The organism is Streptomyces shenzhenensis (genome assembly GCF_021462265.1).
GTDB lineage: Bacteria > Actinomycetota > Actinomycetes > Streptomycetales > Streptomycetaceae > Streptomyces > Streptomyces shenzhenensis.
In genome coordinates this window covers 1-115,343 of the sequence record NZ_JAJONF010000021.1, presented here as the reverse complement: position 1 = coordinate 115,343, position 115,343 = coordinate 1, and the positions used below count along the sequence as shown (strand labels likewise).

General features: G+C 69.8%; 80 protein-coding genes, 2 tRNA genes and 5 pseudogenes (1 of these 87 running past the window's edge). 47 read left to right on the top strand and 40 right to left on the bottom strand.

What is annotated here, in order from left to right; all coding sequences use genetic code 11:
* Both LQ326_RS25850 and LQ326_RS25845 read right to left on the bottom strand, forming a co-directional pair.
* Window positions 1–256 carry the 5' portion of an SMI1/KNR4 family protein gene (locus LQ326_RS25850; RefSeq protein ID WP_234540143.1) on the bottom strand. It extends 242 nt beyond the left edge of the window, so the window shows 256 of its 498 coding nt (coding positions 1–256); it begins with the start codon at window positions 254–256; the stop codon falls past the left edge of the window.
* Between the two features lie 304 nt (window positions 257–560).
* Window positions 561–1,244 carry a maleylpyruvate isomerase N-terminal domain-containing protein gene (locus tag LQ326_RS25845; protein ID WP_234540142.1) on the bottom strand — a complete coding sequence of 228 codons (684 nt, stop codon included), beginning with the start codon at window positions 1,242–1,244 and terminating at the stop codon, window positions 561–563.
* Window positions 1,245–1,312: 68 nt separating this feature from the next.
* On the opposite strand from LQ326_RS25845, the gene LQ326_RS25840 reads away from it, so the two are divergent.
* Window positions 1,313–1,966 carry a M15 family metallopeptidase gene (locus tag LQ326_RS25840; protein WP_234540141.1) on the top strand — a complete coding sequence of 218 codons (654 nt, stop codon included), beginning with the start codon at window positions 1,313–1,315 and terminating at the stop codon, window positions 1,964–1,966.
* A gap of 668 nt (window positions 1,967–2,634) precedes the next feature.
* Entirely contained in the window at window positions 2,635–4,629 is a 1,995-nt protein-coding gene (locus LQ326_RS25835; RefSeq protein ID WP_234540139.1) for a beta-propeller fold lactonase family protein, read from the top strand.
* A gap of 13 nt (window positions 4,630–4,642) precedes the next feature.
* Here LQ326_RS25835 and LQ326_RS48780 read toward each other — a convergent pair whose 3' ends face one another.
* Window positions 4,643–4,891: a hypothetical protein gene (locus LQ326_RS48780; RefSeq protein ID WP_372496952.1), complete on the bottom strand. Its 249-nt coding sequence runs from the start codon at window positions 4,889–4,891 to the stop codon at window positions 4,643–4,645.
* 163 nt (window positions 4,892–5,054) lie between these two features.
* On the opposite strand from LQ326_RS48780, the gene LQ326_RS48775 reads away from it, so the two are divergent.
* The gene (locus LQ326_RS48775) at window positions 5,055–5,138 is read left to right on the top strand and encodes a 50S ribosomal protein bL37 (RefSeq protein ID WP_372496954.1); all 84 of its coding nucleotides are present in this window, start codon (window positions 5,055–5,057) and stop codon (window positions 5,136–5,138) included.
* A gap of 128 nt (window positions 5,139–5,266) precedes the next feature.
* Here the strand turns inward: LQ326_RS48775 and LQ326_RS25825 are convergent, their stop codons facing one another.
* The 4 genes from LQ326_RS25825 to LQ326_RS25810 all read right to left on the bottom strand — a co-directional run bounded on the left by LQ326_RS25825 (window position 5,267) and on the right by LQ326_RS25810 (window position 9,124).
* A complete protein-coding gene (locus LQ326_RS25825) occupies window positions 5,267–5,596 on the bottom strand; it encodes a hypothetical protein (protein ID WP_234540138.1) in 330 nt (109 codons plus the stop codon).
* A gap of 45 nt (window positions 5,597–5,641) precedes the next feature.
* Window positions 5,642–7,609, bottom strand: a complete 1,968-nt coding sequence (locus LQ326_RS25820) for a choice-of-anchor P family protein (protein ID WP_234540137.1) — start codon at window positions 7,607–7,609, stop codon at window positions 5,642–5,644.
* Window positions 7,610–8,347: 738 nt separating this feature from the next.
* A complete protein-coding gene (locus tag LQ326_RS25815) occupies window positions 8,348–8,644 on the bottom strand; it encodes a hypothetical protein (protein ID WP_234540136.1) in 297 nt (98 codons plus the stop codon).
* A 27-nt stretch (window positions 8,645–8,671) separates the two neighbouring features.
* Window positions 8,672–9,124 (bottom strand): hypothetical protein, encoded by a 453-nt coding sequence (locus LQ326_RS25810; RefSeq protein WP_234540134.1) that lies wholly within the window; start codon window positions 9,122–9,124, stop codon window positions 8,672–8,674.
* Between the two features lie 309 nt (window positions 9,125–9,433).
* On the opposite strand from LQ326_RS25810, the gene LQ326_RS25805 reads away from it, so the two are divergent.
* The gene (locus tag LQ326_RS25805; RefSeq protein WP_308402020.1) at window positions 9,434–11,500 is read left to right on the top strand and encodes a serine/threonine-protein kinase; all 2,067 of its coding nucleotides are present in this window, start codon (window positions 9,434–9,436) and stop codon (window positions 11,498–11,500) included.
* A gap of 158 nt (window positions 11,501–11,658) precedes the next feature.
* Window positions 11,659–12,206 (top strand): annotated as a pseudogene (locus LQ326_RS25800) (flavoprotein).
* A gap of 496 nt (window positions 12,207–12,702) precedes the next feature.
* On the opposite strand, the gene LQ326_RS25790 reads toward LQ326_RS25800, so the two are convergent.
* Window positions 12,703–13,506, bottom strand: a complete 804-nt coding sequence (locus LQ326_RS25790) for a phosphotransferase family protein (protein ID WP_234540132.1) — start codon at window positions 13,504–13,506, stop codon at window positions 12,703–12,705.
* Between the two features lie 197 nt (window positions 13,507–13,703).
* Here LQ326_RS25790 and LQ326_RS25785 point away from each other — a divergent pair.
* Window positions 13,704–14,706 (top strand): annotated as a pseudogene (locus LQ326_RS25785) (IS5 family transposase).
* 826 nt (window positions 14,707–15,532) lie between these two features.
* On the opposite strand, the pseudogene LQ326_RS25780 reads toward LQ326_RS25785, so the two are convergent.
* The 4 genes and pseudogenes from LQ326_RS25780 to LQ326_RS25765 all read right to left on the bottom strand — a co-directional run.
* Window positions 15,533–16,441: pseudogene (locus LQ326_RS25780) on the bottom strand (IS110 family transposase); the annotation flags it as partial.
* Between the two features lie 591 nt (window positions 16,442–17,032).
* Window positions 17,033–17,106 (bottom strand) — tRNA-Pro (locus LQ326_RS25775).
* A 74-nt stretch (window positions 17,107–17,180) separates the two neighbouring features.
* Complete coding sequence (locus LQ326_RS25770; RefSeq protein WP_234540131.1) at window positions 17,181–17,942, bottom strand: Pr6Pr family membrane protein; 762 nt, start codon at window positions 17,940–17,942, stop codon at window positions 17,181–17,183.
* Window positions 17,943–18,061: 119 nt separating this feature from the next.
* Window positions 18,062–18,988, bottom strand: a complete 927-nt coding sequence (locus LQ326_RS25765; RefSeq protein ID WP_234540129.1) for a metallophosphoesterase — start codon at window positions 18,986–18,988, stop codon at window positions 18,062–18,064.
* 175 nt (window positions 18,989–19,163) lie between these two features.
* On the opposite strand from LQ326_RS25765, the gene LQ326_RS25760 reads away from it, so the two are divergent.
* Complete coding sequence (locus LQ326_RS25760) at window positions 19,164–19,631, top strand: GatB/YqeY domain-containing protein (RefSeq protein ID WP_234540127.1); 468 nt, start codon at window positions 19,164–19,166, stop codon at window positions 19,629–19,631.
* Between the two features lie 116 nt (window positions 19,632–19,747).
* Here the strand turns inward: LQ326_RS25760 and LQ326_RS25755 are convergent, their stop codons facing one another.
* Window positions 19,748–22,048 (bottom strand): transglycosylase domain-containing protein, encoded by a 2,301-nt coding sequence (locus LQ326_RS25755; protein WP_234540126.1) that lies wholly within the window; start codon window positions 22,046–22,048, stop codon window positions 19,748–19,750.
* Window positions 22,049–22,608: 560 nt separating this feature from the next.
* Between LQ326_RS25755 and wblA the strand changes: the two genes are divergently transcribed.
* Complete coding sequence (wblA, locus tag LQ326_RS25750; protein WP_234540219.1) at window positions 22,609–22,947, top strand: transcriptional regulator WblA; 339 nt, start codon at window positions 22,609–22,611, stop codon at window positions 22,945–22,947.
* An 11-nt stretch (window positions 22,948–22,958) separates the two neighbouring features.
* On the opposite strand, the gene bagB is transcribed toward wblA, so the two are convergent.
* Entirely contained in the window at window positions 22,959–24,356 is a 1,398-nt protein-coding gene (bagB, locus tag LQ326_RS25745) for an ATPase BagB (RefSeq protein ID WP_234540124.1), read from the bottom strand.
* Complete coding sequence (bagA, locus tag LQ326_RS25740; RefSeq protein ID WP_234540122.1) at window positions 24,353–25,330, bottom strand: ATPase BagA; 978 nt, start codon at window positions 25,328–25,330, stop codon at window positions 24,353–24,355. Before bagA ends, bagB begins: the two co-directional genes overlap by 4 nt.
* Before the next feature lie 107 nt (window positions 25,331–25,437).
* On the opposite strand from bagA, the gene sp36 reads away from it, so the two are divergent.
* Genes sp36 through LQ326_RS25720 form a run of 4 tightly spaced genes read left to right on the top strand, consistent with a single transcriptional unit; the run spans window position 25,438 to window position 27,841 of the window.
* Window positions 25,438–25,593, top strand: coding sequence for a Sp36 family protein (gene sp36 / locus LQ326_RS25735; protein ID WP_181806301.1), 156 nt, complete (start codon window positions 25,438–25,440; stop codon window positions 25,591–25,593).
* A complete protein-coding gene (locus tag LQ326_RS25730) occupies window positions 25,593–26,057 on the top strand; it encodes a RidA family protein (RefSeq protein ID WP_234540121.1) in 465 nt (154 codons plus the stop codon). The genes sp36 and LQ326_RS25730 overlap by 1 nt, the downstream gene beginning before the upstream one ends.
* A 51-nt stretch (window positions 26,058–26,108) precedes the next feature.
* On the top strand, window positions 26,109–26,984 hold the full coding sequence (locus LQ326_RS25725; protein WP_234540118.1) for an NUDIX hydrolase: 876 nt from the start codon (window positions 26,109–26,111) through the stop codon (window positions 26,982–26,984).
* Between the two features lie 2 nt (window positions 26,985–26,986).
* Complete coding sequence (locus LQ326_RS25720; protein WP_234540116.1) at window positions 26,987–27,841, top strand: MBL fold metallo-hydrolase; 855 nt, start codon at window positions 26,987–26,989, stop codon at window positions 27,839–27,841.
* Between the two features lie 80 nt (window positions 27,842–27,921).
* Here LQ326_RS25720 and LQ326_RS25715 read toward each other — a convergent pair.
* Together LQ326_RS25715 and LQ326_RS25710 are read right to left on the bottom strand one after the other, a co-directional pair.
* A pseudogene (locus LQ326_RS25715) lies at window positions 27,922–28,125 on the bottom strand (nucleotidyltransferase); the annotation flags it as partial.
* 82 nt (window positions 28,126–28,207) lie between these two features.
* Window positions 28,208–28,882 (bottom strand): Crp/Fnr family transcriptional regulator, encoded by a 675-nt coding sequence (locus tag LQ326_RS25710; protein WP_018547939.1) that lies wholly within the window; start codon window positions 28,880–28,882, stop codon window positions 28,208–28,210.
* A gap of 275 nt (window positions 28,883–29,157) precedes the next feature.
* On the opposite strand from LQ326_RS25710, the gene nth reads away from it, so the two are divergent.
* From nth to LQ326_RS25695, 3 genes are all read left to right on the top strand, one after another.
* On the top strand, window positions 29,158–30,162 hold the full coding sequence (gene nth / locus LQ326_RS25705) for an endonuclease III (RefSeq protein WP_434056958.1): 1,005 nt from the start codon (window positions 29,158–29,160) through the stop codon (window positions 30,160–30,162).
* 142 nt (window positions 30,163–30,304) lie between these two features.
* Window positions 30,305–30,967, top strand: coding sequence for an NUDIX hydrolase (locus LQ326_RS25700; RefSeq protein ID WP_234540112.1), 663 nt, complete (start codon window positions 30,305–30,307; stop codon window positions 30,965–30,967).
* A 13-nt stretch (window positions 30,968–30,980) separates the two neighbouring features.
* Window positions 30,981–32,180 (top strand): MarP family serine protease, encoded by a 1,200-nt coding sequence (locus LQ326_RS25695; protein WP_234540110.1) that lies wholly within the window; start codon window positions 30,981–30,983, stop codon window positions 32,178–32,180.
* A 184-nt stretch (window positions 32,181–32,364) separates the two neighbouring features.
* Here LQ326_RS25695 and LQ326_RS25690 read toward each other — a convergent pair whose 3' ends face one another.
* From LQ326_RS25690 to LQ326_RS25665, 6 genes and pseudogenes are all read right to left on the bottom strand, one after another.
* A complete protein-coding gene (locus LQ326_RS25690) occupies window positions 32,365–32,544 on the bottom strand; it encodes a hypothetical protein (RefSeq protein WP_234540108.1) in 180 nt (59 codons plus the stop codon).
* A gap of 127 nt (window positions 32,545–32,671) precedes the next feature.
* Window positions 32,672–33,592, bottom strand: coding sequence for an alpha/beta fold hydrolase (locus tag LQ326_RS25685; protein WP_234540106.1), 921 nt, complete (start codon window positions 33,590–33,592; stop codon window positions 32,672–32,674).
* Window positions 33,589–34,074: a phage holin family protein gene (locus LQ326_RS25680; protein WP_234540104.1), complete on the bottom strand. Its 486-nt coding sequence runs from the start codon at window positions 34,072–34,074 to the stop codon at window positions 33,589–33,591. Before LQ326_RS25680 ends, LQ326_RS25685 begins: the two co-directional genes overlap by 4 nt.
* Before the next feature lie 79 nt (window positions 34,075–34,153).
* Window positions 34,154–35,603, bottom strand: a pseudogene (gene nhaA, locus LQ326_RS25675) (Na+/H+ antiporter NhaA).
* Window positions 35,604–35,790: 187 nt separating this feature from the next.
* Window positions 35,791–37,749 carry an acetate--CoA ligase gene (acs, locus tag LQ326_RS25670; RefSeq protein WP_234540100.1) on the bottom strand — a complete coding sequence of 653 codons (1,959 nt, stop codon included), beginning with the start codon at window positions 37,747–37,749 and terminating at the stop codon, window positions 35,791–35,793.
* A gap of 248 nt (window positions 37,750–37,997) precedes the next feature.
* Complete coding sequence (locus LQ326_RS25665; RefSeq protein ID WP_234540099.1) at window positions 37,998–40,415, bottom strand: SulP family inorganic anion transporter; 2,418 nt, start codon at window positions 40,413–40,415, stop codon at window positions 37,998–38,000.
* A 338-nt stretch (window positions 40,416–40,753) separates the two neighbouring features.
* On the opposite strand from LQ326_RS25665, the gene LQ326_RS25660 reads away from it, so the two are divergent.
* Window positions 40,754–42,016: a polysaccharide deacetylase family protein gene (locus tag LQ326_RS25660; protein WP_234540097.1), complete on the top strand. Its 1,263-nt coding sequence runs from the start codon at window positions 40,754–40,756 to the stop codon at window positions 42,014–42,016.
* Between the two features lie 26 nt (window positions 42,017–42,042).
* Here LQ326_RS25660 and LQ326_RS25655 read toward each other — a convergent pair whose 3' ends face one another.
* Window positions 42,043–43,029, bottom strand: a complete 987-nt coding sequence (locus LQ326_RS25655; protein ID WP_234540095.1) for an ATP-binding protein — start codon at window positions 43,027–43,029, stop codon at window positions 42,043–42,045.
* Between the two features lie 94 nt (window positions 43,030–43,123).
* Here LQ326_RS25655 and LQ326_RS25650 point away from each other — a divergent pair, with 94 nt between their 5' ends.
* Window positions 43,124–43,948, top strand: coding sequence for a Fic family protein (locus tag LQ326_RS25650; protein ID WP_234540093.1), 825 nt, complete (start codon window positions 43,124–43,126; stop codon window positions 43,946–43,948).
* A 396-nt stretch (window positions 43,949–44,344) separates the two neighbouring features.
* Here the strand turns inward: LQ326_RS25650 and LQ326_RS25645 are convergent, their stop codons facing one another.
* Window positions 44,345–45,169 carry an HAD family hydrolase gene (locus LQ326_RS25645; RefSeq protein ID WP_234540092.1) on the bottom strand — a complete coding sequence of 275 codons (825 nt, stop codon included), beginning with the start codon at window positions 45,167–45,169 and terminating at the stop codon, window positions 44,345–44,347.
* 583 nt (window positions 45,170–45,752) lie between these two features.
* Here LQ326_RS25645 and ssd point away from each other — a divergent pair.
* From ssd to LQ326_RS25610, 7 genes are all read left to right on the top strand, one after another.
* Entirely contained in the window at window positions 45,753–46,853 is a 1,101-nt protein-coding gene (gene ssd, locus LQ326_RS25640; protein ID WP_234540090.1) for a septum site-determining protein Ssd, read from the top strand.
* A complete protein-coding gene (locus LQ326_RS25635; RefSeq protein ID WP_234540088.1) occupies window positions 46,850–48,031 on the top strand; it encodes a TadA family conjugal transfer-associated ATPase in 1,182 nt (393 codons plus the stop codon). The genes ssd and LQ326_RS25635 overlap by 4 nt, the downstream gene beginning before the upstream one ends.
* Window positions 48,032–48,159: 128 nt before the next feature.
* Entirely contained in the window at window positions 48,160–49,020 is an 861-nt protein-coding gene (locus LQ326_RS25630; RefSeq protein ID WP_372496950.1) for a type II secretion system F family protein, read from the top strand.
* Window positions 49,017–49,805, top strand: a complete 789-nt coding sequence (locus tag LQ326_RS25625; protein ID WP_234540084.1) for a type II secretion system F family protein — start codon at window positions 49,017–49,019, stop codon at window positions 49,803–49,805. The genes LQ326_RS25630 and LQ326_RS25625 overlap by 4 nt, the downstream gene beginning before the upstream one ends.
* Window positions 49,806–49,901: 96 nt before the next feature.
* Window positions 49,902–50,081: a DUF4244 domain-containing protein gene (locus tag LQ326_RS25620; protein ID WP_234540082.1), complete on the top strand. Its 180-nt coding sequence runs from the start codon at window positions 49,902–49,904 to the stop codon at window positions 50,079–50,081.
* Window positions 50,082–50,109: 28 nt separating this feature from the next.
* Window positions 50,110–50,424, top strand: a complete 315-nt coding sequence (locus LQ326_RS25615) for a TadE family type IV pilus minor pilin (RefSeq protein WP_234540081.1) — start codon at window positions 50,110–50,112, stop codon at window positions 50,422–50,424.
* A 101-nt stretch (window positions 50,425–50,525) separates the two neighbouring features.
* Window positions 50,526–50,912, top strand: a complete 387-nt coding sequence (locus LQ326_RS25610) for an Rv3654c family TadE-like protein (protein WP_234540218.1) — start codon at window positions 50,526–50,528, stop codon at window positions 50,910–50,912.
* Window positions 50,913–50,974: 62 nt separating this feature from the next.
* Here the strand turns inward: LQ326_RS25610 and LQ326_RS25605 are convergent, their stop codons facing one another.
* On the bottom strand, window positions 50,975–53,425 hold the full coding sequence (locus LQ326_RS25605) for a DEAD/DEAH box helicase (protein ID WP_234540079.1): 2,451 nt from the start codon (window positions 53,423–53,425) through the stop codon (window positions 50,975–50,977).
* 79 nt (window positions 53,426–53,504) lie between these two features.
* Between LQ326_RS25605 and bldG the strand changes: the two genes are divergently transcribed.
* The 11 genes from bldG (at window position 53,505) to LQ326_RS25550 (ending at window position 70,534) form a co-directional block, all read left to right on the top strand.
* Window positions 53,505–53,846 carry an anti-sigma factor antagonist BldG gene (gene bldG / locus LQ326_RS25600; protein ID WP_010986038.1) on the top strand — a complete coding sequence of 114 codons (342 nt, stop codon included), beginning with the start codon at window positions 53,505–53,507 and terminating at the stop codon, window positions 53,844–53,846.
* A gap of 236 nt (window positions 53,847–54,082) precedes the next feature.
* Window positions 54,083–54,517 carry an ATP-binding protein gene (locus LQ326_RS25595; protein ID WP_234540077.1) on the top strand — a complete coding sequence of 145 codons (435 nt, stop codon included), beginning with the start codon at window positions 54,083–54,085 and terminating at the stop codon, window positions 54,515–54,517.
* 322 nt (window positions 54,518–54,839) lie between these two features.
* Complete coding sequence (locus tag LQ326_RS25590; protein ID WP_234540075.1) at window positions 54,840–57,248, top strand: sodium-translocating pyrophosphatase; 2,409 nt, start codon at window positions 54,840–54,842, stop codon at window positions 57,246–57,248.
* A gap of 288 nt (window positions 57,249–57,536) precedes the next feature.
* Window positions 57,537–58,193, top strand: coding sequence for a small secreted protein (locus LQ326_RS25585; RefSeq protein WP_234540073.1), 657 nt, complete (start codon window positions 57,537–57,539; stop codon window positions 58,191–58,193).
* 290 nt (window positions 58,194–58,483) lie between these two features.
* The gene (locus LQ326_RS25580) at window positions 58,484–60,013 is read left to right on the top strand and encodes a class I SAM-dependent methyltransferase (protein WP_268207532.1); all 1,530 of its coding nucleotides are present in this window, start codon (window positions 58,484–58,486) and stop codon (window positions 60,011–60,013) included.
* Window positions 60,014–60,400: 387 nt separating this feature from the next.
* A complete protein-coding gene (locus LQ326_RS25575; RefSeq protein ID WP_234540070.1) occupies window positions 60,401–60,598 on the top strand; it encodes a hypothetical protein in 198 nt (65 codons plus the stop codon).
* A 255-nt stretch (window positions 60,599–60,853) separates the two neighbouring features.
* Window positions 60,854–63,688, top strand: coding sequence for a type I DNA topoisomerase (topA, locus tag LQ326_RS25570; protein WP_234540069.1), 2,835 nt, complete (start codon window positions 60,854–60,856; stop codon window positions 63,686–63,688).
* A 187-nt stretch (window positions 63,689–63,875) separates the two neighbouring features.
* The gene (tmk, locus tag LQ326_RS25565) at window positions 63,876–67,142 is read left to right on the top strand and encodes a dTMP kinase (protein WP_234540067.1); all 3,267 of its coding nucleotides are present in this window, start codon (window positions 63,876–63,878) and stop codon (window positions 67,140–67,142) included.
* 203 nt (window positions 67,143–67,345) lie between these two features.
* A complete protein-coding gene (locus LQ326_RS25560; protein WP_234540065.1) occupies window positions 67,346–68,551 on the top strand; it encodes a DNA polymerase III subunit delta' in 1,206 nt (401 codons plus the stop codon).
* A 164-nt stretch (window positions 68,552–68,715) separates the two neighbouring features.
* The gene (locus LQ326_RS25555) at window positions 68,716–70,350 is read left to right on the top strand and encodes an alpha/beta hydrolase (protein WP_372496949.1); all 1,635 of its coding nucleotides are present in this window, start codon (window positions 68,716–68,718) and stop codon (window positions 70,348–70,350) included.
* Between the two features lie 107 nt (window positions 70,351–70,457).
* Window positions 70,458–70,534, top strand: a tRNA-Thr gene (locus LQ326_RS25550).
* Between the two features lie 262 nt (window positions 70,535–70,796).
* Here the strand turns inward: LQ326_RS25550 and LQ326_RS25545 are convergent.
* The 5 genes from LQ326_RS25545 to LQ326_RS25525 form a co-directional block, all read right to left on the bottom strand.
* Window positions 70,797–71,180: a hypothetical protein gene (locus LQ326_RS25545; RefSeq protein WP_234540064.1), complete on the bottom strand. Its 384-nt coding sequence runs from the start codon at window positions 71,178–71,180 to the stop codon at window positions 70,797–70,799.
* A 26-nt stretch (window positions 71,181–71,206) separates the two neighbouring features.
* Window positions 71,207–73,669, bottom strand: a complete 2,463-nt coding sequence (locus LQ326_RS25540) for an ATP-binding protein (protein WP_234540062.1) — start codon at window positions 73,667–73,669, stop codon at window positions 71,207–71,209.
* Window positions 73,670–73,962: 293 nt separating this feature from the next.
* Complete coding sequence (locus tag LQ326_RS25535; protein ID WP_234540060.1) at window positions 73,963–74,397, bottom strand: hypothetical protein; 435 nt, start codon at window positions 74,395–74,397, stop codon at window positions 73,963–73,965.
* Between the two features lie 207 nt (window positions 74,398–74,604).
* On the bottom strand, window positions 74,605–75,207 hold the full coding sequence (locus LQ326_RS25530) for a hypothetical protein (protein ID WP_234540058.1): 603 nt from the start codon (window positions 75,205–75,207) through the stop codon (window positions 74,605–74,607).
* Between the two features lie 64 nt (window positions 75,208–75,271).
* On the bottom strand, window positions 75,272–75,910 hold the full coding sequence (locus LQ326_RS25525; protein WP_234540056.1) for a ribonuclease HI: 639 nt from the start codon (window positions 75,908–75,910) through the stop codon (window positions 75,272–75,274).
* A gap of 210 nt (window positions 75,911–76,120) precedes the next feature.
* Here LQ326_RS25525 and LQ326_RS25520 point away from each other — a divergent pair, with 210 nt between their 5' ends.
* The 5 genes from LQ326_RS25520 to LQ326_RS25500 all read left to right on the top strand — a co-directional run bounded on the left by LQ326_RS25520 (window position 76,121) and on the right by LQ326_RS25500 (window position 86,325).
* Window positions 76,121–78,274: an N-6 DNA methylase gene (locus tag LQ326_RS25520; protein ID WP_234540055.1), complete on the top strand. Its 2,154-nt coding sequence runs from the start codon at window positions 76,121–76,123 to the stop codon at window positions 78,272–78,274.
* A 98-nt stretch (window positions 78,275–78,372) separates the two neighbouring features.
* Complete coding sequence (locus LQ326_RS25515) at window positions 78,373–80,382, top strand: type I restriction-modification system subunit M (protein WP_234540053.1); 2,010 nt, start codon at window positions 78,373–78,375, stop codon at window positions 80,380–80,382.
* Window positions 80,379–81,605: a restriction endonuclease subunit S gene (locus tag LQ326_RS25510; RefSeq protein WP_234540052.1), complete on the top strand. Its 1,227-nt coding sequence runs from the start codon at window positions 80,379–80,381 to the stop codon at window positions 81,603–81,605. Before LQ326_RS25515 ends, LQ326_RS25510 begins: the two co-directional genes overlap by 4 nt.
* 2 nt (window positions 81,606–81,607) lie before the next feature.
* Entirely contained in the window at window positions 81,608–84,808 is a 3,201-nt protein-coding gene (locus tag LQ326_RS25505) for a type I restriction endonuclease subunit R (RefSeq protein WP_234540051.1), read from the top strand.
* Window positions 84,809–85,011: 203 nt separating this feature from the next.
* Window positions 85,012–86,325: a hypothetical protein gene (locus tag LQ326_RS25500; protein ID WP_234540050.1), complete on the top strand. Its 1,314-nt coding sequence runs from the start codon at window positions 85,012–85,014 to the stop codon at window positions 86,323–86,325.
* 315 nt (window positions 86,326–86,640) lie between these two features.
* Here LQ326_RS25500 and LQ326_RS25495 read toward each other — a convergent pair whose 3' ends face one another.
* Together LQ326_RS25495 and LQ326_RS25490 are read right to left on the bottom strand one after the other, a co-directional pair.
* Entirely contained in the window at window positions 86,641–86,841 is a 201-nt protein-coding gene (locus tag LQ326_RS25495; protein WP_234540048.1) for a DUF397 domain-containing protein, read from the bottom strand.
* An 8-nt stretch (window positions 86,842–86,849) separates the two neighbouring features.
* Window positions 86,850–87,710, bottom strand: a complete 861-nt coding sequence (locus tag LQ326_RS25490; RefSeq protein ID WP_181801282.1) for a helix-turn-helix domain-containing protein — start codon at window positions 87,708–87,710, stop codon at window positions 86,850–86,852.
* A gap of 347 nt (window positions 87,711–88,057) precedes the next feature.
* Between LQ326_RS25490 and LQ326_RS25485 the strand changes: the two genes are divergently transcribed.
* On the top strand, window positions 88,058–88,414 hold the full coding sequence (locus tag LQ326_RS25485) for a hypothetical protein (RefSeq protein ID WP_234540046.1): 357 nt from the start codon (window positions 88,058–88,060) through the stop codon (window positions 88,412–88,414).
* Window positions 88,411–88,662, top strand: a complete 252-nt coding sequence (locus tag LQ326_RS25480; protein ID WP_234540044.1) for a hypothetical protein — start codon at window positions 88,411–88,413, stop codon at window positions 88,660–88,662. The genes LQ326_RS25485 and LQ326_RS25480 overlap by 4 nt, the downstream gene beginning before the upstream one ends.
* 111 nt (window positions 88,663–88,773) lie before the next feature.
* Here the strand turns inward: LQ326_RS25480 and LQ326_RS25475 are convergent, their stop codons facing one another.
* The 4 genes from LQ326_RS25475 to LQ326_RS48375 all read right to left on the bottom strand — a co-directional run bounded on the left by LQ326_RS25475 (window position 88,774) and on the right by LQ326_RS48375 (window position 92,584).
* Entirely contained in the window at window positions 88,774–91,176 is a 2,403-nt protein-coding gene (locus tag LQ326_RS25475) for an ATP-binding protein (protein ID WP_308402017.1), read from the bottom strand.
* A gap of 18 nt (window positions 91,177–91,194) precedes the next feature.
* Window positions 91,195–91,818 (bottom strand): DUF6879 family protein, encoded by a 624-nt coding sequence (locus LQ326_RS25470; protein ID WP_234540042.1) that lies wholly within the window; start codon window positions 91,816–91,818, stop codon window positions 91,195–91,197.
* Window positions 91,811–92,080, bottom strand: a complete 270-nt coding sequence (locus LQ326_RS25465; protein ID WP_234540213.1) for a hypothetical protein — start codon at window positions 92,078–92,080, stop codon at window positions 91,811–91,813. The genes LQ326_RS25470 and LQ326_RS25465 overlap by 8 nt, the downstream gene beginning before the upstream one ends.
* A gap of 249 nt (window positions 92,081–92,329) precedes the next feature.
* Window positions 92,330–92,584 (bottom strand): hypothetical protein, encoded by a 255-nt coding sequence (locus LQ326_RS48375; RefSeq protein ID WP_308402016.1) that lies wholly within the window; start codon window positions 92,582–92,584, stop codon window positions 92,330–92,332.
* A gap of 503 nt (window positions 92,585–93,087) precedes the next feature.
* Here LQ326_RS48375 and LQ326_RS25455 point away from each other — a divergent pair.
* The 5 genes from LQ326_RS25455 (at window position 93,088) to LQ326_RS25435 (ending at window position 110,036) form a co-directional block, all read left to right on the top strand.
* Window positions 93,088–93,618 (top strand): ATP-binding protein, encoded by a 531-nt coding sequence (locus tag LQ326_RS25455; RefSeq protein ID WP_234540036.1) that lies wholly within the window; start codon window positions 93,088–93,090, stop codon window positions 93,616–93,618.
* 40 nt (window positions 93,619–93,658) lie between these two features.
* Window positions 93,659–95,245: a serine/threonine-protein kinase gene (locus LQ326_RS25450; RefSeq protein WP_234540035.1), complete on the top strand. Its 1,587-nt coding sequence runs from the start codon at window positions 93,659–93,661 to the stop codon at window positions 95,243–95,245.
* A 405-nt stretch (window positions 95,246–95,650) separates the two neighbouring features.
* Entirely contained in the window at window positions 95,651–101,431 is a 5,781-nt protein-coding gene (locus tag LQ326_RS25445) for a DEAD/DEAH box helicase (protein WP_234540033.1), read from the top strand.
* On the top strand, window positions 101,428–103,764 hold the full coding sequence (locus LQ326_RS25440) for a hypothetical protein (RefSeq protein WP_234540031.1): 2,337 nt from the start codon (window positions 101,428–101,430) through the stop codon (window positions 103,762–103,764). The genes LQ326_RS25445 and LQ326_RS25440 overlap by 4 nt, the downstream gene beginning before the upstream one ends.
* Before the next feature lie 179 nt (window positions 103,765–103,943).
* The gene (locus LQ326_RS25435; RefSeq protein ID WP_234540029.1) at window positions 103,944–110,036 is read left to right on the top strand and encodes a hypothetical protein; all 6,093 of its coding nucleotides are present in this window, start codon (window positions 103,944–103,946) and stop codon (window positions 110,034–110,036) included.
* 1,554 nt (window positions 110,037–111,590) lie between these two features.
* On the opposite strand, the gene LQ326_RS25430 is transcribed toward LQ326_RS25435, so the two are convergent.
* From LQ326_RS25430 to LQ326_RS25420, 3 genes are all read right to left on the bottom strand, one after another.
* A complete protein-coding gene (locus tag LQ326_RS25430) occupies window positions 111,591–112,895 on the bottom strand; it encodes a hypothetical protein (RefSeq protein ID WP_234540027.1) in 1,305 nt (434 codons plus the stop codon).
* Window positions 112,896–113,216: 321 nt separating this feature from the next.
* The gene (locus LQ326_RS25425; protein ID WP_234540025.1) at window positions 113,217–113,819 is read right to left on the bottom strand and encodes a contact-dependent growth inhibition system immunity protein; all 603 of its coding nucleotides are present in this window, start codon (window positions 113,817–113,819) and stop codon (window positions 113,217–113,219) included.
* A gap of 14 nt (window positions 113,820–113,833) precedes the next feature.
* The coding region (locus LQ326_RS25420; RefSeq protein WP_268207531.1) for a polymorphic toxin-type HINT domain-containing protein at window positions 113,834–115,343 on the bottom strand (1,510 nt) is incomplete at its 5' end.

The window sequence follows — 115,343 nt, the reverse complement described above, 5'->3', positions numbered from 1 at the left end:
CCGGGCGGGTGACGGTCAACGGCATCAACCCGTGGCAGGGACCGGCGGGGCCGTTGCCCACCTCCGCGACGAAGGACCGGTACTCCATCGGCAGATCGACGCCGTGGGATTCCTCGAAGGCCCTGATCTCCGCCTCCGCAAGCGTCGGAGTCACCTCGTACCGGTGCGTGTCCGCGCCGAAGCGCTCCCGCCCCGGGTCCTGTGCTGCCATCTCCCGTATCCGAGCGCGTACGTCGTCCCCGTCCCAGCTCTCCATCGGGCGACCGTAACAAGACCAACAGCATGCGTTCGCAGCGTCACGGAGAGGCGGCTGACGTCTTATTGACCGGTCACCCTCTCACGCACCAGTGGCGTCCCACCTTCCTCAGCCCACCACTCTCCCCAGCTCCCGTCCCGGCCGCCGTCGACCCACGCCCGCTCGGCTTGAGCGCCACCACACCGGCCCAACGCAAGGCCGTCAAGGCCATCGTCGAGGACGCCCAGCGGTTCTTCTCCAGGCAGTGGCAGCAGATGCCCGCCGCCTACTTCAGCTGACCTCGGGACTTGCACCTCACGCGGCGTCACCCGAGCGTGAGCCACCGAATACCGAGCCGCTCGAAGTGGGTGGTCTCCGGCACGTCGAGCGCCGCCCGACCGGTGACCTTGCGCAGAAAGGTCGGCCTGTCCCAGCCCAGTTCACGCGTCCCGTCCAACTGGTCCGGCCCGAGCAGCAGTTCCAGCACTGCCGCCCCAGCCTCAGTAGTCAGCCACGGTTCGCGCCCCAGCGCGTCCGACAGGTCCAAGCCGTGAACCGCGATCTCCACCACCCTCGTGAGCAAGAACTCCGAGAGCAGCATTGCGTCCCCATGACGAGTACGCACGACTCGGTCTTCCGCCTCGTCCCGGCACATCCGATCCACCTGCTGCCACGTCGCGGCGAAGCCCTCGGCGAGAGCTGCACCACTGGCATGCCCGGCCGCGTGGTCCTGGGCCAGGCCGAGACGGGCAGCGTTGGTCTGCGGGCTGAACCTGTCGTCGGGCCGGTAGTACTCCGCTGCACTGACCTCGGCCTTGTCCGGAGCGGGGCCGTCCAGCATCTGAGGCAACCACGCGATCACCACCCGGACATGACCCAACAACTCGCGCACGGACCAAGGTTCACACCGCGTCGGACGATCCCACTCCGCCTCGGACAGCCCTGCAACCGCCTGGGAGAGCTCCCCGGCTTCGAGACGGAACGCTTCCAACACACGGCCTTGATCCATGCCGATCAAACTATCAACGGGGGAAGATCCAGATGGGAGAGCGGGACGAGGCAGGTGATGATCTCCCCATGAGCGAGATCATCCTGATGTCGGACCCCAAGATTGCAGCCATACCTGTCCAGGAGTGCGGCGAACGCCTGGTGGATGTCCGCAGCGACGGCGCCCTGCTCGTCGACACCCGCAAACAGGACCCCGCAGGCGCCTTCGCCCACCTGCGCCGGGGCGTCCTCGAGCGGCTCATCGCAGCCCAGGCACTGCTGCCCGACGGCCTGCGGCTGCTGTTTGTGGAGGGATACCGCCCGCCGTCCCTGCAACGCCGGTACTTCGAGGAGTACGCCACTCAACTGCAAGCCGAGCACCCCGACTGGACCGCCGGCCAGATCCACACGGCCGCCAGCCGCTACGTCTCCCCACCCGAGATCGCGCCGCACAGCGCGGGCGCCGCCGTCGACCTGACGCTCGTCGACTCCCACGGACACGAACTGGACCTCGGCACCCGCCTCAACGCCGACCCGGAGGAAAGTCACGGCGCCTGTTACACCAACGCCGCCAACGTCACCGGCCAAGCCCGCGAGCACCGCAAGATCCTGGGAACCGCCCTGACCGTCGCGGGCCTGGTCAACTACCCCACCGAGTGGTGGCACTGGTCCTACGGCGACCGCTACTGGGCCCTGGCCACCGGCGCGGCAACCGCCCCCTACGGACCCCGCGAGCTGTCCTGAACCCCACACCACCGCAGGCGACGGGCAAGGATCTCCGCCACGACGGTAGGCGATCTTCAAGACCTCGGGTTACCGCAGGCCAGTGCGTCCCGTGAGCACCCCGCCGCCCCATACCCGAGAGGGTGATCCGCATCATCCGATGAGGCTGGAACGCCACACCGCCGACCATGAGCGTCGCGAATACCCCCTCGGCGAGGACGCCTGCCCAATGGCGACACGGACTCCACCGCACACGGCCTCTGCGGACACAAGGCACAGCTTCGTGTCCCTCCTCTCCGACTACGGCATCCTCGCTGGAGCGGACCGCGCTCTTGGCCGGTCACAGCAGCCAAGCGACCACAGCGGCGGTCTACCGCAAGCAGCTCCGGTCCGTGATCACGCAAGCGCCAAAGCGATGGACGACATCTTCGCCGAAGTCAGGAAGAGGAGGGCGCTGAGGGCGAGGAAGAGGGCGGCGCCGTGGCCTGATCAAATCCGTTGAGGCGCTGACGACGACGTTGGGCGTGGCTTGTCCCAGCGGATACGCAAGCGGAATGGCCGAATCTCGCCTGCTTCTTTGATCATCGTTGCCCCCCTTTGCCCCTGCTGTCAGTGGCGTGACCTAGGCTCCGGTCACTTCCCCAGTTCAATAACAGGGGCTCTTTTCGTTCCGGGGGTTCGAAACCACCGTGCAAATATGCACTCTTCCGGCTGCGACGGCGCTCGCGGTCCTCTTCAGCTCGGCCGCGCTCGCGGTCACCTCGGCCGCGCCCGCGCTGGCCGACTCCAGCATCATCCTGCCGGTCAAGTCGACCGGCGACGTCGTCGTGGACGGCGTCCACCAGCGGGTCTTCATCAGTGACCCGACCAGCGGAAAGGTCGTCGCAACCGACTACAGTGGCACGGTGGTCGGCACCGTCGACTCGTTGCCCGGCGTCCGCGGCCTGGAACTGTCCGCCGACTCCGGCACCCTGTACGCGGCCGTCGAGGACGCCGACGCGATCGTCGCCATCGACACGGCGACCGCCACCGAGGCCCATCGCTACCCGACGGGCGACGGCACCCAGCCGGAGTATCCGGCCCTCGCCGGCGGAAAGCTCTGGTTCGGCTACCGCAGCTCCGGCAGCGGCAACATCGGCTCACTCGACCTGAGCGCCGGTGACCCGGTCGTGGCCCTTCACCAGGACGCCACCCGTACCTGGAACGACGCCCCGATCCTCGGCTCCTCGGCCGGCGCCCCGGGCACCATCGTGGCGGGGGCCTCCGGGCAGAGCCCGAACGAACTCGCTGTGTACGACGTGTCGTCGGGTTCGGCGAACCGCACCGCGTACGCCTGGGATCCGGGCAGCAGCAGCAACCTCACCGACCTCGCCGTCACTCCGGACGGCAAGGACGTCGTCACGGCCAGCGGCGCCCCCTACAAGCAGCAGGTGTTCAAGCTCTCGGACCTGTCGGAGGACGGCAGCTACACCACCAACCCCTACCCGAACGCGGTCGACATCGCTCCGAACGGCGCCGTCGCCGCGGGCACCTTCTCCTGGTACGACCCCGACGTCCACATCTTCGAGCCGGGCGTCTCCACGCCGGTACGGCAGTACGACTTCCCCAACACCGGCACCAGCAGCGGCTCCGACACCCTCGCGGCCTCGGGTCTCGCCTGGGCGCCGGACGCCAGCAAGCTGTTCGCAGTGTCGTACAACGACAAGGACGTGTACTCGCTGCGCGTCCTCGACAACCCGACCAAGGCGGACACCACCCTCACGGCGACGGCCCCGGCCACCGCCACCCGCGCCAAGTCCCTCAACGTCACGGGCAAGCTGACGTCGAGCACCGCGTTCCCGTCCGGCACCACGGTCTCCGTCACCCGCACCGATGACGAGTCGTCGTCCGGCAAGGCGCTCGGCAAGGCGACGGTCGGTGCCGACGGCTCGTACGCCGTCGCCGACACCCCGCCGGCCGGCGGCAAGGTCACGTACACGGTCACCTACGCGGGCGACGAATACCACGCGGGGGCCACCGCCACGAGCACGGTGAACGTCACCCGCACGGCGACCACGGTGACGCTCAACAACAACGGCAAGGTGTATGCGTACAGCAGTGCAGTGAAGTTCACGGCGCACCTGGGGACGACGTACCAGAACCGCACCGTCGCGATCTACGCCAACCCCTACGGCGCCGACAAGCCTGAGAAGTTGGTCAAGTCCGGCACGGTCGACTCCTCCGGCAACCTGTCCGTCACTCTCTCCCTGACCCGCGACACCAAGCTCACCGCCAAGTTCACCGGCGACACCCGGTACGCGCCCGCGACGGCCACCAGCACGGTCGGCGCGCAGGTCAAGGTGTCGACCGCGCTCAGCGGCTACTACACGAGCAAGACGGCGTGGAGCCAGACGTACCGCTACTTCCACAAGTCCAAGGACCCCGTCTACGGCACGACGATGACACCGTACCCGGGCCGCAAGTACAAGGTGGAGATGCAGGGCTACTATCAGGGTGCCTGGCGCACCACGCACTCCGAGTACCTCGTACTCGGCTCGGGCGGCAAGGACACGCTCGAGCTCACGGGCACCCCGCCGACGGGCGTCCGCTTCCGGATCCGGTCGTCCTACATCGACACGACGTCGGGCGACAACGTGAACTCGACGACGCACGGGACCTGGAAGTACTTCATCTTCACCAGCTGACGTCCGGTACTTCTCACCGAAGACTGACGTGACGGGCGCGGGTCTGCTGCCGAAGCAGGCCCGCGCCCTGGGCGTTCGCCACGCCGAGGAAGCGCAGGACCGCCGGCACCGGGCGGTGGTCGGCGACGGTGGGGCCCCGAGGGCTGGGGCAGGAGAACGCGCCGTCGACGGACGCGACGCGCTTGGCGAGCCCGGCGAGCCCGCTACCCGAGGCCCGCGAGGGATCCGCGCCTCCCACGCCGTCGTCCGTGATGACGATCAACCGTGTCCCCCTCGTCTGTTCGACGGTTACGTCGGCTGTCGGACCTCGCCCAGATGTGGCCGCCCAGCCTGCCGCGTTGCCAGAGGTGGCCGGGCACCGCTGATGCGGACACCCGGGGCCGAATCTAGACTGGCGAAGGCATAGAAAGTACCGAATTAGGGAGATGTGTACCGTGGCTAAGCGAGGGAACAAGCGACGCGGCCGTAAGAAGAAGAAGGCCAATCACGGCAAGCGTCCCAACGCCTGAGCCAACCGGGCAGACGGCCGAGGGGTCCTCTTGAAGACTGGGCGCCTTTTCCAGAGTTGGGCAGGGAGCATTGACGTTCACCGGCCTGCGGCCAAGGCGTCATGGAGCCCGCCGCGCCCGCGGCTGAGCTAGATCTCGATGTCGGCCTCCGGGTCCGCCCCTGCCTGGTAGCGGCCGGTGAGGACCCGTTCCCTCAGGTGTTCGATGTAGAGGGCGGTCTTGATCTCCAGCGGGAAGTCGGGCGGCCAGATCTGTCGCTCGTAGCGGAAGCGGTGGCCGCGGAAGGAGAAGCGGGTCTCCGCGTGGACCGAAATTTCCCTGTCCACGATGGCGAAGTACTCCAGGCGCCCGCCCGCCAAACCCGGGAGCCGACCCGGGACGAAGAGTTCGTCGAGCCCTTCGCGTGCGAGGGCGCGGAAGCACTCGACGTACTCGTCCCGGGTCTCGTTCACGTCCACGGGTGACATCCTCCGACGCCTTCTGAGATCTGCACGCGGATGTCGTCAAGTGGCGCAGTTGTGGACCGCGCTGCTGACCGAGCCAAGAACGACGTCGCCGAGGTTGCCGGCGACGAACAGATGCACGGCGTTGACCGTGATCCCTTCGGACGCCCCGGCGACCGGTTGCTGCTCGTTGATGACGAGCCGACTGCCGCCGGGGAGGCTGACCTCGCTGTTCGGGGCGGTCGGCACGGTGACCGCCGTACCGCCGATTGTCAGGGAGAGGCGGGTGCTGCCGGTCGCCCGCGCGCAGGTGCTGGACGCCGTGGCCGTCAGCCCCGAGACGTCGATCACGGGGAGGCCCGGAAGGCCGATGGTGGCCGTGGTCACCGTGGTCCTGGCGGTCGAGGTGCCCGGCGCGAGCGTAGTGGTCACCGACGGGCACAGCCCTTCGGCGGTGAGGACGACGGCCCGGACGGCAGCGGTGCACGGCGTCGCCGTGGTGGTGGCGGACGCTGTTCGGACCTGGCCGGTGTCGGGCTGCGCGGGCAGGGCGACCGGAGGCAGCAGGGGCAGGTCGAGTTGGGCGGACAGGCCGTACGCACGACCGGTGTAGTACTCCAGGAGCAGCGTCGTGGATGTACTCGACGCGAGGTAGTTGGCGTCCCCGGCGAAGGCTGCCCGCAGTGGCACTGTCGCCGCCTCGTTCAGCGGCTGGTCGGCCCGGCCGATGGTGCACCGGGCGGTGCCCGCCGCGTCCGTGGTGCCCTCGCAGGACTGGGCGGTGGCGTCCTCACCGAGGACGAAGCGTACGGACCGGTCCGCGACCGGCGCGCCGAGATAGTCCTTCAGCACGCCCGACAGCGTGACACCGGTGCCGTTGGCGAGGCGGGTGGGCCCGGTGTACTTCAGCGTTGTCGGGGACTTGACGGCCACCGTCGTGGAGTCCGAGGACGCCTCGTATCCGGCGTCGCCCGCGAACGTCACCGTGACCGGTATGGACGTGGGCGGCTGGCGCAGTTCGCCGATGGTGCAGCGGGCGGTGCCCGAGGTGTCCGTGGTTCCGTCGCAGGACTGGGCGGCGTCGCCCGTGCCAATGCGGAAGTGCAGGGTCCGGTCCGCCACGGGACTGCCCGCGTAGTCGTTCAGGGCGGCGGACAGCGCCAGTGGACGGCCGTTGACGGCCTGCGCGGGCCCGGTGTACTTCACCGTCGTCGGCGAAGCGGGCGTCAGGGACGAGGTGTCCGAGGAGGGCTTGAACCCGTCGTCACCCGCGAATGTCACCGTGACGGCCACAGCCCCGGAGGGCTGGCGCAGTTCGCCGATGGTGCAGCGGGCGGTGCCCGAGGTGTCCGTGGTTCCGTCGCAGGACTGGGCGGCGTCGCCCGTGCCGATGCGGAAGTCCAGGATTTTGCGCTGGACCGGAATGCCCAGGTCGTCGACGAGTGAGGCAGACAGGGTCAGAGGGCTGCCGTTGGTGCCGCGGGTGGGTCCGGTGTACGTCAGCGTCGTGGGCAGCGCGGGGACCGACGGGACACAGTCCGGATGTACGTCGGTGGCGGGCGCGGGCGCGATGCACGGCAGGATGTAGTAGGCGGTGATGATGCCGAACGGGTAGCTGTCGCCGGACCGGGGGTCGGCCAGGGGGCTGTAGACCACGAAGAGGTTCGTCTCCCCGTTCGTGCACCGGATACGGGCGTCGGCGCCAGCGACGCAATTCGCCGGGTTCGCGATAGTGGCCTGGATGTCCTGTGTGGGTGGGACCACCCCGTGCTGCTGGATGTGGACCCGGCCGAACCCGTCGATCACCTGACCGGTCGGGCTCGTGTAGTCGTCCTGACCGGTGCGCAGTGGGATGTCGTTGCCGTACTGGTCGTAGAAGAGCTTCTCCACCGTCCAGTTGATCGGATTCGGATTGGCCGGAGCGGCGTACGTCGTGCCCGCCGCCGCGGTCACGCCCAGCAGACCGGTGAGAACGCACGCGACGACGGCGAGGATTCTGCCTCGCAGGCGCGCGGTCGGACGCTTCATCCCGATTCCCCCGAATTCCCAGAGAGGTGGCAGCGTCGCACCCTGGTCACGAGGGGTGCGGTTCACCGACCACGCCGTCTTGGTGTCCATGCCAATCTGTGAGCGTAGCGGCGCCTTGACCCGTTGGAGTTGGCCATACCGTGATCGCTTCTGGCATGTCCTGTGAAGTCGTCCGAGCCCGAGGTCGAAGTCCTCACGCATGCCCCGGAGTCGGGGACCTGGATCACCAGGGTGACCCTGGGAGATGCCGTAGCGGCCACCCGGGTAGCAGGTCGTCCCTTGCCGGACGAGGGTTCAGCCGCCGTTCGAGCCCAAGCGATCTCCAGGAACCACTCAGGGGCCTGACCCGCACTGCGGATCAGGCCCCTGACCTGGTACTTCACTGTCGGGGTGGCGGGATTTGAACCCACGACCTCTTCGTCCCGAACGAGGTTCGAGCAAGATCCTCACCGGCGCGAATGGGTGTCGGTGCTGGTCAGGGACTTGGAGTGACTTGGTTCCGGGTGGCTTTGGTGGGCCTCTGACCGAAGATCATCTCCCAGATTTCTCCCAACCCCGGGCGTTCTCCGGGGTGCGGTGGCGTTCTCGGGTGCCATTACGTGAGCAGGTTTGCGTGCGGCTGTGGCGCTCGGACTCCCTGCTGGGCGGTCCGCAGTTCAGTCTCTGAACAGGCTGGCGTCCACCTCGGGCGCGAGCTGCTGCGGTGCCGATCTGAAGGCCGTTGGCCGGCTTGTCATGTCAGACTTCGGGTGCCGTGAGGTGCCGCCGGGCTGCGGCCCAGACTCCTTCGAAGTCCTGGAGGGTCAGTGGCTCCTCGACGTGTCCTTCCCAATCGGTGACGGGCGACTCCGCAGTGAAGCCGTACCGGGCGTCGTCGTCCTCGGCCGACGCGGCCGCGATGGGGCGCAGCGCGGGCCCTTCGAGTTCGACCTGGCGGCTCACCCATCCGTCGTCACTGACCTCGAAGTAGAACCAGGTGTCTTCTTCGTCCCAGTAGCTGCGGAACCATCGCGTCACCGGCTCGTCCTGGCCCATCGCTTTCGTCCTCCGATACCTCAGTGATCAATCGAACCAGACGACAAGCCGTACGTTCTCCGGGCCGTGCAGCCGACCCAGTGTTCGCATCACCTCCCAAACCGGTCCCCAGTGGGTGGCGTCTCCCGCGACTGCGCGACGACTGTGTGCACCGGAGCTGTCGGTCTCGTCCCAGTTGGCAGCGGCCAGTTCGGCCCCGGTGATCCAGGTGGCACCATGGGCGTACTCGGGTCCGAGGTATGCGATGAAGGCAGCGCGCACGCCGTCGGAGACGTCCTCCGGCAGGCCGCGATCTTCGGCCAGCGGCTGGAACCCGAAGGAGTTGCGCACCCCGAAGAGGCAGGCGAGTGCGTCGTAGGCATTGCCGGTGTTGAGGAGGAACAGGTCGATGGCGGCCGTCCAGACGGCGTCCTCGTCGTCCTCGCCCCAGAGCCGGGCTCCTGGCCTGCACTCGATCATTCCGCACATGTCGGTGGACATGCTCGGATTCTGGCGGGGCAGGGGTGGGGCCTGTCGTCCGGTTTTACAACGCTCACTGCGGTGCGCGACCGGGAATGGACGGGGCGATCAGCTAGGCGTGTGCTGGCGCTGGTGGCACTCGTAGGCGGTCGTCGGACCCTCACCGTTGGCGAGCCTTATGACGATCAGGTGACTTTCACCAGATCGAGGCAACCTCACACTTCCTTCACCTGTCACACAGGCGCATTCGCTACCGAAGAAGGTTGGCGCTGGGAGGATTCTCGGCGCAACTGCTCGACCACATATGGCACACCAAGGAACGGACTGTCTGTGAGCGTTGCTGGCTCCGTCGGACGGGTTCAGCCCGCCCGACCCGGTGATCCTTCCCGTGTCGGCCCGTACCGGATCATCGGCCGTCTCGGTTCCGGCGGCATGGGCGTAGTCCACGCCGGCCTCACGGCCGACGGGCTTCGGGTCGCGGTCAAGGTGATCCATCTCGCGCAGGCGGAGGACCCGGAGTTCCGGGCGCGGTTCCGGCGGGAAGTGCAACTCTCCGCCCGTGTACAGGGTCCGTGCCTCGTACCGCTCCTTGCGGCGGACGCCGAGGCTGCCGAGCCGTGGCTGGCAACCGCCTACGCCCCCGGACCGACCCTCAACCAACATCTGGCCAACTACGGTCCGCTCGTGGACGGCACCCTGTACGCCTTCGCGACCGGTACCGCTCAAGCGTTGGCTGCTATCCACCAGACCGGCGTCGTCCACCGCGACGTGAAGCCACAGAACGTCATCCTCACTCCCGCCGGCCCCCGCGTGCTGGACTTCGGCATCGCTCGCGCCTCCGACGGCACCAGCGTCACGCGTACCGGCATCATCACCGGCACCCCGGGTTGGATAAGTCCGGAGTACTACCGCTCCAATACGGCCGGACCCGAGGGCGACATGTTCGCCTGGGGAGCGCTCGTCGCCTATGCCGCCACAGGTCGCCTTCCGTTCGGCACCGGTGCGCCGGACGTGGTCGCCTTCCGCGTCATGTCGGACGACCCGGACCTCGTCGGGATCCCCGAGCAACTGCGGGAGATTCTGGAAAGGGCTCTCGCGAAGGATCCGTCTGAGCGTATGACCGCGGCGGAGGCTGGGGAGGAGTGCTCGAGGCTCCTGGCCTCACAGGCCACCCAGGTCCTCGGCGGCGACGGAGGACTGGAGCTCACCCGGGTGGGCGAACTGGTTGCGGCCGAGTGGGACATGCCCGCGCTGGACGACCCGACTTGGCATGCGCGGTCCTCGCCTTCCCTCGGGCGCACCGTCGTGGCTGTTCTCGTCGCCGCAGCCGTGGTCGGGGGTGTCGCGGGTGCCGCCCTTGCTTTCCCTGCCGGAGGCGACAGCGATGCCTCGGGCAAGACCAGCGCGGCCGCGAGCCCCGCCGACGGCCGCACCCCATCCACAGCCAGGCCCGCGAACGTCCCCACCCCACCCATCCGGCTCGAGGGGGCGGGTGACGTGAGCGAATCGTCGGCCAGCCCGCGCAATGCCATCGTGCCGTCCGATCCGTTGGCGGGGGTGTCCAACCCGGCCTTCACGCGTGCGGGCGAAACAACCGAACCGACGTCCGAGGAGTGGAGGGCCAGCACCGTCGCGAGTACCTCGGAGGAGAAGGGCGTCGAGAAGGCGATCCGGGACCGGATGGCGGCCATGCTCGCCACCAAGGACATGGATTTTATGACGCCCATGGTCACGTTCAACAAGCGGGCGCAGAGCGTGATGGTGACCGGCGGTCCGATTTCCCAGATCCCCGAAGACGATCAGGAGGTGTTCCGCCGGGCCGGGGACATGGCGGCCTGTACCGCCCTCGCATACCGGCTCAAGGAGCATCCCGCCACCTGGTCCTACGGGCGCTTCGTCATCTCCTGGAAGAACGTCGACGGTGACCTCGAACCGAGCGTCCTCGGCTTCGGCGAGGCCACAGACGGGTGCTACAGCGTGATCGCCGGGCAGTGGCGAGGCGATGAGTCCGGCATTGCGACTGCCGGGATACCGAGCAGCGACAAGGCTGAGATCCGCGTCGCCGGTGCCGCCGACAGGGCCATCACCGCCGCCTGGAATGCCAGGATCGCCGAAGGAAACGGTCTGGAGCCCTTCGGCTCGAGCGACGCGATCGACCTAGGCTTCGACCCAGTCGAAAAAGCTGCATACGTGTGGGCTCGGGACACCGACGGAGTGCTCATTGGTCGAGCCCAACGGTCCGACTTCCAAGATGCTGTCTCCATGCCCCTGTGCCAGAAGCTGACAGCCGAGTACAACAGCAACCAGACGTGGAATTACACCCGCTGGTCCGTCGTCGTCTACGAGGGAAACAGCCGTGTACCCGAACTCATCGGTTCAGGTGAGTGCTCCCATTGACCGCCGGGCCTTCGATGAGCACGTCCGGAGTTCGGGGACTGTAAGGCCATTGGCCCTGTTTCAGGGGCAGAAGTTGCATCACCGTATCCAGAGCCGGGTCCGGATCGAAATGCGTGCATCCTCCTGCACCACTTCAGCCGCCAACTGGGAGTGCCCGCGTGAGCCATCAGCACGAGACGCTGTTCCTCCAGATCGTTGTCTGCGCGGCCGGAGTCGCCGCCGAGGCCGGCCGGCTGATCACCGCGGCGCAGGAACGCTGCTGGGACGTGGGTGTCATCGCCACCCCGGAAGGGCTCGGCTTCCTGGACGCGGAGGCGATCGAGGCCCAGACCGGTCGTCCCGTCCGATCGGCATGGCGGTCACCAGGCGAACCGCGACCGCCCCGGCCCGCGGACGCGATCGCGGTCGCCCCAGCCACCTTCAACACGGTCAACAAGTGGGCCGCGGGGATCTCCGACAATCTCGCGCTGGGCATCTTGTGCGACGAGGCGCCGGCCATGGGCGTTCCGGTGGCCGTGCTGCCGTACCTGAACTCCGCCCAGGCCGCCCATCCCGCGTGCCGGCAGAGTATGAGCGGCTGCGGGAGATGGGCGTCCTGGTCGGCTCGTACGAGCCTCACCCGCCGAAGGCCAGCGGCGGGGCCGACCGCTACCGCTGGGAGGAAGCGCTGGAGCCGCTTGCTCCCAGGGTGTCCGAGCGGTCGTGATCAGCGATGCCGTGGTCGTGGTGGTTGCCGGGCCGTGATCACGGCGGCCGTTTCGGGGGCCGGGGTGCTGAGGTGCTGGAGCGCGGTCCGGGGCGCCACCGCGCTGCGGGCCTGAGCTGCGCGGGCTCGTGCGCCCGGTGCCGGCTCGCTGAGGCGCTGGACGCGCCAGGTCAGTACCCGTGCGGGGTGGCGGGCATCGTGGAGGACGCGCCGGTCGGTCGCCTGTCGCAGAACCTCGTCCGGGTCGTGGCCTGCTGCTTTTGCCTTGGCGAGGGCGGCGCCGAGGGCCGGCATGGACGCGCATATGGACAGGAGCGGCCAAGGCGGCGCTCAGCCGAGTGCCCCCGGCCTCGCCCGCTGCGCACGGATGGCACACATGCGCCGTCGCCCCGCCGGATGGCGAGCTCACGGAAGGCGTGACGGACATCCGCCAGCGGCTGCCGATCGCGCATGCAGGAGAGCTTGTTGGCCAGCAGCACGGCCCAGCGCCCAGTATCTACGTGGCCTTGTACCGAATGCGCGCGAGCGTCGCGGCTTGCTCCGCCATCCTCAACTTCCATGGGGTCTGGTCCACCTCGGCGATCTCCCGCCACAGTGCGGCCGTGGCCGAGCTGAACGCCGTAAGTGCTTCGGCCTTTGCGTCCCGCCAGGACGGGAACCGACTGGCGAAGGCGAGCGCCTCTTCCACGGAATGCCCAGCATGCATGAGCTGGAGGACAAAGGCGCCGGGGTCGATCCAGGCCGCCCCTCGCGTCGGCCAGGCCCAGTCGATGACTCGTGCGCGGTCACCGGTGATCAGGATGTTGTCCGGGGCGAAGTCGGTGTGCAGGAGAGTGCTGCCCTCGAAGTGGTGCAGCGTACCCGGTGGTGCGTAATCGGCCCATCGGTCCACGGCGGTCTTGATCCCGATGCCTGCGGGTGCTGTAACGCCCTGCAGCTCGACAAGCGCGGTCTCCACGAGCGGGAGGTCGGGCGAGCCTGGCGTGTAGTCGGCGTGACGGCCGTCGATCATCTCGTAGCCGAGCAAGCTCCAGCCGCCGAACTCCAGGTGCCAGTACAGGTGCGGGCAGGACGCCGGCAGGTACGGGGCGACGGCCGCCTCGCGGCGCTGGGCAGCGACCTGGGGATGGTCGGCCGGGATGCCCTTCACGAAGACCCTGCCGCCGTTCGTCTCCAGGACGGAGGCGATGCCGGAGTTGATGCCTCCCTGCACGGTCAGCGCCTGGTGCACGGCGCCGGTCTTGTCGACGACGGCTCGGCGGACGTCGGCGGGAAGCTGCTCGAAGGGGATGCGGGACAAGGACGCGCGCGGTTCCTCAGGGGTGCTCTGGTACGGGAGTGCCGCCCCGGCCAGGGTACGGCCGGGACGGCACTCAAGGGGTGGAACAGGAGGACGGCACGGGTGCCACCCGTGGTGGATCTAGGGCGCGTATCGAGTCGTGATCAATCTTCGGGATTCGCCCTCAGTCCGAGGCCTGACCCGATAGATCCTCTTGCGTGACTCAAATGCAACTGGCAGACGCAGACTGGGAGTTCATCGAGCCGTACCTGCCGATCGGCGAGTACGGCCCGTACCCCGAGCGGCTGCGACAGCAGTTCGAGGGCGTGATCTGGCGGTTCAAGACGGTGGGCAGTGGCGGGAGATGCCGCAGGAGTTCGGTGCCTGGTCGACCGTCTCCAGCCGCTTCCGGCAGTGGCGTGACGCCGGCGTCTTCGAAGTCCTGCTGGAGGGCCTGATCGCGGAAGCCGCGAAGCGGGGTGAGGTGGACCTGTCCCTGGTCGGCATCGACTCCACCACCGCCCGGGCCCACCACGACGCGGCCGGGATGCACCTTGGCCAAGATGTGATCACTGTCCTTGAGGAAGTAGCCGCCGAGGAAGAGAAGGTCAGGTCAAAGGGGGCAGCCTCAAGGAGCGAAACGGGCAGGCTGCCGAAGCGGATCCCGAGCGGGAGGTGCGACGACGCGTCCTGCGTCGCCGAAAGCTCCGATTGAAAGCTGCCCTCCTGGGACGCTCGCGGGGCGGGCTGACCAGCAAGGTTCACCTCGCTGCCGACCGCAGGTGCCGCCCGCTGTCGTTCGTCCTGACCACGGGACAGGCCGCGGACAGCCCGCAGTTCATCCCCGTGCTGGAGAAGGTGCGTGTCCGGGGGCCCGTCGGCCGTCCTCGCACCCGACCCGACGCGGTCGCAGGGGACAAGGCCTACGCGTCCCGAGGCAATCGCGCCTACCTGCGGAAACGCCAGATCAAGGCTGTCATCCCGGAGAAGAAGGACCAGGCTGCCAACCGGAAGAGGAAGGGCCACAAGGGCGGTCGGCCAGTCAGTCACGACGCTGACCTGTACAAAGAGCGCAACACCGTTGAGCGCCTGATCAACGAACTGAAGGCCTGGCGAGGTATCGCCACTCGCTACGACAAGACACCCGCGAGCTACCTCGCCGGCCTCCACCTTCGCGCCTCGATCATCTGGATCAAGGACCTCACGCGGACCGCTCCTTGATCCAGCGAGGTGTCACGAAGACTGTGTTGGCCGCACATGGCCGGCTGATACCCGGTCGAAGGTGGGCTGGTCATCATGTTGGATGAGCCGCATGAACGAGCATGCTGCAGTGCGACTTCGTCAGGCCATCCGCCGTATCGAAGAGGCCACTCGTGACCGTACCGCCACGGGGTGCCGACCGGAGGACGCTGATGACCTCGCCGGAACGTTCGCCACAGACGGGGCACTCGGTTTTGACCCGATCCCCTTCCTGCGCGCCCTGCACGAGGCCGGCTCGCACGCGATGGTCATCGGCCAGGTCGCTGGCATCATGCACGGATCCACCGAGCTGACCGGGGACCTCGACCTGCTGTGGGACGGCACACCTGCGCAGGCCCGAGCCTTGCGAGATGCCCTCGCCGCGGCTGGCTGCACCGATCTACCCGACCTCGACCGAGCCCAGGTGGGATACCAGGTGACCGGTGCCGCCGGGGATCTGTGCACGCCTGCCTTGCCCTGGGGCGACTTTGATGTCACCGACTGCCTGACTCGAGCACAAGGCGCCGACGACTCCTCCGGATTCACGATCCGCTACGCGTCGCTTGACGACCTGATCCGAATGCGGCGGGCCATCGGACGGCCGAAGGATCATCGCCGCGCCGACGAACTCGACCGCCTGCACGCCTGAACACACCATGCCGACGGCGAACGATCGAGGGCGCCCCGCCCGGGTGAGGCACTGTTCAGCGTGGCGGTCCCGGCATCCTTCGCTAGAGCCACCAGCCCACGGTTCCCGAGCAACTGCTGAATCAAGTCCTGACTCGAAGCCGAATCCCGCAGAGTGATCACGACTCGATACGCGCCCTAGTTCGGCCAGGACGCGGGCGCCGGTCAGTGCGCCGAGGCCGGGGAAACTGGTGATGATCTCGGCGTCCTGGTGGGTGGCGAAGGCGGCAGTGGTGGCTGCTTCTAGAACGTCGGCGCTGGCGCAGGCCGCGTCGAACTGCCGCAGCAGAGCGAGGGCTTTGGTGCCCATGGCCTGCTCGATCATGGGTGGTTGGTGCATCTGTGGCTCGCGGAGCAGGGTGTGGAGTCGTTCGACCTCACCGGCGATCTCCCGTTGGCGTCCGGCTTTCTTCAGGATCGCTCGCAGCTGTGGGCGGGTGAGCTGGGCGGCCTGGGTGGGTGTGGGGGCCGCGGCGAGCAGGGTGCGGGTGACGGGTGAGGCGAGGCCTTCGCGGAAGTGACGGAAGACGGTGAGGAAGCCGGGGAAGTACTCGCGCAGATGGGAGCGCAGGCGGTTGCCTGTCTGGACGCGGTCCCAGACGGCGTCTTGGTGGGCTCGGGCCAGGACGGTGATGGCCTGGGTGAGATGGCTGCCCGCGGGCAGGGGCCGGTGTTCTGCCGGGTCGGTGCGCAGGATGTTTGCCAGGACCTTGGCGTCGAGGTGGTCGGACTTCTTGCGGCTGAGTGCGTAGCGGTCGCGGTAGCGGGCGGCGGTGAGCGGGTTGATCACGTAGATCGGTCTGCTCGTGGCGCGTAAGCAGGCGACCAGGAGTCCGTGAGAGGTCTCGATGGCGACCGGGATCGGGTTCTCTGGGCTGTCACCGTGCTGGGCCAGCAGGTCCAGGAGTTGGCTGAGGCCGGTGGGGGTGTCGTCGATGCGGAGCTTGTCCAGGAGGGTGCCGGCTTCGTCGAGCAGTGCGATGTCGTGGTGGTCGGTGGCCCAGTCGATGCCGCAGAACACGCTGGTCATGGCGAGTGTCCTTGGGTGGGTGCCGGTGGTGTGGTGGTCGTCGCCTTGGCGGGGTTGCGCGTCTCCCTAATGGCAGGGCTCATAGGCCCGTCATCCGATTAGCCGTTCGCAATCCCAGCGGTCGCCAGGGGCCTCGGTCAGCTGCGGAACTGGGGACATTCGCCGAGCGGTGAGAGGTGTTCCCTGGCGGCGGCTTGGACCACGAGACCCCGGCGATGCTTCACCGAGCGGGAAGGCACACGGGGCCGACTCTGTCTTGAGAGGTCAGGCCTCAGGAGCGACTACGGATCACCACATGCCCATCCGCCCAAGACGCTCGGCCATGAGACACCGCCAAGCGTCTTACGACGCCATTAGGAGTGGGGGGCCAGGGAGCAGGGCGAGCCGCCCTGGATGAAGTTAGAAACTCGTAGCAGTTCTCAGGCTGCGGGCGAGCCGTCCCGTGGCACCCCGGAGGACGGAGCTCCCTGCCACTCCCCCGGAGCGAGATCTCCATGATCCACTCCCCAGTCGCTCCCCGAGCGCCCCCGGAGAACGAGTCAGGCCCGGTTTCCATTGATGGAAACCGGGCCTGACCTGGTGTTACAGCTGTCGGGGTGGCGGGATTTGAACCCACGACCTCTTCGTCCCGAACGAAGCGCGCTGCCAAGCTGCGCTACACCCCGGTGTCGCTGCTGTGGTGCTTGTCGCGGCGACGTCGTTTACTTTAGCCCACCGTTGGCCGGAGACGAAATCCGGTTTAGGGGCGGCGGCCGACCGGGTTCGGGCGGGTGTGGTCCAGGGCTACCAGGAGGACCGCCAGGGCGTAGCAGGCGAGGCCCACGAGGAGGGCGTTGGCGAGGGTGGCGCGGTAGCTGTGCTGCTCGGCGTCGAGGAAGGGGTAGAGGTAGTGGCCCGGCGTTCCGGGCAGGAGCAGCTTGGCTCGGGTGAGGTAGAAGGCCAGGTAGGCCAGGGGGTACAGCATCCATGCCGCCGCCTGGCGGAGGTGCAGGCGGGCCGGGGGTGTGAGCAGCAGCCAGTCGATGAGCGCGGCCGCGGGGGCCGCCGTGTGGAGGAGTTGCAGCGCCAGCCACTGGCCGTGCCAGGCCACCGGAGGGTGTGTCGCGCCCGTCATCGAGAACGGCGGGGTCGTGTGGCCCAGGAGCAGGTGGTAGACCAAAGACGAGATCACCGCGTAGAGCAGCGCCGCGCCCGTCAGGGCCGAGGGGACGGGGCGGGCCGCGTGCCAGGCCCGGCGGGCCGAGACGAGGCTGACCAGGGTCAGGAGTACCGCGGCCTGGACTCCGAAGTAGCTCAGGATCCGGTCCGGACTGCCCAGCAGCAGCTCCAGGGCCACGCCCGCCGCCGCCAGGACGGCCGTCGCGAGGCGGAACACCGCGGTCAGGGGGCGGCGGACAGGGGCGACCACCGCCGTCGCCGGGACGTGTCCGGGTATCAGCACGGGCGTGCCCGGAACCGCGGGGAGGTCGGGCATGTCCCTGGGTATCGGAGGAGTCGTCATGCCCTCAAAATAGGGAGAAAGGGGCATGGGTGGCATTTCGGTTTACGCCGGGTGGGCTATCCCCGGTTCGACCTCCGTGCTCCTGTCTCCCCCGGCCCGACCTCCCCGAGCTCCCCGGTCTACTCCCGCCCCACCAGCGTCAGCAGCGTCGCCTCCGGCGGGCAGGCGAAGCGGACCGGGGTGTAGCGGCTGGTGCCGCAGCCGGCCGAGACGTGGAGGTAGGAGGTACGGCCCTCCGCCGCGTGGCGGGAGAGGCCCTTCACCCGGTCCGTGTCCAGGTCACAGTTGGTGACCAGGGCGCCGTAGAAGGGGACGCAGATCTGGCCGCCGTGGGTGTGGCCGGCCAGGACCAGGGGGTAGCCGTCGGCCGTGAAGGAGTCCAGGACGCGCAGGTACGGGGCGTGCACGACGCCCATGGAGAAGTCCGCCGCACCGGACGGGCCGCCCGCCACCAGCGGATAGCGGTCGCGCTTGATGTGCGGGTCGTCCAGGCCCGTCAGCTCCACCGAGACACCCTCGATCTTCAGGACGCCCCGCGTGTTCGTCAGGTTCAGCCAGCCCGCCCCGTCGAAGCCGTCCCGCAGGTCCTCCCAGGGGTTGTGGATCGCGCCGACGACCGGCGGGTTGCCGTTCAGGCCGTGCCTGCCGCTCGTCTTCTCCAGCAAGTAGCGGGCGGGGTTGCGGGGCTTGGGGCCGTAGTAGTCGTTGGAGCCGAAGACGTACGCGCCCGGGAACTCCATCAGCGGGCCCAGCGCGTCCAGCACCTCCGGAACGCCCTCCGGGTCGGACAGGTTGTCGCCCGTGTTGATCACGAAGTCCGGGCGCAGGCCCGCCAGCGAACGCAGCCACCGCTGCTTCTTGCGCTGGCCGCCGACCATGTGGATGTCGGAGACCTGGAGCACCCGCAGCGGGCGCATCCCCGCCGGGAGGACCGGGACCGTCACCCGGCGCAGTCGGAACGAACGGACCTCGACGCCGGCCGCGTACAACACACCGGCGGCGCCGAACGCCGCGATTCCCAGGGGTACTCCGTATCGAGCGCGCATACGACCATCGTGTCAGACGCGAGGCGGGGGTCGAGACCGGCCACAGCGGAGCGAAGAGGAGAGAAGAGGAGAGGAGAACCCGGGAGACGGGAGGAGGACCCGGGAGAGGGAGGAGAGGCAGGGGGCGGGGAAAACGTTGGGCGGTCCGGCTGTGGCACCTGCGACAATCGGTGCCATGACCACCACGCTCAAGTCGAAGCTGCATGACGACCTCAACGCCGCGATCAAGGGCCGTGACGAGCTCCGCTCGGCCACCCTCCGGATGACGCTCGCCGCGATCACCACGGAAGAGGTCGCGGGCAAGGAGAAGCGTCAGCTCTCCGACGAGGAGGTGCTCAAGGTGATCGCCAAGGAGGCGAAGAAGCGCCGGGAGGCGGCCGAGGCCTTCACCCAGGGCGGTCGCGCCGAGAGCGCCGAGCGGGAGAAGGCGGAGGGCGAGGTCCTCGCCGAGTACCTGCCGAAGCAGCTCAGCGACGAGGAGCTGGAGGCGATCGTCGCCGAGGCCGTCGAGGAGGCGAAGGCGGCGGGTGCCGAGGGACCGCGGGCCATGGGCGCCGTGATGAAGATCGTGAACCCGAAGGTGGCCGGCCTGGCCGAGGGCGGCCGCGTCGCCGCCGCGGTGAAGAAGCGGCTCCAGGGCTGAGGGAGCGCGACCGGGCAGCACAGCGGTACGACGGTGGGGCCGCGCCTCTGCGGAAGAGGTGCGGCCCCACCGTCGTACAAGGACAGCCTCCGTAGGCGAGTCCTCCGTAGAGAAGATCAGCCCCGGTTGCCGCCGTTCCCATTGTTGCCGCCGTTCACGTTCCCCTGGATGAAGCCGGCGGGGAGGGAGAAGGTCGGGTTCGGGGTGGAGCCGCCGGTCGTGCCGCCGTTGCTCGTGCCGCCGTTCGTCGTCAGGCCGCCGATGAGCCCGCCGATCAGGCCCCCCGTGTTGTCGCCGCCGCCGTTGTCGCCGCCGTTTCCGTTTCCGTTGCCCTTGTCATGGCTGTTGTCGTCGGGGATGTCGATGAGGTTGAAGGACTCGGACGACTTGCCCTCCAGGGCGCCGGTCATGGCGTCCTTCCAGATCGGACCCGGGGTGTCGGCGCCGAAGACCTCGGAGTGGTAGACGCCGCCGATGGTGATGTTGGTCATCTCGACGTTCTGCTTGGCGCTGCCGACCCAGACCGCGCCCGCGAGGTTGGGCGTGTAGCCGACGAACCAGGCGTTCTTGCGGGAGTCCGTCGTACCCGTCTTGCCGGCGCTCTCCCGGTCGTCCAGACCGGCCTGCTGACCGGTACCGGAGTCGATCACACCGCGCAGCAGCGTGTTGATCGTGTCCGCGGTCTTCTCGCTCATCGCACGCGAGCAGGTCGACTTGGGGACGGCGAGGGACTTCTGCTCGTTGCCGACCTTCTGGGTGATCGACTCGATGGCGACCGGCGTGCAGTACATGCCGCGGTCGGCGAAGGTGGCGTAAGCGCTCGCCATGGTCAGCGGCGAGAGGCCGATCGCGCCGAGGGCGATGGACGGGGTCTGCGGCAGCTTCGAGCCGTCGCCCTGGTGGACGTGGAGCGCGTCGGTCATCTTGACCACCGGGCACAGACCGATGTCGGAGATCAGCTGGACGAAGTAGGTGTTGATGGACTTCGCCATCGCCTTCTTCATCTGGTACGGCCCGACCTCGGACTCGTTCTCGTTCTGGACCTGCTCGTTGTCCGTGTTGACCCACTGCTTGCCGTCGCACTGCTGCACGGGGCTCGGGTAGTTCATCTTGTACGGCGACGAGTACTCCTGCGTCGCCGGCTTGCCGCCCTCGATGGCGGCCGCCGCCACGAACGGCTTGAACGTCGAACCGGTCGGGAAGCCGTAGTTGGAGCCGCCGTAGTCCCGGTCGACCGAGAAGTTGTACTCGGTCTCGTTCTTGCTGTAGCCGTACGGCTTCGACTGGCCCATCCCCAGGATCTTGCCGGTGCCGGGCTCCACCAGGGTGGCGGCGGCCGCGACCGGGTCGGACTTGTAGACGTGGTCCTTGATCGAGCTCTGTACGGAGTCCTGGGCCTGCGGGTCCAGCGTCGTACGGATGGTCAGGCCGCCCTGGTTCCAGAGCTTGGCGCGTTCCGTGGAGGTCTTGCCGAAGGTCGGGTCGTTGAGGAAGACGTTCTCGACGTACTTGCAGAAGAACCCGGCGCCCTTGACCGCCGTGATGCAGCCGTTCTTCGGCTGGGTGACGTGCAGGCCGAGCGGGGTCTCCTTGGCCTTGTCGGCCTCCGCCTGGGAGATGTCGCCGACCTGGGCCATGCGTTCGAGCACGACGTTGCGCCGCTTGGTCGCCTCGGCCTCGTCGTTGACCGGGTCGTAGCGGCTCGGCGACTGCACGATGCCGGCGAGCAGGGCCGACTGCTGGAGGTTCAGGTCCTTGGCGTGCTTGGAGAAGTAGCGCTGGGAGGCGGCCTCGATGCCGTAGGCCTGCTCGCCGAAGAAGGTGATGTTCAGGTAGTTCTCGAGGATCTTCTTCTTGCCGAGCGTCTCTTCCAGCTGGATCGCGTACTTCAGCTCCTTGACCTTGCGGCCGAGGGTCTGCTGGGTGGCCTCGGCGACCTTGGTCGGGTCGTCGCCGGCCTCCTCGATGAAGTAGTTCTTCACCAGCTGCTGGGTGAGCGTGGACGCGCCCTGGGCGACCCCGCCGCTCTGCGCGTTCTTGTTCAGCGCGCGCAGCACGCCCTTCAGGTCGATGGCGCCGTGCTGGTAGTAGCGCGAGTCCTCGATCGCGACGATCGCCTTCTGCATGTACGGCGAGATGTCCTTGAGCTCCACCACGGTGCGGTCACGTGAGTAGACCTGGGCGATCTGGTTGCCGTCGCTGTCGAGGATCCTGGTGCGCTGGCTGAGCTGCGGGCTCTTCAGGTTGGCCGGGATATCGTCGAAGCCCTGGACCGAGCCCTTGGCCGCGAGGCCCAGGGCCCCGGCCGCGGGCAGTGCGATGCCCGCCATCACGGCTCCCGCGAGCACACTGACACCGAGGAACTTGGCGGCCTGCTGCGTGGTCGAAAGACCACCGCCCGAGCGCTTCTTTGGCATGGGGGCAGCCTAATCCGTAGTCCTGGGCGTTCCGGGGGAGCGGGTGGCTCTCGGGATGTTCGAGTGCCGGATCGTGACGTAAGGGGCGGCCCGGCCGTGCACAGGGGGTGACACCGCCGGCTCCGCCTGACGGCACGACGACATGAACGGTCTACCTTGCCATTCGCCGGACACACGGACAGGCCTTGGCCTAAGCTGCTCTCAACTGTCACAGCAGTGCGGCCACGTATCAATACGTCCGGCGACCCCGAATCGTTCCGGAACCCGCCCACTTTTTTTCGGGTGATGTGTTGATGGCGTGTCCGAATCCACCTCGTGTGTCACCCGGCGTCCGTTGTGGCGCACCATAGCTGTCCCGGTTTGCCGCGATCATCACGCATGTCGTCAGCTCACTCCCGCGGGTGATCTGCCGCTTACCCATAGTCCGTTCGGGCCATTCAAGATTGGGCCCGAAGGGGGTGTTGCGCTGTGCCCACCTTCCGTAACGTCCTCAACTGGCGGCGGTGAATATGCCGCTGCCGCCGTGGGGGAGCCTCGATTCGGGAGAGGACGGCGCCGGTATGGGCTGGGTAACCGACTGGAGTGCGCAGGCTGCCTGCCGCACTACCGATCCGGATGAACTGTTCGTTCAAGGAGCAGCGCAGAACAGAGCCAAGGCGGTGTGCACCGGATGTCCGGTACGCACTGAATGCCTGGCCGATGCGCTGGACAACCGCGTCGAGTTCGGCGTGTGGGGAGGCATGACGGAGCGGGAGCGCCGCGCACTGCTGCGCCGGCGGCCCACCGTGACCTCCTGGCGCAGGCTTCTGGAGACAGCGCGCTCGGAGTACGAGCGGGGGACCGGGATCGTCCCCCTCGACAGCGACGAGGTGTACGAGAACTACGCAGCGGTGGGCTAGGCCGGACCGGTCTACGGCAGCTCCGGCCGGCCGGCCGCGAGCCGGTCGCCGATGTCCCGCAGCCCCGCGAGGTCGTGTACATCGCCGGGAAGCGCGGCCACTTCCACCACGGCCACCTCGGGATGGCGCGCGGTGAAGCGGTCACGTGTGCGCTGCTCGCGGGAGAGCAGCCGCATGCGCTCGGCGTGCAGCCTCAGCAGGCCTGCGGTGAGCTGGTCGACGGTTCGGTCCGGGCTTTCTGGCGAGGGGGATTCGTCAGTCATGTCCGAGGTGGTGGCCGTAGTCATGTCCGCGGGCCCTGACGAGGGGGATTCGTCGGGCCGGGACTCGGACGGCACGGGCGCGGGTGATTCAGAACTGCCGTACGTGTCGGGAGAGTTACGAAGTCCAGCTTTCCCGCCGCCCTGATCCACAATGCGGGGCTCCTCAAGATTTTCCGCGGCGGCGAGCGCACGCTCCGCCGACAGTCGGTCGGCGCCGCTGCCGTGGACCCGGTTGAGGACCAGACCGACCAGCGGCATGTCCTCCGCGGCCAGCCGCTCCACGAAGTACGCGGCCTCGCGCAGGGCGTCCCGCTCCGGAGCCGCGACCACCAGGAACGCCGTGCCGGGCGCCTGGAGCAGCTTGTACGTCGCGTCCGCGCGCGTGCGGAACCCGCCGAACGTCGTGTCCATCGCGGACACGAACGTCTGTACGTCCTTCAGCAGTTGCCCGCCGAGCAGCTTGCCGAGGGTGCCGGTCATCATCGACATGCCGACGTTCAGGAACGCCATGCCCGCGCGGCCGCCCAGTTTCGCGGGGGCGGTGAGAAGACGGATGAGCCGGCCGTCCAGGAAGGAACCAAGGCGTTTCGGCGCATCGAGAAAGTCCAGCGCGGAGCGCGAGGGCGGGGTGTCGACCACGATCAGGTCCCACTCGTCCCGGGCCCGCAACTGGCCCAGCTTCTCCATCGCCATGTACTCCTGCGTGCCCGCGAAGCCCGCCGAGAGCGACTGGTAGAAGGGGTTGGCCAGGATGGCCGCCGCCCGGTCGGCGTCCGCGTGCGCCTCCACGACCTCGTCGAAGGTGCGCTTCATGTCGAGCATCATGGCGTGCAGTTCGCCGGTGCCCTCCGTGCCCTTCACCTTCCGCGGCACGTTGTCCAGCGAGTCGATGCCCATGGACTGCGCCAGCCGCCTGGCCGGGTCGATGGTCAGCACCACCACCTTGCGGCCGCGTTCGGCCGCACGCAGGCCGAGGGCCGCCGCGGTGGTGGTCTTTCCGACACCGCCCGAGCCACAGCACACCACGATCCGGGTGTCCGGGTCGTCCAGCAGCGGATCGACGTCGAGCGCGGGCGCGTGGGCCAGTCGGCGTGCGCCGTCCTGGGCCGGTTCCTGGGCCGGGTCCTTGGCCGGGTCCGGAGTCATGACATCCCCTGTTTCCGCAGCTCGGTGGCGAGTTCGTACAGGCCCGCCAGGTCCATCCCCTCGGCGAGCAGCGGCAGTTCGTGCCGCTCCAGGTCCAGCTCGGCGAGGACCGCGCGCTGCTCGTGCTCCAGCGCGTACCGCTCGGCGTACTCGGCGGCCTGCGCGAGCAGCGGGTCCACCAGCTGCTCGGCCTTGCCGCCGCGCCGCGCCCCGCCGAGCCCGGCCGCCGACAGCGCCTGCGCCACGGCGGTGCGCGGCACGGTCCGTACGAGTTCCAGATCGGTCGCGTCCAACACCTCCGGCCGGACCATGTTCACGATGACCCGGCCCACCGGCAGCCGCGCGGCCCGCAGCTCGGCGATGCCGTCGGCGGTCTCCTGGACCGGCATCTCCTCCAGGAGGGTGACCAGGTGCACGGCCGTCTGCTCGGACTTCAGCACCCGCATCACCGCCTGCGCCTGATTGTGTATCGGGCCGATCTTGGCCAGCCCGGCCACCTCGTCGTTGACGTTCAGGAAGCGGGTGATGCGGCCGGTCGGCGGGGCGTCCATGACGACGTAGTCGTATACGAACCGGCCCGCCTTGTCCTTTCTGCGCACCGCCTCGCACGCCTTGCCGGTCAGGAGGACGTCCCTGAGGCCGGGTGCGACGGTGGTGGCGAAGTCGATCGCGCCGAGCTTCTTCAGCGCCCGGCCCGCCCCCCCGAGTTTGTAGAACATCTGGAGGTAGTCCAAAAGGGCCAGTTCGGGATCGATGGCGAGCGCGTAGACCTCACCGCCTCCCGGCGCTACGGCGATCTTCCGCTCTTCGTAGGGCAACGCCTCCGTCTCGAAGAGCTGGGCGATGCCCTGCCGACCCTCGACCTCCACGAGAAGCGTCCGCTTCCCCTCGGTCGCGAGGGCCAGCGCGAGTGCGGCGGCGACCGTCGTCTTTCCGGTCCCGCCCTTGCCGCTGACGACCTGGAGCCTGCTCACGTCTTCGAGACTAACCAGTCCGCCGGACACTCACGCGGGAGGCTGTGGATAACCGTGCGTGCGGTGGCCCACGTGTCCCGTCCGTCACAGCGGATACAGTCGCCCCCATGACCAAGTGGGAATACGCAACCGTGCCGCTGCTCGTCCATGCCACGAAGCAGATTCTGGACACCTGGGGCGAGGACGGCTGGGAGCTCGTCCAGGTGGTGCCCGGGCCCAACCCGGAGCAGCTCGTGGCCTACCTGAAGCGGGAGAAGCCCTGATGAGCGCCATCGAGGCCAAACTGGCCGAACTCGGTCTCGCGCTGCCGGCGGTCGTGCCGCCGCTCGCCGCCTACCAGCCGGCCGTGCGGTCCGGTGTGTACGTCTACACCTCCGGCCAGCTGCCGATGGTGGACGGCAAGCTCCCGGTCACCGGCAAGGTCGGCGCCGAGGTCACCGCGCAGGAGGCCAAGGAGCTGGCCCGCGTCTGCGCGCTGAACGCCCTGGCCGCCGTGAAGTCCGTCGCCGGTGACCTGGACCGGATCGCGCGCGTGGTGAAGGTCGTGGGCTTCGTGGCCTCCGCGCCCGACTTCACCGGGCAGCCGGGTGTGATCAACGGCGCCAGCGAACTCCTCGGCGAGGTCCTCGGCGACAAGGGCGTGCACGCGCGCAGCGCGGTGGGCGTCGCGGTGCTGCCGCTGGACGCGCCGGTCGAGGTCGAGGTCCAGGTCGAGCTGGAGCCGTAGCCAGCTGGAGCCCCCCTCGAACATTCGCTCCCTACGGGATAGCCTCCGGTAATGGCCGATGGACAGTGGTATCCCCCCGAGTGGCCGGACCGCATCCGCGCACACGCGGAGGGCACCCTGGTGCCGGTGAGCCCGAAGCGCGCGGCCACCGTGCTGCTGCTGAAGGACACCCCGGACGGTCCCGCCGTCCACATGCTGCGCAGACGCGCCTCCATGGCCTTCGCCGGAGGCGCGTACGCGTATCCCGGCGGCGGTGTCGACCCGCGCGACGACGACCATCAGGTCCGCTGGGCGGGCCCCACGCGCGCGTGGTGGGCCGACCGGCTCGGCGTCGACGAGGCGGGCGCCCAGGCGATCGTCTGCGCGGCCGTGCGGGAGACGTACGAGGAGGCGGGCGTCCTGCTCGCCGGACCGGCCCCGGACGCCGTGGTCGGCGACACCACCGGGGACGACTGGGAGGCCGACCGCGCCGCCCTGGTCGCCCGTGAGCTGTCCTTCGCCGAGTTCCTGGACCGGCGGGGTCTGGTCCTGCGCTCGGACCTGCTGGGAGCCTGGACGCGCTGGATCACCCCAGAGTTCGAGAGCCGCCGCTACGACACCTGGTTCTTCGTCGCCGCCCTGCCCGCGGGCCAGCGCACCCGCAACGCCTCCACGGAGGCCGACCGCACGGTGTGGATCCGCCCGGCCGAGGCCGCCGTCGGCTACGACAAGGGCGAGCTGCTGATGATGCCGCCCACCATCGCCACCCTGCGGCAGCTGCTGCCGTACGCCACGGCCGCGGAGACGCTCGCGGCGGCGCCCACCCGGGACATGACCCCGGTGCTGGCCCGCGCCCGCCTGGCGGACGGCGCGATCGTCCTGAGCTGGCCGGGCCACGACGAGTTCACCAAGCACATACCGACCGACCTGACGAGCGGCGGAGCCTGACCATGACGGACGCAGCAGCCCTGCCCGGCCAGCCGCGCGGCGGAGTCCTTGCGGGGCCCGCCACCGCGCGGGCCGTCAACGTGCTGGCGCCCAACGCCTCCGCCATGACCCTGGACGGCACCAACACCTGGATCGTCGCCGAGCCCGGCTCCGACCTGGCCGTGGTGATCGACCCCGGCCCCCTGGACGACGGCCACCTCAAGAACGTCATCGACACCGCGGAGAAGGCCGGCAAACGCGTCGCGCTGACCCTGCTGACCCACGGCCACCCGGACCACGCCGAGGGCGCCGTGCGCTTCGCGGAACTGACCCGCACGCGCGTGCGTGCCCTCGATCCGGCGCTGCGGCTCGGCGACGAGGGACTGGCCGCCGGCGACGTGATCACGACCGGCGGGCTGGAGCTGCGGGTCGTACCCACCCCGGGCCACACCGCCGACTCCCTGTGCTTCCACCTGCCGGCCGACCGCGCGGTCCTGACCGGCGACACCGTGCTGGGGCGCGGTACGACGGTCGTGGCGCATCCTGACGGCCGTCTGGGCGACTATCTGGACTCGCTGCGGCGGCTGCGCTCGCTGACGGTCGACGACGGCGTGCACACCGTTCTGCCGGGCCACGGACCGGTCCTGGAAGACGCCCAGGGAGCCGTCGAGTTCTACCTCGCCCACCGCGCCCACCGGCTCGCCCAGATCGAGACGGCCGTCGAGAACGGCCACCGCAGTCCCGCCGAGGTCGTCGCGCACGTGTACGCCGACGTGGACCGCTCCCTGTGGCCGGCCGCGGAACTGTCGGTACGGGCCCAGCTGGACTACCTGACCGAGCACGGACTGATCCAGACCGAACTCCAGTCCGAGTTCTAGCCCCGGTTCTGGTCCCGCTCCCGGTTCGGGTCCCGGCCCTGGATCTCGTCCTGGCCCTGGTCCTGGTTCCGGCCTTCGGGTCAGGGCGCCTTCACGCCGTGCACGCGCGCGTACTCGGCGGCGAGCCACGGGCCCAGGTCGTCGACGTACGACCACAGCACCGCGCGGTCGCCGACCGGCTCGTACCCCGACTCGGCCGCGCGGCGCAGTTGCCCGGCCCGCTCCGGGTAGTAGCCGGCGAACGCCTCGGCCATCTCGCGCAGATCGCTGGTCCAGCCGTCCCACATCTGAGCCGGTCCGGCGATGGGGGACGAGGCCGCAGGCCGACAGAACGGGGTCCGGGGGCAGCGCCCCCGGAGACGGCGACTACCGCGAACGCTTGGCCAGGCGCTCGACGTCCAGCAGGATCACGGCCCGCGCCTCCAGGCGCAGCCAGCCACGCTGGGCGAAGTCCGCCAGCGCCTTGTTCACGGTCTCGCGGGACGCGCCGACCAGTTGGGCCAGCTCCTCCTGCGTGAGGTCGTGGACGACGTGGATGCCCTCCTCGGACTGCACGCCGAAGCGGCGGGAGAGGTCCAGCAGGGCGCGCGCGACCCGGCCCGGCACGTCGGAGAAGACCAGGTCGGACATGGCGTCGTTGGTCTTGCGCAGCCTGCGGGCGACGGCGCGCAGCAGCGCGGTGGCCACCTCGGGGCGCGCGTTCAGCCAGGGCTGGAGGTCGCCGTGGCCGAGGCCCAGCAGCTTGACCTCGGTCAGCGCGGTCGCGGTCGCCGTGCGCGGGCCGGGGTCGAACAGCGACAGTTCGCCGATCAGCTCGCCGGGGCCGACGACTGCGAGCATGTTCTCCCGGCCGTCGGGGGAGGTGCGGTGGAGCTTGACCTTGCCCTCGGTGACGACGTAGAGCCGGTCGCCCGGGTCGCCCTCGTGGAACAGGGAGTCGCCACGCGCGAGGGTCACCTCACTCATGGAGGCACGCAGCTCCGCGGACTGCTCGTCATCGAGCGCCGCGAAGAGCGGGTTGCGCCGCAGAACGTCGTCCACGAGTTCTCTCCTTGTCGACCTGCTCAGGGGATCTTGCTCCCCCTTGGTACCAGGGGACCGTGTTCCCCATTTTGCCGGACGGTCCAAACAGTGTGATCTGTCACAAGGATGCCGCACAGGTGTGCCCGGGTAAGCGGCAGGGGTCCAATCGGGGGCTGATCTTCCGGGTCCGGGGCGGATGTCGGTGCCGGGCTTTAGGCTGGCCGGGTGTCCAAATCGCCGGTGAAGCACAGGCCAAGGGGGCTGGGCGGGTGGTTGTACGAGGTGATTCCGCTGTGGGCGAACAAGAGTCCGATGTCGCTTCCGGTGAACCGAAAAAGGCGACAAAAGCAGTGAAAGCAGTGAAGAAGGCTGCGGTGAAGAAAGCCGCCGTGGAGAAGACGGCGGTGCAGAAGAAGGCGGCGGCGAAGAAGACGGCAGCGAAGAAGACGGCCGTCGAGAAGGCCGTCGCCGAGAAGCCGCAGCCGGCCGGGAAATCCAAATCGCCGGCCGGGAAGCCGGAGTCGCCGGCCGCGCTCGTCCGTCGGGCCCGCCGGATCAACCGCGAGCTCGCCGAGGTGTATCCGTACGCCCACCCCGAGCTGGACTTCGAGAACCCCTTCCAGCTCCTGGTGGCCACGGTGCTCTCCGCCCAGACCACCGACCTCAGGGTCAACCAGACCACCCCGACGCTGTTCGCGAAGTACCCCACTCCCGAGGACCTGGCCGCCGCCAACCCGGAGGAGGTCGAGGAGATCCTGCGGCCGTGCGGGTTCTTCCGGGCCAAGACCAAGTCCGTGACAGGGCTCTCCAAGGGGCTGGTCGAGCAGTTCGGCGGAGAGGTCCCAGGGCGGCTCGAGGACCTCGTCAAGCTGCCCGGCGTCGGCCGCAAGACCGCGTTCGTCGTGCTCGGCAACGCCTTCGGGCGTCCCGGCATCACCGTGGACACGCACTTCCAGCGCCTGGTCCGCCGCTGGCGGTGGACGGGGGAGACCGAACCCGACAAGATCGAGGCCGCCGTCGGCGCACTGTTTCCCAAGAGCGACTGGACCGACCTCTCGCACCACGTGATCTGGCACGGCCGCCGGATGTGCCACGCCCGCAAACCCGCCTGCGGCGCCTGCCCGATCGCCCCGCTCTGCCCGGCCTACGGCGAGGGCGAGACCGACCCGGAGAAGGCGAGGAAGCTGCTCAAGTACGAGAAGGGCGGCTTCCCCGGCCAGCGGCTCAAGCCACCGCAGGCGTATCTGGACGCGGGCGGCCGGCCGGCGCCCCCGCTGGGCGCCGTATCAGGGACCTGACCCAGGGGCCCTCTCAGGGACGGAGAACGGAACGATCAAGGAGACTTCGGGCGTTGGAACGGGCAGGACGGGGGAGCAGGGCCGGACGGGGGATGTCGTGACGCAGAGCAGCAAGGCGCAAGCGGGCGGTCCACGTGAGGACGTGGCACTCAGCAAGGAGGGTCTGCCCGAGTGGCTGGACCCGGTGGCGCGGGCCGCCGAGACGGTCCAGCCGCTCCAGCTGAGCCGCTTCCTGCCACCGGAGAACGGCGCGGGGCGGCAGTCGGCCGTGCTGATCCTGTTCGGTGAGGGGGAGCAGGGTCCCGAGCTGCTGCTGATGGAGCGGGCCGGTTCGCTGCGTTCGCACGCCGGGCAGCCCTCCTTCCCCGGGGGCGCCCTGGATCCCGAGGACGGCGACCCGAAGGCCGACGGGCCGCTGCGGGCCGCTCTCCGCGAGGCCGAGGAGGAGACCGGGCTGGATCCCGCCGGTGTCCAGCTGTTCGGCGCGCTGCCCAGGCTGTACATCCCGGTGAGCGAGTTCGTGGTCACCCCGGTGCTGGGCTGGTGGCGCGTGCCCAGCCCGGTGGGGGTGGTCGATCCGAACGAGACGGCGCGGGTCTTCACCGTTCCCGTGGCGGATCTCACGAATCCGGCCAACCGGGCCACCACCGTGCACCCCAGCGGCCACCAGGGCCCGGCATTCCTGGTCGAATCGACCCTGGTATGGGGGTTCACGGCCGGGGTGATCGACCGTCTGCTGCACTACGCGGGATGGGAGCGCTCCTGGGACCGAGAGAAGCTGGTCCCGCTCGACTGGCGGTCATGACAGGGTGTCGTTCGTGAATCTGCTGGACATCCTGTTGCTGGTCGCCGCCGTGTGGTTCGCGATCGTCGGCTACCGCCAGGGGTTCGTCGTCGGCATCCTGTCGGTGATCGGCTTCCTGGGCGGCGGACTCGTCGCCGTCTACACCCTGCCCGTGATCTGGGACGCGGCGACCGGCAACGCCGAGGTGAGTACCACCGCCGCGGTCGTCGCCGTGGTCGTCGTCATCGTCTGCGCCTCCATCGGCCAGGCCCTGACCACCCACCTGGGCAACAAGCTGCGCCGGTACATCACCTGGTCCCCGGCCCGTGCCCTGGACGCCACCGGCGGCGCGCTGGTCAACGTGGTGGCGATGCTGCTGGTCGCCTGGCTGATCGGCTCCGCCCTGGCCGGTACCACCCTGCCGACGCTCGGCAAGGAGGTACGCAACTCCAAGGTGCTGCTCGGGGTGTCCAGAGCGCTGCCCAACCAGGCCGACACCTGGTTCGCGGACTTCTCCACGGTCCTCGCGCAGAACGGCTTCCCGCAGGTCTTCAGCCCGTTCGCCAACGAGCCGATCACCGACGTCTCGCCGCCCGACCCGGCCCTCGCGAACAGCTCGGTGGCCACCACCGCCAAGCAGTCCATCGTCAAGGTGACGGGCACCGCGCAGAGCTGCGGCAAGATCCTGGAGGGCACCGGCTTCGTCTTCGCCGACCACCGCGTGATGACCAACGCCCACGTGGTCGGCGGCGTCGACGACCCCACCGTCCAGGTCGGCGGCGAGGGCCGCAAGTACGACGCCAAGGTCGTCCTCTACGACTGGCAGCGCGACATCGCCGTACTGGACGTGCCGGACCTGCGGACCAGGTCGCTCAAGTTCTCGGCCCACGACGCGCAGACCACCGACAGCGCGATCGTCGCCGGGTTCCCGGAGAACGGGTCGTACGACGTCCGGCCCGCCCGGGTGCGCGGCCGCATCACCGCCAACGGCCCGGACATCTATCACCGCGGCACCGTCCGCCGCGCCGTCTACTCGCTGTATGCGACCGTCCGCCAGGGCAACTCCGGCGGCCCGCTGCTCACGCCGGAGGGCAGGGTGTACGGGGTCGTCTTCGCGAAGTCGCTGGACGACGCCGACACCGGGTACGCCCTCACGGCCGACGAGATCCGGGCGGACATCGACCGGGGCCGCACCGCGAGCCAGCAGGTGGGCACCGACAGCTGCGCCCTCTAGCGCTGTGCGGCGCCCTCGTACGGGGCGCGGGGGAGGCGGCTCGTCACGTCAGCCGGCGTGAGAATCGCGCCAGTGTCGCCGGTACCGCTTCCTGAAAGAGCCTTGGCGTCGGCGTGGGGAGGGCCCGCGTTGAACCCCGCCGGTCTGCGCACCGGACAGGACCGGCCACCCCCAGCGGTCGGCCTCAGCCGCGGGTGTGGCGCAGACGCACCGAGACCCAGCGGGCCCGGCGGCGCAGGATGTGCGGAATCCCCACCCTGAGGTCCGTGCCCGGCAGCTGCGGGGCACCTCCTCGATAGGGGTTCGGGCCGCCTGTCGAACGGCGGTTGCGGGGTGCGTCACTGTAGTCGTGCGTCCAGCCCATACCCCGACGTCTGCCCCCGCCCCAAGGTCGATAACCTCCCGCACGCCCCTCAATCGGCCTATGCGCCGGGCATGTGGCCGTTCGTAGAACAGGTGTCCAGATCCGGATACCGGGCGCATCGGCGGGGTCACCGATCGGGTTCGGGGTCTTTCAGCCAGTTCACCAGTTCGGCGGAGAATCCCACCGGGTCCTCCTCGTGCGGGAAGTGCCCCAGCCCGTCGAACAGCCGCCAGCGGTACGGGGCTTCGACGTACTCGCCGGAGCCGGCCGCGCTGCGGGTGCGGGTGACCGGGTCCAGGGAGCCGTGCAGATGGAGGGTCGGGACGCGGACCGGGCGCTTCATCCGGCGGTTGAACTGGATGCCGTCCGGCCGCGCGAGCGAGCGCACCAGCCAGCGGTACGGCTCGATCGAGCAGTGCGCGGTGGACGGGATGCACATGGCCTGCTGGTAGATCTCCACCGCCTCGTCGTCGGGCAGCCGTGGCCCGGACCAGTCCCGGATCAGCCGGCCGACCAGTGCGCCGTCGTCGGCGGTGAGGTGCCGCTCGGGGATCCAGGGCCGCTGGAAGCCCCAGATGTAGGAGGCGGCGGCGGTCTGCCGGCGGTCCCGGAGCATCGCCGAGCGCCAGCGCCGCGGGTGTGGCATGGACACCACCGTGAGCCGTCGTACCAGCTTCGGGCGCATCGCCGCCGCCGTCCACGCCAGGTAGCCGCCCAGGTCGTGGCCGACCAGCGCGGCGTCCGGCTCGCCCAGGGAACGGATCACACCGGTGATGTCGAGCGCGAGGTTCGCCGGGTCGTAGCCGCGCGGGGTGCGGTCGCTGCCGCCGACGCCGCGCAGGTCCATGGCGACGGCCCTGAAGCCCGCGTCGGCGAGCGCGACCAGCTGGTGCCGCCAGGTCCACCAGAACTGGGGGAACCCGTGCACCAGCAGGACCAGAGGTCCGTCGCCGAGCTCGGCGATGTGGAAGCGGGCGCCGTTCGCGGCGATGTCCCGGTGCGTCCAGGGGCCCTCCGGCCGTACGACCGAGGGAGCGGGATCCGTCATGAGGTCGAGCGTGCCACAGCCTCGAGGGCCGGCACCTCGTCCCGGGGAAGTTCCGGGCGCGGATGCGGCTTGGCGTTCTGCAGCACGTGTGCCGTCTCCTTCATCGACGCGGCCACCTTCTGCGGGCCCTGTCCCTTCTTGGCCTTCTTCGCGAACACCACACCGACCAGTGCGAGGGCGACGGCCACCAGGACGTTCGCCGCGAAGGAGAGCAGGAAGCAGACCGCGAGATTCCACTGACTCCAGGTCCGAATGCCGTACGCCAGCGCGAAGTTGAGCATGGGCAGGGAGAACAGCAGCAGCACGCCGGCCGCCGAGAACGCACCGCCGCTCGTCGCGCCCCGCTTGACGTCCTGCTTCAGCTGGGCCTTGGCCAGTGCGATCTCGTCGTGCACCAGCGCCGACATCTCGGCCGTGGCCGAGGCGAACAGCTGGCCGATGCTGCGTTCGGCACCGACCGGGCTGCCGTCGGGTGCGCTCATCGCGGTCTCCCTCTGCGTCTTCGTCGTCGTCTCTTCGACCGGCCTTGTGCACCGGTCTTTTTTGTACCGTCTCGTCAGATCATGCCGGACGGCCGCCCTGCTCGCCTGCCCCGCCCGGCACTTCGGCAAGCGCGTCACGCCCCAGACCCCTACGAGGCGGCCTTCTCCGCGGCGATCCTGCGGTGTTCGGCGGCCTTGCGCTCGTAGATCTCCGCCATCCGCAGGTGGTAGGCCGGGTCGTCCTCCTCGTAGACGTCCGGGATGCCGTCGAGATCGTCGTCCCGCTCCTCGGCCTCGACCAGCCTGCGGTAGCGGGCGTTGCGTATCTTCAGCAGCACCGTGGCGCACAGGGCCGCGATGAGCGAGCCGGTGAGCACGGCGGCCTTGACCTCGTCCGTGAGCCCGGCGTCGCCTTCGAAGGCGAGTTCGCTGATGAGCAGCGACACGGTGAAACCGATGCCGGCCAGCGAGGCCACCGCGAAGACGTCGGCCCATGCGATGTCCTCGCTCAGCGAGGCCCGGGTGAAGCGGGCGGTCAGCCAGGTCCCGCCGAATATCCCGGCCGCCTTGCCGATGACCAGGCCGAGGACGACTCCGAGCGTCTCCGGTCTGGTGAAGACGTCGCCGAGCGCCCCTGCGGACACCGTCACGCCGGCGCTGAAGAGCGCGAACAGGGGCACCGCCAGCCCCGCCGACAAGGGCCGCACCAGATGCTCGACGCGCTCACCGGGGGAGTGCTCCTCACCCGTGCGGGTGGTGCAGCGCAGCATCAGGCCCATGGCGACACCGGCGATGGTCGCGTGCACGCCGCTGTTGTACATCAGCGCCCAGATCACGCCCGCGAGCGGTACGTACACGTACCAGCCGCGCACGCCCCCGCGCAGCAGCAGCCAGAAGACGGCGAGGCCGAGGACCGCGCCGCCGAGCGCGGCGAAGTGGATCCGCTCGGTGAAGAAGATCGCGATGATCAGGATGGCGAACAGGTCGTCGACGACCGCGAGGGTGAGCAGGAAGGCGCGCAGCGTGCTCGGCAGCGAGGTGCCGATCACCGCCAGCACGGCCAGCGCGAAGGCGATGTCGGTGGCCGTGGGCACCGCCCAGCCGTGCGTGGAGCCGCCGCCGGTGAGGTTGGTGAGGGTGTAGACGAGCGCCGGTACGGCCATTCCGCACAGCGCGGCGACCACCGGGAGGACGGCCGCCTTCGGGTCGCGCAGGTCGCCGGCCACCAGTTCGCGTTTGAGTTCGATGCCGGCGACGAAGAAGAAGACCGCGAGCAGGCCGTCGGCGGCCCAGTGGGCGACGGAGAGGTCCAGGCCGAGGGCCCCGGGGCCGAAGTGGAACTCCGCGACGCTCTGGTAGCTGTGGTGGAGCGCGGGGATGTTCGCCCAGACCAGTGCGGCTGTCGCGGCGACGAGCAGCAGCACACCGCCGACGGTCTCGGTCCGCAGCGCGTCCGCCACGACGGTCCGCTCGGGCAGCGAGAGCCGCCCGAGGACCTTCCGGACGGGGGTGGTGCGGGGCGTGGACACGGTGACCTCCGGTCGGTGGGCAGGACAGGGCTACTTGCCGACCAGACTTCCCGGCACACCTTCGGATCACCTTGCTTTGCTTAGTTTACCTAAAGTGTGGGGTGAGTTGCCAGGTGAGTTCACGGTAGGAGCGAAAAGGGCGCCCGGCACGTTTCGCGCCGGGCGCCCCTTCGGACACGGGAAGGGCTCAGTCCTCGCTGGGCGCCGCCGGGAGCTTCGCCTGGATGAGATCCATGACCGTCGAGTCGGTGAGCGTGGTCACGTCGCCGAGCTGCCGGTTCTCGGCGACATCGCGCAGCAGCCGGCGCATGATCTTGCCGGAGCGGGTCTTCGGCAGCTCGGCCACCGGCAGGACCCGCTTGGGCTTGGCGATCGGGCCGAGTGTGGCGCCGACGTGGTTGCGGAGTTCACTGACGAGAGCCGCGTCCTCGGCGTTCGCCGTGCCGCGCAGGATCACGAAGGCGACGATCGCCTGCCCGGTCGTCTCGTCCGCCGCGCCGACGACGGCCGCCTCGGCGACCGACGGGTGGGACACCAGCGCCGACTCCACCTCGGTCGTGGAGATGTTGTGGCCGGAGACCAGCATGACGTCGTCCACCCGGCCGAGCAGCCAGATGTCGCCGTCGTCGTCCTTCTTCGCGCCGTCACCGGCGAAGTACTTGCCCTCGAACCGCGACCAGTACGTGTCCAGGAACCGCTGGTCATCGCCCCAGATCGTGCGCAGCATCGACGGCCACGGCTCGGTCAGCACCAGGTAGCCGCCACCGCCGTTCGGCACCTCGCCCGCCTCGTCGTCGACGACCGTCGCCGAGATGCCGGGCAGCGGGGTCTGCGCGGAACCGGGCTTGGTCGCGGTGACGCCAGGCAGCGGCGAGATCATCATCGCGCCGGTCTCGGTCTGCCACCAGGTGTCCACGATCGGCGTCCGGTCGGCACCGATGTGCTTGCGGTACCAGATCCACGCCTCGGGGTTGATCGGCTCCCCGACCGAACCGAGCACCCGCAGGCTGCTCAGGTCGAACTTCGCGGGGATGTCGTCGCCCCACTTCATGAACGTGCGGATCGCCGTGGGCGCCGTGTACAGGATCGTCACCCCGTACTTCTGCACGATCTCCCAGAACCGGCCCTGGTGCGGGGTGTCCGGGGTGCCCTCGTACATCACCTGGGTCGCGCCGTTGGCCAGCGGCCCGTACACGATGTACGAGTGGCCGGTCACCCAGCCGACGTCGGCCGTGCACCAGTACACGTCCGTCTCCGGCTTGAGGTCGAAGACCGCCCAGTGCGTGTACGCCGTCTGGGTGAGGTAGCCGCCCGAGGTGTGCAGGATGCCCTTCGGCTTCCCGGTCGTGCCGGACGTGTAGAGGATGAAGAGCGGGTGCTCGGCGTCGAAGGCCTCCGGCGTGTGCTCGGCCGACTGCCGCTCGACGATCTCGTGCCACCACACGTCCCGCGTGTCGTCCCAGGCCACTTCCTGCCCGGTGCGCCGCACGACCAGCACGTGCTCGACGTTGCCCGCCTTGCCGACCGCCTCGTCGACGGCCGGCTTGAGCGCGGACGGCTTGCCGCGCCGGTAGCCGCCGTCGGAGGTGATGACGACCCTGGCGTCCGCGTCCTGGATGCGGGTGGCGAGCGCGTCCGCCGAGAAGCCGCCGAAGACCACGGAGTGCGCGGCGCCGATCCGGGCACAGGCGAGCATCGCGATCGCCGTCTCCGGGATCATCGGCATGTAGACCGCGACCCGGTCGCCCTTCTGGACTCCGAGTTCCAGCAGGGCGTTGGCCGCCTTGGAGACCTCGTCCTTCAGCTCGGCGTAGGTGATCGCGCGGCTGTCGCCGGGCTCGCCCTCGAAGTGGATGGCGACGCGGTCGCCGTGCCCGGCCTCCACATGCCGGTCCACGCAGTTGTACGCGACGTTGAGCTCGCCGTCCTTGAACCACTTCGCGAACGGCGGGTTCGACCAGTCCAGCGTCTCGGTCGGCTCCTTGGCCCAGGTCAGCCGGCGGGCCTGCTCGGCCCAGAAGCCGAGCCTGTCAGCCTTGGCCTGTTCGTACGCCTCGGCCGTGACATTGGCGTTCTCGGCCAGGTCAGCGGGCGGCGCGAAGCGTCGCTCCTCCCTCAAGAGGTTGGCCAGGCTTTCGTTGCTCACGACATCTCCCTTTCGAAGGGTGTCCGTTGTGTCCCAGGCCACAGCTCATCAGACCAGGGGCCCCGGTGACAAGGGCCGTCGAATAATTGGTTTAGACCTATGGGGTGGTGGGGTGAGTCCGGGCCGGGCGCCGCGGGCCGGCGGTCGGGCCCGCCGAGCCGGCCGGTTTCGGGGTGGGCCGTGGCACGCCGGACCGGCCGGTGCCGGTGCCGGCCCGTGCGGCGCCGACAGCCCCGGGCGCCCTCGGCTCACGCCGGGCTGGGAAGCTCCTCCGTGCCGGGTACCCCCTGGAACACCCCTTCCTCCGCGTCCGCACCGCCCCTGCTCAGCAGATACGCCTGCGCCTCGCCCACGTGGAAGTACATCCCGTGCAGCTCCAGCTCGCCCGCCGCCAGCGCCCGGGCCACCGAGTCGTGCGCCCGCAGATGCTCCAGCTGCTGGACCACGTTCGTCAGGCACAGCCGCTCCGCCGTGTCCGCCGGCGCCCGTCCGGCCAGCCGGGCCCCCGGACGGCCCTCGTCGGCCAGCCTGGCCAGGCTCGGCAGCCCGTGCCGCAGCCACCGCCCGAGCGGGGTCGCCGCGCCCCTGCTCCCCGAGCCGAGCAGCGCCTGCATCGCCCCGCACCCGGAGTGCCCGCACACCGTGATGGACCGCACCCTCAGCACGTCCACCGCGTACTCGATCGCGGCCGCCACCGAGTCGTCCCCGTTCTCGTCACCCGGAAGAGGGACCAGGTTGCCCACGTTGCGGACGACGAACAGGTCGCCCGGGCCACTGGAAGTGATCATCGAGGTGACGAGCCGGGAGTCGGCGCAGGTGAGGAAGAGCTGTGACGGCCGCTGCCCCTCGCGCGCCAGCCGGGCCAGCTCCGCCCGCACCAGGGGCGCGGTGTCCCGCTGGAACTCGCTGATCCCGCGAGCGAGTTCATGACCCGCCCCGGCCGGCTTCCCGAGTCGGAGAGCGAGATCTGCGCGGGGTTCGGGACCGTGACCTGCACGGGGCTCGGGACCGTGACCCGTGTGCGGCTCGGGAACGTGACCTGTGTGCGGCTCGGTGCGGTGCCTGTGCCGCGGTGCGTGGCCGTACTCCGGTGCGCGGACGCCCACGCGGCAGCCCGTCAGTTCGGCGGAGCCGCCCCGCGCGGTGTGGGCCCTGCGCCAGTCCCGCAGTGACTCGTACGCCGCGTGGTCCATGAACGAACCTTCCAGCTCCACCACGGCGTGGGCGCCCTGGGGTACGAGATGCAGGACTCTGCTGAGCCGGGGCACCGCGAGGAATGTCAGCTGTCCCCCTACGTGTACGTGATGGACTCCTCCCTTCTCCTCGTGGGTGATGCGGGTGCGGGCGAGGCGGCGCAGGGCGACGGCGACGGCCACCGCGACCCCGAGGAGCACGCCCTCCAGGACACCGATCAGAACCACCCCGAGTGTGGTGACGGCGTACACCAGCACTTCGCGGTGGCGGGTCACCGTGCGGATGTGGTGCAGGGACACCATCTGGATGCCGACGGCCATCACCAGGGCGGCGAGCGAGGCGAGCGGGATGAGATCCAGGACCGGGACCATCAGCAGCGCGGCGACTACTACGAGAACGCCGTGCAGCATCGTGGAGTTCCGGCTCACGGCACCGGATCGCACATTCGCCGAACTGCGCACCGCCACCCCCGCGACCGGCAGGCCGCCGAGTGCCCCCGACACGATGTTGGCCGCGCCCTGTCCGAGCAGCTCCCGGTCCAGGTCGGAGCGGCCGAGGCGGGACTGGGGTCCGGTGCGGCCGGCCACCAGCTTGTCCACGGCGACCGCGCCCAGCAGCGACTGCACGCTGCACACCAGCGTGGTGGTGAGCACGGCGGCGACGAGGCCGAGCGCCGGTCCCTCGGGCAGCCCCGCCAGTGCGTGGCTGCTCCAGGACGGCAGGTCGACCAGGGGTAGGGCGAGCCCGGTGAGCGAGGCCGTCGCGGTGGCACCGGCGACGGCGGCCAGGGCGGCCGGGACCGTACGCAGCGGCCGGCCGGCTCTGCCCGGGATCCGGGGCCAGCCGAACAGCAGGGCGAGGGTCAGCGCGCTCATCGCCACGGAGGCCGGGTGCACGTTCGCCAACTGGGCCGGCAGAGCCAGGACGTTGGCGAGGACCGAGCTCTGCGGGGTGCCGCCGAGGACGATGTGCAGCTGGGCGACGGCGATGGTGACGCCGATGCCGGCGAGCATGCCGTGCACCACGGCCGGGCTGACGGCGAGCGCGGTGCGGGCCACGCGCAGGCAGCCCAGGCCCAGCTGGGCCAGCCCGGCGAGGACGGTGATGCCGCAGGTGGCCCGCCAGCCGTACCGGTGGATCAGGTCCGCGGTGACCACGGTGAGTCCGGCGGCGGGACCGCTGACCTGGAGCGGGCAGCCGCCGAGCCGCCCGGCGACCAGTCCGCCGACGGCCGCCGCGACCAGGCCGGCCTGGAGCGGGGCGCCGGTGGCGAGGGCGATGCCGAGGGACAGCGGCAGGGCGATCAGGAACACCGCGACGGACGCGGACAGGTCGGCCCCCGCGACGGGGAAGCGGCCCCGCGGGGGCGTGGCCGGACGCTGTGCCCGGTCAGCTCCGGTGCCGGCCTTGGCAGTTGTGGCTCGGGCGAGGCCGAGGCTCTCTTGGTGCGTGGGGACGCAGGCTGATGACATGTTTCCCGTCTCTTCCGGGGCAGCGCGGTCGCGGATCTGGGGTCCCCTCACCAGGGGGCGAGGGCTCGGTCGCGGCTGTGGGGCACGGCGTGCAGTGGCGGGATGAATCAACGTTCGGTAAATGAATCGTAATGCAGAGTAAAGGTCAAGCATGGATTTACTGCGCAAATGGGGCACCTCTTCACCCCCATGGGTGAAGTGAGCAGTTCATCGGCTTGTCGTATTAATCCCTCTCTCGGTCCCGTGCGACCTTGGCGGCGCTGTCGGCAGACACCCGGCACATCGCCATAAAACGCCGTCACCGGCGTTCGCCGAGAGAAGGAAGAAGGTGGGCGGAAGTGGCCGCCACCCAGAGGATTGCGGTCGGTGCCGTAGCCGCCGCGGCCTGTGCCGCGTCGGTCGCCGGCTGCGCGACCGGTACCAACTCCGAACTAGGGACGTCCGGCCCGCGGAAGGGAGCGCCGGCGCCCCAGAGCGTGGTCCGTCTGATCGGTGACGGGTCCACCGCGTACACCGGGGCGCAGCCGCATCTGCCCCGGCCCGAGCGACTGAAGGCCGGTGAGAAGCCCCCGCAGTTCGTGGTGTTCTCCTGGGACGGCGCGGGCGAGGACAGCCAGAAGCTGTTCTCGCATTTCCGCAAGGTCGCCAAGGAGAACCACGCGACCATGACGTACTTCCTCAGCGGCGTCTACATGCTGCCCGAGGAGAAGCGTGACCTCTACCGGCCCCCGCAGCACTCGCCCGGTAGCTCCGAGATCGGCTTCAACGACGAGCAGGGCATCGCCGACACCGTCAAGCAGCTACGGCTGGCCTGGCTGGAGGGCAACGAGATCGGCACCCATTTCAACGGGCACTTCTGCGGCCCCGACGGCGGGGTCGGCGAGTGGTCGGTTGCCGAGTGGAAGAGCGAGATCGCCCAGGCCGAGCGGTTCGTGAAGACCTGGAAGACCAACACCGGCATGAAGGACGCCGCACCGCTGCCCTTCGACTACGACAAGGAGCTCATCGGCGCCCGCACCCCCTGCCTGGAAGGGCAGAAGAACTTCGTGAAGGCGGCGAGCCAGCTGGGCTTCCGCTACGACACCAGTGGCGTCAACGACCAGGTCTGGCCCAAGAAGAGGGAAGGGCTGTGGGATCTGTCGATGCAGCTCGTGCCCTTCCCCGGCCACTCCTACGAGCAGTTGACCATGGACTACAACTTCATGGTCAACCAGTCCGGCACATCGACCCAGGGTGACCCCGACAAGTACGAGTACTGGGGCGACCAGATGCGCGACGGGCTGCTCCAGGGTTTCAACCGTGCCTACAACGGCAACCGCGCACCGCTCGTCATCGGCAACCACTTCGAGTCCTGGAACGGCGGCACCTACATGCGCGCCGTCGACGACGTCGTCGCGAACGTCTGCAACAAGCCCGACGTGCGCTGTGTCTCCTTCCGTCAGCTGGCCGACTGGCTGGACGCCCAGGACCCGCAGGTCCTGGCGAGGCTGCGGACCCTGAACGTGGGTGAGGCCCCGCGGCAGGGCTGGGAGTCCTTCCTGTCCGGGCGACCCGCCCCGGCACCCAAGGGGGTGCCCGGGGCGCCGGCGGTCAGGCAGTAGGCGCGGGGCCGGGCGCCGGCCGCCCGTCATACGGGGGCGGCGACTCCCTCGCCGAGCACGAACCCGGGGTCGATCTGCGCGGCCAGGTCGGCCCCGGTGCGCTCGTTGCCCCACGACAGGGCGTTCTTCAGGTGGAAGTGGACCATCTGCCGGGTGTACCGCTCCCAGTCCCGCAGCTCGTATGTCGCGTCGGTGGCTACCTTGAGGGCTTGCAGGGCACGGGAGTTGGGGTTCTCCAGAAGGTCGAACCGGGGCGGGCGGCCCTTCTCCATGGCGCGTACCCAGTCCGAGTGCCCGACCGTGACCAGCAGGTCGTCCCCGACCTCCGAGTGCAGGAAGTCGATGTCCTCCTGTCCCTGCACCTTGTTGCCGACGACCTTGAGGGCGATGCCGAAGTCCCGGGCGTACTCCTTGTACTGGCGGTAGACGGAGACCCCCTTCCGGGTCGGCTCGGCGACGAGGAACGTGATGTCGAAGCGGGTGAACATGCCGGAGGCGAACGAGTCCGAGCCCGCCGTCATGTCGACCACGACGTACTCGTCGGGGCCGTCGACGAGGTGGTTCAGGAACAGCTCCACCGCTCCCGTCTTGGAGTGGTAGCAGGAGACTCCCAGGTCGGCTTCCGTGAAGGGCCCGGTGACCATCAAACGGACGGCGCCGCCGTCGAGTTCCACCGGCCGCGCACAGGCGTCGTACACCGGGTTGGGCTCCCGGACCCGGACCAGCCGCGAACCCTCGCCGGGCGGGGTGGTCTTGATCATCGTCGCGGCGGAGGCGATGCGCGGGTTGTGGCCGCGCAGGTAGTCCTTGATCAGTGAGAGTTGCTCGCCCATCGCGGGCAGCGCCTCCGCCTCCGTCTCGTCGAGGCCGAGCGCGGGGCCCAGGTGCTGGTTGATGTCGGCGTCGACGGCGACGACCGGTGCGCCGGCGGCCGCGAGATGGCGGATGAACAGGGAGGAGAGCGTGGTCTTGCCGCTGCCGCCCTTTCCGACGAAAGCAATTTTCATATTCACGAAGAGTAGTCGAGCAGTAGCTGTACGTGTCATGTGGAGTGAAGAAGACCACTCCTTCGTGGAGTCCCGGAGCGGGATGCGTAGTGTCGTACTCATGAGTACGACAGGTGCGACCGCCGACCCGCTCGCCGCCCTGGGCGCGCTGCCCGGTGTGGCCGAGTCCGTGGAGTCCGTGCGCAAGGCCGTGGACCGGGTCTACGGGCACCGGATCATGCGGCGCCGCAGCAACGCCGTCACCTCGGAGGCCGCGCTGCGTGCCGCCCGGGGCAGCGCCGCGCTGTCCGGGGCCGACTGGGCGCTGGAGGAGGTGCGGCGGCGCTCCGACTTCGGTGTGGACGGCGACGCGCGCGTGGTGGGCGCGGCGCTGCGGCTGACCGCGGAGGCGGGCCAACTGCTTTCCGTCTGGCGGCAGTCGCCGTTGCGGGTGCTGGCGCGGCTGCACCTGGTGGCGGCCGCGACGGGGGACGACGAGGTCGGCCGGCCGCGCCGGGCCGGCGAGGGCGTCGACGAGCCACTGGTGGAACTGCCGCTGCCCGATGCCGACGAGGTGTCGGGGCGTCTGGACGGGCTTGCCGAGCTGATCGTCACGGGGAGCGAGGCGCCCGCGCTGGTGACGGCCGCCGTGGTGCACGGCGAACTGCTCGCGCTGCGGCCCTTCACCTCGTGCAACGGGCTGGTCGCGCGCGCGGCCGAGCGGATCGCGCTGATCGGCAGCGGCCTCGACCCGAAGGCGGTCTGCCCCGCCGAGGTCGGCCACGCCGAACTGGGCCGCGGCGCCTACCTGGCGGCCCTGGACGGCTACGTCTCCGGCACCCCGGAAGGGATGGCGGCCTGGATCGCGCACTGCGGGCGCGCGGTGGAACTGGGTGTGCGCGAGTCGACGGCGGTGTGCGAGGCGCTGCAGCGCGGGGCCGCGTAGGCCCCGTCCGGAGAGACGCCGGGCTCGGAGGCCTCGGAAAAGGGATGCGGCGGTACGAGTTCTCGTACCGCCGCTGGCATGTCCACCGGGTTACCAAGCGTCCTCGATATGTCGCCCATCAGGTCGGGTGCTTTGCCCGTCACCTGGTGCGGCTGGCCCGTAATCGACGGGTCGACGTCGCGTGGGTGCCCGGTGTTCATGCTCGGTCCGTGGGGCCGAATGCGTTTTAAAGGTGATCCTTTCGGATGTCCTTTGGTCTCGCGGGCCGTTAACCCTTTTGTACTGCAAGCCGGGAGTAAGCGGAAGTCCTGCCTGCAGTTCTTTACTTTTGGGGCCAAAGGTCCCCCAAAGGGGCGGAAGCGGCTCGGCCGGTGAACGGGATCGCCCGTGGCCGGTTCAGGCGACCGTGCTCCGGCGTCGGCTGGCGTACCAGACCAGGCCCGCGGTGGCCGCCGCCGCTCCTATGGCCGCCGCGGCGACCAGAGCGGGGCGCGGGGGTGCGGAGAACCGCTGCTTGAGCCGTACCGGCCGGTGGAAGTCCAGGATCGGCCAGCCGCGGGCGAGGGCCTCGCGGCGCAGCGCGCGGTCCGGGTTCACGGCATGGGGGTGGCCGACGGCCTGGAGCATCGGCACGTCGGTCGCCGAGTCGCTGTACGCGTAGCAGCGGTCGAGGTCGTACCCCTCGGAGGCGGCCAGTTCGCGGACTGCGTCGGCCTTGGTCGGGCCGTACGCGTAGTACTCCACCTCGCCGGTGTAGCAGCCGTCGTCCCCGACGACCATGCGGGTGGCCACCACCCGGTCGGCGCCCAGGAGTTCGCCGATCGGCTCGACCACCTCGGCGCCCGAGGTGGAGACGATCACGACGTCCCGGCCGGCCCGGTGGTGCTCCTCGATGAGGGAGGCGGCCTCGTCGTAGATGATCGGGTCGATCAGGTCGTGCAGGGTCTCGGCGACGATCTCCTTGACCTGCTGGACGTTCCAGCCGCGGACGAGGCCGGACAGGTAGGCCCGCGTGCGCTCCATCTGGTCATGGTCCATACCGCCGACCAGGAACACGAACTGGGAGTACGCGGTGCGCAGCGCCGCCCTGCGGTTGATCAGGCCGCCTTGGTAGAACGACTTGCTGAACGTGAGTGTGCTCGACTTCGCAATGACCGTCTTGTCCAGGTCGAAGAAGGCCGCTGTGCGGGGCAACGAGTGGTTTTCCACGACCCCGAGCATAGGCGCCCACCATTCGGCGTAAGGTGGGGCGTGTGGGTTTGCCTGAGAAGGCTCTCGGGTACACCATGGAAGTCACGGATCGTTCGCGACCGTGCTAACCCGGTCCGGCTCCTCCCCCCCCGAGTCGGCCGTGGAGACGACCCCCACTCTCCCCCCCGGTGGGGGTCGTCGCATGTCCGGATGGGTTTTCCTCCTCTCTCGCGGGCCCTGAGGCCTTGGTTGGGCGGCTCCGGTCGCCCTTCTCGCATGCCCATGATTCATCACGCTGGGTAGTCGAAGCGCTGCGCTGTGGAAGTCGCGCAGACCCCGGGACGAACCTCACCGGTATGGGCGACGGCGATATTCACAGCCATCGAGTTGTCCACAGTTTCGGACCAAGATCCACACGATTTCCGGGTTCGCTGCACCGTGATTCCAGCGCCCTCCGGCGGCGGCGAGTTCATGGCCGGTTCCGTTTGTCGGGCGCCAATGGCCGGTTTCTGCCGGCCGTGCATAGGGAGGCCGATCGCCGGTTCTCCGCACGTTTGGGAATCGCGTGGCCGCAGGCGCCATGCGGGAGAACGCAGCCAAGGGGGAAGCTCACGTGGCCAAAACCGTCACCCACGACCCGCCGTCCGCCGCCTCGGGACGGCCCGGACGCCCGTTGATCGTCACCGAGGACGCCGAACTCCTCGACGACCTGCTGCGTCTGTGCGCGGCGGCCGGTGCCAAACCGGAGGTTCACCACCGCCCGCCGGAACGTGGCGGCGGCTGGGAGTCCGCCCCGCTCGTCCTGGTCGGCGACGACGCCGCCCGGCGGGTGCGCGGGGCCACGCGCCGACGCGGGGTCGTCCTGGTCGGCCTCGACCAGGACGACCCCGATGTGTGGAAACGGGCCGTGGAGATCGGCGCGGACCACGTCCTGATGCTGCCCGACGGCGAGCAGTGGCTCGTGGACCGGATCGCCGACGTCGTCGAGGGTGTGGGCCGCCCGGCCCTCACCGTCGGTGTCATCGGCGGCCGGGGCGGGGCCGGTGCCTCCACGCTGGCCTGCGCGCTCGCCGTCACCTCCGCGCGGGAGGGACTGCGCACCCTGTTGGTGGACGCGGATCCGCTGGGCGGCGGAATTGACGTACTCCTCGGCGGCGAGACGGCCGAGGGCCTGCGCTGGCCCGCCTTCGCCGCCTCACGCGGCCGGCTCGGCAGCGGTGCCCTGGAGGAGTCGCTGCCCGAACTGCACTCGCTGCGGATCCTCAGCTGGGACCGCGGCGACTGCGTGGCGATCCCGCCGCCCGCTGTCCGCGCGGTGCTCGCGGCAGCCCGGCGGCGCGGCGGCACGGTCGTCGTCGACCTGCCGCGCCGCCTGGACGACGAGGTCGCCGAGGTCCTCACCCAGCTCGACCTCGCCGTCCTGGTGGTCCCCGCCGAACTCCGCGCGATCGCGGCGGCCGCACGGGTGGCGGCCACCGTCGGCATGGTCGTGCGGGATCTCAGGGTGGCGGTACGGGGACCGTACGCGCCGGGGCTGGACGACCGCGAGGTGGCCCGGCTGCTCGGCCTGCCGCTGGCCGGCGAGGTACCCGACGAACCCGGCCTGTCCCGGCCGAACCAGAATCCGCCGGGTTCCGTGGCGCGCGGCCCCCTGGGCCGCTTCTGCAAGGGCTTCTGGGAGCGCACGCTGGTCGAGGCCGGTGGTGCCGCATGAGGTCCGACGCCACGGCCGGTGACGGCCCGGCCCTGCTCGACGGGGTACGGCGCTGGCTCGCCGAGCGCAGCGCCGAACCGACACCCGCGCGGGTGGCACAGGCGCTGCGCGCCCAGGGGCGGGTCCTCGGTGACGCCGAAGTCCTCGGTGCGGCCGAGCGGTTGCGCTCCGAACTGGTCGGCAGTGGCCCCCTGGAACCCCTGCTCGCCGACCCCGCGGTCACCGACGTCCTGGTGACCGCCCCGGACCGGGTCTGGGTGGACCGCGGCGGCGGCCTGGAACTCACCCCGGTCACCTTCCCGGACGCGGCGGCGGTGCGTCGCCTCGCGCAGCGGCTGGCCGCGGTGGCCGGCCGGCGCCTGGACGACGCGCGTCCCTGGGCGGACGCCCGGCTGCCAGACGGCACCCGCCTGCACGCGGTCCTGCCCCCGGTGGCCGTGGGCTGCACCTGCCTGTCGCTGCGGGTGGTCCGGCCCCGGGCGTTCACACTCGACGAACTGGCCGCGGCCGGGACCGTGCCGCCGGGCGGCGACCGGATCCTGCGGGCGCTCATCGCGGCCCGGCTCTCCTTCCTCGTCAGCGGCGGCACGGGCACCGGGAAGACGACCCTGCTGAGCGCCTTGCTCGGCCTGGTCGGACCGGGAGAGCGGATCGTGCTCGCCGAGGACTCGGCGGAGCTCAGGCCCGAACACCCGCATGTCGTACGGCTGGAGACCAGACCCGCCAACCAGGAGGGGGCCGGCCTGGTAACCCTGGAGGACCTGGTCCGGCAGGCCCTGCGGATGCGGCCCGACCGGCTCGTCGTCGGCGAGGTACGCGGGCCCGAGGTGGTCCACCTGCTCGCCGCGCTCAACACCGGCCACGAGGGCGGCTGCGGCACCGTGCACGCCAACGCGGCCGCGGACGTACCGGCCCGCCTGGAGGCCCTCGGCACGGCGGCCGGGCTCGACCGGTCCGCCCTGCACAGCCAGCTGGCGGCCGCGCTGTCGGTGGTGCTGCACCTGGTACGGGACCACGCGGGCCGGCGCCGGATCGCCGAGGTGCACGTCCTGGAGCGGGACCCCTCCGGGCTGGTCCGGACGGTACCGGCGCTGCGCTGGGACGCGGAGGCGTTCGCGCGGGAGCGGGGGTGGGAGCGGCTGCGGGAGTTGCTCGGCGGTGATGTGGGCGCGCTGTGAGCTCGAAGCGGCGGCGTGAGGGCCTGTGAGTTCGAAGCGGCGGCGTGAGGGCCTGTGAGTTCGAAGCGGCCGGCCGATGCCGGCCGGAAGTGACGCCAGTGATCCATGACTTGAAAGGGATGTGTCTGATGGGTGAGACGACGGCCGGTGCGGCCCTGGTGTGCGGTGGGGTCATGGCCTGGCTCCTGGCCGAGCGGCAGCGCGAGGTCCGGCGGACGCGGCTGCTGCTCGCCGGGGGTGGGGTGGTGGCCACCGGGCCGCCCTCCTGGGAGCGGGCGCTCGAGGAACTGCGGCGGCTGCACGGCCGTTGGGGAAGTGAGTGGTGGGTCCTGGCCGCCGGTGCCACGCTTGCGCTCCTCACCGTCTCGGTCCTTCCTGTCCTCGCGGGAGCCGCCGGGGTGCCGGCGCTGCGCCGGGTACGGCTGGCCCGGCAGGCTCGGCGGACCCGGCAGACGCGCGCCGACGCGGTGATCGCGCTGTGCGGGGCGCTCGCCGGCGAGGTACGCGCGGGACGGCAGCCGGGTGAGGCCCTGCTGCGGGCCGCGCGGGACTCCGGTGGGCTCGGCGAGGCCCGCCCAACGGTGGTCGCGGCGGCGCGCTTCGGCGGGGACGTGCCGGGCGCTCTGGCGGTGGCGGCGCGGCAGCCCGGAGCCGACGGCCTGCTGGGGCTCGCGGCCTGCTGGCGGGTGGCCGTCGACCAGGGCGCCGGTCTCGCGGCCGGCCTCGACCGCCTGGACGCCGCCCTGCGCGCGGAACGGGACCAACATGCCGATCTGCGCGCCCAGTTGTCGGGTGCCCGGGCCACCGCGGTGCTGCTCGCCGCCCTGCCCGCCCTCGGCCTGCTGCTCGGCTCGGCCATGGGCGCCGACCCGCTGCGGGTGCTGCTGCACACCGGCGCCGGCCTGGGCTGCCTGGCCGCCGGCGCGGTGTTCGAAGGCGCCGGGATGTGGTGGGCGACCCGGATCGTGCGGGGAGCTGAGGCGGCGTGAGCGCGGAGGTTGTCCACAGGCTGGGGGTGACGGTCGCGGTGCTGGCGGTCCTGGGCTGGTCGGCGTGGCGGCTGGAGCGGGCCAGGCGCAGGCGCTGGGCCCGGCGGAAGGTCACCGGACTGCTTGGTCCGCGCAGGCCGGAGGGGGCGGAGAGCCGCTCCGACGTCAGCGGTGCCGTCCGCAGGTGGCTGCCGGTCGTCGGCGCGGCGTGCAGCGGCTGGGCGCTGGTCGGTGGGGTCCCCGGAGCGCTGCTGGGACTGGGCGTCGCGGTGGGGCTGTGGCGGTGGCGGAGCCGGACCGGTGACGCAGACCGGACGGCCGAGGCGGAGGCGGCCGAGGCCGCTCGCCAACTCCCGCTCGCCGCCGACCTCCTGGCGGCCTGTATCGCCGCCGGGGCCGGTCCGGTGGTCGCCGCCCAGGCCGTCGGGGAGGCCCTCGGCGGACCCGTCGGGGAAGGGCTGGCGCGGGGCGCGGCGGAGGTGCGGCTGGGCGGTGAGCCGGCGGCTGCCTGGCGGCGGCTGGCCGCTCTGCCGGGCGCCGCCGCCCTGGCCAGGCTGCTGGAGCGCGCGGGCGAGTCCGGGCTGCCGGCGGCCGTGCCCGTCGCCCGGCTCGCCTCGGACGCCCGCGCCGAGTGGGCACGAAACGCGACCGGGCGGGCGCGACGGGCGGCCGTGCTGATCTCGGCGCCGGTGGGGCTGTGCTTTCTGCCCGCGTTCATCGCGGTGGGCGTGCTCCCCGTGGTGATCGGACTCGCGGGCGGGGCGCTGCGAGGGGGTGGTGGATGACGGGCGCGACAAAGGAGCCGCCGACAGGAACTGACTTCGAGTTCAGACAAGTTTGCGCATATTCGACGAAGTTCATGCGAGTTCAAGGGAGTCGGGATGTACCAGAAAATGAGGATGCTGTTGCGCCGGGACGCGGGGATGGTCACGTCCGAGTACGCGATGGGGATCATCGCCGCCGTCGGGTTCGCGGCGGTCCTCTACGCGGTCGTGACGAGCGGGCAGGTCAGCGCGGAGCTCCAGGACATCGTGAAACGAGCCCTCAGTGCGCGGATGTGAGGGTGGGCGCGAGGCCGACCGCGGGTTCGTGACCGCGGAGGCGGCCGTGGTGCTGCCGGTGCTGGTGGCGTTCACGATGGCGCTGGTGTGGGGGCTGCTCGTGGTGGCCGCCCAGATCCGGTGCGTGGACGCCGCCCGCACCGGGGCGCGGGCCGCGGCGCGACAGGACGCCGAGGACGCGGTGATCGCGGTGACGAAGGAGGCGGCGCCGGCCGGAGCGACGGTGACGGTCGGCCGGGAGGGGGACGAGGTACGGGTGACGGTGGTGGCGAGGCCGCCGGTGCTGGGCGCGCTGCCGTTCGAGGTGCGGGAGTCGGCGGTCGCCTTGGCGGAGGGGCCGTGAGGGGGCGGCGGGGGCTGGTTGTGCGGCTGCGGGCCGGCTGGGGCCGGCCGCGCCCACGCTGCGGAGCCGCACATGGCGCAGCGCCGCGCGCGTTCGGGGCGCTGTCCAGCCGGTGGTGTTCGGATCGAGGGTCGGCCACCGTCTGGACCGTCGGGGCGATCGGCGTCCTCTGCGTGGTGTTCGGTGTTGTGCTCGGGCTGGGTCAGGCCGTCGTGGTCCGGCACCGCGCGGCCGGAGGGGCCGACATGGCCGCGCTCGCGGTGGCGGATCACTGGGCCGAGGGATCGGCCGCGGCCTGCGCCAAGGCCGACCGGTTGGCCCGGGCGCAGGGTGCACGGCTTACGCGGTGCGTGCTCGTGGGGGACGTGTCGGATGTGTCGGCGGCGTCGGGAGCGGGGCCGTTCGCGGCCGAGGTCAGGGCCAGAGCGGGCCCGGCCACCCTCCCGGCAGGCGACGTGCAACGCGCCCCGAAGGGACGCGGGGGCTGAGACATCGCGGCTCCGCCGCGTGGGCGCGACCGGCACCCTCAGACCCGCGCTGACGCTGCGACCTAATCCGGCGCGCCCTTCAACAGCACGCTGAGCAACCGCACCGCCCCCCGCTTGTGCAACGGCTCGTTCCCGTTGCCGCACTTGGGGGACTGGATGCAGGACGGGCACCCGGCGTCGCACTCGCACGCGGCGATCGCCTCCCGGGTGGCCGTCAGCCAGGTGCGGGCCGTGTGGAAGGCGCGTTCCGCGAAGCCGGCGCCGCCGGGGTGGCCGTCGTAGACGAAGACCGTCGGCAGGAGCGTGTCGGGATGCAGCGGGATCGACACCCCGCCGATGTCCCAGCGGTCGCAGGTCGCGAAGAGCGGGAGCAGGCCGATGGAGGCGTGTTCGGCGGCGTGCAGGGCGCCGCCGAGGATCTCCGGGTTGATCCGCGCCTCGTCGAGCTGGTCCTCGGTGACGGTCCACCACACCGCGCGGGTGCGCAGCGTACGGGGCGGGAGGTCGAGTTTCGTCTCGCCCAGGACCTCGCCGGTGATGAGCCGGCGGCGCAGGAAGGAGACCACCTGGTTGGTGACCTCGACGGAGCCGTAGCAGAGGCGGCCGTCGCCCCAGGGGACCTCGACGTCCGTGTCCAGGACGGAGATGGCCGTGGTGTCGCGGGCGACCGTGGAGTACGGCGGCTCGGCCTGTTCGACGAGGGCCACCGAGTCCTCCAGGTCGAGGGACCGTACGAGGTAGGTGCGGCCCTGGTGGAGGTGGACCGCGCCCTCGTGGACCGTGGAGTGGGCGGCGCTCGCGTCCACCGTGCCGAGCAGGCGCCCCGTGCCCGCCTCGACGACCTGCACCGGGCGGCCGCCTTCGCCCCGGATGTCCGTCAGGTCGGCGGCCCGCTCCCGGCGGGTCCAGTGCCAGGCCCTGGTCCGGCGGCGCAGCAGCTTCGCGGCCTCCAGTTGCGGCAGCAGCTCCTTGCAGGCGGGGCCGAAGAGGTCGAGGTCGTCGTCGGTGAGGGGAAGCTCGGCCGCGGCGGCGCACAGGTGCGGGGCGAGGACGTAGGGGTTGTCGGGGTCGAGGACGGTGGATTCCACCGGTTGGTCGAACAGCGCCTCGGGATGGTGGACGAGGAAGGTGTCCAGCGGATCGTCGCGGGCGACCAGGACGGCGAGGGCGCCCTGCCCGGCGCGGCCCGCCCGGCCCGCCTGCTGCCACACAGAGGCTCTCGTACCCGGGTACCCGGCGATCAGTACGGCGTCCAGCCCGGAGACGTCCACACCCAGCTCCAGGGCCGTCGTGGCGGCAAGTCCGAGGAGTTCCCCGGAATGCAGCGCACGTTCCAGGGCGCGCCGCTCCTCGGGGAGGTAGCCCCCGCGATAGGCCGCGACACGCCGGGCCAGGGAACGGTCCACCTCGGCCAGCCGTTCCTGGGCGATGACGGAGATCAGTTCCGCGCCGCGTCTGGAGCGCACGAAGGCGACCGAGCGCACGCCCTGCACGGCGAGGTCGGTCAGCAGGTCGGCGGTCTCGGCGGTGGCAGTACGGCGGACGGGGGCGCCCTTCTCGCCGTGCAGCTCGGTCAGCGGCGGCTCCCACAGGGCGAAGACCAGTTCGCCGCGCGGGGAGGCGTCGTCGGCGATCTCCACGACCGGCAGGCCGGTGAGGCGGCCGGCGGCCACGGCCGGCTCGGCGGCGGTGGCCGAGGCCAGCAGGAAGACCGGGGAGGCACCGTAGCGGGCGCACAGGCGGCGCAGCCGGCGCAGCACCTGGGCGACGTGTGAGCCGAAGACGCCCCGGTAGGTGTGGCACTCGTCGATGACGACGTACTTCAGCGACTTCAGGAAGGAGGACCAGCGGGCGTGCCCGGGCAGGATGCCGCGGTGCAGCATGTCCGGGTTGGTGAGCACGTAGTTGGCGTACTGGCGGATCCACTCGCGTTCCTCGTACGGGGTGTCGCCGTCGTACACGGCCGGGCGCACGGCCGTGCGCAGCGGTTGTGAAAGTTCCTTCACGGAACGGCACTGGTCCGCCGCCAGCGCCTTGGTGGGCGCCAGGTAGAGGGCGGTGGCGCCGCGGCCGTTGGCGGCCTCGGATCCGTCCAGGAGGGTGGACAGGACCGGTACGAGATAGGCCAGGGACTTGCCGGAGGCGGTGCCGGTGGCGACCACCACCGAGTCGCCGTCCAGAGCGTGCTCGGCGGCCAGGGCCTGGTGTTCCCAGGGATGCTCGATGCCGCATGCCCGTACGGCCGCGACGACCTCCGAACGAATCCGGTCAGGCCAGACGGCATGCCGGCCCGCACGCGGGGGCAAGTGCTCCGTATGAGTGATGCGCGAAGCCCGGCTCGGCCCGGAGGCGAGCCGGTCCAGGACCGTGCCCGGAGAGAACCCGGCCGCGGCCGGAACCGGCGGTCGATCGGATCGGTGATTTATGGCCATCGGGACCGAGTGTGTCACTGGCATGACGGACAATGGGGCCAAGGCGTCGTGCACGCCTGCCGGTAAGTGATTGAATGCCATCGCGGCTGGCGAACCGTCCCGGGGGCCGCAAGACGAGTCCCGAGGGGCGACCGCTCGATAGCAAGGTGCTGGAGGATCCGTGGACCTGTCCCTGTCGACCCGTACAGTCGGCGATCGTACGGTCGTCGAGGTCGGTGGCGAAATCGACGTATATACCGCGCCCAAGCTGCGCGAGCAGCTGGTCGAGCTGGTGAACGACGGGAATTTCCACCTCGTCGTCGACATGGAGGGCGTGGACTTCCTCGACTCCACCGGGCTCGGCGTACTGGTCGGCGGCCTGAAGCGGGTGCGTGCCCATGAGGGTTCGCTGCGCCTGGTCTGCAACCAGGAGCGCATTCTGAAGATCTTCCGTATCACCGGCCTCACCAAGGTGTTCCCGATCCACACCTCGGTCGAGGAAGCGGTGGCGGCCACCGACTGACCCCGGGCCGGCCGACGTACTCCGGACCGTGATCGGTCCGTGCCGTCCGGCCGGCCCTCGGCACGGGCTCGTACGCGCCGTACGGGCGTCCGTGCCGCCCCGCCCGTTCGGGCCCGCGGGCCCGTGCCGGCAGCCGTTCATGGGCCGCACTGCCCATGGCGGACGCAATTCATCGGGGGCCCGGGTTCTTCGGCGGCCCGGCCCCCACCGCACGCCCGTAGTTCCGAGGGGGACGTATGGCCACCGTTGAACTCCGCTTCAGCGCGCTGCCCGAACACGTCCGCACCGCCCGACTGGTGGCGGCGGCGGTGGCTCGCAGGGCAGGAGTGGACGAGGCCGTCCTGGACGAGGTCCGGCTGGCCGTCGGCGAGGCCTGTTCCCGTGCCGTGGGTCTGCACCAGACCGCCGGCATCGCCGAGCCGGTGCGGGTGGCGCTGATCGAAGAGGAGAAACAGTTCTCCATCGAGGTCGGCGACGAGGCACCCCGTTCCGTTCCCGGTGACCGGGCGTCCCAAGGCGGGGCGGACACCGACGTCGAGGCGGAGGAGGACGAGATGGGCCTCGCGGTCATCAGCGGCCTCGTCGACGACGTGGAGGTCACCGCCGGGGAGCACGGCGGACTGATCCGCATGACCTGGCCGACGACCCCGCCCGGGGTCGCGCTCACCTAGCGTCGTCCCGACTCTGTGCCGAAGGGCCCTACCGAGTAGGGCCCTTCGGCATGTGCGCGTCGCCCAGGCCAGTCCTAAAGTGATCTCGTGCAATGGATTTAGTGAATTCCTTCACGATCAAACAGGTGATAATTTGATCAAGTAAACGCCGCCGTCAATGCTTTTAGGGCATTACCGCTTTCGGGTTCGCCGGCGTGACCTCGATCATTTGCTGAAGAGGCACGAGAAGGCCAATTCCGTTTACCGTCCCCTGTTTAGATCACTCGCGGGTACCTAGAATCCGTCCACATCTTGAGCTCAGCCCAAGCGTCAAGGAGGACGAATGGCGGGGCTTTCTACCCCTCATCAGTTTGGCCATCCCACAACCATCGCGGCCGCAGTCCTGACCCACGACAACCGGGTCCTGGTGGCGGTCATCGCCGCCGTGGCGCTGGCCGCACTCGTGGTCGCGTGGATCCTGGTGCGCCAGGTGCTCGCGGCAGGCGAGGGCACCGACAGCATGAAGAAGATCGCGGCGGCGGTACAGGAAGGCGCGAACGCCTATCTGGCCCGGCAGTTGCGCACCCTCGGCGTATTCGCCGTCGTGGTGTTCTTCCTGCTCATGCTGCTGCCCGCGGACGACTGGAATCAGCGCGCCGGACGGTCGATCTTCTTCCTGATCGGCGCGGCGTTCTCGGCGGCCACCGGCTATATCGGCATGTGGCTCGCCGTACGCAGCAATGTGCGCGTCGCCGCGGCGGCCCGCGAGGCCACCCCGGCGGAAGGCGAACCGGAAAAGGATCTCACCGCCGTCTCGCACAAAGCCATGAAGATCGCTTTCCGCACGGGCGGCGTCGTCGGCATGTTCACGGTGGGGCTCGGCCTGCTCGGCGCCTCCTGCGTGGTGCTGGTCTACGCGGCCGACGCGCCGAAGGTGCTCGAAGGCTTCGGCCTCGGTGCCGCCCTGATCGCCATGTTCATGCGTGTCGGCGGCGGCATCTTCACCAAGGCCGCCGACGTCGGCGCCGACCTGGTCGGCAAGGTCGAGCAGGGCATTCCGGAGGACGACCCGCGCAATGCCGCGACCATCGCCGACAACGTGGGCGACAACGTCGGCGACTGCGCGGGCATGGCGGCCGACCTCTTCGAGTCGTACGCCGTGACCCTGGTCGCCGCGCTGATCCTCGGCAAGGCGGCCTTCGGCGACTCCGGACTGGCCTTCCCGCTCCTGGTGCCGGCCATCGGCGTGCTCACCGCGATGATCGGCATCTTCGCGGTCGCCCCGCGCCGCAGTGACCGCAGCGGCATGAGCGCCATCAACCGCGGGTTCTTCATCTCCGCGGTGATCTCGCTGGTGCTGGTGGCGATCGCGGTCTTCGTCTACCTGCCGGGGAAGTACTCCGACCTCCACGGCATCACCGACGCGGCCATCCTGGCCAAGGACGGCGATCCGCGGATCCTCGCGCTCGTCGCGGTCGCCATCGGCATCCTGCTCGCGGCCGTCATCCAGCAGCTGACCGGCTACTTCACCGAGACCAGCCGGCGTCCGGTCATGGACATCGGCAAGACCTCGCTCACCGGCCCGGCCACCGTCGTCCTCGCCGGTATCTCGGTCGGCCTCGAATCGGCCGTCTACACCGCCCTGCTGATCGGCCTCGGCGTCTACGGGGCGTTCCTGCTGGGCGGTACGTCGATCATGCTCGCGCTGTTCGCGGTGGCGCTGGCCGGCACCGGTCTGCTCACCACGGTCGGCGTCATCGTCGCCATGGACACCTTCGGGCCGGTCTCCGACAACGCCCAGGGCATCGCCGAGATGTCCGGCGACGTCGAGGGCGCGGGCGCGCAGGTGCTCACCAACCTGGACGCCGTCGGCAACACCACCAAGGCCATCACCAAGGGCATCGCCATCGCCACCGCCGTCCTCGCGGCGTCGGCGCTCTTCGGGTCGTACCGGGACGCGATCACCACGAACGTCCAGGACGTGGGCGCGAAACTGACCGGCGCGGGCGCGCCGTTGACCCTGTCCATGGACATCTCGCAGCCCAACAACCTCGTCGGCCTCATCGCCGGCGCGGCGGTCGTCTTCCTCTTCTCCGGGCTCGCCATCAGCGCCGTGTCGCGCTCGGCGGGGTCGGTGGTCTTCGAGGTGCGGCGGCAGTTCCGCGAGCACCCCGGGATCATGGACTACACGGAGACACCCGAGTACGGCAAGGTCGTCGACATCTGCACCAAGGACGCCCTGCGGGAGCTGGCCACGCCGGGACTGCTCGCCGTGATGGCGCCCATCTTCATCGGGTTCACGCTCGGTGTCGGCGCCCTCGGCTCCTACCTCGCGGGCGCGATCGGCGCGGGCACCCTGATGGCCGTCTTCCTGGCCAACTCCGGTGGTGCCTGGGACAACGCCAAGAAACTCGTCGAGGACGGCCACTACGGCGGCAAGGGCAGCGACGCCCACGCCGCCACGGTCATCGGCGACACCGTCGGCGACCCGTTCAAGGACACCGCGGGCCCCGCGATCAACCCGCTGCTCAAGGTCATGAACCTGGTCTCCCTGCTCATCGCGCCCGCGGTGATCAAGTTCTCCTACGGGAATGACAAGAGCATCGGCATCCGGATCCTGATCGCGGTCCTCGCGCTGATCGTGATCGTCGGCGCGGTGTACGTCTCCAAGCGGCGTGGAATCGCCGTCGGCGACGACGAGGACAGTGCCGAACACGTGGCGAAGTCGGCGGATCCCGCGGTGGTTCCGTAGGCGGTCTTACGGCACCACCGGGGCTCTCGCGAGGGAAACCGGTCAACGAGCGGGCGGATGGCGTGTGCTGACACGCCGTCCGCCCGTTTCGCGCGCCCAGGCAGCCCGCCTTCGTACGGCGCGGCGCTCGCCGCGTTCGGTGGGCCGGAGGGTGCCCGGGGCCGGGATGCGCCTTCGTCTCGTCGTGAGCCTTCTCTCCTTGGTGCAAATTTACCTAAAAGCATACTTAGTGGGTGCTCTCCATGGGGTGCCGTCCGTCCGCCGTGTAGATTCCGGGAGCCGAGAGCCATGGAAGGGACCGATCCGGTGAACAAGAAGCTCGCGGCCGCACTGTCCGTCGGTGCGGTACTGGTGGTGGCGCTGTCCGGGTGCAGCAGCAGCAAGGGCACCGACCCGAAGCTGATCGCCTGGGCCAAGACCGTGTGCGACGCGGTGCCGGCGCAGGACGCGAAGATCAAGGCGGCGAACGAGGCGATCTCGACGGCGGTCTCGGACACCACGAGCTCGCCCGCGACCATCCAGAAGACCGACTCCAAGGCCTTCCAGGACATGTCCGACGCCTACAAGGCGCTCGCCTCCGCCATCAGCGGCGCCGGCGCGCCCCCCGGGGTCGACGAGGGCGCCAAGCGCCAGCAGAACGTCGTCACGACCCTCAACAGCCTCTCCACGTCGTACGCCGACCTGAAGAAGAAGGTCGACGCGCTAGACACCAAGAACCAGGCCAAGTTCGCCTCCGGTCTGCAGGACATCGCCTCCCAGACGACGCAGCTGGAGACGCAGAGCAAGAGCGGCACCGCGGCGCTGAACGCCCTGGAGCAGGGCGAGGTCAAGGACGCGATCGCCGAACAGGCCAGCTGCAAGAAGGTCTCCGCGTCAACGTCGTCGTCGGCGTCCTCTCCGGCATCGTCTGCGACGGCGTCTGCGAAGTCCTCGACCGCGGGCTGAGGCGGGAGCGAGCGCCACGGGCTGCGGCTGCGGCTGCGGCTGGGGCCGAGCGTCGTGGGCCGGGGCAGGGCGGTGGTGTGCTGAGCCCCGCCGGATGAGGCCGCGTGCCGGGCGGTGTCGGAGGTCCGCGGTCGTGCGCCGGGCGCCCGGCGCCGGGCGGCGTTAGGCGGTACCCGGCCGAGCGCCGTGCGGTGTTCAGCCGTCCCGCGGTTGTGCGCCGGGCGCGGTGCGGTGTTCGGCGGTCCGCTGCCGTGTGCTGAGCCCGCGGGCGGGCGGCAGCGCGGGACACAATGGAGGGCGTGACTGACTCCGGCCTCACCACCCTGCCCGCCTCCGACCGCCCCGACGTCGCCGCCCGGCTGCGCACCGCCCTGCTGGGCGCCTCCTTCACCGCCGACGGGCTGCTCGACCTGCTCGGCGCCCCCGCGTACGCGGCGCTGGCCCGCAGCGAGACGGTGCCCGCGCTCCGCGCGACCCGTGGGGACACGCCCCTGGAGACGCTCGTCCGGCTGTTCCTGCTCCAGCAACCCGTGCCGCACGCGCGCGTGGCGGACTTCCTGCCCGTGGACGACCTCCTGGAGAGCGGCTGGCTGACCGGTGTGGGCGGCGACGAGGTCGCGGCCACCGTGGACGTACGGCCGTACGGCGGCCCGGACGGCGAGGACTGGTTCATCGTGTCCGACCTCGGGTGTGCCGTCGGCGGCGCCGGTGGCATCGGCCAGCGGCACGAGGAAGTCGTCCTCGGGGTCGGCGGGGCGTCCACGACCCTCGCCGGCATCACCGTCCGTACGCCCGTCGCCGCCGCCCTCGACCTCGGTACCGGCTCCGGGATCCAGGCCCTGCACGCCGCCCAGCACGCCACGCGCGTGACGGCGACCGACCTCAACCCGCGCGCGCTGCACATCACGGCGCTCACGCTGGCGCTCTCCGGCGCACCGGCGGCCGACCTGCGCGAGGGCTCGCTCTTCGAGCCGGTCAGGGACGGGGAGGCGTTCGACCTGATCGTCTCCAACCCGCCGTTCGTGATCTCGCCGGGCGCCCGGCTGACGTACCGGGACGGCGGGATGAGCGGGGACGATCTGTGCCGCTCGCTCGTTCAACAGGCCGGGGAGCGGCTTGCCGAGGGCGGGTTCGCGCAGTTCCTCGCCAACTGGCAGCACGTCGCGGGGGAGGACTGGCAGGACAGGGTGAGGTCGTGGGTGCCGCGCGGCTGCGACGCGTGGATCGTGCAGCGCGAGGTGCAGGACGTCAACCAGTACGCCGAGCTGTGGCTCAGGGACTCCGGCGACCACCGCGGGGACCCGGCCGAGTACCAGGCGCGGTACGACGCGTGGCTCGACGAGTTCGAGGCGCGCAAGGTGAAGGGGGTGGGATTCGGCTGGATCACGTTGCGGAAGACGGGTGCCGCGGTGCCCTCGGTCACCGTGGAGGAGTGGCCGCATCCGATCGAACAGCCGCTCGGCGAGACGATCCGTGCCCACTTCGACCGTCTCGACTACCTCCGTGAGCACGACGACGCGGATCTCCTCGAAGCCCGCTTCAGGCTGGCCGTCGAGGTGGTCCAGGAGCAGGTCGGGCTGCCCGGCGCCGAGGACCCGGAGCACGTGGTGCTGCGCCAGCACCGCGGGATGCGGCGCGCGACCAAGGTGGACACGGTGGGCGCCGGGTTCGCAGGGGTGTGCGACGGCACGCTGAGCGCGGGGCGGATTCTCGACGCCATCGCGCAACTGATGGGTGAGGACCCGGTGTCGCTGCGCGACCGCACGCCGGCGCAGATCCGGCTGCTGGTGGAGCAGGGTTTCCTGGAGCCGGCGGTCTGACGGACCGGAAGGCATGCCTGGCGGGCCCGTGCGGGAGCACCCGGGGGAGGGCCCGTGGGGCAGGCCTGCCGGAAGGCCGGCCGGACGTGTCCGGAAAAGCCCGCCGGACATGCCGGCGGGGGGACCTGTCCGCCCCGCCGGGAAAAGCCGGGAGGGAAAAGGACGGAAAATCTGGCCGGAACGTTCGCCCCGTGGCCCGTCACAGGCGCCTCGCCGCTCGGCACCGGTGCATGGCTGGTGCGTCACTAGGTCACCGATCGAACGTTCGAGAGGCTGACGGGTGCCCGTTCACCTCGATTTCGCCCGTCGGCCGCCCGCCTGCCGCCCGTACGTGCCAGTCTCCGGGCGCTGGGCAGTCACGGGCGGCAGGGAAGGGGCGCACGGGTCATGGAGAGCGGACCGGCGATCTTCGCAGGGGCGGTGTTCGCCCTGTTCGGGGGCGCGCTGCTGGTGTGGACCGGCATCCGGCTCCGGCGTGGTGAAGCTGTCGCCCAGGGTGTGAGTCAGGTCGCATCCGCGACCCTCGCGAGCGTCGCCGCGATGATCTCCCTGGGCCTTGCGGCGTACTGCCTGACCCGCCTGTGAAGGTGGCCTTCCGATAATCGGAGCGTCACGCTCCGGGCCGGGTCCGATGGACGACCGGGGACTCCGGGCGGCAGGAATGGCGGTAGTCGGGTTACCGTTCGAGTGGCCGTTGTGAGCTTTTCCCGTTTGACACGGGGGCGGGATGTACCGTCACACTCCGCAGCGTCACGAAGTGAGCGGGCTCCCCTGCCCGTGCCACGACCCCGGGAGCAAGGCCTGGGGAGGCCCCAGCGTCGACCGGAGAGAAGAGCGAAGTTGTCCCCGACCAGCGAGACCGCACAGGGCGGCCGCCGACTCGTCATCGTCGAGTCGCCCGCCAAGGCGAAGACGATCAAGGGCTATCTGGGCCCCGGATACGTCGTCGAAGCGAGCGTCGGGCACATCCGTGACCTTCCCAACGGCGCCGCGGAGGTGCCCGAGAAGTACACCGGCGAGGTCCGCCGCCTCGGCGTGGACGTCGAGCACGACTTCGAACCGATCTATGTGGTCAACGCCGACAAGCGGGCCCAGGTCAAGAAGCTCAAGGACCTGCTGAAGGACTCCGACGAGCTCTACCTCGCCACCGATGAGGACCGCGAGGGCGAGGCGATCGCCTGGCACCTCCAGGAGGTGCTCAAGCCCAAGGTCCCGGTCAAGCGGATGGTCTTCCACGAGATCACCAAGTCCGCGATCCAGGCCGCCGTGGCCAACCCGCGCCAGCTCAACCAGAAGCTCGTCGACGCCCAGGAGACCCGCCGCATCCTCGACCGCCTCTACGGCTACGAGGTCTCGCCGGTCCTGTGGAAGAAGGTCATGCCGCGCCTGTCGGCCGGCCGCGTCCAGTCCGTGGCGACCCGCCTCGTGGTGGAGCGGGAACGCGAGCGCATCGCGTTCCGTTCCGCGGAGTACTGGGACCTGACGGGCACCTTCGCAACCGGCCGCGCGGGCGATTCGTCGGACCCGTCGTCGCTGGTGGCCCGCCTCCAGGCCGTCGACGGCAGGCGCGTCGCCCAGGGCCGTGACTTCGACTCGGTCGGCCGGCTCAAGACCGCGAACACCCTCCACCTCGACGAGGCGAACGCCCGCGCCCTCGCCGCCGCCCTGGAGAACACCCGGTTCTCGGTCCGCTCGGTCGAGTCCAAGCCGTACCGCCGCTCGCCGTACGCCCCGTTCCGTACGACGACCCTCCAGCAGGAGGCCTCGCGCAAGCTCGGCTTCGGCGCGAAGGCCACCATGCAGGTGGCCCAGAAGCTGTACGAGAACGGCTACATCACGTACATGCGTACGGACTCCACGACGCTGAGCGACACCGCGATCGCGGCCGCCCGCGCCCAGGTCACGCAGCTGTACGGCGCCGACTACCTGCCCTCCGCCCCGCGGACGTACGCCACGAAGGTCAAGAACGCGCAGGAGGCGCACGAGGCGATCCGCCCCTCGGGTGATCGTTTCCGCACTCCCGCCGAGACCGGCCTGACCGGCGACCAGTTCAAGCTCTACGAACTGATCTGGAAGCGGACCGTCGCCTCCCAGATGAAGGACGCGACCGGCAACAGCGTGACCGTCAAGATCGGTGGCACCGCCGCCGACGGCCGGGACGCCGAGTTCAGCGCCTCCGGCAAGACGATCACCTTCCACGGCTTCCTCAAGGCCTACGTCGAGGGTGCCGACGACCCGAACGCCGAGCTGGACGACCGCGAGCGCCGGCTGCCCCAGGTCAGCGAGGGCGACGCGCTCAGCGCCGAGGAGATCACGGTCGACGGGCACGCCACCAAGCCCCCGGCCCGCTACACCGAGGCCTCGCTGGTCAAGGAGCTGGAAGAGCGCGAGATCGGCCGCCCGTCGACGTACGCCTCGATCATCGGCACGATCCTCGACCGGGGTTACGTGTTCAAGAAGGGGACGGCCCTGGTGCCCTCCTTCCTGAGCTTCGCCGTGGTCAACCTGCTGGAGAAGCACTTCGGCCGGCTGGTCGACTACGACTTCACGGCCAGGATGGAGGACGACCTCGACCGCATCGCCGCCGGTCAGGCCCAGGCCGTGCCGTGGCTGAAGCGCTTCTACTTCGGCGAGGGCGGCGAGGGCACGGCCACCGGGGGCGCGGCCGACGCCGGCAACGGCGACGGGGACCACCTCGGCGGCCTCAAGGAACTGGTGACCGACCTGGGCGCGATCGACGCGCGCGAGGTGTCGTCGTTCCCGGTGGGCAACGGCATCGTGCTGCGGGTCGGCCGCTACGGCCCGTACATCGAGCGCGGCGAGAAGGACTCCGAGGGCCACCAGCGGGCGGACGTGCCGGAGGACCTGGCCCCCGACGAGCTCTCCGTCGAGCTCGCGGAGGAGCTGCTCGCCAAGCCGAGCGGCGACTTCGAGCTGGGCGCCGACCCGCAGACCGGCCACCAGATCATCGCCCGTGACGGCCGCTACGGCCCCTACGTCACCGAGGTGCTGCCCGAGGGCACCCCGAAGACCGGCAAGAACGCCGTCAAGCCGCGCACGGCCTCGCTCTTCAAGTCCATGTCCCTGGACACGGTCACGCTGGAGGACGCGCTCAGGCTGATGTCGCTGCCGCGCGTCGTCGGCACCGACGCCGAGGGCCAGGAGATCACCGCGCAGAACGGGCGCTACGGGCCGTACCTGAAGAAGGGCACGGACTCGCGTTCGCTCACCTCCGAGGACCAGCTCTTCACGATCACCCTCGAAGAGGCGCTGCAGATCTACGCCCAGCCCAAGCAGCGCGGCCGGGCCGCCGCCAAGCCGCCGCTGAAGGAGCTGGGCACCGACCCGGTCAGCGAGAAGCCGGTCGTGGTCAAGGACGGCCGCTTCGGGCCGTACGTCACCGACGGGGAGACCAACGCGACGCTGCGCTCCGGCGACAGCGTCGAGACGATCACCCCGGAGCGCGGTTACGAGCTGCTCGCCGAGAAGCGGGCCAAGGCGCCCGCCAAGAAGACGGCGAAGAAGGCGCCCGCGAAGAAGACGGCGGCTGCCAAGAAGGCCGCGCCGGCGAAGAAGACGGCGGCCAAGAAGACCGCGGCGAAGAAGACGACGACCACGGCGAAGACGGCGGCCAAGAAGGCGACGGCCTCCCCGAGGGCGACCGCGGAGGACTGATCGCGGAGGACCGGCCGCGGAGGACTGATCGCAGAACCGATCGCAAGAGCCGATCGCGGGGCTGAGATGCCCTCAGTCCTCACATCGGCTTCGCATTGTGCACGCCCCGGCATCAACTTGGTGTCGGGGCGGGTGTACCTGTGGACGGTCGCGCCAGGCTGTCCTTGGCTGCCGATAGGCTGAAAGCATGACGCGAGCCGAGCAGCCAACGGCCCCCCAGACAGAACCTGACGACGCGCTGGTAGCGGATTCCCGCGAGCGCGCCGTCCGCTCTCTGCTGCGCCGACCAGAGCTGAGGCGGTTGTGGAGCGCCCAGCTGGTGAGCGGAATCGGCGACAGCCTGGCATTGCTGGTGCTTGTCGTGCTCACGCTCCAGGCGGCCGTCGCCCAGGGCTCCTTCGGCGGCGGCTACCGCGGCGCGGCGCTCGCGGTGACGATCGTCTTCGGGGTGCGCGTTCTCGCCACTCTGCTCTTCGGCGCCGTCCTGCTGGGCCCGCTCGCCGCACTGACCGCGCAGGACGGCCCGCTCGACCGCCGCTGGACCATGGTCGGTGCCGACGGCCTGCGCACCGTCCTGCTGATCATCGCGCCGCTGTGGATCGACTGGACGCCGGCGAACGCCCTGACGCTCGTCCTGGTGACGGCCTTCGTCACCGGAATCGCCGAGCGCCTGTGGACCGTCTGCCGGGAGAGCGCGGCCCCCGCGCTGCTGCCCGCCCCGCCCCCGGAGGGCGCGACGGTACGACCGCTGCCCGACCACCTGGACGCCCTGCGCCGTCTGTCGCTGCGGACGACGTTCCTGGCGATCCCGCTCGCGGCAGCCGCCCTGGTCCTCGCGTCGCTGATCAACAACCTGCTGGGCACCGGCATCGCCTGGTTCGCCCAGCACCAGGCGGCCCTCGGGTCGTACGTGGCCGCGGGCCTGTTCGCCGCGTCCCTCTCGGTGCTCGTCTACCTGGACGTGCCCGGCACCCGTACCCCGCGCGCGAGGTCGCCGCTGGAGGGCCTGCGCCGCCCCAGGACCGCCGCCGGCACCGACACCGGCCGTACCGGTGCCATCCCGCTCCTGGTGCTGGCCTGCGCCGCCGTCGCCGGGGCGATCTCCGCCGCGGTCGCCGTCTCCGTGCTGCACGCCAGGGACCTGGGCGGCGGCCCGGTGCTCTACGGCCTGCTCGTGCTCGCCCTGACCGGCGGGGTCGCCGTCGGCATCCGTACGGCGCCCTCGCTGCTCCCGACGCTCTCCCGCCGCCGCCTGCTGTTCCTGGCGATCGCCTTCACCGGCATCGCGCTGCTCGCCGCGGGCCTGGTCCCGGACGTCACCACCGTCCTGCTGATCGCCGCGCTGGCCGGCATCGGCGCGGGCGTGGCCGCCAACACCGGGCACATCCTGCTCGACCAGGAGACCGAGGACTTCCGCCGGGCGCGGACGACCGAGCACCTGCACGCGGTGGTCCGGGTCGCCATAGCGCTCGGCGCGCTGGTCGCCCCCCTGATGGCCGCGCTGATCGGACCGCACCGGCTGGAGAACGGCAAGTTCGTGTTCGCGCACGGCGGCGCCGCCTTCACGCTGATGCTGGTCGGCGCGCTGCTGCTGCCGGTGGCCGCCCTGGTGCTCGCGAAGGTCGACGACCGCTCGGGCGTACCGCTCCGCCACGACCTGCGGGACGCGGTGCTCGGCGGCGACGACCCGGCTCAGGTACCCGCGGCCAACGGTTTCTTCATCGCCCTGGAGGGCGGCGACGGCGCCGGTAAGTCCACCCAGGCCGAGGCCCTCGCGGAGTGGATCCGCGCCAAGGGCCACGAGGTGGTCCTCACCCGCGAGCCGGGCGCCACCCCGGTCGGCAAGCGGCTGCGCTCGATCCTCCTGGACGTCTCGTCCGCCGGCCTGTCGCACCGCGCGGAGGCGCTGCTGTACGCCGCCGACCGCGCGGAGCACGTCGACACCGTCGTCCGGCCCGCCCTGGAGCGTGGCGCGGTCGTCATCTCCGACCGGTACATCGACTCCTCCGTCGCCTACCAGGGCGCGGGCCGGGACCTGTCCCCGACCGAGGTCGCCCGCATCAACCGGTGGGCGACCGCCGGACTCGTCCCGCATCTGACCGTCCTGCTGGACGTGGAGCCCCAGACCGCCCGCGAGCGGTTCACCGAGGCGCCCGACCGGCTGGAGTCCGAGCCCGCAGAGTTCCACGCGCGCGTACGGGCTGGTTTCCTGACGCTGGCCGCCTCCGACCCCGGCCGCTACCTGGTGGTCGACGCCGGCCAGGAGCCCGAGTCGGTCACCACCGTCATCCGGGCCCGGCTCGACACCGTGCTGCCGCTGTCCGAGGCCGAGGTCAAGGCCGCCGAGGAGGCGCGCAGGAAGGCCGAGGAGGAGGCCCGCCGCAAGGCCGAGGAAGAGGCGGCCCGCAAGGCCGAGGAGGAGCGCCTGGAGCGCGAGCGGCAGGAGCAGCTCGCCAAGCTGCGCGCCGAGGAGGAGGAGCGCAAGCGCCGCGAGCTGGAGGAGGCGCAGCGCCGCGAGGCCGAACGGCAGGCGGAGGAGGCCCGGCTGCGGGCCGAGGAGGCGCGCAAGCGGGCCGAGGAGGAGCAGGCCCGGCTGCTCGCCGAGGAGAAGGCCCGCGCGGAGGCCGAGGCCCGCCGCAAGGCCGACGAGGAACGGCGCCGCAAGCAGGCCGAGGAAGAGGCCCGGCTGCACGCCGAGGCCGAGGAACGGCGCCTGGAGAAGCAGCGCAAGGCCGAGGAGGCCCTGCTCAGGGCCGAGGAGGCCCGGCGCGTCGCGGCTCAGGCGGCGGCAGCGGCCGACCTGGCCGCACGGCAGTCCACCGTCCGGCAGCCGACGGCTCCGGGGGTCACGCCGGAGGCGGCGACCATGCCGACGCCGGTGGTACGGCCTCAGGCCCGGGACGACGAGACGAAGGTGCTGCGCCCGGTGCGGGACGAGCAGCCGCCCGCTGCCCCGGAGTCCGACTCCGAGGTGACGGCCCAGCTGCCGCAGCCGCCGGTGCGGCCCGCGGGAGCGGCCGACGAGACGGCGGTGCTCCCCCCGGTGACGCCGGGCGCGGCCGACGAGACCGCGGTGCTGCCTGCCGTGGGCCCGGCCGACGAGACGGCCGTACTGCCTCCGGTGCCGTCCGGCGCGACCGACGAGACCGCGGTACTGCCTCCGGTGCGCGACGATGCCGGTGCTCCCACCGGCGCCCCGGCGGACCGGATGCCGTCCGGTTTCTTCCGGGACGAGCGGCCCGGCGGGAACCCCGACGGCTCCGATGACCGCACCCGCGAGCTGCCGCAGGTCGACGCCGACGGCCCGGCCCCGCGCCGGCGCCCCCGGCCCGACTGGGCCGAGGAGACCCCGCTGGACGACCTGCCGTCGCTGGCCGACGAGCTGCTGGGGTCGTACGAGGAGCCCGAGCACGACGACGAGCGGGGCCGCCGGGGCCGCGGTCGACGCGGCTGAGGTTCCCGCGCGGGGGCGGTGCCGGCCGGTGCCGCCCCCGCCCCGTTGTCAGTGGGCACCCGCACAATGGAGTCCGGACCACACAACCGGTGAGTTCCGGGCCACTGGGCGGATGGGCTCCGGACCACGGAGCGGGTGGGGATCCGGGCCATGGAACCGGCAGAGTCCGGACCCGTACGTATGACGAAAGGGCGGCGTGACCCATGAGCGTGTGGGACGACCTCGTCGGGCAGGAGCAGGTGAGTGAGGTGCTCACCGCCGCCGCCCGGGACGCCGACGCCCTCGTCACCGCCGCCGCGGCCGGCCAGCCGCCGCCGGAGTCGTCGAAGATGACCCACGCCTGGCTGTTCACCGGCCCGCCCGGCGCCGGCCGCCACCAGACGGCGCGGGCCTTCGCCGCCGCCCTCCAGTGCGTGAGCCCCGACCGCGCCCTGGGCGGCGTGCCCGGCTGCGGTTTCTGCGACGGCTGCCACACCGCCCTGGTCGGCACCCACGCGGACGTCACCACGGTCGCCGCCGTCGGCGCCGAGATCCTGGTCAAGGACATGCGCGACACGGTCCGCAAGTCGTACACGTCGCCGGCGACCGGCCGCTGGCAGATCATCCTGGTCGAGGACGCCGAGCGGCTGAACGAGAAATCGGCCAACGCCGTCCTCAAGGCCGTCGAGGAGCCCGCCCCCCGCACGGTCTGGCTGCTCTGCGCCCCCTCCCTGGAGGACGTGCTGCCCACGATCCGCTCCCGGTGCCGCCACCTGAACCTGCGCACGCCCTCGGTCGAGGCGGTCGCCGACATGCTCGTCCGGCGCGAGGGCATCGAGCCCCAGGTGGCCGCGGCTGCCGCCCGCGCCACCCAGGGACACGTCGACCGGGCCCGTCGGCTGGCCACCGACCCCGCCGCCCGCGAGCGCCGCGCGGCCGTACTGAAGCTGCCGCTGCGGCTGGACGAGATCGGCGCGTGCCTGAAGGCGGCCCAGGAGCTGGTGGACGCGGCGGCGGAGGACGCCAAGCAGCTCGCCGAGGAGACGGACGGCAAGGAGACCGAGGAGCTGAAGGCGGCCCTCGGCGCGGCCCAGGGCGGGCGGCTGCCGCGCGGCACGGCGGGCGTGATGAAGGACCTGGAGGACATGCAGAAACGCCGCCGCACCAGGACCCAGCGCGACAGCCTCGACGTCGCCCTCACCGACCTCACCGGCTTCTACCGCGACGTCCTCGCCCTGCAGCTGGGCTCCAGAGTCGCGATCGCCAACGAGGACGCCGAGGACGCCCTGGAGCGACTGGCCCGCGCCGGCTCGCCCGAGGCCACCCTGCGCCGGATCGAGGCGATCGCCGCCTGCAGGGAGGCCCTCGACCGCAATGTGGCGCCGCTGCTGGCGGTGGAGGCGATGACGATGGCGCTCAGAGCGGGCTGACGCCGACACCGCGGGGCCCGCGGGCGGGATGGGATGCACGGTGTTTTTTCTGCAAGGCGCATCGGCGCATGGCGTTTGGTGCACCGCGTTGACCGGGGTCACCCGTACGAGCCACAGACTTCACGCACGGCAAACAGATCATTTCTCGGCGTTACGCTCGATTGATGCATATCAGGCGAATCCACCGCCGGACCCCCATTGAGTCCTGGACCCGGCCCCGACAGCGGGCTCGGACCCGGACCATGGCGGCCGCCCTGCTCTCGGCGGCCGCCCTGCTCGCCTCCGCCTGCTCCTCCTCGGGAAGCGCGTCGACATCGGCCACGGTGGCCACGTCGGCCGGCGCCGCCGAGCTGGCCGCGCTGCCCCGCACGCCGCCGTCCGCGCTGGCGCCGTACTACGACCAGAAGCTCACCTGGCGCGAGTGCGGTGTCCCCGGATTCCAGTGCGCGACGATGCGGGCCCCGCTGGACTACGCCAGGCCCGTCGCGGGTGACGTCCGGCTGGCGGTCGCCCGGAAGAAGGCGACCGGCAAGGCGGAGCCGCCCGGTTCGCTGCTGGTCAACCCGGGCGGGCCGGGCGGCTCGGCGGTGGACTACCTCCAGCAGTACGCGGGCATCGGCTACCCCGCCGGGGTGCGGGCGCGTTACGACATGGTCGCCGTCGACCCGCGGGGAGTCGGCCGCAGCGAGCCGGTCCAGTGCCTGAACGGGCGGCAGATGGACGTGTTCACCGAGACCGACATGACCCCCGACGACCAGAAGGAGACGGACCGGCTGGTCGGCGAGTACAGGACGTTCGCGGAGGCCTGCGGGACGCACTCGGCGCAGCTGCTGCGCCATGTCTCCACCGTCGACTCGGCGCGGGACATGGACATCCTGCGGGCGGTGCTCGGCGACCCGAGGCTGAACTACGTGGGGGCGTCGTACGGCACCTTGCTCGGCGCCACCTACGCGGGCCTGTTCCCGCAGCGCGTCGGCCGGATGGTCCTGGACGGCGCGATGGACCCGTCCCTGTCCGCGCGCCGGCTGAACCTGGAGCAGACTGCGGGCTTCGAGACGGCGTTCCAGTCCTTCGCCAGGGACTGCGCGCGGCGCGCCGACTGCCCGCTCGGCGCCCAGGGCAGCACACCGACGCGGATCGCCGACACCCTCAGGACGTTCTTCCAGAAGATGGACGCGCACCCTGCCCCGACCGGTGACGCGGACGGCCGCAAGCTGACCGAGTCCCTCGCGACGACCGGCGTGATCGCGGCGATGTACGACAAGGCGGAGTGGGAGCAGTTGCGTGAGGCCCTGCACGCGGTGATCAAGGACAATGACGGTGCGGGTCTGCTCGTGCTCTCCGACAGCTACTACGAGCGGGACGCCGACGGCCGTTACTCGAACCTGATGTCCGCGAACGCCGCGGTGAACTGCCTGGACCTGCCGTCGGCCTTCGCCGGTCCCGAGCAGGTCGAGAAGGCCCTGCCCGAGTTCGAGAAGGCGTCCCCCGTGTTCGGCCCGAACCTGGCCTGGGCGTCGCTGAACTGCACGTACTGGCCGGTGCGGGCAGCGGGGGAGCCGCACCGGATCAAGGCGAAGGGCGCCGCCCCCATCGTCGTGGTCGGCACCACCCGCGACCCGGCGACCCCCTACCCGTGGGCCCAGTCCCTGGCCCGCCAGCTCTCCTCGGGCCGCCTCCTCACCTACGTCGGCGACGGCCACACCGCCTACGGCCGGGGCAGCGCCTGCATCGACTCGGCGATCGACACCTACCTTCTGAACGACACCCCTCCGGCACCGGGAAAGCGCTGCTCATAGCCCTGCCAACGGCCCCGGAGCCCGCCGCTCCGGGGCCTGTACGGAGCACCCCCCGAAACTGTGTAGACTTACCGACGTCGCTGATCGCACCATAGTGCGGGCGACATGCCGCTTTAGCTCAGATGGCCAGAGCAACGCACTCGTAATGCGTAGGTCTCGGGTTCGAATCCCGAAAGCGGCTCCACTGAAGACCAGGTCATGTAGCCCCTGACCTGGTCTTTTGTCATTCTCCCGCATGGATTCTGGTCTAAACCACTTGCCTGTCGGGCTTCGAAGTGGCCAGATGGGTCCCGATCTGGGTCCAGCGTGAGTCCGGCTTGTTGGCTTTTCATGTCTTTTTTCTTGTATGTTCGGCATGTGGTGATGAGGTCAAAGGAAGCTGAGGCCTTCGTGGGCGGCGTACATCTCGGGCAGCACTCGTCTAGTGACCCTGATCAGCCAAACGATTAGGGGACATCCAGCTTCCGGACGAGCTCGCCGACCTCCGCACGCCAGGCGCGGACCTGCTCGTAGGTGGGGCCGATCTCGTACTGGTGGTAGTGGCACCCGAGGCACAGGTGCGACCAGACGGCGCGGGTTCGCTGGGCAGTCTCGCCAGGGGTGTAGCAGCGCAGGCAGAGCATCTTGGCCCGCATGGTGGCGTGGGAGAGGCCCGGTACCGCCGCGTCGAGCACCCGGTCCACGCAGATTTCCAGGGCGGTTCTCAGGGCCAGTGAGGCTCCGCGGTGACGGCCGGCGGCTGTGGCACCGCCGAGGTCGCCGGAGAGCAGCCGGTCGGCCGTCAGCAGGAGGTCTTCGACGGATGCGGGGGAAGTTGAGGCTACGGACACGGAGGACGAGGATGTAGCAGAGGCATTCATCGGGCATTCCCCTCCGGCTTGCGCACCTTCTGCGCCAGAGCCTCGACGTCCTGGACGAAACGGCGCGGGTCGGTGATCTGCGCTCCTGCGGCGTGGGCTCCTCTCTGACACTGCTTGATGAGATATGCCGCCTGCGCTCCGTAGCGGGCTTTCACTTCCTCGTCGACGTCACGGATCCGTGTGACGTCGCCGAACAGGGCGAGCGCCGCGACCTTCGTGAACTTCTCGGCGTCGTCGACGGCGGTGTGCAGTTCCTGCTCAGGTCCGCCGGAGAGGTGGTGCTTGATCCACGCGGCTTCCAGGAAGGCGTTCTCCAGGGCGATACGGCACAGGCTGGGCAGCACATGGGTCCGGGCCGCAGGAGGCATATCCGGGGTACAGACGATGGCCATCGCGTCGGCGATCGCCTGCGCGACCGGGTCGGTCACTCGCTCGACCTTTACCCGCGAGGCCTTGCTCCGCTCGACCTGGAACACCGTCACCGGCAGCTCCTGGCTCGTGAACGCCCGCTGGAGCCGGGTGTCGTGGGTGAACACGACGACCTGTCGGTGCTTGCCGAGTTCGTGCAGGACCTGAGCGAGCCCGGTGACCTTGGCGGGGTCCATGGACTGCACCGGGTCGTCGATGATGACGAAACCGAACGGGCTGTCGGCCGTGACGGCACGGGGCAGGAACAGGGACAGCGCGAGGGAGTGCAGCTCGCCCTGGCTCATGACGCCCAGCGCCGAGGCGTCCTGGCCGTCGACGGAGACGTCCATGACGAGTTTGCGTACGGTGGCCTTCTCGCTGCCGCGCAGGCTCACACCGTTGAGGTCGATGTTGCTCTCCTGGCGAAGCTTCTCCCAGATACGCTGAGACTGTTCGGCGAAGCCCTCCATGCGCCGCTCCCGCAGCTCGCTGCTCAGCGCCTTGATCCAGGCACGGGCCCGCCGGATGTCTCTCAGCCGGGGAGCACTCTCCTTCGCGGCACGGGCCCGCTCCGCCCAGCCGGCCAGGCGGGTGACGAGCCAGCGCCAGCGTTCGTCCCGCTTCTCCAGCTCCCTCGTGGCGTTCTCTCTCACCGCGGCGCAAGCGTCAGCCAGCGTCCCGGCCGCCTCGTGGGCGCGTCTGACGAGTTCGCCCGGATCGCTGACCGTGCGGCAGGCGGTCCAGGCGTCCCACGGGTCGGTCAGCGCGGCCGGGATCCGCTGGGGCCTGTGCACGAGGTCCTGCAGGACTCGCACCGCCGACCGCAGTGCGCTGCGTGCGTCGTCGGCGGCCTTGGCTTCCTGCCGCAGTACGGCGATCTGCGCGGCGGCACGTGCGGCCCACTCCCCGTCCAGGGCGCGGTCCGTTCCGCAGACCGGGCAGGACCCCGCGTCGGGGTGCCGGTCGTTGTGGGCCAGAGCCCTGGCGAGGAGGTCGGCGCGCTGGTGAGCGTCCTCGGCGCTCGTGCCGCGCACGTCCTCGGCATCGGCGAGGGCCTTGCGCAGCCCGGCCACCGCGGCGGAGACCTGCTCCATGTCGGGGCCCTGCACGGCGGCCGCGGCCCGCAGCTCGGCGAGAAGACCCTCGTCGGTGTCGGCGGGCAGTCCCGCGACCAGGGCATCGACCGTGTCGAAGTCCGGGCTGCCCGGGGTGTCGATGGCCAGGAGGGCGTGCACCGCGCGCTCGTCGTCCTCCAGCGCGTACAGGGCTTCCACGAGTTCCGGGACTTCGGCCTTCGCCGCCTTCGCCGCGTCGTCGAGTACCTTCTCCTCCGCCCGAAGCCGGCTGTCCGCTGCGCTGAGATGCCGCAGGCCGAGGATCGTGGCGATGGCGTCGTACATCTCGGAGGGCTTGCCGCTGATCATGCGGTCGAGATCGACATACGACAGAAAGGGCCGGTAGTCCTCCATGGCCTGCTTCCAGGCCACCTGGTCGAGAGAGACGCGTCCGTGTCCGGGCCTCTTGAACTCCGCCCGGGAGCCGTCGAAGTCCTCGCTCTCCCACGTACGGGTGAGCGTGCTGCGGCCGGTGTCGCCCTCGATGGCGAGCTTGACCTCGATCTCCGGCCTGGCACCATCCTCAAGGTGGAGGTTGCGCCAGTTGCTGCTGCGCGACGCGTGCAGCCCGTGCCAGCGCATGTTCGTGCCGGTGAACGCGGTCTCGATGCCCTCGGCGATGCTGGACTTGCCGGACCCGTTGCGGCCCACCACGAGGTTCACGCCTGGCCGGGGGCTGAGGTTCAGCCAGGTGCGGGGACCGATGCCGCGAAATCCGGTGACGGCGACGGAGGCCAGGTAGATCCGGCCGACGGAGGACGGCCCTTCGACTTCCCCCTCGCCCAGAGCATCCTTCAGGAGCACCTTCACCGGCTCGCTGAGGACCGCCTCCGCGAGGCGGACCTTCACCAGTTCGGTTACGGGCGTGGACGGGGCGGCCTGGTTCGGCTCGGTGGAATCGTGCGCGATCTGCTGGGGCTGTTCCGTCTCGGTCATGAGGTGCTCCGGGGTGGGCGCGGGAAGGCGTGGAAGAGCCCGAGGGCCGGGCCGCGGGCGAGGCAGGTCCACCGCATGCCCGGCCGGCAGCGGAGAGAAGGGCGGCCCGGGGTCATCGGTGATCGGTGCGTGCGCCGGTGGCTTACAGCGTGGCCAGGCGCGGAGGTTCGGTGCGTGGGGCGGCACCGCGCACGAAGTGCGGGCCGAGCTCGGCGAGGGGGTCGGCGGCCTCGTCGAGGGGTGCCGTGCCCAGCGCGCCCATGGACCCGCCGGTCAGTGCCGGACGCCGCCGGTCAGGGCGCGGGATCGGTCTTGGCGGTGTCGTTGACGTTGGTCAGGCAGGCCTTCATGAAGTCGTCGCGGTGGACGGTACCGCCGGTGGGTTCCTGGGAGATCTGGGCGTACTCCTGCGAGCAGGTGCTGTCGCTCGCGGTGTAGGTCATGCTGCCGTCGTCGGCGTACAAGCCCCCCGATATCACGCCGGACGCGTAGGCGCCGAGGAGCGTCGAGCGGCCGAAGACGGGCTTGTCCACGGTCTTGGTGACCGTACGGGTGACGACCTTGGGCGGGCGGGACTCTGCCTGGTGGGCACGGTGGTCGGCAGCGGCCGCCTGACGGCGGGCGGCGGCGAGCGCGGAGTGGGTACTGACGTGGTCCACCGTGGCCGCGGTGACGGCCAGGGCCGTCAGCCCACAGGCGGCGATGGCGATGACATCGGCTCTGTTCACAGTTGTCCTTCAGGTGAGGAATCGGAGGATGAGAACCACACAGCGGGTCGCTGCCGGGAGCGGCGCGGTGACGGCGGAGGATCGCCTCACCGTCACCCTCGAAGGCGTACTGACCAGCTGGGGCAGTCGGCCGGCCCGGATGTCAGTCCACTCGCCGCTGCAGAATCAGCTGCCGCTGCGCCGCCGTCACGGTCTCGGTCGAGGGGATCAGTAGTTGGCGTTGGCGATGAGGTCGCCGTCCTGGCCGTAGACGCTGACGAGCCCGTTCTTGGACTCGTAGCAGGACGTGAACGCCGAGGCGATGAGCTTCGCCTCCCCCTGGTTGTCGCTCATGAACCCGCCGGTGAAGTCGGTGTAGACCTCGGCCGAGTCCAGGATGTCGTTCCGCTTGTCCGCGCCGGTCACCTTCGTGACGTGCTGGACGGCCTTCTTCTCCGTGGCCGTACCGGACTTGGCGACGCAGGCCTTGAACTGCTCCGCCTGCGTCTTCGGCTTCGCCTGCGTCTTTGGCTTCGGCTTCGGCTTCGGCGCGGGCGTCGTCTCGGCCTTGTCGGTCTTCGGCGTGCGGCCGGCGGCGACGGCCTTGTCCTTGGCGCCGGTGTCGGTGGAGTCGCCGTTTCCGCCACCGGCCGCGGCGGCGATGCCGATCAGAACGAAGAGGGCGACGACGCCGAGGCAGCCGAAGCCGACGATCTTCCCCGCCTTCGACTTCTTCGGCGGCTGCGGCTGGAACGGCGGAGCGCCGTAGCCCTGCTGCTGCGGGCCGCCCCAACCGGGCTGGGGCTGCTGCGGGTTCTGCTGCTGGTTCATGGTCCCCCCAGGGGATGCAGAGGCACCTTGCGGGTGCGTGTGACGTGCGAGACGGGAAGGCGTGTCAGGCGGCCCGGGAGCGCCGGTAGTCGGCGAGGGCGCCGGAGGCCCACAACGGGACCAGGCGCGGGAGTTCGGTGCGCGGGACGGCGCCGCGCGCGCAGCGCAGGCCGAGCTTGGCGAGGGAGTCGGCGGCCTCGTTGAGAGGGTGACCGGCGTGGGCCTTCTCGTGGACGAAGGTCAGGTCAGGGGTGTACTCGGCGAGCAGCTGCAGCTTGACCAGGCTGGGCCGGCGGCCCTGGGAGCGCAGGTGGGTGTCGTAGCCCTCGGGCATGTCCGTCCCGCCCTGCTGCCAGCTGTGCAGGTGCCGCAGTGCCTGCAGGTTGTCCACGCGGGCCTCGACGGGCCGGCCGGGGTGCTCGTGGAGGACCGCCTTGAGGCCCCAGTACACAGCGCGCAGTTCGGTGACGACCACGCGGGAGTGAGAGCGCACGGGGTACTTCGGGTACACGTGGGCGCGCAGACCCGCGTGGCCGGTGGTGGCGAGGTAGCCGGAGGCCACCCGGTCCGGGCCGCCGACAGAGGCGTCCGTGGCGAGCACGATCGGCCCGGCGACGGCTTTGACCCTGTCGTTCACGAACACCTGGCGGTGCGTGGAGGTGGTGGGGCGGGGTGCGTGGGCGAGGGGAGAACGACGACCCATGGCAGTTGTTGCCTCCTTGTCTTCGTGACGGGGCGGCGGCGGAGAGAGGACGGCCCGCGGCGACCGGTCCCCGAGGATGCTTCCGCCGACCACTGCCGGCCGGAAGCTTCTACAGATAAGCATGACACTGAAAGCACTGTCAAACATGTTCACGCGCTTAGTTCATGGTGTAGCGTGTTCGCTGTACCCGACGAGAGGCGAGAACCCGTCATGCCCCAGCCGTCAGCCCAGGTGACAGCCGCGGAGATCTCCCGCATCGCGGGAGTCACACGCGCCACCGTCAGCAACTGGCGCCGCCGGCACGACGACTTCCCCGCACCGGCCGGCGGCAACGAGTCCAGCCCCCTCTACGACCTGGAATCCGTGCGCGCCTGGCTGCGCTCCCGCGGCCAGGCGTCCGCCGCCGCCCCGGCGGAGGAGCTGCGCACCCTGCTGCGGCTGCACCCCGTGGGCACCGGCCCGGCCGCACCGCTGCTCCCCCTGGTCCTCGCCACCTCCCGCCGCTCCCCGGGCGAGCTGACCGAGCTGGCCGGCCTGCCGGACACCGACCTCGCCGCACACGCGGACGCCGCCGTCGCCGACCTCACCGGCACCCTTCCGCAGACCGGGGCCGCCCCCTTCACAGCAGCCGACGCGGCCGTCGTACGGGCACTGATCCACTGCGTACGGGAGGAGGGCGCCCAGGCCGCCGTCGACGTGCTCGCCGAGCGGGAACTGGAGGACAGCGCCTCCACCGGCACCTACCAAACCCCCGACCGCCTGGCCGACCTCATGGCCCGCCTGCTGCCCGCAGACACGGCCCGGGTCCTGGACCCCGCGTGCGGCAGCGGCACCCTGCTCGCGGCCGCCGCACGCCACGGCGCCCGCGAGCTGTACGGCCAGGACGCACTTCCGGTCCAGGCCCAACGCAGCGCCGTACGCCTGCTGCTCGCCACCCCCGACGCGGCGGTGGCCGTACAAGCCGGCGACAGCCTGCGCCACGACGCCTTCCCGCAGCCCCCGGTCGACGCGGTGCTGTGCAACCCGCCCTACGGCGACCGCGACTGGGGCCACGACGAGCTGGCCTACGACCCTCGCTGGGCCTACGGCGTCCCACCGCGCTCGGAGCCCGAACTCGCTTGGATCCAGCATGCCCTGGCCCACCTGCGCCCCGGCGGGTACGCGGTGCTGCTGCTGCCCCCCGCCACCGCCGCCCGCGCCTCGGGCCGCCGTGTGCGCGCCGAACTGGTACGCGGCGGCGCCCTGCGCGCTGTCGTGGCCCTGCCGTCCGGCGCGGCCGCGCCCCTGCACATCGGGCTCCAGCTGTGGATCCTGCGGACCCCGGAGCCGGACGGCCCGGACCGCGCCTCCGTGCTCTTCGTGGACGCCGACGGCGAGCGGCAACAGGACAGGTCGCGTAACCGGTCCGACAGCACGCCCGGCTCGACGGGGACGCGCCGCCGCCGCGACACCCTCGACTGGGACGAACTGACCGCCACGGTGCTGGACCACTGGACGACCTTCCGCGCCGACCCCGAGTCCTTCTCCGACGAGCCCGGCATCGCCCGCGCCGTCCCCGTACTGGACCTCCTCGACGAGGTCGTCGACCTCACCCCGGCCCGCCAGGTCCGCGCCCTGCCCGCCGACATCGACCCGGCCCAGGTGTCACGGCAGGCCGACGACCACCGCGAGCGGCTGACCGAGCACACCGGCCTCCTCGCCCAGGCCGCTCAGGGCACCTGGCGGCCCACCGGGGACTCCCCACGGCAGTGGCGCACGGCCACCCTCTCCGACCTCGCCCGTGGCGGCGCCCTGGAGATCCTGCGGGCGGCGACCGACACCCGGGAGAAGACCGAGGGCGCGCACTGGCGTGCCGAGAACTCCGGGCGGCGGGTCCTGCTCGGTGCCGACATCGCGGACGGCGTACCCGCCTCCGGTACGTTCCTCGACAGCGTTCCGCTGAAATCGTCACCGGTCATCGCCGAAGGGGACATCCTGGTACGCGTGTTCACGGGGGACGGCGGAAACATGGCCCGGCCGGCGGACGAGCAGGACATCGGCGCACTGCTCGGCCACGACCTCTACCTCCTGCGCCCCGACCCGGCACGACTGGACCCCTGGTTCCTCGCGGGCTTCGTCGGCGCGCACGACAACATCACCGGGGCATCCACCGGCAGCACCACCGTCCACCTCCAACCCGGACGGTTGCGCGTACCGCTGCTGCCCCTGCAGGAGCAGCGCCGCTACGGCGAGGCCTTCCGCCGCGTCCACGAACTCAACACCGCCGCCCGCCGGGCCACCGACCTGGCCCGCGCGTACGCGGACCTCCTGACCACCGGCCTGACGGCGGGCGCACTGCTCCCACCGGAGACCGCGTCGGCCTGACGAACTGACACACTTCTTCACACATCCACCACACTCGGCCGCACCCGCCCCCTCGCCCTCTCGCCCGGCGGAACGGCTCGGAAGGAACTCGGGGACCCTTGAACAGCAGCAAGCACACGGAGTTGGCGAACCACGCATGGTCCGTCGCCGACCTCCTGCGCGGCGACTACAAGCAGTCCGACTACGGCAAGGTGATCCTGCCGTTCACCGTGCTGCGCCGCCTGGAGTGCGTCCTGGAGCCCACCCGGGACAAGGTCATCGAGACGGTGGCCCGCTTCGCCGGCCAGGACATCGACACCGACCGCTTCCTGCGGAAGGCCTCCGGCCACTCCTTCTACAACAAGAGCGAACTCACGCTACGGAAGATCGCGGCCGACCCGCAGAACGCCGCGAAGAACCTCCAGATCTACGTCGGCGCCTTCTCCGACAACGCCCGCGAGGTCCTCGACAAGTACGAGTTCAACCAGCAGGTCAGGAAGCTCGACAGCGCGAACCTGCTCTACCAGGTCATCGGCAAGTTCACCGACCTCGACCTGCACCCCGATGTCGTGCCCAACCACAACATGGGCTACATCTTCGAGGAGCTGATCCGCCGCTTCGCCGAGCAGTCGAACGAGACCGCGGGTGAGCACTTCACCCCGCGCGAGGTCATCAAGCTGATGGTCAACCTGCTGGTGGCGCCCGACGGGGACGCCCTGAGCCTGCCGGGTGTCGTCCGCACGGTCATGGACCCGGCCTGCGGCACGGGCGGCATGCTCAGCGCCGCCGACGACCGCATCAAGGCCCTCAACCCGGACGCGACGGTCGAGGTGTACGGGCAGGAGCTCAACCCCGAGTCCTGGGCGATCTGCCGCTCTGACCTCATGATCAAGGGCCAGGACCCGGGCAACATCGCCTTCGGTAACTCCTTCTCCGACGACGGCCACGCCCGCCGCTCGTTCGACTACATCCTCGCCAACCCGCCGTTCGGCGTGGAGTGGAAGAAGGTCAAGGACGAGGTCGAGTACGAGCACAAGTCGCTCGGCGACGCCGGCCGCTTCGGCGCGGGCCTGCCGCGCATCAACGACGGCTCACTGCTCTTCCTCCAGCACATGATCTCGAAGATGAAGCCGGTGGACGTGCACGGCGGGGGCGGCTCCCGCATCGCCATCGTCTTCAACGGCTCCCCGCTGTTCACGGGCGCGGCCGAGTCCGGCGAGTCCAACATCCGCCGCTGGATCCTGGAGAACGACTGGCTGGAGGCGATCGTCGCCCTCCCCGACCAGCTCTTCTACAACACCGGTATCTCCACGTACTTCTGGATCCTCACCAACCGCAAGGACGCCGACCACAAGGGCAAGGTCGTCCTGCTCGACGCACGCGACCAGTGGCAGAAGATGCGCAAGTCACTCGGCGACAAGCGCAAGGAGCTGGGCGACGGAACGAACGGCCGCCCCGACCACATCGGCGACATCACCCGGCTGTACGCGGAGGCGGTGCAGGTCGCGAAGGACCCCGAGCACCCGCTGCACAGCAAGGTCAAGGTCTTCGCCAACGAGGACTTCGGCTACCAGCGCATCACCGTCGAACGCCCGCTGAAGCTGCGCTTCGAGGTCACCGAGGAGACGTTGGCGGCGCTGACGGAGGCCAAGCCGGTCGCGAAGCTGGAGCGGAGCGAGGAGTTCGTCGCGGCGGTGCGTACGCTGCTCGGCTCGTCCTGGACGACGAAGTCCGAGGCGTTCATCGCGCTCAAGGACGCGGTGGTCGCGGCCGGTCTGACGTGGCCGTCGGGAGCACCGTTCGCGAAGGCGGTACGGGAGACGGTCGGGGTCCGGGATCCGGAGGGCGAGGTCCAGAAGGTCAAAGGCGCACCGGAGCCGGACGCGGACCTGCGGGACTACGAGAACGTTCCGCTCGGCGAGGACGTCGAGGACTACCTCAAGCGCGAGGTGCTGCCGCACGTGCCGGACGCGTGGATCGACCACACGAAGACGAAGATCGGCTACGAGATCCCCGTGACACGACACTTCTACGTATACGAGCCCCCGAGGCCGCTGGCGAAGATCGACGAGGAGTTGAAGTCACTGGAGGCGGAGATTCAGAAGCTGCTGAGTGAGGTGACAGAGTGACTGTCTGGAGTAAAGTTCGCCTGAAAAACCTATGCGTAGACGCTGGGCAGTACGGACTTAACACCTCGGCCGAAAACTACGTCGAGTCGGGGGTGCGTTTGCTGCGCACTACGGATATCAGTAGCGGAAGGCTCACCCCTACAGAAGATGGTGTGTTCGTATCAGACCTTCCAGAGGAGCGATTCACACTCAAAGAAGGTGATATTCTCCTTTCGCGAAGCGGTACTCCTCCCGGGCAGTCGTACCTGGTTCGCGCCTCCGACGCAGGGGCAACATTTGCCGGATATTTGGTCAGATTTCGCCCTCTGTGGAGCGCGGAGCCTCGTTTCCTCGCCTACGTCGCCCGAAGCGAACCATTCCAGCATAAGATTCGCTCAGAATCGGTTGCCTCAACGATTCAGAACTTCAATGCTGAACGGTACGCGAACATCGATTTCAGAGCACCTGGTTTGGAGGAGCAGCGACGCATCGCCAACTTCCTCGACGCCGAAATTGGCAAGATCGACGACTTGGTTTCCAAGAAGGAACGATTGGTTTCCCTCATGGATGAGCGCATCAACAGCCAAGTGCTCCAATACATCGGATCCAGCCAATTGGTGCGCCACACAACTGGCCATCCTGCACTTCCCATTCGTCGGATCTTGACCAAGGTGGTGCGGCCTGCGGTCGCCGATGTGGGTGTAATCACAGCCTATCGAGATGGCCAAGTTACCGAGCGGAGCTTGCGACGCGCGGAAGGGTACACTCTTTCATCCTCCGCTGATCCGCAGGGCCAAAGCGTCCAAGTGGGAGATGTCGTCGTGCACGGCCTCGACGGCTTCGCAGGAGCCATCGGCACATCTGAAGCTATCGGGAATTGCAGTCCTGTCTACCATGTCTGTACTCCTACTGGCGATGGAGACGCATATTTCCTAGGCCGGCTTCTGCGCCTACTAGCCCTCCAGGGATACCTCGGCAACTTTGCAACCAGTACGCGCGAGAGGGCTGTTGACTTCCGAAATTGGGATCTCTTCGGAAGAATCCCTATCCCAGTCGTGCCTCCTGATGGGCAGCGTGAAATTGGCGATCGGATCAAAGGGTTGCGCCCGCTTCGTGAACTGATCGTGCGCTCTGAAACTTTGGCAGCCGAACGCCGCCAAGCCCTCATCACCGCCGCCGTATCCGGCCAGTTCGACGTATCCACTGCCAGCGGACGCAACGTAACGGACGGAGTCACCGCGTAGCCATGAGCCCCATCCACACGGAGTCCGCCTTCGGTGACGCCATAGTCGCCGCGATGGTTGAGCGCGGCTGGCGTGAGGCGCGCCCGCAGGACTACCGGGCCGATCTCGGCCTGGACACGAACGAGTTGTTCACCTTCATCGGGGCGACCCAGCCCGACGAGTGGAACGAACTGCTCACCGTCTACGGCGGCGACCCGAACGAGGCGCAGCGAGGATTCGCCGGCCGTCTCGACCAGGCCATCGCCACCAACGGCCTCCTCGACGTGCTCCGCAACGGCGTCAAGGACCGGGGCGTCCTCCTCCGCGTCGCCTACTTCAAGCCGAACCTCGTCGCCCACGACTCCGTGCTCGACGGCTACCGGGCCAACCGCCTCACCGTTGTCCGCGAACTCGCGTACGCGACGAAGCAGGCCGACTGGGGCAACAAGCTCGACCTCACCCTCTTCCTCAACGGAATCCCCGTCGCCACGGCCGAGTTGAAAAACCCGCTGACCCAGCAGGGGGTGGAGCAGGCCAAGGAGCAGTACCGCACCGACCGGGACCCCACCGAACTGATCTTCACGCGCCGGGTCGTCGCGAACTTCGCCGTCGACCCGGACCTGGTCTTCGTCGCCACCCACCTCAAGGGCAAGAACACCCGCTTCCTGCCCTTTAACACCGGCTCCAACGGCCCTGGTCAGCCGGGCGGCGCCGGAAACCCGGCCCCGACCGTCTACGGCACGTACGCGACCTCGTACCTCTGGGAGCAGGTCTGGCAGCCGGACAACTGGCTGGACCTGCTCCAACGATTCGTGCACCTGCACAAGAGCAAGACACCCGGCGGCGGCACGACGAAGACGATGGTCTTCCCCAGGTTCCAGCAGTGGGACGCGGTCAAGAAGCTCACCGCGCACGCCGCCACCCACGGCGCGGGCCACGACTACCTGATCATGGCCTCGGCCGGCTCGGGCAAGTCGAACACCATCGGCTGGCTCGCACACCGCCTCAGCGACCTGCACACCCCCACCGACCCCCACGAACTCGACGCCGAGGCCGTGGCCAAGGGCCTCAAGCCGGGCGTGCCGGTCTTCGACAAGGTCATCGTCATCACCGACCGCCGCAACCTGGACGCCCAGCTCCGGGAAACGGTCGGCAATTTCGAGCAGACCGCGGGCCTCGTCGTGAAGATCGACGAGAAGCACGGGGCGAAGGGCGAGCAGCTCGCGAAGGCCCTCTCCCGTGACACCGGGAAGATCGTCACCGTCACCCTGCACTCCTTCCCAGCGCTGCTCGACTACCTCCAGCGCAACCCCACCGAGATCCGGGGCAGCCGTTTCGCGATCATCGTGGACGAGGCGCACTCCTCGCAGTCCGGCGACGCCGCCACCGCCGTACGGTCCGCCCTGCGCGACTTCGGCCTGGACTCCGACTCGGACGACGAAGGCGCGACCACGGTCAAAGCCCCCTCCGCCGCCACCCTCGAAGACCAGCTCAAGAAGAGGGCGGAGCAGCGTTCCCGCGCCGCGAACCTCTCCTACTTCGCGTTCACCGCCACGCCGAAGGCCAAGACCCTCGAACTCTTCGGCACGCTCCAGGACATCGCCGGCGAGGCGACCTACCGGCCCTTCCACACGTACTCCATGCGGCAGGCGATCGAGGAGGGCTTCATCCTCGACCCGCTGCGCAACTACGTCACGTACAACACGTACTGGAAGCTGGTGAACCAGAACCCCGACGAGAAGGAGGTAGACCCGTCGAAGGCGAACAGTCTGCTCGCCCGGTACGCGCTGACCCATGACTCGACGGTCGCCCAGCACGCCCAGGTGATCGTGGAGCACTTCGTCACCCACAGCCGCGGCCGTCTCGGCGGGCGGGCCAAGTCGATGGTCGTGACCGCCTCCCGGCAGAACGCCGTGCAGATGGCACGTGCGATCAAGAGCTACATCAAGGACCGGGACTACGACACCAAGTATCCCGACCTGGGTGTCCTTGTCGCCTTCTCCGGCTCCCTCACTATCGACGGCGAGGAGACCACCGAGCCGAAGGAGAACGGCGGGCTGTCGGAGAGCGCGCTGCCGAAGGCGTTCGCGTACACGCGTGCCGACGACAAGGCCGCGCGCGCCGGCGGAACGGGCCAGCGCGAGTACAGGATCCTGGTCGTCGCGGAGAAGTACCAGACCGGGTTCGACCAGCCGCTGCTGACGACGATGTACGTCAACAAGACGCTGACCGGCATCTCTGCCGTCCAGACCCTGTCCCGGCTGAACCGGACCGCCGAGCGCAAGACCCAGGCCGACCTCGCGGTACTGGACTTCGTCAACGACGCCGAGGACATACAGGACTCCTTCCGCCCGTACTTCGAGGAGGCGAACACCCTCCCCTCCGACCCCAACCTGCTCTACACCGCGCAGAGCCGGGTCATGCAGGCGGGAATCCTGTCCGGGCAGGAGATGGACGAGTTCGCCGCCGCGTACTTCGCCGCCAAAGAGAAGGCCGCCGGCTCGCAGTCCAAGTGGGAGAAGCTGCACGCCGAGCTGTACCGGCTGCTCTCGCCGGCCGTCGCCCGCTTCACGCCCCTGCTCGAAAGCGAGGACGAGGACGACCAGGAGGTGGCGGAGGGCTTCCGCGCCGACCTCAACGACTACGTCAGGAAGTACGGCTTCCTCGCGCAGATCGTGCCCTACCGGGACGCCGAGCTGGAGCGGCTGCACCTCTACGGCCGCTACCTCCTCAACCGGCTGCCGCGCCGCGCGGACGGCGGCGTGGACATAGGGGAGATCGACCTCAGCCACATGCGCGTGGAGAAGACCGGCGAGTACGACGTCTCTCTCACCTCCGAGGGGCCGACGACGATGCAGGGCTTCGGCGACGGCTCGGGCGGCGCGAAGGAAGCGGAGAAGTCGCTGCTCTCGCAGCTGATCGAGAAGTTCAACGAACGCTTCGGCACCGAGTTCACCGAGCAGGACGTCATCCGCCCGTTCGAGGAGGCCAAGGCCGACCCGAAGGTGCGGGCGGCCGCCGTCGTCAACGACGAGGACAACTTCGGTCTCGTCTTCGACAACGTCTTCGCGGACAAGATGGCCGACCACATCGACACCATCGCGGGCATGGGCCGCCAGTACTTCGGCCCCGACAAGGGCTTCAAGTCCAGCCTGGACCGCAGCGCCCGCAAGGCCGCCTGGCGGATGATCCGCCGCGAGGAGGGCCTGGAGGACGACGTCTGACTCGTACGCCCCGGCCGGACATGCCGGCCGGGGCGCCCTTCGGCCTCGATCCGTCTGCGGCCTGACGGCCGTGGGTGAGGCGGTGGGTTGCCCTGGTGATCGTCACTTCACCTGCAGGCAGCGCCCGTAACCGACTGCACGAGGCTCATACCGTTCTTGTCCGATGTACGCCATAGGTTGTTGTGGGAAAAGAGGGGGAGACGATGGCTGAAGCCCGCAAGGCACTCGTTCCGGTGTGGACGCTGGCGACCGGTGACGTCCGGGTGCCCGCATTGGCCGGAGACGAGCCGATGACGGCTGAGCGCCTGGCTGAACTGCGCGGTGTGCTGGCCGTCATGGCCGACGCGCCGATCGCCACGCTTGAGGCGCATCCGCTGCCAGACAGGCTCGACCGCAGCCGAGGCATCCCGCTCGATGCCGCGAGTCCCCTGGCGCAGCACCTGTCGCAGTTCATCACGCAATCGACGCGAAGTTCCCTTACGGCGGCCAGGGCGACCGCCGGCGGCGAAATCCTGTATCGCATGGTGGTTCCGGCGAAGGTCGCCGCCCAGCTCGGTCAGGGCATGGTCCGTTCGATGCCATCGAAGGCGGTCGCCGGTGGCATCCACGGTGCACTCATGAACTCGACGGGCATCGCCGCCAACGCGACGTTCGTGCCGGTCGGCAAAGTGGCCGCAGCAGGCGCGGTCGGCGGAGCCGGTGCGACAGCCGGTGCCGCGGCCGCCGGCGGCGCGGCGCTCACCGTGGCCGCGCCGCTCGTGCTCATGGCCGTAGCGGTGGGGGTGAGCGCGCATGCCGACTACAAGCGCCAGAAGGCTATCGAACACATCACAGAACTGCTGGAGCAGCTGCACGAGCAGAAGCTCGAAGAGGAGCACAGCGAACTCGACGGCTGCCGCGATGCCATCGACAAAGCCACCGCCATTCTGCTCGACCAGGGCAAACTCGGTATCTCGCTGGGACTGGACTCGGCAGTGCACGCCATCAACACGGCGCTGGGCCGCGCTGACCGCCGCCTTGCCCAGTGGCAGAGCGCACTCGACAAGCTGCCCGACGGCAAGCCCGTCGAGATCGGCACGCTGACCAAGTCGTTCCCCGGCGTCGACGAGCATGGCGGCACGTTCCGCGCCCACCTCGAACTCGCCGCCTTGGCCGTTGCGCTGAAGCGGCGGGTCGTCGTCCTGCAGGCGGTCGAGCATGCGCAGGACAACCTTGACAACATGTTCGAGAACTTCACCCGCGAGCTCAAGCGCGACCAGCAGCGCCTCGACGAGCTGGAGTCGGGCATCGCCCGTGTGCTGGTACACCTTTCGGCGCTGGAGCTGGCAGGCCCGCAAGGCTGGCGGCCCGTCTTCACGACCGATGAAGTCGATCGTCTGATGCGCGCGGCGCACCGGATTCGCAAGCTGGGCGACGGCGTCATGGTCAACAGCCGCTCGACAGACGTGGCGATCGAGATCGCCCGCGACAGGGACGGTTCGGTGGTCGTGTTCCCCGCGCTGCCCGCAGCGGGGTAGACGCGCTCGCACTCACTTGGTGAGTGGTGTGGGGTTGCCCAAGACTTCGGTGCGGACGTCATCACCTTCGGCGTCCGCACCTGCCGTCCCTGCCCACCGCGCATCTCTCCGCACGCCGTAGCCGGGCTCTCGCCGCGATCCACGGCACCACCGGCAAGGACAGCTCCGCATTCTGATCCGCCGCGGGCGAGCTGCGTACCGTCGAGGACATTGGGACGCGGGCGGTGTCCGAGTGACGTGTGAGGGAGTACGACCCCAGACGTGGGGCCAGTCGGCAGCGCGACTGGGCACCCACGGGGGTTGTGAATGTACGGCTCAGACAGTCTGGTCGGCGGCGAGCCGGACGAGCCCGGCCCACGCATCGGGGGTGACCGTCAGAACCGGTCCGGATCGGGCCTTCGAGTCCCGTATGTGTACGGTTCCGGCGGCGTCGACCACCTCGACACACTCCCCGCCCTCGCCACTGCTATAGCTGCTCTTGAACCAGGCTGACTCCGGCACAGTCGGCTCAGGCATCTGGTTGCTCATTTCTCTCCCAGCAGTTCCTCGACAAAGGCCAGCGATTCATGAGGAGTCAGCGCCTGAGCCCGAAGGATTCCGTACTGTTCCTCGATCTCCCTGACGGCCGACCTGTCGGTGTGGAGGCGGCTGTCTCGCTGGACCTCAACATAGGCCATCCTCCGCCCGTCGCGGTCCTCGATCAAGGTGAAGGGTCCGGCCAGACCGCAGTGCTCCGTGCGGTCGTTGGGCATGATCTGGACCTCCACGTTTCGGCGGTGCGCGTGCAGCATGATCTGCTCAAGCTGTCCTTGCAGTAACGCCCAACCACCGATGGGGCGTCGAAGTACCGACTCCTCGATCACGAAACTCAAGGTCGGCATCGGCCTGCGGGAGAAGATCTCCTGTCGGGCGAGGCGGGCTGCGACCCGTTGCTCGATAGTGTCTTCGTCAAGCAACGGGCGCCGCATGGTGAACACGGCTCGCGCGTACTCGTCGGTTTGCAGCAGACCGGGAACCGCCTGGGCCGCGTACACGTGGAGAGCCACCGCTTGCGCCTCCAACCGCGCCATGTCCCGGAAGAACGCCGGATACTGTGCCCGCCCCACCTCCTCCTTCAGCGCCTTGAGGACGCCCCCGGCGTCCAGGACCTCGTCCGCGCGGTCGATGAACCTCGGCGGGGGGATCCGCCGCCCCTGCTCGAAGGAGGCGATCGACTGCCCCGCGTATCCCACCAGCTTCCCGAACTCGGGCCGTTCCAGGGCCGCCCGTACCCGCAGCAGCTTCAACTGCCGTCCGAACGCCGTCACCACGCCCGACCCCGGCTCGTCCTCCGGCCTCGGCCCGGCGTCTTCCCGCTCGCCCTCGCCCCGCTCCACTGTCTCCATCGTCTGCACCGCCTCCCCGGCCCGGTTCCCCGGCCCAACGCCCCCGCCCCGAACCGGTCACGCCGCGCGCCTCGTACACCTCCCGTTCCGTCGCGTACAACCGGTACGCGGCGGTGCGTCACCACTGGTCACGCTACGCCACCACCGGGACCTTTGGGGGCATGAACAGCGAGACCGTTCCCCCCGATCGCGTCCCCCGGCCCACCAGCCCCACAGGCCACTTCGCGATGCCGTTCAGCTCCACCCCCTGTGGCGGATGATCCGCCGTGCGGAGGGCCTGGACGACGACCTCTGATACGTACGCCCCGGCTGGATATGCTGGCCGAGGCACCCTTTGGGAGGACATCGTGAGCACACAGCCGGACCACAGCCCGGAGCTGGTCCCACGCCCCGAACGTACCCCCGACGCCGTCCGCGTGGCGCTCGCCCGGATCGCCCCTCACCGCCTGGACGAGATGGAGAAGCACAAGGAAGAAGCTCTCGCCGCCGCCATCCGGACCAGCAAGATCGGGCACCTGCAGCACTGGCTGACCCACTGGGCCGCCCAGGTGGAGATCGAGCGCCGGCCCGATCTCTCCGCACGCCGTAGCCGGGCTCTCGCCGCGATCCACGGCACCACCAGCAAGGACGACCCCGCATTCCGATCCGCCATGGACGAGCTACGTGCCGTCGAGGACGCGGCGACGCAGGCGGTGTCCGAGTGACGTGGAGGTGGGAGTACGACCCCAGCGAGGCGTACGTCATCGGCGGAGCACCGCCGGCGTTCGTCACCGAGGTCGAGAAAAGGGCTGACGAGCTGGTGCGGGCGGCTGCGGCCTTCTACCTCGACGGAACACAGTACGAAGGGCTGGGCCCGAAGGGAGACACCGCACACGTCGACAGCGGATTCTTCGTCTACCTCATCGTTCCCCGGCACGAGTGCGTGTACGTTCGCCAAGTGACCTGGATCTGATCCGGCCGTCGGCCCCAGCTCTTCGGACCGGGTGCGTTCTTCTGGCTCGGCTGGCCTTGCAAGACCTGGGTGCCCAGCCGCCGGTTCGTGGCCGTGGGCGAGCACTCCGAGTCAGTCGCCGAATCCGGCCAGCAGGGACTCGATGCGGGTGCGGACAGCCGTGGCCCGAAGGTCGGTGTACGGGGCCAGGTGGGTCAATGCCTCGGTCCAGTGGGCGCGGGCGGAATCGGGGTCCTCCGGGCGGACAGCGGCGGCAAGGCGGTCGAGTTCCACAGCGAGCTGCCACATGTCCCCGAGGTCGCGGTGAACGGTCGCGGCCTGGCCATGGAACACCGCGGCTTCGTCGCGGCGGCCCATGGCAGCGTATGTCTGCCCCGTGCCCCGCCAGGCCAGGGCTTCGCGGCTGCGGTCGCCGAGACGCCGGTGGAGCATGGCCGAGCGTTGACAGGAGGCGAGCGCGTCGCCGTACTGTGCGGTGGCTCTCTGGATGCCGCCCAGGGTCAGCAGCCAGAATCCTTCCCGGGTGTGGTCGCGGAGTGCGAAGGCGATCTCGAGAGCATCGTCAATGGATCGTCGGGCGGCATCCGGGTCGCCTTGTTCGAGCTGGAGTTCGGCTTTGATCCGGAGCAGATTGCCCTCGCCTGCCCGGTTGGCCTGGGCCCGGTGTGCGGCCAGGGCTTCGTCGACGACCGAGGCGGCCTCGGCCAGGCGGCCGGAGCTCAATCGGGTGCCGGCGATATTGGCCAGCGTGATCGCCGTCCAGCGGTGGTTGTCCAGGTCCCGGAAACGTGACAACGCCTCGCCGAAACGTGCGTCCGCCCGACCGAGATCGCGCTGTCGCAGATGGATCAGGCCGATGAGGTTGAGGGCACGTGCCTCGTCGAACCGGCTCTCCAGACCGCGTGCAAGGACAACGGCCTTGCCGAGAGCATCCAGTCCCTCGTCGAAGTCGTTCAGAGCCCGGTACGCGATCCCCATATTAAGGAGGAGTCGCAGCTGCGCTCTTCTGTCGTCCTGCGAGACGGCTGCCGTCCATCCGATCCGGCCGAGTTCCAGCCAGTCGCGTTCCGACGCCGAGGGAGGTCGTGCGAACCACAGGACGGTGGCCAACTGCCAGGCTGTCCTGTCGAGTCCGTGCTGGGCGGCGGCACGTACGGCATGGAGGAAGTTGCCGTGCTCCCGTTCGGTCCAGTCGACCGCGGCGTTGTAGTCGGCGAAGACGAGTTGCTGTACGCCGGGGAGAGGCGCCGGCAGTGGCAAGTGGTCCTCGGAAGGGTAGAGCCACGTCTGGGCGGCGTCTGCAGTATGCAGATACCAGCTCAGGACACGGCTCAAGGCGGCTTGTCGCTGCTCGGGGGATTCCTCGGCCTGCGCCAGGTCCGCGGCGTACGCGCGTAGAAGGTCGTGGAACTGGAACCGGTCCGGAGCGGTCTGTTCCACCAGGTGGGCGCCGACGAGGTCGTCGAGCAGTCGCCGTGCCCGGCTGAGTGTGAGCTCGCCGAGAGCGGCTGCGGCCTGCAGGCTGATCTCAGGACCCGGGTGCAGTCCGAGGAGGCGAAAGAGACGGGCCGAAGGGGCGGGCAAAGCCCGGTAGGACCATGTGAAGACCGAACGAATGGCTTCGGCTTCATCGTCGATGCCGGTGCTGAGAGCGTCCCAGAGCTCGGACTCGTCGCGCAGATCGCTGATGAGATCCTCGAGTCGCATGTGCGGGTGGCTGGCGGCTCGCTCCGCCGCGATCCGCAGAGCGAGCGGAAGACGGGCGCAGAGCTGGGCGAGTTCGACCAGTTTGTCCTCTTCGTCGTCGTGTCGGTAGTCCCTGGTCACCGCGTGCAGCAGGGCGACGGCTTCCGCCTCCGGAAGGGTGCCGAGGGTGATCCTGCGGGCGCCGTCGCGTACGGCCAGGCCTGCCAGGCGGTTGCGGCTGGTGACCACGACGAGGCTGGCTCCACCGCCGGGGAGCAGCGGCCGGACCTGGCTCACGGTGGCCGCGTTGTCCAGCAGGATCAGGACCCGGCGGTCGGCGAGCAGTGAACGGTACATCGCAGCGGCATCGTCGACGTCCTGGGGGATGTCGGCCGAGGCCACGCCCAAGGCCCGGAGGAAGCGCCGCAGTGCCTGGCCTGCGGTGACCGGGTCCCCGGGGTCGTAGCCGCGGAGGTCGACGAAGAGCTGGCCGTCGGGGAACTGCTCCTTGACCTGGTGCGCCCAGTGCAGGACCAGCGATGTCTTGCCCGCCCCCGCCGTCCCGGCCACCACATGGACCGAGACGACGACGTGTCCGCCGTCCCCGTCTGCCAGTACTGCGTTCAGCTGGCCCAGTTCATGGGAGCGGTTGACGAAGGTGCGGACGTCGGCCGGGAGCTGCCGTGGAACGGGTCGCGTCGGCCCCGGGGCCGCTGCCTGGTGAAAGTGGATGTCACCGGTGACGCTTCCCGCCTGTACGACATCCCGGGACGACCCGGAGAGGTCGTTCTGCGAGTCTCCGGGGCGGCTGCTGTCCTCTGTCGGCACGTCGATCGACGCGTTTCATCAGGCCGCGGGCGGCGGAGGCAGATCGGCCACGGCGCGGTCGAAGTACGGCTGGACGTCCTCGGCAGCCGTGTACAGCTCCCGGAGATACTCCGCCCAGTTCTCCACCGTGCCGGGATCGGTGAAGCGGACCGCGCCGTCCGGCCGGCCGGCCTCGGTGTACAGCACACGGTAGAGAACCCGGCTGTCCAGGAGATTCAACTCCGGCAGCAGCGCATCGCCCTCGGCCGCAGCGATCGCGGGTGCAGGCAGAACGCGAACGGAAAGCCCGCACTCCGCACTCAGCCGGAGCCAGTGCAACTCCCACTGCACGTACGGCGTCAGCGGCTCCTCGACCACCCGAATGCGATGGAAGACCGCGCCCCGCGACATTTCGTTCCGTGCCCGCCGAACCAGCGCATCACGCTCAGCCTCGAACAGCCGCAACACGGCCGGCCAGTCGCCCTGCCGGAGCGCCTCGCGGCTGTCGTCGCCGGTCTCCTCGAAGTGCTGCAACCGCTCGAGTTTCCAGGACTCCCCATCGCGGATCGCCGCCCGCCGCTCGCGGAAGTCCCGCTTGTAGTCCTCACGTGTGAGCCGCTCACCCAGCTCGTCCGGGAGCTCGGGGGTGAGGAGATCAAGCATCGGGAATGTCCGCCTTCGCCGCACTCAGCATGTTGCCCGGGATGACGACCAACCGCTCCTCCGGCCCCAGGTTCACCCCGGCCGGCAGACACGACCGGTAGTGGGCGGTGAGATCACGGCCGATCACGGCAACATCACCGTTGCTCAGCTGCCAGATGTCCGGGCATTCGTCGTCGTCCTTCGAATTGCCCAGCTCCGCAGCCGACTTACCGAGGCGCTTGACGAATAACGCAGACGGATCGGCTTCCCAAGCGCGGGCCACAGTTTCCTCCAGTATCCACACCATCACTGACGGTGGCGTCAACGATACCGGGCATGCCCAGGCGTACGCATCAGAAAACCCGTCGACCCGCGCACCCACCCCTGGGCGGTCGGCAGACGGGCGGGCATCCTGAGCCCACCTCTCCACATCGTCCAAGCGGCCCGGATCACCTGGGTACCTGGGTCGCAAGCTCCAGCGTGGGCGGCATCCTAGCCGTGTCTGCACAGGTCGGTAGGGGCGACGAGACCGTCAGCTCTCCCGCCGGGGAGGCTCTGGTGGACTGTTGAAGGTGATGCCGGAGAAGTCCCGGCCCTGGACCACAGGGCCGTACTGAGTGCCGCCACTGATCGTGTTGGTCACCGACCCCTCGAACAGTGCCTGACACTGGCGACGCCACGCGTCCAGCGCGGCGGAGAACTCCGGGTCGACCGCCGCCCGCGCGACAAGGACACCGCTCAACGCCTGTGCCAGTGCCGGCTCGCCCGGCGCCTCACGCAGCGCCACCAACTCGGCTTCCCCGGATGCCAGGGCTTCCGCTCGGCGACTCGACGGTCTCCGCACCAGTTCACTGAGCGCGACCCATGCCTGGCGGCCCAGCTCGCCCCCGGCTCCTCCTGCGATCGCTGCCAACATTCCCACGGATACGGGATCCAAGGTCGCCCCTCGACTGCGTGCTTCGCGGTCAGCTCACTTCGACCTACCCAGGGTTGCGGCGCAACCACCCTTGCTCCAGCCCAAATCTCTCCGCGTTTCGAGGCCCGTGCCGAACTCGGCCCGCGCAAGGCCCGCTCTGATCCGCGGCAGCTTCAACAGCCGCCCCAGCACCGCGCCCAGGCCCGATCCGGGCTGGTTCTCCGGCCTGGGCCCGGCGCTTCCCCCTCGCCATGCCGTAGGCCGAGCGGCGCCGCTCGGCCTGCCTCGTACAGACCTCACGCCAGCACGCACAACCGGAGGCTGACGGCGAGTCACCAGTAGTCGCGTTACGCGGTCGCCGGGAGGGTTGAGGCATGACCAGCGAGACCGCTCCCCCCGACCGCGTCCCCCGGCCCACCAGCCCCACAGGCCACTTCGCGATGCGGTTCAGCTCCACCCCACGCGGCGCGCGGCTCGCCCGGCGCCTTGCCGGGCAGCGGCTCGACGCGTGGGGCATCCCCTACGACTGCGACACGCACCACGCGCTGACGCTGATCGTCGCCGAGCTCGCCGCCAACGCCGTCCGGCACGGCCGGGTCCCCGGCCGCGACTTCCACCTCGCGTTGGCCTGCGACAACACGACCGTACGGATCGAGGTCACCGACACCCGTACCGAAGGCGTACCGGTCGTGGCGACGCCCACGGACCTCCGCGACACGGGCCGCGGCCTGCTCCTGGTGGAGCACCTCGCCGACCGCTGGGACTGGCGCCCGCGCCCCGGCGGCCCCGGCAAGACGGTCTGGGCCGAGTACGTCCTGCCTGCGGAAGGCCGACCGGCCGCCGCGCCCGAGCCCCTGGCGCGCCACGACCGCTGGACGGCGGATCGACGCGGCAGTCACACTTGACCCCTGACCGTGACTGTTCATCACGCACACCGGGGGCAAGGTGCCGCAGGAGGCGATCTCCGACCGTTACGAACTCCTGGAGGAGCTCAGCCACGGCGGCATGGGCGACGTGTGGCGCGGCTACGACGCCGTGCTCGACCGACCCGTCGCCGTGAAGCTCATCCGGCAGGCGTCGGTCACCTCCCCGCAGCTGGCCGAGGAGTTCGCCAAACGCTTCCGACGCGAGGCCCGCATCACCGCGCGCATCCAGCACCCCGGTGTGCCGCAGGTGTACGACGCGGTGCTCGACGCGTCGTACGAGCGGCTGTTCCTGGTGATGGAGCTCGTCGACGGCGTACCGCTGTCCGCCTACCTCGACCCCGGCCGGCCGCTGCCGGTCAGCTGGGCGGCCGCCGTCGCCGCGCAGGTCGCGACCGTGCTGTCGTACGCGCACGACGTGCCGGTCATCCACCGGGACCTCAAGCCGGGCAACATCCTCGTCGCACGCGACGGCACCGTGAAGGTCCTCGACTTCGGCATCGCGGCGATCCTGCGCACCGACGTCACCAAACTGACCGCCACCGGCAGCCCCATCGGCACCCACCAGTACATGTCGCCCGAGCAGGTCCGCGGCGGACGCATCACCCCGCAGACCGACCTCTACGCGCTGGGCTGCGTGCTGCACGAACTCCTCAGCGGGCACGTCGTGTTCGAGGCCGAGAACGAGTACCTGCTGATGTACCAGCACGTCAACGCCGCCCCCACCCCGCTGCGACAGCTGCGGCCCGACGTCCCCGAGGCGCTGGAGGAGCTGGTCCTACACCTCTTGCGCAAGGCGCCCGAGGCACGGCCCGCCGACACGCAGGAGGTGTACGCACGGCTGCTGCCGTTCCTCCCGCCGCCGGGCCAGGAGCCTGGCACGGCCGATGTCGGGCCGGCCGGCGCACCAGACCCGACGGGCGTGTTCCGCCACCCTTTCGCGCCTCGCGCCCGAGCCCAGGCCCCCGCCCCCGGCGGTTCGGCGCCGACAGCCGTCCTCCCAGGGGCCCAGCCGGTGCCCGTCCCTGCCCAGTTGCGCGAGGACATCAAGGCGGCGTACGCCCACTCCGACGCCCTGCTGGAGGAGGAGCGGTTCGCGCAGGCCGCCGAGGTACTCGGCGAGGTCATCGAACCCGCGGCCCAAGCCCTCGGCTCCGAAAGCAAGCAGGTCCTGGCGCTGCGCCGCCAGCGAGCAGCGATCCGCCTCCTCGGCGGCGACTACCGGGCCGCCCTGCCCGAGTTCGATGCCCTCGCCGACGCGTACGCCCGCATCGCCGGACCCACCGGCGAGCAGGCCCGCGCCTGCCGTGCCCAGGCTGCCCGTTGCCGCGCCGAGCTCGGCCAGGTCACCGACGCGCTCGCCGCGCTCCAGGGCGTGCTGAACGTCGTGCGGGCCGTCGACAGCGATGTGAGCGAGGAAGCCGTGGAGCTGCGGCACAACATCGGGATGCTGCTGCTCGCCCAGGGCCGGGCCGTCGAAGCCCGGCAGGTCCTCGAACCGCTCCACGAGGACATGTGCATGGTGTTCGGCCCCGACGACGAGATGACCGTCGAGATCGCCGAGGCTCTCGCCGTGATCCGCCTCGGCCTCGACGGTTCGGCTTCCTGACCCAGGTCCTCCAGAAGCGGCATCGGCCGAAGCCAGCCTGCTCGCGATGAGTTCGGATCCGCAGCGGTCCGAATGCAACGACCCTCAAGAAGCTGACCTCTTGACACGGAAATGATTTGACGATGCTTTCACTTTCGGTCTTATCTGGCTATGCTTCCAGTGTGTGGACTGTGACGCTGACATGGAGATCGTCTCCTGTCAAAGGTCAAAGGCATATTCCGGTGCTCGCTGTCTGTGAGGTGGGGAGACCGTGCGGTGGGGGAGGCGATCATGGGTGGGGATCAGCGGGTTCCGGGAGCGGTCCGAAAGATCGTGGAGTTGGTGCGAGAGTCTCCGGGAGGAGTCGGGCGTGAGGAACTGACCGCAGCAGCACGCGGTCGGTACGCGGGACTGCCCGAGGTCCGGTTGGCCAAACTCATCGCGCAAGCGGTGGCGGCCGGACTGCTCGAGGAAACCGATGGGCGCCTCACCACGCCGGGCGCGTCTGCCGCGCCGATCGTGCCGACGGCGAGTGGGGCGCCTGAGCGACGTGGGCTGCGGGCCGTCGCGATCGATCTGGAGAGTGTCGTACGGACCGTACCCAAGGAGCCATATCTGGAACGACACGTGTACCAGGTGGCGGCCATGCGCTTCGGGACAGACCGGGAGTGGAACACGGCAGTGCCGGTATGGGAGCGGTACCTGCGTCTCCCCCATGGTGAAAACGACATCCGCGACGTGGCCGTGCGTCAGCGGGTCCAAACGGAAGGTCTGGATCCCGAGCGAGCGTGGACGGAGCTTGCCGCGCAGACCTCCGGCGCGGATATTGTCGTCGCCTACAACGGCACCGGGCTGGATTTTCCGGTGGTGCGAGAAGCCGCCGCGCAAGCCGGATGTGCTGACCCGCTTGCTGGATGCGCCCCTGTCGACGCGCTCTATCTCGCGCACGCAGTCTGGCCGACAGCAAGCTCCCACCGGCTCCACGCGCTCGCTGAGTCCGAAGGCATCCCCAGGTCAAATCTGCGAGCCCACTGCGCCTCTGACGACGTCGAACTGTTGGTCCGGTTGCTGGTGCGGGCATCTGACGAAGTAGCTCATTGGGAAACGGAGCTGAGGCGGCTCATGGCCGACGTCTGCCCCGACTCGTTCGGCTGGCGGCTGCTGCTTGAACTCTCCGCGTGCGCGGATAGCTCGCAACGCGAAGCCGAGGGGTGGGATGAGCAGCGCGTGGCGCGGCTCTTGAGCAGTGAGCTGAGGCAGCAACAGCCACGGCGCGAGGCTGGCGGAACACAGCATGGACGGGCTGCCGTGACAGTCCCCGACAGGCTGCGCGGCGCGGACGGAAGAGTGGACCCTGCTGCGCTCGCCACCGAAGTGCACGGTATCAATGCAGAGCCCCGGCCCGCTCAGCAACACATGGCCACCGCCTTGCATACGTGGTCCGACCAAGGCACTTCCGGACTACTGGAGGCGCCCACGGGCACGGGCAAAAGCTATGCGGTGCTCGCCGCTGCCCTCGACTGGCTGGCCGACGCACCAGGTCGAACCGCCGTCATCGCCACCTTCACCAAGCAACTACAAAGCCAGATGGCCCGGGATCTCAAAGACCTCGAACGTGCTCTACCCGGCATCCTCGACGTCGCCGACCTGGTCAAGGGCCAGACCAACCGACTCTCGCTGGCCAGACTTACCGCTCTGCTCGCCGATGCCACCAAGGCCCGGACGCAACTCCGCGGCCGCGCACGCTTCGTGGAGGTGCCGCAGTTCCGCGAGCTCACCGTCTACCTGCTGCTGCGGCTGCGGGCCAGCAGCGAGGCACTACAGTCGTGGACCGCCCGGTCTGTCGACCCCGTGGACCTGCCGGCTTTCTTCTCCGACTACGCCGGGCGGGCGCTGCCGCTGTGGTTGCAGTCTCTCTCCCAGCGCGACGGCGACTACCAGCAGGGAGCCGACACCCCGCTCGCTCCCCACACCGACACCGTGCGCGAGGCCATCGCCGGACACCGTCTCATCCTCGCCAACCACGCGCTCGCCCTCTCCCATCTCGATGATCTGCGCGCCCTCGGCCCTGACATGCTGCTCGTTATCGACGAAGCCCACGAGCTTGAGAACGCGGCCACTTCCGCGCTCACCGTCGCAGCCGACTATCGAGACTTGGAAAACCTGCTGGCTGAGTGCCAGACCTGGCTCGCCGACGCGCGTGCGGGAGGCGCCCGCAATCGAGCCGCGAGCGCGGTCGGCGAACTGGAGGAGTTGTTCGATGACGAGCGGCTACCTCGCCTCGCCGCGCGCGCCTTCGACGCCCGGGCCAAGGGCGTAGGGGTACGTGTCGGCAGCCGAAACGCCACGCTCGCCAGCCCGTATGCGGGCACCTCCGGCAGCCAGGAAGTGCGCCAGATCCAGCGGCTACTCGTCAAGGTTTCGCGGGCCCTCAGCGCGATCGCCGCCGCGATCGGCCGGTACGCCGCCGAGCACGCCACCAGTCTCGATGTCCTCGTACAGGAGCGAATCCTGAGTCTCGCTCGCCATGCCGACGACAGCGCGGCGGCCCTCGACAGCCTCACCAGCGACATCGACACCCTGCTGAGCCCCGCCGCCACGCTCGACGAAATGGAAGCCGATGCGACGCCGTCGCGCGTGGTGTATCTCGAGGAGTTGGCCGAGCTGCAAGCTGGTCTGCGCACCTACCGGTTCCGCATCGCTTCCAGCCCCATAGACCTGCCGGACGTCCCCGAATGGCGCCGCTACCTTTCGTCCTTCGCCCGCGTCCATTACGTCTCCGCGACACTGCGGGTTGGCGGTCAGTGGACCTTCGTACGGGGACGTCTCGGGCTGCCCGAGGAGCTCCCGGCGCTCGCGTTGCCCTCCCCGTTCGATCTGGCACGCCAGGCCGAGCTGATCTGCTTCACCGACTTCCCGTCCTGGGCAGAGCATGAAGAAGGCGCCATGCGCACGGTGGCCCACCAACTCGGCGGCTATGCAGAGGAGATGACACGGCTGCGGCCGGACGGGGCCGGGTACGACGGCGGCGCCATGGTGCTCACCACTGCCCGCGCCACCGCCGCGGGTATCGGCGACCTGCTGGAACGGGAGTTGCGTTCCCGCGCTGTCACCGCCCCTGTGGTCAGCGCGCTCGCCCTGGGCAACGGCCGCGCTGCTGCCGAGTTCACCGACCCGCAGCAGGGCGGTGGATTCCTGGTGGCTACCAGGGGGCTGTGGCAGGGCGTCGACGTCGCCGATGAGGAACGGCTGCGCCTGGTGTGGATCAACAAACTACCCTTCGCACCCTTCGCCGCACCGATCATCGAGGCCCGCCGCGCTGCCGCACGGCAACGCGCCGAGGATGCCGGGCACCCGGACCCAGACGGGGCCGCCACCGAGGGCTACTACCTGCCGCTTGCCGCGCTGCAGCTGCGACAGGCGGTGGGCCGGCTCATCCGTTCCGACCGCCACCGCGGCGTCGTCATCCTCAGCGACCGCAAGCTCGGCGGGCACACCAGCCTGCGCCGTGTATACCGTCGGGCCTTCCTCGGCAGCCTAGATGCGGGCCTGCTGCGACCAGACCCGACCACCGGGGAGACAGGCGGCGGCAATGTGGTCACCATGGCCGACGGATGGCGGCGCATCTGGGAGTTCATGGCTCGAGCAGGTCTCCTGGACCATGGGCGGGCGGCCGAACTGTGCGCGGACGATGCCCTCGAACGCCATACCGTGCTGCCGCACACTCGCCGCATCCGGGAGCTCGCCCTCACGCAGGACGAGGCCGAGCGGCTGCGTGTCGAAGGCCGACTCGGCGAGGTCGTGCTGAAGCGCGCCGCAGAGATCGGCGGGCTCCTCAGGTTCTCCGACGAGCCGGTCATGCTGAAGGCGGCCCAGCAGAGGGTGATCGGGGCCGTCGCCGAGGGCAGCAACGCCCTTGCGCTGCTGCCCACCGGCTTCGGCAAGAGTTATACCTTCCAGCTGCCCGCTCTGGTCCTGCCCGGCACCACCCTTGTCATCAGCCCGCTCGTGGCGCTGATGCACGACCAAGCCCTTGAACTCAACCGCTCCATCGGAGGTGCCGTACGTGCCCTGATCTCCCCGCTGCGGGAGTCCAGTAGCCGGGCCGGGAAGACCGAAGTTGCCGACCAGCTGCTGGGGCGGCAGGACCATGGCATCCGGATGGTGTACGTCAGTCCGGAGCGGCTGTGCCAGCGCCGCTTCCGGGAGCTGGTACGGAAGGCGGTCGCGGCAGGGCAGGTCACCCGCATCGCCGTCGACGAGGCGCACACCATGATCCAGTGGGAGGACTTCCGGCCCAGTATGCAGCGGGTGGCACGGTTCCTCACCGAGCTGCGTGAGGAGTACGGGCTGCCGGTCACTGCGGTCACGGCCACCGCCAACCACTCGGTGCACGCAGCCCTTCGCGAGCACCTCTTCGAGATGGCGCCCGAGCCGCCCACTGCCGGATCGGAGCAGGAGCACACCGAGTCCACCTGGCCACAGGCACGCGGAGGACTCGTCACCGTACGCGAGAACCCGATTCGCCCCGAACTCGCAATATTTCGACGCTCGTTGAATCAGCCCGGCCCAGGCGGTGTCGTCGGTCTCGCCGAGCGAGTGGTCGACGCGCTCGACGGGCACGCGATCCTGTACTGCCTCACGGTCAAGGAGGTCAACGCGCTGTACACGCACCTGCGCGAGTACGTGGGCGACACCGGCGTGCGGCTACTGCGATTCCACGGCCGGCTCACCGAGGCCGAGAAAGCAGCGGTGATGACCGAGTTCCGGGAGGCGCCCAAGCAAGGTGAAGAGGGGTTCGCGCCAGTTGTCACGGTGGCGACCTCAGCCTTCGGGCTCGGCGTCAACCGACCCGACATACGCACCGTGTTCTGTGTTTCCCCACCGACCGACTTGGCTGCGCTCTATCAGCAGATCGGCCGCGCGGGCCGTGACGCGGCGGGGCAGGGTAGGCAAGGCGAAGGGCCCGTCAACGTCACTCTCGCGCTGGCAACCAGCCGTGGCCTACGCACAGTTCAGTTCATGACCGGGCAGGATCTGCCCGCTCCCCTGCTGCGCCGCATGGGCCAGGCGGTGCTCAGCAGCTGGAGCGGCAGCATCGACCCCGCTGAACTGGCCGAGGCACTCATGGCCGAGGACGCCGCCGCAGGCCTCCTCGATGACAGCGAGCTGCGCAGCAGCCATACCGAGGACCGTTACCGCACCGGGATCATGCGTGCCTTCGGTGCCCTCGCAGATCTGGGAGCGATAACCGACCTCGGCGACTACCCGCCGCTGTGCACGGTCAAAGCCGGGGACGCGCAGCCACCCGAAGAGGGCCACGGCGCTACCCGTTCACCCAGCCACGACGGCACCCTTGAGCAACCCATCATCGAAGCCGTGCTCTCCCGGCCGGACCACGCTCGCCTCCGCGTCCACGCGCTCGACGCCCACCTCGCAGAGCACGTCAACGGCTACCGGGACATCGCACACGGCCCAGCCGGCACTTGGGAGATCCTCGCCGACCTGCATGACCGGGGACTACTCGACGTGTCCGCTGCCCCCAGCCGCCGATACGTCACGGGTCTCAGCGTCCACCACCGCCAGTTGCCCGGCGGGTTCCTGCCGCTGCTCACCCGGCGCACCTCTCGCGCCGCAGGCGAACTCACCTTGCTCAAAGACTTTTTCGAGGACACCACCACATGCGCTCAGCGCAAGTTCGCCGACTACTTCGGTGTCCCTGAGGTTCCCGACGACTGCTGCGCCGGCGCTCGCTGCCGTTGCTCAGCCTGCTGGGCTACGACTGACTGGCCGATCGGCGAACGTCGGCCCGCCGTCGCCCAAGCCTTCGAGAGCGCCGCTCAGCGCAACGGCGGCGGTGCCGACGAGGCGCTGCGCACCCAGCGCCTCGACGCCCAGGTCTACCGCCTCATCCGTCTCATGCCGCGCGGTCTCCACCCGCGGACACTGTGGCACGCGGTACGCGGCGACGAGGCGTCGTACCACCCGATGAACAAACGCCTGATACCGCTGCCCAGGGCGCTACGGGACAGTCGCCACTTCGGCGGACGTATCGGCCTCCTGTACGCCGAGGTCGAGAAGAGCCTGCAGCGACTGGCCGAGACGGGTGCGGTGAACGTCACCGACGATGGGCGGTGGCACGCCACGCGAACGCCGGAGGGCGCAGCACCAGCACCGCGGCTACGGAACGAGGGAGAGAAGGCATGACCATGACTCCGGAGGCGTCGACCGGGATCTGGCAGCCCTATACGTGCGAACCGCTGCTGACCCCCGCCATGGCACATGGCTACGACGCCGTGCCCGCCGCGGAACTGGGCCGGCTGCGCGACTACCTGGAAGAGCTGGTCAAGGTTCGTCGCGCCCCGGTTCATGTCTCGGTCGCCTTCAACGCCGTCTACTTCGGCTACGACCTCGGAGGAGAGGGCTACGGCGCCAGCCCGCTCGATCCCGATGGGTTTCCCGTCATCCATCTCAGGGAGCGCATCGAGGCCCTCCCCGTGGGAGCCATGGTGCACATCGCCACCACCTCCCAGCCCCTGTACGCGGAGATCGTCTACAAGGAGGGTCAGCACCCCGCGATCGGCCCGCTCGGTGAAGTACCGGGTTGGGTGTCCGGAGCGCCCGCCGGCGCGGAAGGACCAGGAAGGCCAAACATTCATCGAGCCCCGATACGCCGCGAACTACTCGTCCCAGATCTGCGCGCCTTCGGCGAGGCGCTGAGTCTGAGGCCCGCCCAGCTGAATCGGCTGCGCGATCACGCCCGGTGGATCGACGAGCACGGACACGTCCTGGTCGATGCCGTCCATCCGTCCCGCGAGGCCGCGGAGCGGGACGAAGTCTCGTTCTACGCCGCCTACCTGCTGACCACCGCACGCGCGCAGCTGCTCAGCCCCTTCGTGCCCGTTTCGCTCGCCGAACTGGCCTGTGGACAGGACGAGGAGCTGTTGCGAGGCACCCTCATGCGCCTGCTCGACGTCATTGCGCGCGTGCTCGCGTCGAGCGACGCACTGCGTATGTGGGGCTCGTACGCGATGACCTGCGACGACCTCGCCGCCTGCTGGCGGGACACCGGACCGCTCGGTGGCCACGACATGAGCGCGCTGGCCGCCTCCCTGCAATACGCTGCCAAGCTGGCAGCCAAGCGCCGCTACGCCATTGCCGCCACGACCACCGCCTACACCGCGGTCGGGTCGCGGCTGCGGGACTTCCCGGGCGCCGCACCGTTGCTCTCCGGCCTCGGCTACCCAACAGCCGTGTGCCGGGCCAACCTGGCAATCGCCGATCTCATCCGGGGCGAGAGTGAGAACGGTCTCTTCGAGAGCGGCACGCGGGTCAGCCTCGACGACGCCTTCGAAGGCGGCGGTGTGTGGAGGTCCCATCACCCGGGCACCTACGAGGAGGACAGCGATCCGCTGGCGGCAGCCGGACTTGGTTGGCGCGCGACCACAGAGCCGCCCCTATCGTGTGCGAGCCCTTCCGGGCCGTCCAGTGATCCGGGTGCAGAATCGGCAGCGGAACCGGTCGTGGAGCCGCCGACCGAACCGGTGGACATGCCGCTCGACGACGCCACCGCTCTGGGAGCCGGGCAACTCCTGCGGATCGGTGACAGCGAGATCGCGTGGCGGATGCCGCTGAGGCTCGCCCACCTCATGGACGGGTATCTCCCGCTGCGCCCGATCATCGCCGACGAACTGTGCGGCCTCAGCCGGGGGCAGACCACCGTGCGCTTGGAGCTCACGCATCCGGGCGGCGATCTGGAGAAGTCCGAGGAGGTCCAGGACACCCGCCCCGAACTCGGTGACGGGACTGGCCGCCTGTTGGACATCGAGTGGCCGCTGGACTTCTTCCCGGGCCTCGAACTCCACCTCCAGTGGCCCCGCGGCGGTCGCGTCATCCGCGCCACGACCACCCTCCTCGAAACCCCTGTGACGGTGGGCGAACGGGCCATCGAGCATCGGTACGACGCGGCCATCCTCACCCGCGAGGACGCCCCAGGCTCCACCCGAACCCGCGACTCGGCGACAGGCTTGGACGCGGGCCGGTTGGTGATGCGAGCTGTACGCCGCTGCGGACTGCTCACCCCCGACGGGCACGCACTGCTCGACCGCTCGGTACTACCCACCGCCGTGTACGGGCAGGCACCTGCGGCTGCGCAGGCCGAGGCCATGGAAGCGGCCGTCGAAGAGCTCCTAGCCGGCGGGCACCTCTACCCGACCACCGGCAGCCGCAGCCCCGACGGACGGCCCCACCATCCGGCGCGCCCCGGCGAACAGGAGATCCCGCTCATCGGCTACCAGCCCAACCCTGTTCCCATACCGAGGCCACCGACCGGGCACGGCGCCTTCGACCGGACCTGGCAGTCGGCGCCGATGGCGTTGCAGTACGTACCCGGACATCTGCGGCGCCTGCTGCCCGGCAACTCACCCAGCGACGCCCAGCGCGCTGCTTTCCATGCGCACTGCCGCAGGCTCGGCCTGGCCAACGGCGGGGAACTACCGCGGGGCTACACCTTCGTCACCCCGCACACCCGCGGAAACTGATTTTCCTTCACCCTTTGTCGCATCAGGATGGAACCCAAATGCACGACCGGTACCGCGTCATATCAGAGCCACCGCTGTCTCCGCCGGGCATATCGCCCGAGTTGCTCAGATCGCTCGCCGCTGCCCTCAACGCCTGCGGCACACCTGTCGCGGACGCTCTGGACGAGCTCACTCCCGACATGGTCGAACTGGCCTTCAACTCCATCACCTCGCAGGAGCGCCAGCACCTGCTGCGTGGATTGGGGATCAACCTGGCAGCGCCACGCCGGGCAAGTAAGTCCCTGTGCCGGGATGTCCTGACCCGCATGCGACGCGAGGCGAGGACAAATGCTTGCACCTGTACCGTCCGTTACCTGGTCCGCCGGGTCATGGAGGACGTGACCACCATCGTCTGGCCAGACGACGACAGTACTGTCGTTGCCGACCCGGTCACACGATGGGGTGCGATCCTGGTCCGGCTCGCTGTCTTTGCGTGCTGCCAAGCCTCGGCAATCGATGCCGAGGTGTTCGTATGGGCAGCCGACCACGACTGGCTCGGCCTCGGCACGGGCGTTGAAAAAATGGACGCCGTGCGTCAGGCCGCGGCCCGCGTAGTGGAAGCCACCCCGGAATTCGCTTCGAGCCACGAAGACCGGGCTCCGGGGCCTGCTGATAAGCCTGTCCCGCTTGCTGACGCCTCAGCGGTGCCCACATCGCAGAGCTCTGACGTTGACGTGAGATCGGCGGGCCGAGAGACGACCGACGCTACCGAGAAGCGGCAGGACAAGGACGACGCCTACGCCCTCTACGAGGCGCTGACGGTCTCCGTCCGGGACGCCCGGGACGTGGTACGGCGCATCGTTGAGGCATTGGACGATGGGCGCGCGCCCGCCAGGCAGGATCTGCGGGACTTGTCCGCGCTGTCCCCGGCCTTTACCCGCCTCCAAAAGGCACTGAAAGACGCAGGGTTGGGCGTCGTGCCGCGCCGACTGGACGACTTGGCTCGGGCCGTGGAAGCACACCGTGCGGAGCGTGATCGAGACCTTGCCGCCCGTGAGACCCTTCGTGTGCTGCTGAGCATCGAATGCGAAGACGGCGGTGCGGCGGCACCGTCCCTGGCAACAGCGCATCACCAAGCCCGGCAGCTGCTGGAGAATCCCCTGTGGGCCGAGTCGGAGCGTGACCACGCTGCCGCGCTTGCCGCGCTTGTCGAAATCGTCGAGCTGGCTGATCAGCCGGATGCGCTGCCCGAGATCATGGCCCGCCAGCAGCGGGTTGCACAGTCCCTGCCGGACTGTGTCATAGCAGCCCTGATGTACGCCGAACTTTCTCTCCCTGCACAGAAGGACGCACCGAGCAGCCGCAACGTCCTGCCGGAACACCCAGCGGCACCGATGCTGGCGAAGACCGGCGCGGGATCTGACGGACCGGTCGGGGGCACGGACCCTGCGGCTCACAACGAGACAGACGTGCGCCACGGTCAGGACGCAGCAGTCTCGGCCCCTGGATACCCGGCCCGCCAGGAAGGGAAGCCGACCGCGGCCTTCCTGCCGGTGCCTTCGTCGCAGGCCAAGAGCACCAAGGCTGGCCAGGCAGAGGAGGCCGGGGCAGAGGAGGCCGCCCCCCTCCCGGCTGTCGCCGACGCCGTTGCCACCACCAAGGCGAACCTGGCCGCCGCGGCCACCGCTGGGGGCCAGGCCCCTACCGCCGTGGTGACGAACCCGGCCGCAGTGCCCCGGAGGGCTGCGAACCAGACCGTAGTCGGCGACTCCAACCCGGATCCGGCACGCACCGTCGACCGCGAATCGGCCGTCGAGGCAACACCGCGCGGCCAGGAAGCAGTGACCGTTCCCGCACTCGCCGAAGGCCGCCCCGACGTCGTACCGGTCGAGGCGGTCGCCATTGAGACCGCGATCGCCCGGCTCGTGTCCGAGGAACGCTTCGGACTGGCCGCTCACCTCTCCCAGGCCGCCGGCCGTTCCGAAGCCGAATCGGCCGCCTTGCGCCTGGCATCGGCAGCCGCTGTCCTGCGCTCCGGATCCGGCAGCGGAGCTCGGGCCGTGAGCGAGGCGCTCCAGCAATGGGACGCCCTCGGCCCGCGCGACACCGAGGGAACCGAACTGCTCCTGCTCCCCGCTCTGATCCGCGCCGCCCTGGTCACCGGCGAGCATGTGACCGGAGCCCAGTTGCAGGCCCTGGCTCCACGACTGCCGGAGGGGCTCGCCGCCATCGCCACAGCGGTAGCGGAACGCGCGCTGAGTGGCGCTCTGCTCATCGCGCCGCCCATGGCTGTCATCGCCGATGTGTCCGAGGCGGAGGCAAAGCTGCGTGAGATCACCGAGCAGAGCCGCACCATGCTTAAACCGCCCCGTCTGAGGTACAACCGGGCGACGAACATCGCCAAGCGGTGGCTGGCCGCCGACGGCATGCTCGGCCGCCTGCTCCTCGCCATCGCGAACGGCACGTCGGACGCCGACACCACAGCGCGCGAGACCATCGACCGGCTGACCCGCCTCTCCGAGATCCACACCGAAATCGACCGGATGGAGCGGGAGTTCCGCGGCCCCAGCAGCCGTTCCCTTGAGGGATCGGGCCGCCAGGATCTGGTACACGTAGTCGAGCGCGCAATTGAGTGCGCGAAGTCGTGGCTGGATGTCACTGAGGCTCTGCGCCGCAGCCATGCCGCTGACAGCAACTGGGCCGTGCAGGAGATCTCGTCCATGCGACAGGCCGTCCTCAGCCGACAGGACCGCGCCCTCGACGACCTGCAGGCGGCCATGAGGCGACCCAATCCGCTGCCCGCGGCGACAGCCTGGGCCGCGCACGAATCCCTCACCCGTCTCTTCCACGAACTGGATGGTGCAACCGCCCAGCGAAACGAGTCGGAACACGACGCAAGCCAGGTAATCGATGCCGAGCTGCTCAAGGTTCCCCTCGTACCGGGCGAGCGCCCTTCGGTGCCGGACCTGCTCGCGGCCGCGGACCGGTCATGGGACGAAGCACTGGATTTCCAAGTGGAACGGGATGCGTTCAGCATCGCCCACCGCATTCTGGATCTCGCCGGCCAGGGCGCGCTGCCCGGCACCGCCAAGGTGAGCTTCGATGCGGCACGGCGTACGCGCCTCGACGAAGCCGAAACGCGCCGTCGCTCCGAGTTGGGCCAACGCCATAGCGAACTCGCGGCCGAACTGCGGCGCGCCCAGGCTGACGGCGCGCTTTCCGAAGACCAGGACGTCAAGCTCCAGGAACTGCTCGCCGATGCCCACCCTGTGGCGGAAGATGGTATGCCGCGCGAGCTGAGCGCCGTTCGTCGCACGCTCGGCGAGGTGGCAGAACTCCTGCCCCGGTACCGGGAGGAGGCCGCGGACCGGCTGCGGGCCCGTCTCGATGCTCTTTCCGACATTACCCCCGACGAACGGGCGCAGGTACTGCGCCACCTCGACACCGACGCATTCGCGACTGCGGCGGATTTGGTCTATTTCCTCGAACTGGGCGAGCCCGTACCCGAGCTGCTGGCGGACGAATCACACCTCGCGAACTTCTTCCCGGCCGTCCCGGCCGGGCTGCCCGAAGGAATCACCTCGGAGCTGGTCACGCACGTTCGCGCACGTGACAAGCACCGAATCCTTCCCATGCTCGATTACACGAACCTGTCGGCGGATGAAGCGGCGCGGGCCGCCAACGCCCTGGACCTGTGGCGCGAGCTCTCGGCCGTCGAGCCCAAGGAGCGGCAGAACGTCAATGTGCGGGACATGCTGCTCCCTGCCCTCTCGCTCCTCGGCTATGAGGCCCGACGGGCCAAGCCCCTGCACGAGCTGCCGCGCACCCACGAGTACCGCTTTGCTGACGTCTCCGATATCGGTATCAACGGCCGTGCCTGGGCACCCGCGTTCGGCACGAAGATCCTGGAGCAGGGACGCACGCTGCGTGTCCTGATGCTCTGGGGCCGTCCTTCGGCGCAGCTGCTGCTGAGCAGAGCGGCAAAGGAGCCCAGCGGAGAGAGCCTGCTCGTCGCCTACTTCGGCACGCTGAGCAAGGAAGCCCGCGCGGAGCTCGCCGCAGCTTCCGCCGAACGCGCGCCGTTGATGGTCGTGGATGACGCGGCTCTCGCGTACCTCGCGGCCCACGGAAACCGGCAGGTGAGCGTGGCGACCGAAACGCTGTTGCCATTCTCCGGGGTTAACCCGTACATCAAGGAGAAGCGCGGCCGGATTGGCCGGGAAATGTTCTACGGACGGGACGCCGAACGCAAGAGCATTCTCGACCCGGACGGCACACAGATCATCTTCGGCGGCCGTGGCCTCGGTAAGTCGGCACTTCTCAACGACGCCGGCGACCGTTTCGCCGAACAGCAGCCGGGCTCCCACCACCCTGTCTACCTCAACCTGGATTATCACAACATCGGAAAGGGCAACGCACTGGGATCGGAGACGATCTGGAGTGTTCTGGACCGGGAACTGACCAGCCTGGAGGTGCTTGCCCAGCCGAAGGGGCGCAGAGGGCAGCCAGCAGATCCGTATGAGCGGGTGCGTTCGGGCATCAAGGGGTGGCTGGACGAGGACCCCCGACGCCGATTGCTGATCCTGATGGACGAGTGCGACCTTTTCTTCGAAGCCGACGTCCCACACTGCACACAGACCCGGCGTCTTAAAGGGCTCTGCGTGGAAACCCGGGGCCGCATGAAGGTCGTCTTCGCGGGGCTGCACTCCGTGCAGCGGTTCACCCGACTCGCCCGCAACGGTCCGTTCAGTCATCTCGCGCAGACCCCGACCGTTGTCGGACCGCTTGCCCCGCAGTTCGCCGCCGATCTTCTGGCCCTCCCGATGCGCGCCCTCGGCTTCGATTTCGCCGACGTCGACCTGGTGAACCGAGTGCTGGGCTACTGCTCGTACCAGCCCTTCCTGCTGCAGATGTTCGGCAGCAGGTTGGTCGAAGTGATGCAGCGCAAGCGCCTGCGCCCGGACGCCGCGGGACCTCCATATGCCATCGAGGCCACGGATGTGGAGGCTGTCGAGTCCGACCCCTCACTGCGAGCCGACATCACTGCGGCGTTCAAGGAAACCCTCACCCTCGACGACCGGTACAACGTCATCGCCAATGTGCTGGCCAAGCAGGCTCGCGACAACGGTCTGGAGACCAGGCTGAGCGACGTGGAACTGCGCGACGAATGTGCCAGCTGGTGGGCCGCCGGCTTCGAGCAGCTCGGCAGCGAGGGTTTCCGCGCCTATCTCCAGGAGATGGTCGGGCTCGGCGTGCTGGCACCCAACCACGACGGCCGAGGCTGGCATCTGCGGGGTCCCAACGCGCTGCGCATGATCGGCACCGCTCAGGAGATCGAAGCCCAGCTGTTGGGAGCCGAGACGGAGTGCGAGTTGGAAGAGACCGTGATCATGGAGGGCAGGCCGGAACTGGCCAATCGCAGGTCGGCCCCGCTCACGGTCACTCAGGTCGACGATCTGCTGGGCGACCACACCAACCAGGTGCGAATCGTCCTCGGCACACCCGCTACCGGTATCGGCGATGTGGAGGACACCCTGCGGGCTGTCACCGGCCGGCTGGCAGGCTGGACCATACCGGCCATCGGACGCAACAGCGTCTTCCGGCTGGAGCTGACCTCCGGTCGACCCGGTGAGCGGCGCGTCATCGTAAGCGATCTCGCAGCGAACGAAGTGAAGGACGATGTCTCCCGGGAGTCGCTCAACCTTGCACTGACCGAACTCCCTGAGAAGTCAGGTGTCACCAGAGCCGTTGTCCTCGTTGCCGGGACCGGCCAGCTCGGCCTGTGGCGTGATGTGCTCTCGGCCCCGGGGACCGCCGCGTCCACGGCGGTTGTGCTCCGCCGCCACGACCGGCGGAGTCTGAAGTCGTGGACCCAGCGCAGCGAACTGTTCGACACCGAGGAACGGCTCACCCGGTTGCTGGAGGTCACCGGAGGCTGGCCCATGCTGCTGGACCGAGCCGTCGAGTTGCATGACACGTACAAAAACCAGGACCAGGCGCTGCGCAGGCTCGGTGACGAGCTCCAGCAGCAGTCTCAGGCGGCACAACTGGTGAGCGCCGCAGGCCTCACCGCTGATCCGATCGTCGCGTCCGGCTACCGGGCCGTCGCCGACGAGTTCGGCACGGACTGGGCTGACGAAGGGGACCTTCTTGCCGCCATCGAACTCGCTGGGTTCGATGAGCCGGACGCACAATGGGTGTACTGGTGCCTGGAGGCCTTCCATGCCTTCCAACGAGACGGTGCACGGCTGCGGGTTGAGCCGGTGCTGCACAACTGCTGGTCCCGGGGCTGAGGATGCGCCAATGCGTCGGGGTGGCCGTTCATGGGGAGCGGCCACCCCGGCGGGCGGGACACGACGACGCCCAGCCCTAGAAGCGGATGCCCTGCCTGCATGGCTGCGGCTACGTGGACCAGCCGGAAATCCGCTCCAGCGTTCTGTGTGGACTGGTCCCGCGGCTCGGCCCAAACCAGTAGCCTGTGAGCAGCGGCCCGAAGAGGTCCGCGCAGGCGCCGAAGAGGCCCTACCCCAGGCGGGGTAGGGCCTCTTCGCTTCGCAAGGTCTCTGCGCTGGACGCTACTTTGCCGACCGGCCCTGAACTGGAGGGCCCGCCCGGCTGGGGCCCGGCCGACCCGTCGGCAGGACATCCCTGGGTCCAGGATGGGTCCGGAAGGACAGTGAAACCCCGTGAACGATCACCGCGTCCGGGATGCGTGCATGCCAGCTGAACTGCACAGACGGGGAAAACGGGGGAGAGCAGGGAACGCTGGGGCAACGATCTTGCGTTCTCGTAATGCGTAGGTCTCGGGTTCGAATCCCGAAAGCGGCTCTATGGTGAACCCCAGGTTGGGTCTCTGACCTGGGGTTTCTTGTTTTGGTTGACCTTGGAATTCGGGCCAATCGGGCAGGTGGGGGCTGTGCATCGCAATGCGTAGGTCTGGAGTTGACGGCCAGTGGCGGTTGCGGATCGCGGGGCTGTGACCTCGGCATTTGTTCATGGCTGTCGATCTCGCCGGCCCCGTCCGGTTTGAGCTGGTGGCCATTTGGTGGCCAGGCGTGCAGAGGGCGTGCGGATGGCTCCTCGGTCAGCCGTGCGGTCTTCGCACGAGAGTTGTGCCTTCCGGACAATCGCGCGGTCGGCCGGCTTTTCCTGGGGTGTGGGCGACGACGCGCTGCTTCGCTGTCGGCCGTCCCAGCGTCGAGAACATCCCCGTCACGGATCTCGGCAGCGACTGCTGCCGAGATCCGCCGGAGGCAGATGACGGGCCCCTCGCGAGAGGCGGATGACCGAGTTCCGCTCGTTTACGCCCTGGCTCGGTCGGCTTTCAAGCGCCGGCAGGCCGAACCAGATGGCGTACCTCGGACACGATGAACTCGCCGTAGTGCAGGGCCGACCCCAGTTCCTCCAGCCGCGCGTAGTGCTCCGGTGGGAGCGCTGCGTCGCGGCCGGTGCCGGCTTGTACCATCGCCCGCAGCAACAGCCGGAGGGCCAGGTCAGAGGTGCAGTGACGCGCGCACTCGGCCAGGTTGCGCCTGACCGCGTCCGGCACGAACCGGTCGACGGGCCTCTGAGATCTCGGCGAGGACCGCGTCCGCCAACTCCTCGACGTCGCTCGTGCCAGGGGCGGTGGGCGGGTGAACGCTGTCCCCCGCGTTCCTGGCCAGCCGGGCGTCGCACAGCGCGATGAGCGTCTCCGTCCACTGCACCCCCGACGTGACACCGGTAGGCCCTCCGGATGAGAACGCCCGTCCCGTCGCTGTCCCGGGCGGCACTGTGGTCACCGGGTCCGTCTACGAGGGCGGGCACGGCGGCTCCCGGGCCCCGGTCGGCGGCCGGTCGGCGAAGGATCAGCGTTCCGCGTGCGGATCGGCCAGTTCGGCGACGTGTTCTCGGCCGTAGCCGAACCGGTCACCGAGAACCCTCCAGCGGGCGTACTGCTCATCGGTGATCCGCGCGTCGTAGACCCTGACGCATCTGAGCAGCAGACGGAAGCCGAGATCGGGATCGACCTGGTCGACGACCTGCTCGAGCGCGGGAACCAGCGTGCGGGAGTGTTCGAACCACGGGCTCGTGGTGACGCCGTACCAGGGGGTGTCGTGCACCGCGCGGGTCAGAACGGGAGCGATCTCCCTCAGTTCCCGCCGGACCGCGTTCATCGCCTCGAAGTCGCCCGGCGAGGGTGCGCCGATGGTGAACCCGGGGTCGATCTCCCGCAGGCGTTCGACGCAGGCCTCCGCGATCCGATCGAGCCACTGCCGCGCTTCGGCACCCTCGTGCCGCGGGTCGTAGCCGTAGCACGTCGCCGCCTGCCAGAGCTCGATGAGAGCGTCGTCGGACATAGGTGACCGGGACAGCCGCAGCGTGTCCTCCAGCAGCGCGTACGCGGAGGAACCCGGCACCAGACCCACATAGTCGAAGACCGCGCCACGAATGCCCTCGTCGACCGTGTGGGAGTGCTGCCACAGATCGCTGTAGAAACCTCCGGCGAGGGACGAGAACCCGAAGTCCCGGTAGAAGCGCCGCCGCAACGAGACGTCGTCGAAGCGGGGCCAGCGCACACCGAGCCCGTCGTGCACCACGAGTCCCGGGTAGCCGAACGCCTCACCGATCGTCAGGTACCGGTCGTACCGCTCCATGGTGACCGTGATCGGGGTCTCCTTCACCACACGCAGGAACAGCCGGAAACCTAGGTCGGCGTCCACTTCGGCGGCCACGCGTTCCAACGCGGCCCCGACGTCCGGGCCCGTCAGCCGGTGCGCCACGGCTCTCACCTCGGCACACACGGCCTTTCTCATCGCCGGTTCGTCCACCGTGATCATGAGCGGCGTGCCCTCGAAGAACCTGTCACCCGAAGAGAGACCGGCGGCTTCCCGGGCGATCCGGTCCTCGGCCGACTCCACGATCCGGCGGAGCAGGCCGGGGACGTCCGGCCCCGGGTCCTGGCCCGCCGCGGCGCGCCATACCGTCTGCAGGGTCTCGGCCGGAAGGCGCGAGTCCAGCAGCAGGCGGGCATCGTCGCGCAGGGCGCGGGCGTCGTCGGCGTCCGCGTCCGGCGCCACCGGTGTCAGGCCCGTCCCGAGCCTCGCGATCAGCAGGCTGATCCCGAAGTCCTCCTCGAATCTCCAGAAACGTACTTCCCGTTGTTCTTCCATGAGTTCCTCGCGGAGCGTCGGAGCGGGCGGGGCGGAAGAAGGCGACGCTCCCTCGCCCCGCCCGTCGCGCCGGGGACGGGGGGTGTCGTCGTCCCCGGCGCGGTCGGGCAGATGACGCCGGTGGGCTCAGCCGGCGAGATACGGGCCGCGGTGTCGAAGTCCAGCGCGCGCAGTGCCTTCAAGACGGCGACGTGGAGGGCGGCGTCGAAGGCGCGGATCGCGTCGGTCATCTTCCCGATCGGGCCGCCGGCACCAAACGGCGTTCCGTTCCGGGAGTCACCCCGGAGCGGAACGCCGTCCGTGCGGAACCGGATCCGCCGACTAGTCCTGTTCGACCATGAACTCGACGGCGTCCACCACGTACTCGCCGTAGTGGAGGGCCGAGCCGATGGCCTCCAGCCGTGCGTACTGGTCCGGGGACAGCACGTTGTACGGCGTTTTCACGATGCACCTCAGCAGGACCCGCAACGCCAGGTCCGGCGTGCAGCGGCGCGCACAGTCGACGAGCGCCTCGCGGACCTCGGTGGGCAGGAACTCCACCCGCTCGATCTCGGCGACGACGGCGTCCCGGTAGGGAAGACCGTCCTCCGTGTCGGCCCCGGTGAGGGGGCGCACGTCCGCCTTGGCGGACAACCGGGCGTCACACAGGCCGATGACTGTTCGCGTCCACTCCGATCCCGAGGTCCCCTCGAAGCTCGGCATGTACTGCGCGCCGGCCGTCCACAGCACCTCGGTGGTCTCCGACGGAAGGTGGTCGACAAGCACTCGGGCGTCGCGGCGAACCGCCAGCACCTTGTCGTCGGCCTCCGCGGCGAGGTGTTTCGCGACGACGTCGGCGGCTGTCGGCCCGTCGTAGGTCCAGTCCTGGTGGAAGAAACTCATCACCCACGAGACACCGAAATCGAACTCACTGAAACGCCGCATTGTATGTCAGCTCCTCAGATCGGGTAGCAGGTCTGCACGTAGTAGCCGAAGCGGTGCTTCCCCGCCGTCTTGGGAACTCTCACGAGCTTGATGAAGAAGCCGTTGCCCGCGGCTTCGCTGGCCCGGTTCTCCCAGTAGACCGTACCGAGGGAGGAATCCCTCGGTCCGAAGGTCCCCGTCCAGGTCAGCTCGTTCGCGGACCCCTTCATCCAGTTCTTGATCATGTTGGCCTTCTGGTTCAGTGCGTAGTCGACGACCTTCTGCGCCGTCTCCTGGTCGACCCACACGCTGTTCGGCGTCTCCACGCCCCCCTTTCTGCGTGTCTTCTCGGCGGCCAGGTCCTTCGCCTGCTGCTCGGTCGGGCGCACATGGTCCTTGAGGGTGTGCGCCTGGTCGGGGAACTGCTGCTCGTCGAACACGAGGTCGTTGCAGTTGTGGACCAGGACCGGGGTCTCGCCCGCCACTGCGTAGAAGGTGTGCAGGCCCGACACGGTCAGGTCGTACACCGTCTGGGGTGTCGCCTCGTGCCGATCGAGCAGTGCGGCCACGGTGCGGACCGTTCCGTCCGGACTCCGCAGGCCGTCTCCGTCCCGCAGGTCGGACGCCAGGGTCCAGCCCCGGCCGGTGACGAAGAACCGGTGTCCCAGGGTGCTGGTGAGGCGTCCGCCGTCCGTGAGAGCGACGTCGACCAGGTCGGCGGCGGTGTGGTGGAAGGTACGCGTGACCGGCTCGCCCTGCGCGCGTCCGGTCGTCGGGTCGGTCGCCAGCAGGAGGTCGCCGGTCCGTACGTCACGGAGCTGCTTGCGGCTGCCGTCGGCCAGGACGACCTCGGTGGTGCCGGGGAAGCTGTTGATCCTGCATGCCGTCCGCGCCTCCTCGTACACCTTCGCGGACCGCTCGATCGCGGAGAGAGTTCGGGCGTCCACATCCAGCGCCCTCAGCGCCTTCAGGGCGTCGGCGACTCCGACGCCGGTGCGCATGGCCGCGTCCACGGCACGGATCGCCTCCGTGATCTTCGCGATCGGCCCGCCGAGCGGGAGCCAGGTGGCGGCCCAGGCGCAGTCGCCGTAGCTGCCGTCACCTGTGCCGGTGGCCTTGTGGTAACAGCCGGTGAAGTCGTTGATGATGGACTCGTAGATGCCCTTCCAGACATCCTTGGTCACGTCCCACGCGGAGACCTTGACCGTCTTGGTCAGGTCCTTGAAGGTCTGCGTCTTGAGGAAGACCGTGTCCTCGGTGGGGCAGCCTGCCTCGGTGGCGGGCACGTCGGGGTTGTCGCAGTAGTAGTAGCTGACCACCGCGTCGAAGTGCACCTTGTACACCAACGTGTTGCAGTCCAGGCCATGGCACTCGTTGGGGAGTTGCTCCGGCTCTCCGTTCTGCTTGATGTCGTCGATGACGGAGAACACCCCGCCGATCCCGGTGCCGGTCCCGGCGCCGGTCTGCACCTGCTTGTTCGCGTCGGCGGCCGCCGCCTGGTCGGCCGCCTGCTGTGCCGACTCGGCGTACTTCTGGGCGTCCTTC

What these genes read in the sequence shown, in the direction of transcription:
- LQ326_RS25845 (WP_234540142.1), bottom strand. Translation starts at nt 1,244, where the DNA reads ATGGATCAAGGCCGTGTGTTGGAAGCGTTCCGTCTCGAAGCCGGGGAG.
- LQ326_RS25840 (WP_234540141.1), top strand. Translation starts at nt 1,313, where the DNA reads ATGAGCGAGATCATCCTGATGTCGGACCCCAAGATTGCAGCCATACCT.
- LQ326_RS48775 (WP_372496954.1), top strand. Translation starts at nt 5,055, where the DNA reads ATGTGTACCGTGGCTAAGCGAGGGAACAAGCGACGCGGCCGTAAGAAG.
- LQ326_RS25820 (WP_234540137.1), bottom strand. Translation starts at nt 7,609, where the DNA reads ATGAAGCGTCCGACCGCGCGCCTGCGAGGCAGAATCCTCGCCGTCGTC.
- LQ326_RS25815 (WP_234540136.1), bottom strand. Translation starts at nt 8,644, where the DNA reads ATGGGCCAGGACGAGCCGGTGACGCGATGGTTCCGCAGCTACTGGGAC.
- LQ326_RS25810 (WP_234540134.1), bottom strand. Translation starts at nt 9,124, where the DNA reads ATGTCCACCGACATGTGCGGAATGATCGAGTGCAGGCCAGGAGCCCGG.
- LQ326_RS25770 (WP_234540131.1), bottom strand. Translation starts at nt 17,942, where the DNA reads ATGACGACTCCTCCGATACCCAGGGACATGCCCGACCTCCCCGCGGTT.
- LQ326_RS25765 (WP_234540129.1), bottom strand. Translation starts at nt 18,988, where the DNA reads ATGCGCGCTCGATACGGAGTACCCCTGGGAATCGCGGCGTTCGGCGCC.
- LQ326_RS25760 (WP_234540127.1), top strand. Translation starts at nt 19,164, where the DNA reads ATGACCACCACGCTCAAGTCGAAGCTGCATGACGACCTCAACGCCGCG.
- LQ326_RS25755 (WP_234540126.1), bottom strand. Translation starts at nt 22,048, where the DNA reads ATGCCAAAGAAGCGCTCGGGCGGTGGTCTTTCGACCACGCAGCAGGCC.
- wblA (WP_234540219.1), top strand. Translation starts at nt 22,609, where the DNA reads ATGGGCTGGGTAACCGACTGGAGTGCGCAGGCTGCCTGCCGCACTACC.
- bagB (WP_234540124.1), bottom strand. Translation starts at nt 24,356, where the DNA reads ATGACTCCGGACCCGGCCAAGGACCCGGCCCAGGAACCGGCCCAGGAC.
- sp36 (WP_181806301.1), top strand. Translation starts at nt 25,438, where the DNA reads ATGACCAAGTGGGAATACGCAACCGTGCCGCTGCTCGTCCATGCCACG.
- LQ326_RS25730 (WP_234540121.1), top strand. Translation starts at nt 25,593, where the DNA reads ATGAGCGCCATCGAGGCCAAACTGGCCGAACTCGGTCTCGCGCTGCCG.
- LQ326_RS25725 (WP_234540118.1), top strand. Translation starts at nt 26,109, where the DNA reads ATGGCCGATGGACAGTGGTATCCCCCCGAGTGGCCGGACCGCATCCGC.
- LQ326_RS25720 (WP_234540116.1), top strand. Translation starts at nt 26,987, where the DNA reads ATGACGGACGCAGCAGCCCTGCCCGGCCAGCCGCGCGGCGGAGTCCTT.
- LQ326_RS25690 (WP_234540108.1), bottom strand. Translation starts at nt 32,544, where the DNA reads ATGGGCTGGACGCACGACTACAGTGACGCACCCCGCAACCGCCGTTCG.
- LQ326_RS25685 (WP_234540106.1), bottom strand. Translation starts at nt 33,592, where the DNA reads ATGACGGATCCCGCTCCCTCGGTCGTACGGCCGGAGGGCCCCTGGACG.
- LQ326_RS25680 (WP_234540104.1), bottom strand. Translation starts at nt 34,074, where the DNA reads ATGAGCGCACCCGACGGCAGCCCGGTCGGTGCCGAACGCAGCATCGGC.
- LQ326_RS25665 (WP_234540099.1), bottom strand. Translation starts at nt 40,415, where the DNA reads ATGTCATCAGCCTGCGTCCCCACGCACCAAGAGAGCCTCGGCCTCGCC.
- LQ326_RS25650 (WP_234540093.1), top strand. Translation starts at nt 43,124, where the DNA reads ATGAGTACGACAGGTGCGACCGCCGACCCGCTCGCCGCCCTGGGCGCG.
- LQ326_RS25645 (WP_234540092.1), bottom strand. Translation starts at nt 45,169, where the DNA reads ATGCTCGGGGTCGTGGAAAACCACTCGTTGCCCCGCACAGCGGCCTTC.
- LQ326_RS25635 (WP_234540088.1), top strand. Translation starts at nt 46,850, where the DNA reads ATGAGGTCCGACGCCACGGCCGGTGACGGCCCGGCCCTGCTCGACGGG.
- LQ326_RS25630 (WP_372496950.1), top strand. Translation starts at nt 48,160, where the DNA reads ATGGGTGAGACGACGGCCGGTGCGGCCCTGGTGTGCGGTGGGGTCATG.
- LQ326_RS25620 (WP_234540082.1), top strand. Translation starts at nt 49,902, where the DNA reads ATGTACCAGAAAATGAGGATGCTGTTGCGCCGGGACGCGGGGATGGTC.
- LQ326_RS25605 (WP_234540079.1), bottom strand. Translation starts at nt 53,425, where the DNA reads ATGGCATTCAATCACTTACCGGCAGGCGTGCACGACGCCTTGGCCCCA.
- LQ326_RS25595 (WP_234540077.1), top strand. Translation starts at nt 54,083, where the DNA reads ATGGCCACCGTTGAACTCCGCTTCAGCGCGCTGCCCGAACACGTCCGC.
- LQ326_RS25590 (WP_234540075.1), top strand. Translation starts at nt 54,840, where the DNA reads ATGGCGGGGCTTTCTACCCCTCATCAGTTTGGCCATCCCACAACCATC.
- LQ326_RS25585 (WP_234540073.1), top strand. Translation starts at nt 57,537, where the DNA reads ATGGAAGGGACCGATCCGGTGAACAAGAAGCTCGCGGCCGCACTGTCC.
- LQ326_RS25580 (WP_268207532.1), top strand. Translation starts at nt 58,484, where the DNA reads ATGGAGGGCGTGACTGACTCCGGCCTCACCACCCTGCCCGCCTCCGAC.
- LQ326_RS25575 (WP_234540070.1), top strand. Translation starts at nt 60,401, where the DNA reads ATGGAGAGCGGACCGGCGATCTTCGCAGGGGCGGTGTTCGCCCTGTTC.
- tmk (WP_234540067.1), top strand. Translation starts at nt 63,876, where the DNA reads ATGACGCGAGCCGAGCAGCCAACGGCCCCCCAGACAGAACCTGACGAC.
- LQ326_RS25560 (WP_234540065.1), top strand. Translation starts at nt 67,346, where the DNA reads ATGAGCGTGTGGGACGACCTCGTCGGGCAGGAGCAGGTGAGTGAGGTG.
- LQ326_RS25555 (WP_372496949.1), top strand. Translation starts at nt 68,716, where the DNA reads ATGCATATCAGGCGAATCCACCGCCGGACCCCCATTGAGTCCTGGACC.
- LQ326_RS25540 (WP_234540062.1), bottom strand. Translation starts at nt 73,669, where the DNA reads ATGACCGAGACGGAACAGCCCCAGCAGATCGCGCACGATTCCACCGAG.
- LQ326_RS25530 (WP_234540058.1), bottom strand. Translation starts at nt 75,207, where the DNA reads ATGAACCAGCAGCAGAACCCGCAGCAGCCCCAGCCCGGTTGGGGCGGC.
- LQ326_RS25525 (WP_234540056.1), bottom strand. Translation starts at nt 75,910, where the DNA reads ATGGGTCGTCGTTCTCCCCTCGCCCACGCACCCCGCCCCACCACCTCC.
- LQ326_RS25520 (WP_234540055.1), top strand. Translation starts at nt 76,121, where the DNA reads ATGCCCCAGCCGTCAGCCCAGGTGACAGCCGCGGAGATCTCCCGCATC.
- LQ326_RS25505 (WP_234540051.1), top strand. Translation starts at nt 81,608, where the DNA reads ATGAGCCCCATCCACACGGAGTCCGCCTTCGGTGACGCCATAGTCGCC.
- LQ326_RS25500 (WP_234540050.1), top strand. Translation starts at nt 85,012, where the DNA reads ATGGCTGAAGCCCGCAAGGCACTCGTTCCGGTGTGGACGCTGGCGACC.
- LQ326_RS25495 (WP_234540048.1), bottom strand. Translation starts at nt 86,841, where the DNA reads ATGCCTGAGCCGACTGTGCCGGAGTCAGCCTGGTTCAAGAGCAGCTAT.
- LQ326_RS25490 (WP_181801282.1), bottom strand. Translation starts at nt 87,710, where the DNA reads ATGGAGACAGTGGAGCGGGGCGAGGGCGAGCGGGAAGACGCCGGGCCG.
- LQ326_RS25470 (WP_234540042.1), bottom strand. Translation starts at nt 91,818, where the DNA reads ATGCTTGATCTCCTCACCCCCGAGCTCCCGGACGAGCTGGGTGAGCGG.
- LQ326_RS25455 (WP_234540036.1), top strand. Translation starts at nt 93,088, where the DNA reads ATGACCAGCGAGACCGCTCCCCCCGACCGCGTCCCCCGGCCCACCAGC.
- LQ326_RS25440 (WP_234540031.1), top strand. Translation starts at nt 101,428, where the DNA reads ATGACCATGACTCCGGAGGCGTCGACCGGGATCTGGCAGCCCTATACG.
- LQ326_RS25435 (WP_234540029.1), top strand. Translation starts at nt 103,944, where the DNA reads ATGGTCGAACTGGCCTTCAACTCCATCACCTCGCAGGAGCGCCAGCAC.
- LQ326_RS25430 (WP_234540027.1), bottom strand. Translation starts at nt 112,895, where the DNA reads ATGGAAGAACAACGGGAAGTACGTTTCTGGAGATTCGAGGAGGACTTC.
- LQ326_RS25425 (WP_234540025.1), bottom strand. Translation starts at nt 113,819, where the DNA reads ATGCGGCGTTTCAGTGAGTTCGATTTCGGTGTCTCGTGGGTGATGAGT.